110 protein-coding genes, 2 tRNA genes and 3 pseudogenes (2 of these 115 running past the window's edge) are annotated in these 113,547 nt (G+C 58.9%); 64 read left to right on the top strand and 51 right to left on the bottom strand.

The genetic code is table 11. The features are described from left to right. From V9T28_RS19060 to leuC, 5 genes are all read right to left on the bottom strand, one after another. Window positions 1–28, bottom strand: partial view of a carboxymuconolactone decarboxylase family protein gene (locus V9T28_RS19060; protein WP_199500276.1) — the 5' portion only. The gene continues 320 nt to the left of window position 1, outside the view; the window shows 28 of its 348 coding nt (coding positions 1–28); its start codon is at window positions 26–28; its stop codon lies off the left edge, out of view. A gap of 151 nt (window positions 29–179) precedes the next feature. Continuing rightward, on the bottom strand, window positions 180–656 hold the full coding sequence (locus V9T28_RS19055; protein WP_245424229.1) for a DUF992 domain-containing protein: 477 nt from the start codon (window positions 654–656) through the stop codon (window positions 180–182). Window positions 657–918: 262 nt separating this feature from the next. After that, the gene (locus V9T28_RS19050; RefSeq protein WP_116402600.1) at window positions 919–1,635 is read right to left on the bottom strand and encodes a DNA-3-methyladenine glycosylase I; all 717 of its coding nucleotides are present in this window, start codon (window positions 1,633–1,635) and stop codon (window positions 919–921) included. A 140-nt stretch (window positions 1,636–1,775) separates the two neighbouring features. After that, window positions 1,776–2,015, bottom strand: coding sequence for a hypothetical protein (locus V9T28_RS19045; RefSeq protein WP_116402599.1), 240 nt, complete (start codon window positions 2,013–2,015; stop codon window positions 1,776–1,778). A 64-nt stretch (window positions 2,016–2,079) separates the two neighbouring features. Beyond that, complete coding sequence (gene leuC / locus V9T28_RS19040) at window positions 2,080–3,498, bottom strand: 3-isopropylmalate dehydratase large subunit (protein WP_116402598.1); 1,419 nt, start codon at window positions 3,496–3,498, stop codon at window positions 2,080–2,082. A 114-nt stretch (window positions 3,499–3,612) separates the two neighbouring features. On the opposite strand from leuC, the gene V9T28_RS19035 reads away from it, so the two are divergent. Further along, complete coding sequence (locus V9T28_RS19035; protein ID WP_116402597.1) at window positions 3,613–4,026, top strand: VOC family protein; 414 nt, start codon at window positions 3,613–3,615, stop codon at window positions 4,024–4,026. Then, a complete protein-coding gene (locus V9T28_RS19030) occupies window positions 4,023–4,604 on the top strand; it encodes an NUDIX hydrolase (protein ID WP_116402596.1) in 582 nt (193 codons plus the stop codon). The genes V9T28_RS19035 and V9T28_RS19030 overlap by 4 nt, the downstream gene beginning before the upstream one ends. Before the next feature lie 75 nt (window positions 4,605–4,679). Here the strand turns inward: V9T28_RS19030 and rplS are convergent, their stop codons facing one another. After that, entirely contained in the window at window positions 4,680–5,084 is a 405-nt protein-coding gene (gene rplS / locus V9T28_RS19025) for a 50S ribosomal protein L19 (RefSeq protein ID WP_116402595.1), read from the bottom strand. A gap of 606 nt (window positions 5,085–5,690) precedes the next feature. Between rplS and rpsO the strand changes: the two genes are divergently transcribed. From rpsO to V9T28_RS18995, 6 genes are all read left to right on the top strand, one after another. Then, window positions 5,691–5,960 (top strand): 30S ribosomal protein S15, encoded by a 270-nt coding sequence (gene rpsO / locus V9T28_RS19020; protein WP_116402594.1) that lies wholly within the window; start codon window positions 5,691–5,693, stop codon window positions 5,958–5,960. A 279-nt stretch (window positions 5,961–6,239) separates the two neighbouring features. Continuing rightward, entirely contained in the window at window positions 6,240–8,393 is a 2,154-nt protein-coding gene (pnp, locus tag V9T28_RS19015; protein ID WP_116402634.1) for a polyribonucleotide nucleotidyltransferase, read from the top strand. 200 nt (window positions 8,394–8,593) lie between these two features. Further along, complete coding sequence (gene sohB / locus V9T28_RS19010) at window positions 8,594–9,607, top strand: protease SohB (protein WP_116402593.1); 1,014 nt, start codon at window positions 8,594–8,596, stop codon at window positions 9,605–9,607. A 109-nt stretch (window positions 9,608–9,716) separates the two neighbouring features. Next, window positions 9,717–10,409, top strand: coding sequence for a glutathione S-transferase family protein (locus V9T28_RS19005; RefSeq protein ID WP_116402592.1), 693 nt, complete (start codon window positions 9,717–9,719; stop codon window positions 10,407–10,409). Between the two features lie 72 nt (window positions 10,410–10,481). After that, window positions 10,482–11,615 (top strand): tRNA epoxyqueuosine(34) reductase QueG, encoded by a 1,134-nt coding sequence (gene queG, locus V9T28_RS19000; RefSeq protein ID WP_116402591.1) that lies wholly within the window; start codon window positions 10,482–10,484, stop codon window positions 11,613–11,615. Continuing rightward, the gene (locus V9T28_RS18995; protein ID WP_116402590.1) at window positions 11,612–12,478 is read left to right on the top strand and encodes an SDR family oxidoreductase; all 867 of its coding nucleotides are present in this window, start codon (window positions 11,612–11,614) and stop codon (window positions 12,476–12,478) included. Before queG ends, V9T28_RS18995 begins: the two co-directional genes overlap by 4 nt. Here V9T28_RS18995 and V9T28_RS18990 read toward each other — a convergent pair. Then, window positions 12,475–13,386 (bottom strand): GNAT family N-acetyltransferase, encoded by a 912-nt coding sequence (locus tag V9T28_RS18990; protein WP_116402589.1) that lies wholly within the window; start codon window positions 13,384–13,386, stop codon window positions 12,475–12,477. The two genes, V9T28_RS18995 and V9T28_RS18990, sit on opposite strands and share 4 nt — an antisense overlap. A 120-nt stretch (window positions 13,387–13,506) precedes the next feature. Next, entirely contained in the window at window positions 13,507–14,406 is a 900-nt protein-coding gene (locus V9T28_RS18985; RefSeq protein WP_158554894.1) for a 2-dehydro-3-deoxygalactonokinase, read from the bottom strand. Between the two features lie 145 nt (window positions 14,407–14,551). On the opposite strand from V9T28_RS18985, the gene V9T28_RS18980 reads away from it, so the two are divergent. The 5 genes from V9T28_RS18980 (at window position 14,552) to V9T28_RS18960 (ending at window position 21,248) form a co-directional block, all read left to right on the top strand. Continuing rightward, window positions 14,552–15,409, top strand: a complete 858-nt coding sequence (locus V9T28_RS18980; protein ID WP_158554893.1) for an amidohydrolase family protein — start codon at window positions 14,552–14,554, stop codon at window positions 15,407–15,409. Window positions 15,410–15,568: 159 nt separating this feature from the next. Next, window positions 15,569–17,983, top strand: coding sequence for a GcvT family protein (locus V9T28_RS18975; protein WP_116402586.1), 2,415 nt, complete (start codon window positions 15,569–15,571; stop codon window positions 17,981–17,983). Window positions 17,984–18,151: 168 nt separating this feature from the next. Next, the gene (locus V9T28_RS18970; protein ID WP_245424228.1) at window positions 18,152–19,606 is read left to right on the top strand and encodes a trimethylamine methyltransferase family protein; all 1,455 of its coding nucleotides are present in this window, start codon (window positions 18,152–18,154) and stop codon (window positions 19,604–19,606) included. A 99-nt stretch (window positions 19,607–19,705) separates the two neighbouring features. Continuing rightward, complete coding sequence (locus V9T28_RS18965; RefSeq protein WP_116402584.1) at window positions 19,706–20,245, top strand: HEAT repeat domain-containing protein; 540 nt, start codon at window positions 19,706–19,708, stop codon at window positions 20,243–20,245. A 187-nt stretch (window positions 20,246–20,432) separates the two neighbouring features. After that, window positions 20,433–21,248, top strand: coding sequence for a phosphate/phosphite/phosphonate ABC transporter substrate-binding protein (locus tag V9T28_RS18960; protein ID WP_116402582.1), 816 nt, complete (start codon window positions 20,433–20,435; stop codon window positions 21,246–21,248). Here the strand turns inward: V9T28_RS18960 and V9T28_RS18955 are convergent. Beyond that, a complete protein-coding gene (locus tag V9T28_RS18955; RefSeq protein WP_245424227.1) occupies window positions 21,185–22,183 on the bottom strand; it encodes a fatty acid desaturase in 999 nt (332 codons plus the stop codon). The two genes, V9T28_RS18960 and V9T28_RS18955, sit on opposite strands and share 64 nt — an antisense overlap. Before the next feature lie 154 nt (window positions 22,184–22,337). On the opposite strand from V9T28_RS18955, the gene V9T28_RS18950 reads away from it, so the two are divergent. The 10 genes from V9T28_RS18950 to V9T28_RS18905 all read left to right on the top strand — a co-directional run bounded on the left by V9T28_RS18950 (window position 22,338) and on the right by V9T28_RS18905 (window position 33,284). Beyond that, window positions 22,338–23,195: a helix-turn-helix domain-containing protein gene (locus V9T28_RS18950; RefSeq protein WP_116402580.1), complete on the top strand. Its 858-nt coding sequence runs from the start codon at window positions 22,338–22,340 to the stop codon at window positions 23,193–23,195. Between the two features lie 149 nt (window positions 23,196–23,344). Then, entirely contained in the window at window positions 23,345–24,016 is a 672-nt protein-coding gene (locus tag V9T28_RS18945) for an HAD-IB family phosphatase (RefSeq protein WP_116402579.1), read from the top strand. Between the two features lie 257 nt (window positions 24,017–24,273). Continuing rightward, window positions 24,274–25,620: an aspartate aminotransferase family protein gene (locus tag V9T28_RS18940; protein WP_116402578.1), complete on the top strand. Its 1,347-nt coding sequence runs from the start codon at window positions 24,274–24,276 to the stop codon at window positions 25,618–25,620. 1 nt (window position 25,621) lies between these two features. Continuing rightward, window positions 25,622–26,734, top strand: a complete 1,113-nt coding sequence (locus V9T28_RS18935) for a hypothetical protein (protein WP_116402577.1) — start codon at window positions 25,622–25,624, stop codon at window positions 26,732–26,734. After that, on the top strand, window positions 26,731–27,579 hold the full coding sequence (locus V9T28_RS18930; protein ID WP_116402576.1) for an alpha/beta hydrolase: 849 nt from the start codon (window positions 26,731–26,733) through the stop codon (window positions 27,577–27,579). Before V9T28_RS18935 ends, V9T28_RS18930 begins: the two co-directional genes overlap by 4 nt. Then, complete coding sequence (locus V9T28_RS18925) at window positions 27,569–28,723, top strand: GNAT family N-acetyltransferase (protein WP_116402575.1); 1,155 nt, start codon at window positions 27,569–27,571, stop codon at window positions 28,721–28,723. Before V9T28_RS18930 ends, V9T28_RS18925 begins: the two co-directional genes overlap by 11 nt. A 46-nt stretch (window positions 28,724–28,769) precedes the next feature. After that, window positions 28,770–29,234, top strand: a complete 465-nt coding sequence (locus tag V9T28_RS18920) for a DUF2147 domain-containing protein (protein ID WP_158554892.1) — start codon at window positions 28,770–28,772, stop codon at window positions 29,232–29,234. Then, complete coding sequence (locus V9T28_RS18915; protein ID WP_116402573.1) at window positions 29,231–31,003, top strand: sensor histidine kinase; 1,773 nt, start codon at window positions 29,231–29,233, stop codon at window positions 31,001–31,003. The genes V9T28_RS18920 and V9T28_RS18915 overlap by 4 nt, the downstream gene beginning before the upstream one ends. A gap of 7 nt (window positions 31,004–31,010) precedes the next feature. After that, window positions 31,011–32,390, top strand: coding sequence for a sigma-54-dependent transcriptional regulator (locus V9T28_RS18910; protein ID WP_116402572.1), 1,380 nt, complete (start codon window positions 31,011–31,013; stop codon window positions 32,388–32,390). A gap of 3 nt (window positions 32,391–32,393) precedes the next feature. After that, window positions 32,394–33,284 (top strand): MipA/OmpV family protein, encoded by an 891-nt coding sequence (locus V9T28_RS18905; RefSeq protein WP_147306517.1) that lies wholly within the window; start codon window positions 32,394–32,396, stop codon window positions 33,282–33,284. Between the two features lie 84 nt (window positions 33,285–33,368). Here V9T28_RS18905 and V9T28_RS18900 read toward each other — a convergent pair whose 3' ends face one another. After that, entirely contained in the window at window positions 33,369–34,118 is a 750-nt protein-coding gene (locus V9T28_RS18900; protein WP_116402570.1) for a class II aldolase and adducin N-terminal domain-containing protein, read from the bottom strand. Window positions 34,119–34,146: 28 nt separating this feature from the next. Continuing rightward, window positions 34,147–34,719, bottom strand: a complete 573-nt coding sequence (locus V9T28_RS18895; RefSeq protein ID WP_116402569.1) for a L,D-transpeptidase — start codon at window positions 34,717–34,719, stop codon at window positions 34,147–34,149. A gap of 318 nt (window positions 34,720–35,037) precedes the next feature. Here V9T28_RS18895 and mepA point away from each other — a divergent pair, with 318 nt between their 5' ends. Then, complete coding sequence (gene mepA, locus V9T28_RS18890; RefSeq protein WP_116402568.1) at window positions 35,038–35,961, top strand: penicillin-insensitive murein endopeptidase; 924 nt, start codon at window positions 35,038–35,040, stop codon at window positions 35,959–35,961. On the opposite strand, the gene V9T28_RS18885 is transcribed toward mepA, so the two are convergent. From V9T28_RS18885 to V9T28_RS18870, 4 genes are all read right to left on the bottom strand, one after another. Further along, window positions 35,953–36,315, bottom strand: a complete 363-nt coding sequence (locus tag V9T28_RS18885) for an MmcQ/YjbR family DNA-binding protein (protein WP_116402567.1) — start codon at window positions 36,313–36,315, stop codon at window positions 35,953–35,955. The two genes, mepA and V9T28_RS18885, sit on opposite strands and share 9 nt — an antisense overlap. Next, complete coding sequence (gene msrA, locus V9T28_RS18880) at window positions 36,312–36,971, bottom strand: peptide-methionine (S)-S-oxide reductase MsrA (protein ID WP_116402566.1); 660 nt, start codon at window positions 36,969–36,971, stop codon at window positions 36,312–36,314. Before msrA ends, V9T28_RS18885 begins: the two co-directional genes overlap by 4 nt. A gap of 91 nt (window positions 36,972–37,062) precedes the next feature. Further along, window positions 37,063–37,383 carry a hypothetical protein gene (locus V9T28_RS18875; protein WP_116402565.1) on the bottom strand — a complete coding sequence of 107 codons (321 nt, stop codon included), beginning with the start codon at window positions 37,381–37,383 and terminating at the stop codon, window positions 37,063–37,065. A 42-nt stretch (window positions 37,384–37,425) separates the two neighbouring features. Then, window positions 37,426–37,800, bottom strand: a complete 375-nt coding sequence (locus V9T28_RS18870) for a hypothetical protein (RefSeq protein ID WP_245424226.1) — start codon at window positions 37,798–37,800, stop codon at window positions 37,426–37,428. Window positions 37,801–37,953: 153 nt separating this feature from the next. Here V9T28_RS18870 and V9T28_RS18865 point away from each other — a divergent pair, with 153 nt between their 5' ends. Both V9T28_RS18865 and V9T28_RS18860 read left to right on the top strand, forming a co-directional pair. Then, the gene (locus V9T28_RS18865; protein WP_116402564.1) at window positions 37,954–38,361 is read left to right on the top strand and encodes a tautomerase family protein; all 408 of its coding nucleotides are present in this window, start codon (window positions 37,954–37,956) and stop codon (window positions 38,359–38,361) included. After that, window positions 38,358–38,951 (top strand): TetR/AcrR family transcriptional regulator, encoded by a 594-nt coding sequence (locus tag V9T28_RS18860; RefSeq protein ID WP_116402563.1) that lies wholly within the window; start codon window positions 38,358–38,360, stop codon window positions 38,949–38,951. The genes V9T28_RS18865 and V9T28_RS18860 overlap by 4 nt, the downstream gene beginning before the upstream one ends. A gap of 20 nt (window positions 38,952–38,971) precedes the next feature. On the opposite strand, the gene V9T28_RS18855 is transcribed toward V9T28_RS18860, so the two are convergent. Then, the gene (locus tag V9T28_RS18855) at window positions 38,972–39,487 is read right to left on the bottom strand and encodes a disulfide bond formation protein B (protein WP_116402562.1); all 516 of its coding nucleotides are present in this window, start codon (window positions 39,485–39,487) and stop codon (window positions 38,972–38,974) included. After that, window positions 39,475–40,131, bottom strand: a complete 657-nt coding sequence (locus V9T28_RS18850; protein ID WP_116402561.1) for a YqaA family protein — start codon at window positions 40,129–40,131, stop codon at window positions 39,475–39,477. The genes V9T28_RS18855 and V9T28_RS18850 overlap by 13 nt, the downstream gene beginning before the upstream one ends. Window positions 40,132–40,281: 150 nt before the next feature. Between V9T28_RS18850 and V9T28_RS18845 the strand changes: the two genes are divergently transcribed. Continuing rightward, window positions 40,282–40,366, top strand: a tRNA-Leu gene (locus V9T28_RS18845). A gap of 202 nt (window positions 40,367–40,568) precedes the next feature. Here the strand turns inward: V9T28_RS18845 and V9T28_RS18840 are convergent. The 4 genes from V9T28_RS18840 to V9T28_RS18825 form a co-directional block, all read right to left on the bottom strand. Further along, window positions 40,569–41,534: an alpha/beta hydrolase gene (locus tag V9T28_RS18840; protein WP_116402560.1), complete on the bottom strand. Its 966-nt coding sequence runs from the start codon at window positions 41,532–41,534 to the stop codon at window positions 40,569–40,571. An 89-nt stretch (window positions 41,535–41,623) separates the two neighbouring features. Continuing rightward, a complete protein-coding gene (wrbA, locus tag V9T28_RS18835) occupies window positions 41,624–42,223 on the bottom strand; it encodes an NAD(P)H:quinone oxidoreductase (protein WP_116402559.1) in 600 nt (199 codons plus the stop codon). A gap of 524 nt (window positions 42,224–42,747) precedes the next feature. Then, on the bottom strand, window positions 42,748–43,644 hold the full coding sequence (locus V9T28_RS18830; protein ID WP_158554891.1) for a helix-turn-helix transcriptional regulator: 897 nt from the start codon (window positions 43,642–43,644) through the stop codon (window positions 42,748–42,750). 202 nt (window positions 43,645–43,846) lie between these two features. Next, a complete protein-coding gene (locus tag V9T28_RS18825; protein WP_116402557.1) occupies window positions 43,847–44,773 on the bottom strand; it encodes a LysR family transcriptional regulator in 927 nt (308 codons plus the stop codon). Between the two features lie 148 nt (window positions 44,774–44,921). On the opposite strand from V9T28_RS18825, the gene V9T28_RS18820 reads away from it, so the two are divergent. The 3 genes from V9T28_RS18820 to gabD all read left to right on the top strand — a co-directional run bounded on the left by V9T28_RS18820 (window position 44,922) and on the right by gabD (window position 48,643). Next, window positions 44,922–45,827, top strand: a complete 906-nt coding sequence (locus tag V9T28_RS18820) for an NmrA/HSCARG family protein (RefSeq protein ID WP_116402556.1) — start codon at window positions 44,922–44,924, stop codon at window positions 45,825–45,827. Between the two features lie 160 nt (window positions 45,828–45,987). After that, entirely contained in the window at window positions 45,988–46,689 is a 702-nt protein-coding gene (locus tag V9T28_RS18815) for an IS6 family transposase (protein WP_339071785.1), read from the top strand. Window positions 46,690–47,185: 496 nt separating this feature from the next. Next, window positions 47,186–48,643, top strand: a complete 1,458-nt coding sequence (gene gabD, locus V9T28_RS18810; protein WP_116402803.1) for an NADP-dependent succinate-semialdehyde dehydrogenase — start codon at window positions 47,186–47,188, stop codon at window positions 48,641–48,643. Window positions 48,644–48,714: 71 nt separating this feature from the next. Here the strand turns inward: gabD and V9T28_RS18805 are convergent, their stop codons facing one another. Both V9T28_RS18805 and V9T28_RS18800 read right to left on the bottom strand, forming a co-directional pair. Further along, window positions 48,715–49,701, bottom strand: coding sequence for a transketolase family protein (locus V9T28_RS18805; RefSeq protein ID WP_116402804.1), 987 nt, complete (start codon window positions 49,699–49,701; stop codon window positions 48,715–48,717). 1 nt (window position 49,702) lies between these two features. Next, window positions 49,703–50,590 carry a transketolase gene (locus tag V9T28_RS18800; protein ID WP_245424265.1) on the bottom strand — a complete coding sequence of 296 codons (888 nt, stop codon included), beginning with the start codon at window positions 50,588–50,590 and terminating at the stop codon, window positions 49,703–49,705. Between the two features lie 166 nt (window positions 50,591–50,756). Here V9T28_RS18800 and V9T28_RS18795 point away from each other — a divergent pair, with 166 nt between their 5' ends. Together V9T28_RS18795 and V9T28_RS18790 are read left to right on the top strand one after the other, a co-directional pair. Continuing rightward, window positions 50,757–51,800 (top strand): amidohydrolase family protein, encoded by a 1,044-nt coding sequence (locus V9T28_RS18795; RefSeq protein ID WP_245424266.1) that lies wholly within the window; start codon window positions 50,757–50,759, stop codon window positions 51,798–51,800. Continuing rightward, window positions 51,797–52,108: a NifU family protein gene (locus V9T28_RS18790; protein WP_116402805.1), complete on the top strand. Its 312-nt coding sequence runs from the start codon at window positions 51,797–51,799 to the stop codon at window positions 52,106–52,108. The genes V9T28_RS18795 and V9T28_RS18790 overlap by 4 nt, the downstream gene beginning before the upstream one ends. A gap of 146 nt (window positions 52,109–52,254) precedes the next feature. On the opposite strand, the gene V9T28_RS18785 is transcribed toward V9T28_RS18790, so the two are convergent. Next, window positions 52,255–53,322: an SDR family oxidoreductase gene (locus V9T28_RS18785; RefSeq protein WP_116402806.1), complete on the bottom strand. Its 1,068-nt coding sequence runs from the start codon at window positions 53,320–53,322 to the stop codon at window positions 52,255–52,257. 110 nt (window positions 53,323–53,432) lie between these two features. Between V9T28_RS18785 and V9T28_RS18780 the strand changes: the two genes are divergently transcribed. From V9T28_RS18780 to V9T28_RS18730, 11 genes are all read left to right on the top strand, one after another. Next, window positions 53,433–54,323, top strand: a complete 891-nt coding sequence (locus V9T28_RS18780; protein WP_245424268.1) for a LysR family transcriptional regulator — start codon at window positions 53,433–53,435, stop codon at window positions 54,321–54,323. Between the two features lie 174 nt (window positions 54,324–54,497). Beyond that, window positions 54,498–55,163: a TetR/AcrR family transcriptional regulator gene (locus tag V9T28_RS18775; protein WP_116402808.1), complete on the top strand. Its 666-nt coding sequence runs from the start codon at window positions 54,498–54,500 to the stop codon at window positions 55,161–55,163. Between the two features lie 20 nt (window positions 55,164–55,183). Continuing rightward, the gene (locus tag V9T28_RS18770; RefSeq protein WP_158554914.1) at window positions 55,184–56,104 is read left to right on the top strand and encodes a LysR family transcriptional regulator; all 921 of its coding nucleotides are present in this window, start codon (window positions 55,184–55,186) and stop codon (window positions 56,102–56,104) included. Window positions 56,105–56,177: 73 nt separating this feature from the next. Then, window positions 56,178–56,960: an SDR family NAD(P)-dependent oxidoreductase gene (locus V9T28_RS18765; protein ID WP_116402810.1), complete on the top strand. Its 783-nt coding sequence runs from the start codon at window positions 56,178–56,180 to the stop codon at window positions 56,958–56,960. A gap of 98 nt (window positions 56,961–57,058) precedes the next feature. Next, entirely contained in the window at window positions 57,059–57,823 is a 765-nt protein-coding gene (locus V9T28_RS18760) for an SDR family oxidoreductase (RefSeq protein WP_116402811.1), read from the top strand. Between the two features lie 23 nt (window positions 57,824–57,846). Then, complete coding sequence (locus V9T28_RS18755) at window positions 57,847–58,782, top strand: sugar ABC transporter substrate-binding protein (RefSeq protein ID WP_116402812.1); 936 nt, start codon at window positions 57,847–57,849, stop codon at window positions 58,780–58,782. 48 nt (window positions 58,783–58,830) lie between these two features. Then, window positions 58,831–60,369 (top strand): sugar ABC transporter ATP-binding protein, encoded by a 1,539-nt coding sequence (locus tag V9T28_RS18750; protein ID WP_116402813.1) that lies wholly within the window; start codon window positions 58,831–58,833, stop codon window positions 60,367–60,369. Further along, complete coding sequence (locus V9T28_RS18745; RefSeq protein WP_116402814.1) at window positions 60,366–61,355, top strand: ABC transporter permease; 990 nt, start codon at window positions 60,366–60,368, stop codon at window positions 61,353–61,355. The genes V9T28_RS18750 and V9T28_RS18745 overlap by 4 nt, the downstream gene beginning before the upstream one ends. Window positions 61,356–61,464: 109 nt before the next feature. After that, entirely contained in the window at window positions 61,465–62,253 is a 789-nt protein-coding gene (locus tag V9T28_RS18740) for an SDR family NAD(P)-dependent oxidoreductase (RefSeq protein ID WP_116402815.1), read from the top strand. Window positions 62,254–62,275: 22 nt separating this feature from the next. Then, on the top strand, window positions 62,276–62,659 hold the full coding sequence (locus tag V9T28_RS18735; RefSeq protein ID WP_245424270.1) for a hypothetical protein: 384 nt from the start codon (window positions 62,276–62,278) through the stop codon (window positions 62,657–62,659). Between the two features lie 112 nt (window positions 62,660–62,771). Then, window positions 62,772–62,849: transfer RNA gene (locus V9T28_RS18730), tRNA-OTHER, on the top strand. A gap of 316 nt (window positions 62,850–63,165) precedes the next feature. Here the strand turns inward: V9T28_RS18730 and V9T28_RS18725 are convergent. From V9T28_RS18725 to ltnD, 17 genes are all read right to left on the bottom strand, one after another. After that, window positions 63,166–64,115, bottom strand: a protein-coding gene (locus V9T28_RS18725) for an IS630 family transposase (RefSeq protein ID WP_116402296.1) whose coding sequence is annotated in 2 segments (ribosomal slippage) — window positions 63,166–63,771 and window positions 63,774–64,115 — 948 coding nt in all. Because the reading frame shifts where the segments join, the coding sequence is not laid out codon by codon here. 329 nt (window positions 64,116–64,444) lie between these two features. Then, window positions 64,445–65,509 (bottom strand): aldo/keto reductase, encoded by a 1,065-nt coding sequence (locus tag V9T28_RS18720; protein WP_116402295.1) that lies wholly within the window; start codon window positions 65,507–65,509, stop codon window positions 64,445–64,447. Window positions 65,510–65,546: 37 nt separating this feature from the next. After that, window positions 65,547–66,461 (bottom strand): SMP-30/gluconolactonase/LRE family protein, encoded by a 915-nt coding sequence (locus V9T28_RS18715; protein ID WP_445242136.1) that lies wholly within the window; start codon window positions 66,459–66,461, stop codon window positions 65,547–65,549. 61 nt (window positions 66,462–66,522) lie between these two features. Beyond that, window positions 66,523–67,470: a 3-hydroxyacyl-CoA dehydrogenase gene (locus tag V9T28_RS18710; protein WP_116402293.1), complete on the bottom strand. Its 948-nt coding sequence runs from the start codon at window positions 67,468–67,470 to the stop codon at window positions 66,523–66,525. Between the two features lie 142 nt (window positions 67,471–67,612). Further along, window positions 67,613–68,032: a RidA family protein gene (locus tag V9T28_RS18705; protein ID WP_116402291.1), complete on the bottom strand. Its 420-nt coding sequence runs from the start codon at window positions 68,030–68,032 to the stop codon at window positions 67,613–67,615. Between the two features lie 20 nt (window positions 68,033–68,052). Beyond that, window positions 68,053–68,814 carry an SDR family NAD(P)-dependent oxidoreductase gene (locus tag V9T28_RS18700; RefSeq protein WP_116402289.1) on the bottom strand — a complete coding sequence of 254 codons (762 nt, stop codon included), beginning with the start codon at window positions 68,812–68,814 and terminating at the stop codon, window positions 68,053–68,055. A 36-nt stretch (window positions 68,815–68,850) separates the two neighbouring features. Continuing rightward, entirely contained in the window at window positions 68,851–69,609 is a 759-nt protein-coding gene (locus V9T28_RS18695) for an amino acid ABC transporter ATP-binding protein (protein WP_116402287.1), read from the bottom strand. Next, window positions 69,606–70,262, bottom strand: coding sequence for an amino acid ABC transporter permease (locus V9T28_RS18690; RefSeq protein WP_116402285.1), 657 nt, complete (start codon window positions 70,260–70,262; stop codon window positions 69,606–69,608). The genes V9T28_RS18695 and V9T28_RS18690 overlap by 4 nt, the downstream gene beginning before the upstream one ends. Window positions 70,263–70,264: 2 nt before the next feature. Then, complete coding sequence (locus V9T28_RS18685) at window positions 70,265–70,927, bottom strand: amino acid ABC transporter permease (RefSeq protein WP_116402283.1); 663 nt, start codon at window positions 70,925–70,927, stop codon at window positions 70,265–70,267. A gap of 54 nt (window positions 70,928–70,981) precedes the next feature. After that, window positions 70,982–71,806 (bottom strand): ABC transporter substrate-binding protein, encoded by an 825-nt coding sequence (locus tag V9T28_RS18680; RefSeq protein WP_116402281.1) that lies wholly within the window; start codon window positions 71,804–71,806, stop codon window positions 70,982–70,984. A 93-nt stretch (window positions 71,807–71,899) separates the two neighbouring features. Continuing rightward, window positions 71,900–72,787: an ABC transporter substrate-binding protein gene (locus V9T28_RS18675; RefSeq protein WP_245424204.1), complete on the bottom strand. Its 888-nt coding sequence runs from the start codon at window positions 72,785–72,787 to the stop codon at window positions 71,900–71,902. Further along, on the bottom strand, window positions 72,784–73,875 hold the full coding sequence (locus tag V9T28_RS18670; RefSeq protein WP_116402279.1) for an LLM class flavin-dependent oxidoreductase: 1,092 nt from the start codon (window positions 73,873–73,875) through the stop codon (window positions 72,784–72,786). Before V9T28_RS18670 ends, V9T28_RS18675 begins: the two co-directional genes overlap by 4 nt. Before the next feature lie 42 nt (window positions 73,876–73,917). Beyond that, the gene (locus V9T28_RS18665) at window positions 73,918–74,427 is read right to left on the bottom strand and encodes a flavin reductase family protein (RefSeq protein ID WP_116402277.1); all 510 of its coding nucleotides are present in this window, start codon (window positions 74,425–74,427) and stop codon (window positions 73,918–73,920) included. A 394-nt stretch (window positions 74,428–74,821) separates the two neighbouring features. Next, the gene (locus tag V9T28_RS18660) at window positions 74,822–75,577 is read right to left on the bottom strand and encodes an SDR family NAD(P)-dependent oxidoreductase (protein WP_116402275.1); all 756 of its coding nucleotides are present in this window, start codon (window positions 75,575–75,577) and stop codon (window positions 74,822–74,824) included. A 91-nt stretch (window positions 75,578–75,668) separates the two neighbouring features. Further along, window positions 75,669–76,934: a 3-oxo-tetronate kinase gene (gene otnK, locus V9T28_RS18655; RefSeq protein WP_116402274.1), complete on the bottom strand. Its 1,266-nt coding sequence runs from the start codon at window positions 76,932–76,934 to the stop codon at window positions 75,669–75,671. A 1-nt stretch (window position 76,935) separates the two neighbouring features. After that, complete coding sequence (gene otnI / locus V9T28_RS18650) at window positions 76,936–77,712, bottom strand: 2-oxo-tetronate isomerase (protein WP_116402272.1); 777 nt, start codon at window positions 77,710–77,712, stop codon at window positions 76,936–76,938. Next, a complete protein-coding gene (gene ltnD, locus V9T28_RS18645) occupies window positions 77,709–78,632 on the bottom strand; it encodes an L-threonate dehydrogenase (protein WP_116402271.1) in 924 nt (307 codons plus the stop codon). The genes otnI and ltnD overlap by 4 nt, the downstream gene beginning before the upstream one ends. Before the next feature lie 236 nt (window positions 78,633–78,868). On the opposite strand from ltnD, the gene otnC reads away from it, so the two are divergent. The 4 genes and pseudogenes from otnC to V9T28_RS18625 form a co-directional block, all read left to right on the top strand. Next, window positions 78,869–79,534, top strand: a complete 666-nt coding sequence (gene otnC, locus V9T28_RS18640; protein WP_116402269.1) for a 3-oxo-tetronate 4-phosphate decarboxylase — start codon at window positions 78,869–78,871, stop codon at window positions 79,532–79,534. Between the two features lie 133 nt (window positions 79,535–79,667). Continuing rightward, the gene (locus tag V9T28_RS18635; RefSeq protein ID WP_116402267.1) at window positions 79,668–80,171 is read left to right on the top strand and encodes a flavin reductase family protein; all 504 of its coding nucleotides are present in this window, start codon (window positions 79,668–79,670) and stop codon (window positions 80,169–80,171) included. Between the two features lie 472 nt (window positions 80,172–80,643). Continuing rightward, a complete protein-coding gene (locus V9T28_RS18630; protein WP_116402263.1) occupies window positions 80,644–81,363 on the top strand; it encodes a GntR family transcriptional regulator in 720 nt (239 codons plus the stop codon). A gap of 207 nt (window positions 81,364–81,570) precedes the next feature. Further along, window positions 81,571–81,768: pseudogene (locus V9T28_RS18625) on the top strand (transposase); the annotation flags it as partial. Window positions 81,769–82,105: 337 nt separating this feature from the next. Here the strand turns inward: V9T28_RS18625 and V9T28_RS18620 are convergent. The 4 genes from V9T28_RS18620 to V9T28_RS18605 form a co-directional block, all read right to left on the bottom strand. Continuing rightward, a complete protein-coding gene (locus V9T28_RS18620; RefSeq protein ID WP_116402262.1) occupies window positions 82,106–83,398 on the bottom strand; it encodes a D-tagatose-bisphosphate aldolase, class II, non-catalytic subunit in 1,293 nt (430 codons plus the stop codon). Further along, the gene (locus V9T28_RS18615) at window positions 83,395–84,342 is read right to left on the bottom strand and encodes a tagatose kinase (RefSeq protein WP_116402260.1); all 948 of its coding nucleotides are present in this window, start codon (window positions 84,340–84,342) and stop codon (window positions 83,395–83,397) included. The genes V9T28_RS18620 and V9T28_RS18615 overlap by 4 nt, the downstream gene beginning before the upstream one ends. Window positions 84,343–84,527: 185 nt before the next feature. Further along, complete coding sequence (locus V9T28_RS18610; protein ID WP_116402258.1) at window positions 84,528–85,967, bottom strand: ROK family protein; 1,440 nt, start codon at window positions 85,965–85,967, stop codon at window positions 84,528–84,530. Between the two features lie 12 nt (window positions 85,968–85,979). Next, window positions 85,980–86,894: a tagatose-bisphosphate aldolase gene (locus tag V9T28_RS18605; RefSeq protein WP_116402257.1), complete on the bottom strand. Its 915-nt coding sequence runs from the start codon at window positions 86,892–86,894 to the stop codon at window positions 85,980–85,982. A 240-nt stretch (window positions 86,895–87,134) separates the two neighbouring features. Here V9T28_RS18605 and V9T28_RS18600 point away from each other — a divergent pair, with 240 nt between their 5' ends. The 6 genes from V9T28_RS18600 to V9T28_RS18575 all read left to right on the top strand — a co-directional run bounded on the left by V9T28_RS18600 (window position 87,135) and on the right by V9T28_RS18575 (window position 92,766). Beyond that, window positions 87,135–88,040, top strand: a complete 906-nt coding sequence (locus V9T28_RS18600; RefSeq protein WP_116402255.1) for a sugar-binding transcriptional regulator — start codon at window positions 87,135–87,137, stop codon at window positions 88,038–88,040. Between the two features lie 162 nt (window positions 88,041–88,202). Then, window positions 88,203–89,192 (top strand): ABC transporter substrate-binding protein, encoded by a 990-nt coding sequence (locus tag V9T28_RS18595; RefSeq protein ID WP_116402253.1) that lies wholly within the window; start codon window positions 88,203–88,205, stop codon window positions 89,190–89,192. Between the two features lie 118 nt (window positions 89,193–89,310). Then, the gene (locus V9T28_RS18590; protein WP_116402251.1) at window positions 89,311–90,375 is read left to right on the top strand and encodes an ABC transporter permease subunit; all 1,065 of its coding nucleotides are present in this window, start codon (window positions 89,311–89,313) and stop codon (window positions 90,373–90,375) included. Continuing rightward, complete coding sequence (locus V9T28_RS18585) at window positions 90,368–91,114, top strand: ATP-binding cassette domain-containing protein (protein ID WP_116402249.1); 747 nt, start codon at window positions 90,368–90,370, stop codon at window positions 91,112–91,114. The genes V9T28_RS18590 and V9T28_RS18585 overlap by 8 nt, the downstream gene beginning before the upstream one ends. A 119-nt stretch (window positions 91,115–91,233) precedes the next feature. Beyond that, the gene (locus tag V9T28_RS18580; RefSeq protein WP_116402248.1) at window positions 91,234–91,962 is read left to right on the top strand and encodes an SDR family oxidoreductase; all 729 of its coding nucleotides are present in this window, start codon (window positions 91,234–91,236) and stop codon (window positions 91,960–91,962) included. Window positions 91,963–92,085: 123 nt separating this feature from the next. Continuing rightward, window positions 92,086–92,766: an HAD family hydrolase gene (locus V9T28_RS18575; RefSeq protein ID WP_116402247.1), complete on the top strand. Its 681-nt coding sequence runs from the start codon at window positions 92,086–92,088 to the stop codon at window positions 92,764–92,766. 198 nt (window positions 92,767–92,964) lie between these two features. Here the strand turns inward: V9T28_RS18575 and V9T28_RS18570 are convergent, their stop codons facing one another. After that, on the bottom strand, window positions 92,965–93,099 hold the full coding sequence (locus V9T28_RS18570; RefSeq protein WP_281024284.1) for a hypothetical protein: 135 nt from the start codon (window positions 93,097–93,099) through the stop codon (window positions 92,965–92,967). Here V9T28_RS18570 and V9T28_RS18565 point away from each other — a divergent pair. The 4 genes and pseudogenes from V9T28_RS18565 to V9T28_RS18550 form a co-directional block, all read left to right on the top strand. Continuing rightward, window positions 93,098–93,805 (top strand): annotated as a pseudogene (locus V9T28_RS18565) (LysR family transcriptional regulator); the annotation flags it as partial. The gene V9T28_RS18570 and the pseudogene V9T28_RS18565 sit on opposite strands and share 2 nt — an antisense overlap. A gap of 1,069 nt (window positions 93,806–94,874) precedes the next feature. Next, the gene (locus tag V9T28_RS18560) at window positions 94,875–95,747 is read left to right on the top strand and encodes a hypothetical protein (protein ID WP_116402242.1); all 873 of its coding nucleotides are present in this window, start codon (window positions 94,875–94,877) and stop codon (window positions 95,745–95,747) included. 639 nt (window positions 95,748–96,386) lie between these two features. Then, a complete protein-coding gene (locus V9T28_RS18555; RefSeq protein ID WP_116402238.1) occupies window positions 96,387–97,328 on the top strand; it encodes a choice-of-anchor A family protein in 942 nt (313 codons plus the stop codon). A gap of 144 nt (window positions 97,329–97,472) precedes the next feature. Continuing rightward, a complete protein-coding gene (locus V9T28_RS18550) occupies window positions 97,473–99,692 on the top strand; it encodes a tetratricopeptide repeat protein (protein WP_147306498.1) in 2,220 nt (739 codons plus the stop codon). A 279-nt stretch (window positions 99,693–99,971) separates the two neighbouring features. On the opposite strand, the pseudogene V9T28_RS18545 reads toward V9T28_RS18550, so the two are convergent. The 3 genes and pseudogenes from V9T28_RS18545 to V9T28_RS18535 all read right to left on the bottom strand — a co-directional run. Continuing rightward, window positions 99,972–100,350, bottom strand: a pseudogene (locus V9T28_RS18545) (transposase); the annotation flags it as partial. Window positions 100,351–100,691: 341 nt separating this feature from the next. Continuing rightward, complete coding sequence (locus V9T28_RS18540; protein ID WP_116402232.1) at window positions 100,692–102,245, bottom strand: FAD-dependent oxidoreductase; 1,554 nt, start codon at window positions 102,243–102,245, stop codon at window positions 100,692–100,694. Window positions 102,246–102,257: 12 nt separating this feature from the next. Beyond that, on the bottom strand, window positions 102,258–103,481 hold the full coding sequence (locus V9T28_RS18535) for a D-arabinono-1,4-lactone oxidase (protein WP_116402230.1): 1,224 nt from the start codon (window positions 103,479–103,481) through the stop codon (window positions 102,258–102,260). Window positions 103,482–103,672: 191 nt separating this feature from the next. Here V9T28_RS18535 and V9T28_RS18530 point away from each other — a divergent pair, with 191 nt between their 5' ends. From V9T28_RS18530 to V9T28_RS18500, 7 genes are all read left to right on the top strand, one after another. Next, window positions 103,673–104,551, top strand: a complete 879-nt coding sequence (locus tag V9T28_RS18530; protein ID WP_245424203.1) for an amino acid ABC transporter permease — start codon at window positions 103,673–103,675, stop codon at window positions 104,549–104,551. Further along, window positions 104,544–105,347, top strand: a complete 804-nt coding sequence (locus V9T28_RS18525; RefSeq protein WP_199500244.1) for an amino acid ABC transporter ATP-binding protein — start codon at window positions 104,544–104,546, stop codon at window positions 105,345–105,347. Before V9T28_RS18530 ends, V9T28_RS18525 begins: the two co-directional genes overlap by 8 nt. A gap of 31 nt (window positions 105,348–105,378) precedes the next feature. Next, on the top strand, window positions 105,379–106,851 hold the full coding sequence (locus V9T28_RS18520) for an aldehyde dehydrogenase (protein WP_116402226.1): 1,473 nt from the start codon (window positions 105,379–105,381) through the stop codon (window positions 106,849–106,851). Window positions 106,852–106,928: 77 nt separating this feature from the next. Beyond that, entirely contained in the window at window positions 106,929–107,987 is a 1,059-nt protein-coding gene (locus V9T28_RS18515) for an Ldh family oxidoreductase (RefSeq protein ID WP_116402224.1), read from the top strand. 552 nt (window positions 107,988–108,539) lie between these two features. Continuing rightward, the gene (locus tag V9T28_RS18510; protein WP_116402221.1) at window positions 108,540–109,646 is read left to right on the top strand and encodes a mandelate racemase/muconate lactonizing enzyme family protein; all 1,107 of its coding nucleotides are present in this window, start codon (window positions 108,540–108,542) and stop codon (window positions 109,644–109,646) included. Further along, the gene (locus tag V9T28_RS18505) at window positions 109,646–110,707 is read left to right on the top strand and encodes a proline racemase family protein (protein ID WP_116402219.1); all 1,062 of its coding nucleotides are present in this window, start codon (window positions 109,646–109,648) and stop codon (window positions 110,705–110,707) included. The genes V9T28_RS18510 and V9T28_RS18505 overlap by 1 nt, the downstream gene beginning before the upstream one ends. 26 nt (window positions 110,708–110,733) lie before the next feature. Next, window positions 110,734–111,639 (top strand): dihydrodipicolinate synthase family protein, encoded by a 906-nt coding sequence (locus tag V9T28_RS18500; RefSeq protein ID WP_116402217.1) that lies wholly within the window; start codon window positions 110,734–110,736, stop codon window positions 111,637–111,639. 214 nt (window positions 111,640–111,853) lie between these two features. Here V9T28_RS18500 and V9T28_RS18495 read toward each other — a convergent pair whose 3' ends face one another. Both V9T28_RS18495 and V9T28_RS18490 read right to left on the bottom strand, forming a co-directional pair. Beyond that, window positions 111,854–112,882 (bottom strand): Gfo/Idh/MocA family protein, encoded by a 1,029-nt coding sequence (locus V9T28_RS18495; RefSeq protein WP_116402215.1) that lies wholly within the window; start codon window positions 112,880–112,882, stop codon window positions 111,854–111,856. A 3-nt stretch (window positions 112,883–112,885) separates the two neighbouring features. Continuing rightward, window positions 112,886–113,547, bottom strand: the end of a protein-coding gene (locus tag V9T28_RS18490) for a flavin monoamine oxidase family protein (protein WP_199500236.1). It continues 793 nt past the right edge of the window; 662 of the gene's 1,455 nt are visible here — the last part of the coding sequence; its start codon lies beyond the right edge, outside the window; the stop codon is at window positions 112,886–112,888.

The following is a 113,547-nucleotide window of genomic DNA, read 5'->3' as shown; positions in this document are numbered from 1 at the left end:
GATATGTGTTCCAATCCATCATATGCATGACTGATGCCTCCGCGATTCGTACAACAGAATACCTCCCCCAAACGGCAATGCCGTTTGCCGGAGCAGCAGCATAGCGGCGATCGGGAAAAGCGGAAGGTCAAGCGCAGGTTGCCCGCCGGCCCTCGAACCAGCGGGCCTTTGGATCCTGTTTATTTCCCGGCGCGCAGCGTCAGCTCCGCCACGCCGCCGGTCAGATCGAGGCCCTGTTGTGCCTGCGCCGAGAACGGCTGCAGGGTGAAGGATTGATTGGAGCCGCCGACCAGCGCATTGGCGCCGCCGCCGACACCCACCGCCGCCGAGGCCGCGACGCCGACATATTCGCCCGCCAGCGCACCATGTTCCTGGGTTCTCGACGGCGCAAAGACGCCCCAAACCAGCGTGCCGCGGTCCGTCTTGCCGATATCGATGCCGAACTTACGGATGGTGCCGTAATAATGCTCCGTATGGCCGCCCGACGGCTGGAAGATGCAGCTCATTTCCTTCGAGGACGTGATCACCATTCCAAGTCCGGCGGACACCGCACAGCGCAAGACGCCGACTTTGACCGTGGCGTCCGCGAAGGCCGGTTGGGCCGCTGCCAGAAATCCGACACAGGCGATGGATTTTAACACGAGGGAAATGCGCATGAGTCATTCCTTTCTGTTGCTGATGCCGGCCCGCACAGGGCACCGGATGTGATCCATTTTCAACTTGTTAGATGACACTGCTATCAGCGGCGTCGCTCATCAGAATGAGAGCCAATAGCTTACCGGTGCTGATCTCCTCTTATCCTGCGGTCTATCCCACAGATTTAAGGCGAGATTAGCGGTGCGAGCGCGCCGCGGCAATGCGCGATGTGCAGCCCTGCATGGTCCGTCAAGCAATTCTGAAAGGAGAGACGCCTACGATCTAGGGCTCGTCGCCGTATTCCATCATTTTTTCAACCGGATGGTTCTCGCCGATCGACATGGCGCAGATGCGCGAGAGATGGGTATAGGGCAGGCCGGTCTCGTCATGCCAGGCGTTGAAACAGGCCTGGATCTCGGCCAGGTCCTTCTTCGACGAGGCGGCCGGCGCGATGTCGACGCCGGCATCCTGCAGGCAGGTGATCACGTCGCGCGACAGAATGAAGCAATCCTTGCCGATGAAGCGCAGGAAATATTGGCCGGTCATGCCACCGAGCCGCGATCCGCGTTTCGCCATCAGATCGAGCAGCCCGACCTGATCATTTGCCGGCCAGGCGCTTAAGAGACGTCCGAAACTGCCGTGCTCCTTGGCGACGTCGGCCACGAATTGCGCATTGGCCTTGACCGACATGATCTTCTGGCCGTTGCGCACGATACGTGTGTCGGACGCGCGCTCGATCCAGAAATCATCGGGCTGGAACAAAAGGCGCTGTGGCGAAAAGCCTAAGAAAGCCTCTTCGAATCCCGGCCATTTGGCGTCGATCACGCCCCAGACGAAGCCCGCGCAGAAGATGCGACGGGTCATTTCGCTCAAGACGCGGTCGTCGGCGAGCACCGCCAACGCTTCTGGCGAATCGACACGCGGGAGCAATTTTGCAATGACATCCGCGCCGCCCTTCCGCTTCACCGCGCGGGCTCTAATCATTTTGAAGGTCGGCATATTTTTTGAGACATCCGATGCTGCCCTCATCGCGAAGGCCGATCTATTTTGAATGCAAATGATTGCTCGCGCAAATGCGATATTTCGGGATCGACAGTCGTGGCGTTCGGCCTGACGACCGGCACCCAGCCGCCCTAGGGTCATTTGTCGGCGAGATAGTCCGCCAAGACCCATAAGGTGATGGCGAGCAGCGCGATCAGGCTCAGCAGCCGGGCGATGCGCCGGCCCCAGGCTTCGATCCGGTCGTCGGGCGGCGCATCCTTGGCGCGCAAATAATCGGCGGCACGGCTGAGAGACGAGTCGAACAAGCCGATGTGCTCGCGCTCGACCCGGCGCAGGATCTCCTCAGATTCTTTCTGCCTGTCCTGGTCTTCGCTCATACAAATAAAAATAGCGCGGAACTCTCGTTCCGCGCACTTTTTTGCTTGATGATGAGAAGCGATTTTAGGCCGCTTCGACGTCGATCTTACGAATATCGACGAAATGCCCGGCGATCGCCGCCGCTGCCGCCATCGTCGGGGAGACGAGATGGGTGCGGCCCTTGAAGCCCTGACGTCCTTCGAAATTGCGGTTCGAGGTCGAGGCGCAGCGCTCGCCCGGCGCCAGCTTGTCCGGGTTCATCGCGAGGCACATCGAGCAGCCTGGCTCGCGCCATTCGAAGCCTGCATCCTTGAAGATCTTGTCGAGCCCTTCCGCTTCGGCCTGGATCTTCACGAGGCCCGAGCCCGGCACGACCATGGCGTTGACATGGGCGGCAACCTTCTTGCCCTCGACGATCTTGGCGGCAGCGCGCAAATCCTCGATGCGGCCGTTGGTGCACGAGCCGATGAAGGCGCGGTCGATCTTCAGGTCGGTCATCTTCTCGCCGCCCTTGAGGCCCATGTAATCCAGCGCGCGCTGGATCGCCGCTTTCTTCGCCTCGCTGTGGCCGCTCTCGGGCGTCGGCACGACGCCTTCGATCGTCGCCACGTCCTCGGGGCTGGTGCCCCAGGTGACGAGCGGCGGCAATTTGGCCGCGTCGAGCTTAATCACCTTGTCGAAATGCGCGCCCTCGTCGCTCTTGAGCTGCGACCAATAGTGCACCGCCTCGTCCCAAGCCGCGCCCTTCGGCGCCTTCGGCCGGTCCTTCAGATAGGCATAGGTCTTCTCGTCCGGCGCGATCAGGCCGGCGCGGGCGCCGCCTTCGATCGACATGTTGCAGATCGTCATGCGGCCTTCCATGGAAAGCGCGCGGATCGCCTCGCCGGCATATTCGATCACGTAGCCGGTGCCACCGGCGGTGCCGATCTCGCCAATGATCGCGAGAATGATGTCCTTCGCGGTGACGCCGGCGGCGAGCTCGCCGTCGACCTGCACCAGCATGTTCTTGGCCTTCTTCTGGATCAGCGTCTGGGTCGCAAGCACATGCTCGACTTCCGACGTGCCGATGCCATGCGCCAAGGCGCCGAAGGCGCCATGGGTCGAGGTGTGGCTGTCGCCGCACACGATCGTCGTGCCCGGCAGGGTGAAGCCCTGTTCCGGCCCGATGATGTGGACGATGCCCTGGCGCTTGTCGAATTCGTTGTAATATTCGATGCCGAATTCGCGTGCATTGATCGCCAATTGGTCGATCTGGGTGCGGCTTTCGGGGTCGGTGATCGGCAGCGCGCGGTCGGTGGTCGGCACGTTATGGTCGACCACGGCCAGCGTCTTGCCGGGCGCGCGCACCTTGCGGCCCGTCAGGCGCAGGCCCTCGAAGGCCTGCGGGCTCGTCACCTCATGGACAAGATGGCGATCGATATAGAGGAGACTGGTGCCATCAGCTTGAGTCTCGACCACATGGTCATCCCAGATCTTGTCATAGAGCGTACGCGCTTGTGTCATTTCAATCGTCCCGGTCGGCCTTTAGGCTTCACAACTTATGTAGAAGGCGCTTATTTACTCGGAAAGGCCTCGCAGGGGAAGTACATCCTGCGGCCTCACATTTGCGGAGCGCGCATGTCAGACCGTCCGGCCGTGGCACCCTACCTGACCGTTTCCCCGGCCTCCGCCGCGATCGGCTTTTACGCGGCGGTGTTCGGGGCGACCCAAAGGGTGCTGATGCCCTCGTTCGATGGCCTGCGGATCATGCATTGTGAGCTCGTGATCAACGGTGGCTCGTTGTTCCTGGCGGACATGTTCCCCGAATTCGGCAATTGCCGGGTGCCGATCCCGAGCGATCCGGCCACCGTTTCGGTCAGCCTCGAATTCGCGACGCCGCAGGAGGTGGACGAATCCTTCGAACGGGCGGTGAATCTGGGCGCCAAGCCCGAAACCGTGCCGACCGATTCCTTCTGGGGCACCCGCTATGCCGCCTTGCGCGATCCGTTCGGCCATCGCTGGCTGCTCAACGCACCGCTGGTGAAATCATGAGCAAGAATGAGAAAAGCACCCACGGCTGGCGGGTCGAATCGCGCCGTGTCATCCACGCCGACCGCTGGATGAACCTGCATGCCGAGCGGATCGTCAGCCCGAACGGCGCGGTGATCGACCCGTATTACCTGCTGCACTATCCCGAATGGGTGCATGTGGTAGCGCTCACCCCCGAGCGGCAAATGCTCCTCGTGCGGCAATACCGCCACGGGACCAAACGCATGAGCCTGGAATTGCCGGGCGGCATGATGGATGCGGCGGACAAGGATGCCGAAGCGGCGGCGCGGCGCGAATTGCTCGAAGAGACGGGCTATACGGCGGATGTCTTTCATTCCATCTGCGTGCTCGACCCCAATCCGGCGATTCAAAACAACGGCCTGCATATTTTCTACGCGCCGGAGGCGCGCCTGGTCGCGGAACAAAATCTCGACCATGGTGAAGAGCTGCAAGTCGAGTTCGTGCCGGTAGCAGAGGTGATGGCGGGTCTGCCGGACGGGCTGATCACGCAATCGATGCATGTCGCCGGGATTTATCTCGCGATGGCGAAGATGGGGCTGTTGGGGTTTCGGGACGAATAGATCGGCGTCCGCGCACAAAAGCAAAGAGCGCCGCTGGGCGCGGCGCTCTTGAAAATCGAAGAAATCGAAAAAGACTTACTTGGCAGCCTTCGCCGCAGCCTTGGCTGCCTTCACGGCGGCGCTGTCCTGCTTTTCGGCGATGCGGGCCGATTTGCCGCGGCGGTCGCGCAGGTAATAGAGCTTGGCGCGACGCACCTTGCCGCGGCGCACGACCTTGATCGAGTCGATCATCGGCGAGAAGATCGGGAACACGCGTTCCACGCCTTCGCCATAGGAAATCTTGCGGACGGTGAAGCTTTCGTTGAGGCCGCCGCCGTTGCGGGCGATGCAGACGCCTTCATAGGCCTGGACGCGGGTACGCTCGCCTTCCTTGACCTTCACGTTGACGATCACGGTGTCGCCCGGGGCGAAATCAGGGGTCGCGCGCTTTTCAGCGAGTTTGGCAGCCTGTTCGGCTTCCAGGGTTTGGATCAGGTTCATTTTTCTCTCCGTTTCGGCTGGTGCCGAGCGTTTCGGGACGCTGTTGTTGAGTTGAGGCGAGGCCTATACACGCGGATGCGCGGAATGTCGAGGCTTGTTTTTGCGGGTTGTTGCTGCTTGACCTGCAGCCGAGGGATGACAAGCGGCAGGTTTGATGATAGAACAAAACACGAATATTTGGAGAGAGGCAAGATAGAAGGAATCGCGCGAACCCAATGTCCCGAGTTTTATCGTCGGGGAGGTGCCATACGAAAATGAAATTTTTTTGAGAACAAACTAATAGAGCTAATAATCAATAAATATCAATAGCTTATTCCATGTCTGCATTGTCAACCAGGGTTGCGTATCCGCCCTGTGGAGCGAGTGGCCCAGGGATTGGCGGTTCGTCGGTGCGGCGAACCGGGACGCTGGGGCGCATTCTTTGCTGGCCTTGCATCACTTTTCGTGTATATAGCGCCCATCGCTGGCGGCTTTGGCCTCCGGCGCGCTCACCTTTTTTGGACCTTGCTGGACGACATCCCGGCTCGGCCTCAAGCAGGTGGGGCATCGGCTCGGCGCTCCCTGGCGAGCGCGGCCATTTCTCTCGTTATCAGAAAGGACTAACCGATGTCGATTACGGCTGAGCGCAAGCAGGCGCTGATTCAGGAACATGCCGCCAAGAAGGGCGACACGGGTTCGCCCGAGGTGCAGGTCGCGATCCTTACGGAGCGCATCAACAACCTGACCCAGCATTTCAAGTCGCATGTCAAGGACAACCATTCGCGTCGCGGGCTGTTGAAGCTCGTGTCGCAGCGCCGCACGCTGCTCGACTATGTCAAGCGCAAGGACGAGGCTCGCTACAAGACCCTCATCGAAAAGCTCGGCATCCGTCGCTAAGCAAAACTTGCCCTTTCCGCGCACCCGCGCGGAGAGGGCTTTTCTCATCGGAGGGCCGGCATGGGGCTGGTCTTTCGTGATGTGTTGTAAGGACCTATAGCGAACGCTGCCCGAATGAACTTGGGCTTGCCCAAGTTCATCACCCTTCATGATCAAGCCGGCCGCGTCCGGTTTGATGGCAGGATCGCCGGATGCTGTGCTCCCGCACAGCCTCTCGCCATCTTGCCGATGGTTGAAGGATCGCGGATCGCTTGGGTCGAACTCAAGAAAGAACGATCAATGTTTGAAATCCACAAAGAAATCATCGACTGGGCAGGGCAGAAGCTGGTGTTGGAAACCGGCCGCATCGCCCGCCAGGCCGATGGCGCAGTGTTCGCGAGCCTGGGCGAGACCACGGTGCTCGCAACTGTCGTCTCCGCCAAGGCGCCGAAGCCGGGCGTCGACTTCTTCCCCCTCACGGTCAATTACCAGGAAAAGGCCTTTGCCGCAGGCCGCATCCCCGGTGGTTATTTTAAGCGCGAAGGCCGCCCGTCCGAAAAGGAAACCCTGGTTTCCCGCCTGATCGATCGCCCGATCCGCCCGCTCTTCCCGGAAGGTTACCGCAACGACACGCAGGTCGTGGTGACGGTCCTGTCGCATGATCTGGAAAACGACACCGACATTCTGTCGATGGTGGCGGCGTCCGCCGCGCTCACCATTTCGGGCATTCCGTTCATGGGCCCGGTCGGCGCGGCGCGCGTTGGCCTCGTCAATGGTCAGTTGAAACTCAACCCGACCATCGAAGAAATGAAAAACTCCGATCTCGATCTCGTGGTCGCGGGCACGTCGGATGCCGTGCTGATGGTCGAATCGGAAGCCAAAGAGCTGTCTGAAGACGTGATGCTCGATGCGGTCATGACCGGCCATCGCGGTTTCCAGCCGGTGATCGACGCCATCATCCGTCTCGCGGAAAAGGCGGCCAAAGAGCCGCGCGAATTGGCGATTGCCGATAAGTCGGACGTCGAAAAGGCCGTGGCCGATGTGGCCGAAGCCGAGTTGCGCGAAGCCTATAAAATCACCGCAAAGGCCCAGCGCTATGCCGCTGTCGACGCCGTGAAAGCTAAAGTGAACGCGGCGCTGCTGCCGGCCGAAGGCGAAGCCAAGTTCCCGAAGGAACAGGTGGCGGAGGCCTTCCACGACCTGCAAGCCAAGGTCGTGCGCTGGAACATTCTCGATACCGGCATCCGTATTGACGGACGCGACGTCAAGACGGTGCGCCCGATTCTGGCGCAAGTCGGCGTGCTGCCGCGCACCCACGGCTCGTCGCTGTTCACGCGCGGCGAGACGCAGGCGCTGGTCGTGGCAACGCTCGGTACCGGCGAAGACGAGCAATTCATCGACAGCCTGGAAGGCACATACAAAGAGCGCTTCCTGCTGCATTACAACTTCCCTCCCTACTCGGTGGGTGAGACGGGCCGCATGGGTTCACCCGGCCGGCGCGAAATCGGTCACGGCAAGCTCGCCTGGCGCGCGATCCGTCCGATGCTGCCGACCGCCGCGGAATTCCCCTATACGGTCCGCGTCGTCTCCGAGATCACGGAATCGAACGGCTCCTCCTCGATGGCAACGGTCTGCGGCTCCTCGCTGGCGCTGATGGATGCGGGCGTCCCGCTGAAGCGCCCGACGGCCGGCATCGCCATGGGCCTGATCCTGGAAGGCGAGCGCTTTGCCGTGCTCTCCGACATCCTCGGTGACGAGGATCATCTCGGCGACATGGACTTCAAGGTCGCCGGCACGGAAAACGGCGTGACCTCGCTGCAGATGGACATCAAGATCGCCGGCATCACCGAAGAGATCATGAAGGTCGCTTTGGATCAGGCCAAGGGTGGGCGTCTGCACATCCTCGGCGAGATGGCGAAAGCCATCACCGGCGCCCGCGCCGAACTCGGCGAACATGCGCCGCGCATCGAGACCATGAAGATCGCGACCGACAAGATCCGCGAAGTGATCGGCACCGGCGGCAAGGTGATCCGCGAGATCGTGGAGAAGACCGGCGCCAAGATCAATATCGAGGACGACGGCACCGTGAAGGTCGCCTCCTCGGACGGCGCGTCGATCAAGGCCGCGATCAACTGGATCAAGTCGATCGCCTCCGATCCGGAAGTCGGCATGATCTATGACGGCACCGTCGTGAAGGTCGCCGATTTCGGCGCTTTTGTGAACTTCTTCGGTGCCAAGGACGGCCTCGTCCATATCTCGCAGCTCGCCAAGCAGCGCGTTGCCAAGACTTCGGACGTGGTCAAGGACGGCGACAAGGTGAAGGTGAAGCTCCTCGGCTTCGACGAGCGCGGCAAGATCCGCCTCTCGATGAAAGCCGTCGACCAGCAGACCGGCGAGGACATCGAGGCCAAGGAAGCGACCGAGCGCAAAGCCGAAGAGACGGCCAGCCAATAAGCCGCTGACGAATAAGAAAACAAAAGGGCGGCCCCGTGAGGGACCGCCCTTTATTCATGAAGCGGACCGGCTTACGCGAGAACTGGAGGCGCCGGTCTCGACGCCAATCTGGCGCCTCTTGGTGAATTTTGGGTTTGCGGCGTAAATGGGCGCCGCCCCATTCTGGCACAGGCCGGCCGCGCCACAGGGATAGGTTCGCGATGGATTTCTGGTTGCATATTGCGTCTTTCGCCCTCAAGGCGGCGCTGATCGTCGGTGCGGTTGGCGGCCTCGTCATTCTCATCGCGTCGGTGGCGCGCGGGCAGGAGGAGGACGAGACCGGCCTCACGATCAGCAATCTCAATCACCTTTACGACGAGATGGAAGAGCGTTTCGTCGCGAAAGTGCTCGACAAGAAGGCGCTGAAAGCGCGGCGCAAGGCCCATAAGAAAGAGGCGAAGCTCGAGCGCAAGGATACGCGCAAATGCCTCTACCTCATCGAGTTCAAGGGCGACACGAAGGCGAGCGCCGCCGAGCAGCTCGCCCAGCAGATCGACGGCGTTTTGACCATCGCCAAGCCCGAGAGTGACGAGATCGTCGTCAAGATCGACAGCCCCGGCGGGCTGGTCACCTCCTATGGCTATGCCGCGTCGCAGCTCCTGCGCATCCGCGACGCGAAAATTCCGCTGACCGTCTGCGTCGACGAGGTCGCAGCAAGCGGCGGCTATCTGATGGCCTGCACCGCCAACAAGATTCTCTGCGCGCCTTTCGCGGTGGTCGGCTCGATCGGTGTCGTCGCGGAAGTGCCGAATTTGTACCGGCTGCTCAAGAAGAACGACATCGACTACGAGCAATATACGGCCGGCGAATATAAGCGCACCGTCTCCGTGCTCGGCGAAATCACCGAAGAGGGCCGCGAGCATTTCAAGGAAAAGCTCAGCGCGACCCATGTAGCGTTCAAGCACTTCGTGCAGAGCTACCGCCCGCAGATCGAGCTGGAAAAAGTCGCCAATGGCGATCATTGGTACGGCCAGGAGGCGCTGTCGCTCGGCCTCATCGACGCGTTGAGCACATCGGACGATTATCTCTTCCGCGCGCGGCACGAGGCGCGGATTTTCAAAGTGACGATGGAAGAAAAGCAGACGCTCGTTCAGCAATTGATGAGAAGCGTGGGATTTGCCGCGGAGAATGTGCTGCAAAACTTGCTGAACCTCACCCGGCGGAATGGAGTGTGAGAGCGTTATCCCATCCCGCTTTTACCTTTTGTTCACCACAATATCTGTTGGTCGCCACATCTTGCGGCTGAGCCTTGTGTGCGCCTTTATGCATGGTTAAGGACCATTAATGGCCACCCTGTACCATCATCCGTTGTGTCCGCATTCGCGGTTCGTCCGCTTGCTCTTGGGCGAGTTCGGCGTCGATGCGGAGCTGATCGAGGAACGGGTGTTCGAGCGGCGGTACGATTTCCTGCTGCTCGACCCGGCCGGCCGGACGCCGGTGATGGTCGAGGAATCGGGGCAGGTTTTGCCCGGCACCGGCATCATCGCCGAATATTTCGACGAGACGCGGAGCCGCACGACCACCAATCAGCGGCTGCTGCCGCCGGATCCGGCCGCGCGCGTCGAGGTGCGGCGCCTGATGAGCTGGTTCCACGACAAGTTTTTCGCGGAAGTCTCCGAACCGCTGATCACCGAGAAAGTATACAAGCGCTTCATGCCGCAGGAGCGCGGCGGCGGGCCGCTCGACATGGACGTGGTACGCGCCGCACGCAACAATGTCCGCTATCATCTGCGCTACATCGGTTTTCTCGTCGGCAAGCGCAAATGGCTCGCGGGCAATGAGATGAGCTATGCCGATCTTGCCGCGGCCGCCCATCTTTCCAGCGTCGATTATCTCGGCGACGTGCCTTGGGGCGAGGATGAGGCGGCCAAGGATTGGTATGTCCGGCTGAAATCGCGTCCCTCGTTCCGCCCGCTTCTGGCCGACCGCACGCCGGGCATGGCGCCGTCGGAGATTTACGCCGAACTCGATTTCTGATCCTGGATCGTGGCATCCATTTCTGCAGCCGCCCCGCTATAATTGGGGGTAGGAACTTCTCCGGTCGAGACGATGCAAAGCGACCATACCGCATTCAAAAGCCGCTTGGCGGTGGCGGCCAAGGATTTGGGATTCGACCTGTGCCGGATCGCGGCGCCGGATGCGCTGCCGCTTGCGCCCGAACGCTTGGCGGCGTGGCTGGCACTCGATCGGCATGGCTCGATGGATTGGATGCAGGACACGGCGGCGCGGCGGGCCGACCCACGCGTGCTGTGGCCCGAAGTGCGCAGCATCGTCATGCTGGGCGTCAATTACGGGCCCGAAGAGGATCCGCGCGCGACATTGGCCGCCCGACACAAGGGAACGATCTCGGTCTATGCACGCAACCGCGATTATCATGACGTCATCAAGGGCAAGCTGAAGCTGCTGGCGCAATGGCTGGTCAAGGCCGCGAAGCCCGAGGTCTGCGATGTGAAGGTCTTCGTCGATACGGCGCCGGTCATGGAGAAGCCTTTGGCCATGAGCGCGGGGCTCGGCTGGCAGGGCAAACATACCAATCTTGTCTCGCGCGAGTTCGGCTCTTGGCTGTTTCTCGGATCGATCTTCACGTCATTGCCCCTCGCGCCGGACGAGGCCGAAGTGGATCATTGCGGTTCGTGCCGCGCCTGCCTCGACGTGTGCCCCACCGACGCGTTCCCCGCGCCCTATCAGATCGACGCGCGCCGCTGCATTTCCTATCTCACCATCGAGCACAAAGGGCCGATTCCGCGCGCACTGCGCCAGGCGATGGGCAACCGCATCTATGGTTGCGACGATTGTCTTGCGGTCTGTCCCTGGAACAAATTCGCGCAAGCCAGCCGCGAGGCGAAGCTTGCGGCGCGCGGCGATCTCAATGCGCCGGATCTCACCTTTCTCGCGAGCCTCGACGACGCAGCCTTTCGCACGCATTTCTCCGGCAGTCCGATCAAGCGCATCGGCCGCGACCGTTTCTTGCGCAACGTGCTGATCGCCATTGGCAATGCGAAAGACCCTGCGATGGCGGACATTGCGATCGGCCATTTAAATGATGAGTCGCCTGTGGTCCGCGGTGCCGCAGTGTGGGCGCTGGCGCGGCTTGCGCCGCCGGATGTGTTTCAGCATCATGCCGCGCAAGCGTTTGCGCGCGAAACGGATGATGAGGTTCGCGCTGAATGGATAGAGGCATGAGTCTTCTGATTTTTGGTTTGGGCTATACGGCGCAATATTATGTGCGCCATCACGCGGCCGATGGCACGCAGATCGTCGGCACGGCGCGCACGCAGGACAAAGTTGCCGCCTTGACGCAGGCGGGATTCAACGCACTGGTGTTCGATGGCCAACACGGCACGCCGGAACTGTATGAGGCACTCGCGCGCGCCGAGCACGTGCTTGTCAGCATTCCGCCCGACGGACTGCGCGATCCCGTTCTCGATGTTTTGCGCGACGCGCTCGCGGTAACCGCCCAACTGACCCGCATCGTCTATCTCTCGACAGTGGGTGTGTATGGCGATCACGGCGGCGCATGGGTCGATGAGACGACGGCGCCCAATCCGAAGAGTGCGCGCAGCGTGGCGCGCGTTGCAGTGGAGAACGAGTGGAGCGCCCTCGCTGCGCAGACCGGCAAGGCCGTTCACATCCTGCGCCTCGCCGGCATTTACGGGCCGGGCCGCAATACATTCGTCAATTTGCGCAATGGTACCGCCAAGCGGCTGATCAAGCCGGACCAGGTGTTCAACCGCATCCATGTCGAGGACATTGCGCGGGCGATTCGTGCGGCCTTCGCCCATGACGGCGGCGGCCTGTGGAACGTCACCGACGACTATCCGGCACCGCCGCAGGATGTCGTGACCTATGGCGCATCGCTGCTGGGCGTCGAGCCTCCGGCCGAGCAGGATTTCGCCAGCGCACGTTTGACAGCGATGGCGCGCAGCTTTTATGGCGAGAACAAGCGTGTGTCGAATGCGAAGATGAAGCGCGATCTCGGTGTCGCGCTGGCCTATCCGACTTATCGCGAGGCCTTGGCGGCCATTTTGAAGGACGAAGCCTTCTAAGCGGCCATCGCCACTTTCTGTGGAATGAAATGATTGAGGTAGCGCGCCTCGATCTGATCGACGGCAAGAATCACCAGCACGTCGGTCGTGTTGAATTGCCAATCGATCACCGCGCCGTCGCCGAAGCGCGCACCGATACGCAAATAGCCCTTCACCAGCGGCGGCATCGCGGCAATGGCGCGGCGCGGATCGATGTCCTTGGCTCCGAGCACATCCATGCGGCTGTAGCGATTGGCGAGCGCGCTCGCCGCATAATCGCCTTTGGCCTTGGCGTGGTGATGCAGATAGCCGAGCGCCTCGGCATGATCTTGCGGCCTAACGCCTTCAAAGCTCGCACAGCCGAACATCACGTCGATGCCATGATGCTGCACATAGGCGGCGATGCCTTGCCAGAGCAATTCGATCACGCGCTTGCTGCGGTAGGCTTCGAGCACGCAGGAGCGGCCAAGCTCCATGAAGCGCTTGCCGGGGTGGCGCGCGATCAGGGACGTCACGTCGAATTCAGCCGTCGAATAGAAGCCGAAATTGCGCATCGCCACATCCTGCCGCAAAAACCGGTAGGCGCCGACCACACGCGATTTCTTGCGTTTCAAATGGGTGCTGCGCGCCGCGTGGTCGATGACGAGCAGATGATCGCAGACACGGTCGAACGGACATATGTCACGGCGCAACAAAGCGGCGGTGCGGTCGGGGATGGCATGGCCTTCTTCGAAGAAGACGCGGTAGCGCAGCCGCTGGGCCTTGCGAATTTCTTTCTTCGTCGTCGCCAGGCGGATTTCGAGGTCACCGACGCGGCCGAGGGTGGCGGGCAAGCCCATCAAATCGCGGACAATCTTCGGCATTTTCTTGACGACCGGCAGATTCGTCACGATGGCCGGAGGTTCGGCGGAATATTGCAATGCCCACATGATGCCCCCTAGACCCAGTCATTCGCTTTAACAGGCCCAAGCTGCGCGATCCGCACCAGACTCTTTGTGATTCCGGCACGCTGTCGCGCTACACTGCATCATCACAATTCGCAGACAGAATTATGACACCAGATCGGCGGACCGCGCGATCTCGCTTAAGCCGCGCAGGACGATGTGGTCGGGGGCCGTTTCATGGGCGCAGCCGATGCGCTGCAAGGCTTGGGCATAGAGCGCCGCAAGCGCTTGATCGGCAACGATCGCGACGGGGCCGGAGGCGCCGCCGGCCGCCGCCCGCACTTCATGGCCGATGACCAGGCCGGACAAATAGCTCTTTAGGGACGCCGCCGGCAGCCGGTCGAACAGGCCGAATGTGCGCGCCGAAAAAATATGATTGAGAAAATGCCCGCTCGACCCGGCATGATCGACGCCTTGGGCGAAGGCTTCTGGATCGTCGGGGCTCTCGGCAGGCATCAGCCGCCCGAGAATTGTATGGTCTTTGAGCACCTTGAACATCTCGCCGGTCATGTAGGTGGCGAAGCCGAGGATTCGCCCATCCTGCACCCGCACCCATTTGCTATGAGTCCCCGGCATGACGACGGCGCCATACTGGCTCGGAAAATCGCGCAGCAGCCCGAGCAATTGTGTTTCCTCGCCGCGCATCACGTCCGGTGCGGGGCCGGACAGGTCGCACAGGCCCGGCACGATGCGAATATCGCGTCCGAGCCCGTTGGGGACATCGGCGAGGCCGGCGGCCAGGCGCTTGGCATCGCATGGCGTTTCCACATAGGGCGCTTCGATCCAGCCCTGGCGACTGCCGATCATACCTGCCATGAGCACGGGGACATGCGGCGGCGCGGCCAATTCGGTCAAAACGGTACCGAGCGTCGATTCGAATGCGCCCTGCTGCTGTTGAATGCCGGCGGAGCTGCGGTGAACGGCGAGAATCTTGCCGCCCGCATCGGCGAGATAGGCGCGTAAAGACGATGTGCCCCAATCGACGCCGACGAATGTTTTGTTCACGTCATCCTCCAGATTCGCACATGATGCCAGTACCGCTCTTGACCAGCAAGCCGGTTCCGTCAAGATCTGCATGCGACGCGGCGCTCGGCCTTTCTGATCTTATCCAGACCTTATCTGATTCAGGTCCTGACTCTAAGGAATGCTTATGCCAGATTTTCCGTTGATCGATGCGCATATTCATCTCTATGACTCGGCGCGTCTTTCCTATTCCTGGATGCAACAGGCGCCGGCACTTCTCGGGCGCCATCTTTTGCCCGAATTCGATGCAGCGTGTGATGCAGTGCAAGTCGAGAAGGTGGTCTTTGTGGAGGTCGCCGCCGATCCGGGCCTGCATCTTGACGAAGCGGGGTTCATCGACGGGCTTGCCCGCGAGGAGCCGCGCATTGCTGCGATGGTCGCGCATGCGCCTTTGGAAAAAGGCGCTTTCGTCGAGGCCGATCTTGTCGCTTTGGCCGAGCACAAATCGCTGCGCGGGATTCGCCGGCTCATCCAGAGCGAAGCGGACCCGGCCTTTTGCCTTGAGCCGGATTTCATTGCCGGCGTGCGGCTGCTAGCCAAATATGGTTTGAGCTTCGATCTATGCATCAAACATTGGCAGATGACTCATGCGATCGAACTCGTGCGGCGCTGTCCAGAAGTGATTTTCATTCTCGACCATATCGGCAAGCCCGGCATTCGCTTCGGGTTTCGCGAGCCGTGGTGGAGCGAGTTGCGCGAACTCGCCTTCCTGCCGAACGTCTATTGCAAGATGTCGGGCGTCATCACCGAAGCCGATCCCAACGCCTGGACGCCGCAAATCATCCGGCCCTATGTCGAACATGTCATTGCCTGTTTCGGTTTCGGGCGGACGATGTTCGGCTCCGATTGGACGGTTTCGACGCTGACCCATCCCTATCCGCTCTGGATCGAGATTCTCGACGAGATTCTTCATGGTTGCAGCGATGCGGAGCTGCGCGCGTTCTACCGCGATACGGCAGCCAAGGCCTATCGGCTCGACGGGTGAAGAGGATCGCTGCAAGCGGGGCAAGTGCCATCCCTCAAAATCCGATGGCGCTCCGTCCGGCATCTAAATTTTGGCATGGACACGACAGGCCCCGCACCCGATCATGCCGCATCTTGATGTGCTGAAGCAGCAACAAAAATCCAAGAAGGACGGGGCTTTATGAGAACGCATGCGCAGGCGGTGGTGATTGGCGGCGGCGTCGTCGGGTGTAGCGTTCTTTACCATCTCGCCAAGGCCGGCTGGCGCGATGTGATGCTCATCGAAAAGAGCGAATTGACGTCCGGTTCCACATGGCATGCGGCCGGCGGCACCCACACGTTTAACGGCGACGCCAATGTGTCGCGTCTGCAGAAATATACGCTCGATCTGTTGCGCGAGCTCGAAGCTTTCTCAGGCCAATCCTGCGGCATTCACGCCAATGGCGGCCTTTATCTTGCCTCCAACGACGGCGAGATGGATTTTCTGCATCTCATGGCGAGCCGCGCGCGGCACTTGCACATGGAGACCGAGATTCTGTCGGTCAGGGAAGCGAAAAAATTCAATCCGCTGCTCGAGGAACAATATTTCATCGGTGCGGCATGGCGCGCCGATGGCGGCCATTGCGATCCGGCCGGCACGACGCAGGCCTATGCGAAATCGGCCCGCATGCTGGGCGCGGAAATCCACCGCTTCACCCGCGTGCTCGAACTCAACCAGCGGCGCGACGGCACGTGGGATGTGGTGACCGACAAGGGCACGGTGCATGCCGATCATGTGGTGAATTGCGGCGGCCTATGGGCGCGCGAAGTCGGCCACATGGTCGGCATCGAGCTGCCGGTGCTCGCGATGGAGCATATGTATATCGTCACTGAGGCGATCCCGGAGCTCGAAGGCCGCGACCGAGAATTCGTCAACACCACCGACTTCTCCGGCGAGATCTATTTCCGCCAGGAGGGCAAGGGCGCGCTGCTCGGCACTTACGAGAAAGCCTGCGTGCCGTGGTCGCCGGTCAAGACGCCGGACGATTTTTCGATGCAATTGCTGCCCGACGATCTCGAGCGCATCGCGCCCGAATTGGAAGTGGGCTTCAAGCATTTCCCCGCTGTCGCCCGCGCGGGCATCAAGAAGGTCATCAATGGCCCGTTCACCTTTGCGCCGGACGGCAATCCGCTTGTCGGTCCGGTGCGCGGTTTGCGCAATTACTGGGTCGCCTGCGCCGTGATGGCCGGCTTCAGCCAGGGCGGTGGCATCGGCCTCGTGCTCTCCGAATGGATGACCAAGGGCGATCCGGGCTCGGATATTCTCGCGATGGACGTATCGCGGTTCGGCTCCTTCGCGACGCCGACCTATACGTACCGCAAAGTCGTTGAGAATTATCGCCGCCGCTTCCGCCTCGCCTTCCCGAACGAGGAATTGCCCGAGGCACGCAATGTGCGCGCAACGCCGGTCTATGGCCGGTTCGATCAGGCCGGCGCGGTGTGGGGCGCGAATTTCGGTCTGGAACATGCCTTGTGGTTTGCGCCCGACGGCGTCGCGCGCCAGGAGACGCCGACCTATCGCCGCTCGGAGGCGTTTCCGATCGTCAAGGCGGAATGCCAGGCCGTGCGCAAGACGGTCGGCATGTACGAGACCTCGAACTACGGCAAATACGAAGTGCGCGGCAAAGGCGCCCGCGCCTGGCTCGACAAAGTGCTCGCGTGTAAAATGCCGCGCCCCGGCCGCATGGCGCTGGCGCCGATGCTCTCGCCCGCCGGCAAGATCATCGGCGATCTGTCGATCTCGTGCCTCGATGAAGACCGTTACATGCTGTTCGGCTCTGGCTTTGCCGAAGAGTTTCACATGCGCTGGTTCTGGAGCCAGAATCCACCCGCCGACGTCACGGTGCTGAGCCGTGCGTCAACCTTGACCGGCTTTTCGATTTCCGGCCCCAATTCGCGTGCGCTCCTGCAGAAGCTGGTGCGGGTCGATCTCGCCAAAGATGCCTTCAAACTGTTCCAATTGACGGAAACGGCGGTCGGGCTCGCGCCGTGCATTCTGTCGCGCTCGGGCTTTACCGGCGAACTTGGCTACGAGGTATGGACGACGCCGGATTTCCAGGTCGCGCTCTATGACGACATTGTCGAGGCAGGCCAGAACTTTGGTCTCGTGCATTTCGGCGGACGTGCGCTGTCCTCGCTGCGGCTCGAGAAGAATTACGGCTCGTTCAACAAGGATTTCCGCCCCGACTACACGCCCGCCGAGACTGGCCTCGATCTCTTCGTTGATTTTTCGAAGCCCGAATTCAATGGCCGCGACGCTGTGCTGAAAGAGCGCGAGACGGGACCGAAGAAGAAATTCGTGACTATGGTGGTCGATGCCGATCATGCCGATGTGATCGGCTACGAGTCGATCGAGAAGGACGGCAAGCCGGTCGGCTATGTCACCTCGGGCGGTTTCGGCCATTGCGTGGGCAAAAGCATCGCGATGGGCTATGTGCCGGCGGCGCTGGCAAGCGACGGCGAGACCTTCACGATCAATATTTTCGGCAAGATCTGCACGGCGACGATCACCGCGAAGCCGCTGCACGATCCGAAGGGATTGTTGCTGCGGGGCTGATCATGGGCTCCCTTCTGCCGCAAAGCGGGAGAAGGGATGCGCAGTAAGATTGAGGATTATTCCGAATAGAAAGACTCATCCATGACCATCGAAAATGCCCCGCATAGAAGCCGTCGTGAACGCTCACGCGGTGGTCCGCGGTCGGCGCCAAGCGGGACGCTGACGCCTTTGCCACGATTGCAAAACCGTTGGGCGCCGGTCGAGATCTTCAATGCTGAGCAGATCGAGCGGCTGATTGATGCCGCTTTCACGCTGCTGGAAACCGGTGGCATCGAAATTCTGCTGAAGCGCGCGCGCGATATCTACCGGCAGAATGGCTGCGTCGTCGTCGACGAGACGCAAATGGTGCGCCTGCCGCGCGATGTTGTCCAAAACTTCATCCAGCATGCGCCGGAAAAATTCGTGCTGCGCTCGCGCAACCGCGCGCGCGATCTGCATGTCGGTGGCAATGTCGTCAATTTCGGCCCGGTAAACGGCGCGCCGAACGTTTCGGATCTGTCGCGCGGCCGCCGCTACGGCGACATCGAAGCGTTCCGCGACATCATCAAGCTCACCCATGCTCTAGGGATCTTGCACTGGCAGGGTGGCGTCGTGGTCGAGCCGGTGGATGTGCCAGTGCCGGTGCGGCATCTCGACATGTACAAGGCGCATATCGAATTTTCGGACATCGTTTGGGCGGGGCGCGGCATCGGCGCGGTACCCACCATGGATGCGATCCGCATGGCGGCGATCGAGCATCAGTGCAGCATTGACGATCTCGTTCGTGAACCGAGCTTGATGGTCGTCACCAATGTCAATTCGCCGCGCCGGGTGGACGAGGAATTGCTCGAAGGCATCCTCACTTTTGCCGAGCACAACCAATGCTGCGTCATCACGCCGTTCACGCTGATGGGCGCCATGGCGCCGGTCACATTGGCGGGCGCGCTCGTACAGCAGACGGCGGAAGCATTGGCCGTGATTGCACTCGTGCAGATGGTGCGCAAGGGCTGTCCTTGCGTGCTCGGCGGCTTCACGTCCAATGTCGATATGCGTTCGGGCTCACCGGCATTCGGCACGCCGGAATATGTCAACGCCACTTTGGGCGGCGCGCAACTCGCGCGGCGGCTGAAGATTCCTTATCGAACCAGCGCGGTGAATGCTTCGCCTGCGGTCGATGCGCAATCGACCTATGAAACGGCCTTCTCGCTCTGGGCCTCGATCATGAGCCACAGCCACCTCATCAACCATGCTGCGGGCTGGCTCGAGGGCGGCTTGGTTGCCTCCTTCGAGAAAATCATCGTGGACGCCGAAATGTTGCGCGGCTGGGCCGAGATCTTAAAGCCGATTGATTTCACCGACGATGACATCGGCCTCGATGCCATCGGCGCTGTTGCCCCAGGCGGTCATTTCTTCGGTTCGCCGCACACGCTCGCGCGTTACGAAAACGCCTTCCATCGCCCCATCCTGTCGGACTGGAGCAATTTCGAGAATTGGCGCGATGCGGGTGCGCGCGATGCGACCCAGCGTGCGGAGGGCGTGTGGAAACGCGCGCTCGAATCCTATGTGCCGCCGCCGCTCGATGATGCGGTGAAAGCGGAATTGGATGAATATGTGGCGAGGCGCAAAGCGGAGATCGGATCTTAGCCGGAATCTTGCCGCGCACCCTTCTCCCGAAGGGAGAATGAAAGCGTGAGGATAAAACGGACCCTCGTTGGTCTAAGGGTGGCAAGAGTAGGAATTCAGATGATTGACGTGAGCTCTGATAATTCCGGTCATTCGCTGAGAATGCTGGTTTGGCAAGCGCTTAAACTGTATCCTTCTCATGCCTTAATACCGTTCCTGAATGATAGAACGGATATTGTGAGAACCGCCGCGGCGCGCGAGTTGCAAATCCGGGGGGAGATTGAAACCTTCCACCTGGCCGAGAAAATGATAAAATCAAGAAGGTCTCGGGACAGAGATCTCGGTGCATTTTTGCTGGGTCAACTCGGCACGCCGCGAATGCCATATAAGAAACGATCTGTCCCGCTACTCATCCCCTTGCTTACCGACAGAAGCGCTCAAGTGCGAGAAAGCGCGGCTTCCGCGCTCGGGCATTTGCAGGCGAAGGAAGCCATTGCCGCGCTTGTTGCCGCGAGCGACGATCCGGTTGCGGATGTGCGGCGCGGAGTTGCGAGTGCGTTAATTAGCTTCCCGAGAAACAAAGCCGCAAGACTGTGCCTGCGCAAGCTTGCAAACGATGTCGATGAAGATGTGAGATATTGGGCGAGGGATGACCTGTGATCTTAAAATCAAAGGTGCCGAACGAAGTGAGGCGGATGAAGGGGACTCCCTCGCTAGATTGGCCATCACAAGAGTTCAGCCAATGATGATTCGGTGTCCCCTCATCCGCCTCACTTCGTTCGGCACCTTCTCCCTCTGGGAGAAGGGTCGCGCGGCACTATTTGAGCTTATACCTTAAGAGACTCGCATGACCAATCTCATCGCCAATGCCCGCATGTATTCGGTTTCGCCCGCTGCCGAGGCTGCGTGGCGCGAGCTGCTGGTGCACGTGGCCGATGAGGCAGGCGTGCCGATGGCCTATACGCCCTATCCGGCGCCGCAGCCGCTCGAGGATCTATGGGCGCGCGGCGATCTTGGGGCTGTGCAGATGTGCGGCTATCCGATTGCCTTGCGCCTCACGCCCAATATTCCGATTGCCGCGCCGATCCCCGCGGCCGATTGGGCCAAGGGCAAACCTTTGTATCGCTCCGACATCATCGTGCGCGCGGACAGTCCGTACCGCAAACTCGAAGACACGTTTGCCGGCACCTTGGGCTGGACGGTCGAACATTCCCATTCCGGGTTCAATGCGCTGCGCCATCACCTGCTCAAATATCACGATGCCCGGCACCCGACGCTTTACAACAACGTGAAGGGCAATCTGATCACGGCGCGGCGCATCGTCGATTCGGTGCGCGACGGCACGATCGATGTCGGGCCGCTGGACGGCTATTGGCACATGTTGCTGAAATTGCACCTGCCGGAGCTGACGCGGGGCATTCGCGTGCTGGAGAGTACCGATCTCGCGCCAATCCCGGCTTTCGTCGCCTCGCCGACGACCGATGCGGCGACCGTGACCGCGCTCAAGGACGCATTTGCCGCCGCGCATACGCGCGCCTGGTTCGCGCCGCTCGGTGAGACGTTGGCGCTCACCGGCTTTCAACCGGTAAGCTTGGACGATTATGCGGAAACGCTTGCCTGGGATTCGGAGGCGCTTGCGGCAGGATATCCCTTGCCGGCCTGAATCTGATCGTAATTCATCGCGCGGTCATGCGGGTGCACCGCCGTATCGTGCGGCCGCAGCAGATAAAGCCGCGCCACCTCGAAATAGCTGTTGTAGACGAGCCCGCCGTTCTGCGCGATCAAGCGCGCGCGGTTGGCTTTGTACCAGGCCGGGATTTCATACCACGGGATCATCGGATTCTCGTGATGGGCCGCATGCAGGTTGTTGAACAGGAACAGCGGCCCCAGGATCCAGGAATTTTCGACGATCGCGGTGCGCTCTTCCACTTCGTCCTCGGCGCGATGTTCGGCAAAGGAGCGCACGAGCATGAGCGCCGTCGCCGGGTAGACCATGCCGAAGATATAGTACAACATGTTCATCTTGCAGACGAAGACGAGCCAGATCAGCACCAGCAGCAGCGCCGGGATATGTTCGGCCAAGGCCCGGCGCTCGATGGCGCAGCCCTGGAGAGCCTTGCGCACCACGGCGACGACATACCGGGGGACGATCCACAGCGGGCCGATCACCATGCGGCCCAGCAGGGTGGACTGGGCGGTGACCAGTGCCTTGCTGATCGGGTGCCGGTCCGCCCAGTGCGACTGGGTGTGGTAATAGCTTTCCGGATCGTCGATCGGGTCGGTCAGGCGCTCGTCGCGATGATGGGTCAAATGGGCGGTGCGATAGGTCTCGTACGGCAGCCAGAGCGAGACCGGCCAGGAGGCGAGGAAGCGGTTGAACGCGCGGGAGGTGGTCGGATGGCCGTGCAGAATCTCGTGCTGCAATTGCGAGTGCCAGGCGATCAGCCAGGCGCCGACGGGGGTGACGACCCACCAGGGGAGGGCGGCCTGCCAATAGGTCACCGCGAACCAGCCGCCGTAGATTACTGCCGCGAGAGCGAGCGTTTGCCACTCGACTGTTTTTCTTTTCCACATGACACGGGGCGCGGCGGCACTCACCTGATTACTCCAGTGATTCGAAGGGGTTGAACTGATATTTATAGGATACACCTCCTGACATGTTTGGCAATGTTACTGATATATGCGGATTTGAAATTATGTTTACAATAATAAACAATATGATATGATTGTAACCATTGGCTAGGAGAGCAGCATGAGTTCGCCCGACCGCTCCGCCGTCTTCCGCGAGCGCCTGATCCAGGTCATCGAGCGCTCCGGCCTCAATCATGCGGCATTCGCGCGCCGCGCCGGCTTCGACCGCTCGACCCTGGCGCAGTTGCTGGACAAAGAGTCCCGCCGGCTGCCGCGTGCCGAGACGCTGGTGGCCATTGCGGCTTTTGCGGGCGTGTCGCTCGATTGGCTTTTGGGCCTCAGCCAGCGCGAGGAGGTGGGGGCGAAAATCGTCGCGACGGTTTTGCGGCTGGAGACCCAGGTCAATTCGCCGGCCGACGACCATTGGCTCAGATGGACTGAGGACGCCACCGGCTACCGTGTGCGCACGGTGCCGGCGACATTCCCCGATTTCCTCAAGACCCCGGACGTGCTGCGGCACGAATATGCGGAGATGATCGGCGCCGATGCCATCATTTCCATCGATCAGGCGCATGAGCGCCTCGCCCTGCTGCGGCGGCCGGAAAACGAGCTCGAGGCCTGCGTCGCCCTCGAGCGGATCGAAACCTTTGCTGCCGGGACCGCGCAATGGAAAGGGTTGCCGGCCGAGGCGCGCCGCGCCGCTCTGCTGCGGATGGCCGACTTGATTGAGGAGCTCTATCCAAGCCTGCGTGTCTATCTTTATGCGCTCCGCAACGCCTTTTCCGCGCCTTTCACGGTTTTCGGCCAGCAGCAGGTTGCCATCTATCTCGGGTCCCATTACCTGGTGCTGAGCGGCGTGGAGCATATCCGCACCTTCTCCCAGCGTTACGACACGCTGATCCGCGCTTCGGTCGTCCAGCCGCACGAAGTGGCCAATTTCATTCGTACGCTGCCAGTTCCGGGGACGGTAAGCCCTTGAGGGGCCTACAAGATTACAAATTGCGGGAGGGGCTACATTTTTTGTAGTATCTATTTTCTGTGCGGCGCAAAATATTAAATTAAATCAATATTATGTAGTTTGGCATAGGAATTGCTCGGGAATTTGGCATCAGTTTGGAGTTGGTGTTGATGTCGGTACATTTTGTTGTCGATTTCGATGGGACCATTACCCGGGAAGATGCCACGGATCTCTTGTTGGAGCGCTTTGCCGCCCCGGCATGGTTGGATATCGAGCGCGCCTGGGTGACTGGTCGGATCGGCTCGCGCGAATGCCTCGCGCGCCAGGTCGCGCTGTTGACGGCTTCCCCCGCCGAGCTCGACGGAGCGATCGACGAGTTGAAGGTCGACGCGGGTTTTGGCACCTTCGTCACGGCAGCCCGCGAGATCGATGCGAGCGTCGAGATCATTTCGGACGGTCTCGACCGTTCGATTGACCGCACGTTGAGCCGCCTCAAGGTCAAGGTGCCGCGCAAGGCGAATCGCCTGGTCCAAGCCGGTGCGACAAGCTGGCGCTTGGAGTTCCCCAATGCGGATTCGGGCTGCCGGGCCGGCAGCGGCGTATGCAAATGTGTCGCCGCGCGCCATATCCGTCCGGTCATTCTGATCGGTGACGGACGGTCCGACTTTTGTCTCGCCGAGGAAGCGTCCTTCGTCTTCGCCAAGGGCAAGCTGCGCGGCCATTGCGAGCGGGAAGGTATTCCGTACCGCGCCTTCGAGACTTTTGCGGAAGTCACCGCCGCGATGCCGTCGCTGGTGCCGCAGATCGCCGCCGACATGCGGAAGATTTTCCTTCCGGAGTGAGATCCGGATGCGCATATTGCGGTGAGCAGCCATGCGCGCCGCGGTCACAATGTTATGACACTCGGGCGCCATAAGGGCGCCCTTGCCGGATTCGGGGTCGAGCGCCCAGAGCCGGCCGTCATCGTCATACCGACGGTCATAAAGAATGACCGTTGGTTCCTTTCTTAATTTTTCGCCTTTTCAATAAGATTAAGCGAAAAGTGAAGAGCGGCCCAAAGGTCGCTTCTCGTGACCTTTGGTATCATCTGAGAGTTTGCATGCATTCCATTCACAAGCCTTTTCTGCGCAGCTCCACAAGCGGTGCACTGTTTACCGCCGCGTGTGATGTCATCCCGGGCGGGGTGAATTCGACCGCGCGGGCGCAATGGTCCGGCTGGACGCCTTATCCTTTGTTCGTGGAGAGTGGCGCGGGGCCGCGCTTGCGCGATGTCGATGGCAATGAATATATCGATTATCTGCTCGGCCTTGGCCCGATGATCCTCGGCCACCGGCCACCCAAGGTGACGCAGGCTGTGGTCGATTTCATCCAGCAGCGCGGCACGGTCTTCGCGCTCCCGACCGCCGACGAAGCGGTGCTGGCCGAAAAAATCATCGCCGCCGTCCCGAGTATCGAACAGGTCCGGCTGTGCAACACCGGCACCGAGGCGGTGCTCTACGCGACGCGCCTGGCCCGCGCCTATACGAAGCGCCGCAAAATCATCCGTTTTGAGGGCATGTATCACGGCTTTTCCGACGGCGTGTATTGGAGCAAGCATCCCTCGATCGACAAAGCCGGCCCCGACGAGCGGCCGGTGCCGGTGGCGCAAGGCCCCGGCATGCCGAGCGGTGTCGAGGACAATCTCATCATCCTGCCGTGGAACGATCCGCAGATTCTCGCCGATGTGATCGCGCGCGAGGGCGATTCGATTGCCGCCGTGCTCACCGAGCCGGTGATGTGCAACACGGGCTGCATTCTGCCCAAGCCCGGCTATCTCGAAGCGATGCGCGAGCTGACGCAGCAGCACGGTATTCTGCTGATTTTCGACGAGGTGATCACCGGTTTTCGCGTCAGCCTCGGCGGCGCGCAAAAGCATTATAATGTGCGGCCCGATCTGTCGGTCTTCGCCAAGGGGCTCGGTGGCGGCTTTCCGGTGGCGGCGCTCGGCGGCCGGCGCGAGGTCATGGCGCTGGTGGCCAACGGCACGGTCTCGATGGCCGGCACCTATACCGCCAATGGCATTGCCGTTGCGGCGGCGAATGCGGCGCTCGACGAACTTGCCCAGGACGGGCTGTTCGCGCGGCTTTATGACGTCTCCGACCGGCTGCGCGACGGCTTGAGCGCGGTGATGCAGGAGGCCGGCCTTCCGGCTTATGTCGTTGGCGTCGGACCGCTGATGCAGGTGTGGTTCGCGACGCAGCCGATTCACAATTATCGCGATGCCGAGCGCCATGCCGATCAAACCATGTTCCGGCATTGGTGGGAGGGCATGCTGGAGCGCGGCGTGCTGTTCCATCCTGGCGCTTATGAGAATCTCTTCGTCTCCACGGCTCATACCGCGGACGACGTCGAGCAGACGCTGCAGGCGGCCCGCGATACGGCTGCCGCGCTCGCGCGGAAAGCGTAATATGCGCCTCGTGATCGCCGATATCGATGGCGCCCTGCCGCGGCAGGCGCCGATCGCGTCGCTGATCACGAGCGGCAGCGCCGAGCGGATCGATTTAACCGATCTTGCCCCGTCGTTGCGGCTGGTCGCGTCCAAATCGGCGATGCGCGAGTTTCTGCGCCGCATCGGCCCGCGCGCTGCATCAAGCGATTGCGAAGTCTTCTTCTATGGGTCGGGCGATTTTCATCATCTCACCGCCGGCCTCGTGTCGCGCGTGTCCGAACCTCTGACCATTCTGCATTTCGACAATCATCCCGATTGGGTGCGCTTCCCGCGCACGATGAATTGCGGTGCCTGGGTCAATCGGGCGTTGGAATTGCCCCAGGTGCAGAAGGTCGTCACCATCGGTCCGGCGAGCGACGATCTCGTCCGGCCGCAATGGAAAACCGCCAATCTGCGGGCGATCCGCGACAATCGGCTCGAAGTCCATGCCTGGCGCGCGCCGCCGACGAAGCTTTGGGGCAAGCCGCTCGACGCACCTGGGGTTGCGACGCACGATGGCCGGCTGGTATGGCGCAATCTGCAGGATCAGGATTGGGCCACCGCTTTCGACGATATTCTCGCGCGCCTTCCGGCCGGAGCCGTCTGGGTGACGATCGACAAGGACGTGCTCGGACCGGAAGAGGCCTATACCAATTGGGATCAGGGCGCCATGCCGCTCGCGCTGGTGCTCGATGCGCTGAAGCGCACGGCGGCGCGGCGACGGATTGTCGGCGTCGATATTTGCGGCGATTATTCGAAGCCGAAATTTCGCGATCCGTTCCGCGCTTTCCTGTCGCTGACCGATCGTGCGCGCGTGCCGGAGCCTGGCGCGCAGGACATGGCGCGCAATGCATGGGCCAATGACGCCATTTTGAAAACTTTGGGACTGCTGGTTGGCCGAAGCCACGACCGCGCGACGGCCGTGACTGAGGGCGGCCGGCAGAAGGGAATGGAGGGAGGAGCACCGCGCTCGGCTCGTAGCGGCACTCAGGCAGAAGCCGCTCGCACACGGGCTTTTCCGCAATCCGCCAGCCTCGCGGCCAAGGCTTTTGCGCCGCCGCGCCCAGTTAAAGAAGAAATGAGACCGATATGAAGGACCAAACGATTTATCTCGCAGGCGGCCAGACCGGCGTCCTGCTCATTCACGGTCTTGGCGGCACGCCGGTTGAGATGCGCACGCTGGCCAAGCGCCTCAATGCGGCGGGCCATACCGTTCTCTGTTGCCAATTGCCGGGCCATTGCGGCACCGAGGCGGATCTGCTCAAGACTGGCTGGCGCGATTGGCTCGCCGGCGTCGAAGAGGCTTTGGGCGAACTGGAAAAGACCTGCACGCAGATCGTGACCGGCGGCCTGTCGATGGGCGCGATTCTCGCCTCCCTCGTCGCCGCGCGCCATCCGACCCGCGTGCACGGCGTCGCCATGCTCGCGCCGACCCTGACCTATGACGGCTGGTCGATGCCGTGGTATCGCTTCTTGTTGCGCCTGCTCATTCACACGCCGATGGGCCGCCGTTACAAATTCGTTGAACATTTCCCCTATGGGATCAAGGACGAACGTATTCGCGCGATGATCATGCGCTCGCTCAACAGCGGCGATTCGGCGGAAGCGGGGCTGATGTCGACGCCGTCCGCGTCGGTGCGGCAATTCTGGCTGATGGTCGACGTCTATCGCAAGGAAATGCGTACGGTGAAGCAACGCACGTTGATCATTCATCCGCGTGAGGACGATATGGCCAGCCTGTGGAATGTCGAGCGCCTGCAGCGCGGCCTCGGCGGTCTCGTCGACACGCTGATCCTTGATGATTCCTATCACATCATCACCGTCGATCGGCAGCGCCATCTCGTCGCCGACCGTACGGTCGAATTTCTGCAGGAGGTCTTTCGGGCACGCGAGGTCAAGCCAATCAAGCGTGCGATGACTTCGCAGCATGCGGCGTGATTGGACCGTGCGGATTGCGTCGGGCGTGAGCAGCCTGGCGCAGGACGATTGGTCGGCGTGGTATGCCGACGAGGCCGAGGGTTGGCCCTATTACCGCGCCTGCGAAGCCACCGGCCGCATGCCGATGCCAGTGGCCGCAGTGGAAATCAGGGATGCGGAGGGCATGCTTGTGGCTGCTCCCCTGTTCGAAACGCGCTATAGTCTCGACACGCCATTGCAAGGCTCCGTTGCAGCGTTCTTCGCCAAGGCGCCGAAGCGGGTGCGCTCGCTGACCGAATGGCCGATGCTCGTCGTCGGCTCCACGCTCACCGATCGCTGTCATCTGGCGATGCGACCGTCCTTGCCCGTCGATGTGCAGGCGCAAGCGATCGCCGGTCTGATCGGGGCAGTCGAAGCGGAAGCAAAGGGGCGTGGTGCCAAATTGATCGCATTCAAGGATCTTGCGGGGCACGAGCGCGATGCGGCGCGTGGCGTTTTGCGCCAGAAGGGTTACACGGAAGTTGTCAGCCTGCCTTGCGCGATGCTCGAGATCGCGTTTTCGACGGTCGATGAGTATCTTGCCTCGCTTTCGTCTTCGACACGCAAGGATATTCGCCGTAAGTTGCGCCGCGCGCGCGATGTCGTGATCGAACATCGCGAGGATATCGAAGATATCGCGGAGGAGATCGAGGCGCTCTATGCGGAGACCCGCGACCGCAGTCAGGTGCGGTACGGCGATTTCGAGGGTTTGCCGGAGGGCTATTTTCGCGGCGTCGCGCGCGAGCTGAAAGGCTCGGCGCGGTTTGTTCTGTATCGCATCGATGGCGTGCTGGCGGCGTTCAACCTGCTGTTTTTCGAACCCGGACGTGTAATCGACAAATTCATCGGCATGCGCTATCCGCTGGCCCGCGATTATGATCTTTACGTGGTGAGCTGGATGGAAAATATCCGCATTTGCCTCGCGCGTGGGGCGCGGTATTTGCAGACAGGGCAAACAGCTTATCGCGAAAAGCTGCGTTTCGGCAGCGTGCTGCGGTCGTCGTCCAATTTTGTGCGGGCGCGCAACCCGATGTTCAACGCATTCATCGGTTTTGCCGCGCCATGGATCGATTTCACGCGCTGGGACCCGGACCTGAGGAAACTTGCGGAGCACAAGGCGGCATGAACCGTAGGGGCCGTCCGTTGCTATGCATGAAAGTGGAGTGAGGCGGATGACGAGAACAGCGTTTCTGGCGGCGGCCATGACAATCGGTTTCGTCGGCGCGGCGCAGGCAGCCGACATTTCGGGCTTGTGGCTCAACGACGATCGCGACGCGGCGATCGAAATTAGCGCCTGCGGTAACGCGCTTTGCGGCCACATCGTCTGGCTCAAGGCGCCGCTGGATGCAGCCGGCAAACCGGCGCAGGATGTCAACAATCCCGATGCGGCTTCGAGGATTCGTCCCTTGTGCGGCTTGCAGGTGATCGCCGATCTCGCTCCGCAATCGGACGGCACGTGGGACAATGGCCATGGCTATGATCCCGATAGTGGGAAGAGCTATACGCTCAGCGCGCAATTGAGCGGGCCGGATACGCTCGACCTGCGCGGCTATGTGGGCATGAAACTCATGGGCGAAACCGAGACGATGACGCGTGCGCCGAAAGATCTGCCCCGCTGCAAGGCGGGAGCAAAATGACGATGCGCGGCGAGGGCAACACGAGCTTCTGGAGCCGTTGCCTGGCACAGCTCAGGCTGGCGGAAAAATTATCGCTCCGCGCGCATTTGATCCTCGCCTTTTTTACCGTGAGCGTCATTCCGGTGTTGGTTGCGTCCTATATTGCGGCGACGACGATTCAGGATGCGTTCCAGAGCAATCTTTCCAATTGGCTCGAGGAGGCGGTGCGTTTCCTTGCAACCGAAGTGGCCGAGGCGCGCGATGAATCGGCAAAGGCCGCCGGGATCGTCGCCGGCGCTTTGCATGCCGAGCAAACCGCCGATAACGACCCTGGCCAGGAGGCACGGGTTTTTGCCGAGCTTCTCACCTCGGTCGGCTACGATGTCGTGACGGTCTATGATGACACCGGCAAGGTCGCGATGTCATCGGGGGTCAAGCTGACTTGGACGCTGCCGCAGCAGGACCGCAGCGGCATCGTGGTGGCCGAGCGCAACGGCGCGCCGACGCTGATGGTGGCTTCCAGCCATTCGTTCGATTGGAACGGCAAGCGGCAGCACGTGATCGTCGCCAACATCATCGATGACGATCTCTTCGGCATAACGCGCGCTCTCTCCTCGCTCGATGTGCAGGTCTACCGCGTGATCGGCGGCAAGGCGGTTCCCGTCAGCGAGCGCCCGGACCGTCCGGCGCAGCCGGTCGCGGACCGGATCGTCGAGAAACTGGGGCAGGGCGAGTCGAGCGACACCAATCTCGACGATAACGATTCCGACGAGACGCTTGCGGCTTTCGCGCCGCTGCGCGACGAGAACGGCCAATTGGTCGGCATCGTCGCCGGACGGCTCGCGGGCACGTCGGCCCTGTTCGAGTCGCTCGGCCAATGGGGCATTTTTGCCGGTCTTGCCTCGGTTTCGGCGCTGGTTGCGCTTGGGGTGGCGTTGCTGATGAGTCATCGCATCGCGCGGCCGGTGCGCGCGCTGACCCATGGCGTGTCGGCGATTTCGGGCGGCGATTACGCGATCCGCGTCGAAGCGGAAGGCGGACGCGAAATCGGTGAACTGGCTGCCGGGTTCAATTCCATGGCTGAGCAATTGGAACGGCTGCGCGCCATGGAATCGGAAATGCGCAAGCGCAGCCAGTTTGCCGCGCTTGGCGAGGCGGCGGCGGTCATCGCGCACGAAATCCGCAATCCGCTCGGGATCATCAAGACGTCGAGCGAAGTGGTGCGGATGAAGTCCAAGCTCGGGCCGTCGGAAGCGCGTCTCGTCGGCTTCGTGCTCGACGAGGTCGACCGCATCGACCGCCTGGTGCAGGACATGCTGGAATATGTGCGGCCGAACGAGATGCGGCGCGACAAGCTCGATCTCAACGCGCTGGTCACCCGCGCCTTTGAGGTTTGCGGGCCCTCGATCGCCCATCACAAAGCGGAGGCGCGGCTGCAACTCGCCTCCGGGCCGCTCATGGTCGAAGGCGACCGCGACCGGCTGCATCAGGTTTTTCTCAATCTCATCGTCAATGCGCTCGAGGCGATGGAGGATGGCGGCACGATTGCGGTGACGACCGGGAAGGATAAAATTCAGGCGGTGGTGCGGTTTTCCGACACGGGCCGCGGCATGTCGCAAGAGGTGCGCGAGCGGATCTTCGACCCATTCTTCACCACCAAGACGCGGGGCACTGGCCTTGGCCTGGCGAAGGTGCAGTCGATCATCGAGGAATTGGGCGGAAAAATTGTAGTGACAAGTCAGAGTGGCGAGGGGGCGCAATTCACCCTGTCGCTGCCTTTGGCCAATTGAGGCGGACATGGCAAAGCCATATATTCTTTTGGTTGACGACGAGATACGGCTCGTCGAAGTGCTCTCCGTTGCGCTGCAGGCGCATGGTTTCGAGGCGGTCGTGGCGGGATCGGTGGACGAAGGGCTGAAGCTGCTCGACTCCGAACCCATCAACCTAGTCATCACTGATCTGAAAATGCCGGGCAAGGACGGCCGCCATCTGCTGCACAGCCTGCGCCGCGACCGGCCGCAACTGCCGGTGATCGTGATGACCGCCTATGCTTCGGTGCGCGACGCGGTCGATCTCGTCAAGGAAGGTGCATTCGACTATGTCGCCAAGCCGTTCGAGGTCGAGGACGTGGTCGCGACCATCGAGCGGGCGCTCAAACTCACCAAGGTCGAGACCGAGAACCGCCGGCTACGCGAGGAAATGGCGGATCGTTACAGTTTCGACAATCTGATCGGCTCGAGCGCCTCGTTCCAGTCGGTGCTGCGGCAGATCGGCGAGGTGTGCGCGACCCGCACGACGGTGCTCCTCCAGGGCGAGAGCGGGACGGGCAAAGAACTTGTCGCCCGCGCCATTCATTTCAATTCCGACCGCGCCTCCGGCCCGTTCATCGCGGTCAATTGCGCGGCGATCCCGGAAGGGTTGCTCGAGAGCGAATTGTTCGGCCACGTCAAAGGCGCCTTCACCGGCGCCGTCAGCGGCCGCGACGGCCGGTTCCGGGCGGCGGATGGCGGTACGATCTTCCTGGACGAGATCGGCGACATGCCCGTGACCACCCAGGTGAAGGTGCTGCGCGTCCTGCAGGAACAGAGCTTCGAGCCGGTCGGCAGCAGCAAGACCATGCGGGTCGATGTGCGGGTGGTCGCCGCGACCCATAAAAACCTGCAGGAGATGATTGCCGCCGGCCAGTTCCGCGAGGATCTGTTCTACCGGCTCAATGTCTATCCCATTCACCTGCCGCCGCTGCGCGAGCGCGGCGACGACATTCCGATCCTCGCGAGCCATTTCCTCAAACTTTACAACGACCGAATGGGGAAAAAGATCGTCGGCCTGACGCCCGCCGCGGAAAAGGCCCTGCGGACCTACGCTTGGCCAGGAAACATAAGGGAATTGCAAAATTGCATAGAGCGGGCGATCCTGGTCTGCCAAGAGACGTCGATCGACCTGCCCGACCTGCCGAAATATGTCTTTGAGGGCGGAAATCGGGAGGTTTTCTCGCGCCTGCCGCAAGATCTCGATGCCGAGCTGGAGCGTCTCGAACGCAGTTTCATCCTCAATGCTTTGCGTGAAACGCAAGGGGTCCAAGTGAAGGCGGCAGCTTTGTTAGGCATAGCGGAACGGAGTCTCTGGCACCGCATCAAAAAACTTGGTATTAAAATTGAGCGGTCAATAAATGGGTAGTGAGTGCGTATTTTGGGTCGCAGCGAAACGAAACATCACAGCGATCGGGTTCGAGCTGCGAGTCCAAGCTATTTGGTCCTGGCGCTCGCCTGTTTTGCCCTGATCGGGGCGGCCCGTGCCGCCGATCTGCCAACCGAAGCGTCGCAACAGAAGCCGCAAGCTCCCGATGTGTTGACGAACGGCTGGATCATCACGATCGGGGCGATGGCCGAGTATGAGCCCCGCTACGAGGGCGCGCGCGTTTATGGCCCGACCGGTTATCCGTCTTTCAGTTTCCGCCGTTCGAACGAGCCGCGTGAATTCAGCGCGCCGGACGACAATATGGATTATGCGCTGATCGATACGCCGACTTTCAAAGCCGGCCCGGTCGCGAGCATCGATGGCGGCCGTTACGTCAGCACGATCGATGCCAGATTGCGCGGTCTCGACAATTACCCCTGGACGGTTCAGGGCGGCGTCTTCCTCGAATATTGGTTCGTCCCGGAGCAATGGCGGGCCCGCGTCGAGCTTCGGCACGGCCTCCATGCCGCGGACGGTTTCGTGGTCGATCTCGGCTCGGATTACGTCCAGCCGTGGAATAAATTCACTTTCTCCGGCGGCCCGCGCCTCAGCCTCGCCGATCAAAAGGAAATGAATCTGGCCTTTGGCGTCAGCAATGTTGCCGCGCAGCGCAATCCCTATGTCACGCCCTTTCGCGCCGATGGCGGGGTGAAGTCGGTCGGCTTGAGCACCGCGGTCAGCTACGACTGGACCGACGCCTGGCGTACGACGCTTTATCAGCGCTACGACCGGCTGGTGTCGGATGCGGCGACGAGCCCGATCACCCATCGGCTGGGCTCGCGCAACCAATTCACCTTGGGTTTGGGCTTCGACTATTCGTTCGGCGCGTTCTAAGAGTGTGCTGCGTCTCGGGAACTGACCCTGGACCACGAGCTTTTAGCTCGCAAACGGTTCGATAGCGCCAAAAGACAGCTCGCCCTACTGGGCGTAATCCGGCTCTTTCGCGTCCAGGATCTGCTTCATTTCGTTGAAATGCGCGAAGGCGCTGTCCGCGTAATCCTCCCAACTGCACGCCGTCTGTTCTGCGACCTCGTCCGGCAGAACGCTCAGCGGCCGGCCGGTCGAATGGGCGAGAATGAGGTTTTTGCAGGCGCGTTCGAAATAATAGAGATCGTCGAACGCTTCGGCCACGGTGGGGGCGGTAATGATCACGCCGTGATTGCCCATCAGCATGCGGCTCTTGTTGCCCATCGCTTTGGCGAGCCGCTCCCCTTCCGCCTCCTGGTCGGCAATGCCGCCGTAATGCAGGTCGAAGGCGACGCGGTTGAAATAGCGTGCGCTGTTCTGGTCAATCGGCAGCACGCTCGGGTCGGCGAGGCTTGCAAGCGCCGTCGCATAGGGCGAATGCACATGCAGGACGCACCGGGCCTGCGGCAAATGGCGGTGCAGCGCGCCGTGAATACTCCAGGCGGATGGATCCGGCGCGTCGGGCCTTTGCATCGTGGCGGGATCGCGCGCATCGATGCGCAAGAGGTCGCTGGCGCGGATGCGGGAAAAATGCCGCCATTTCGGGTTCATCAGAAAGGTCCGGCCGTCCGGCGAAACGGCGAGGCTGAAATGATTGGCGACCGCCTCGTGCCAGCCGTTGTGCACGGCGAGGCGGAAGGCGGCGGCAAGGTCGATACGCCCCTGGCTCTCGCCGGGGAATGGTTCGGAAGGTGCTGTCATCACGCGTCGCTTATGACTCTGGTCCGGGCTACCACAATTGGTTGGGCTCTCTCATCCAGGCTTTCAGGCTGCGATTGTGATGGTGCTGCGGCGCATAGGCAAGCGCATGATTGTGATGATGGTGATGCCAGGACGCGACCATGGTCCGGTGGTGGTGATGGCGATAGGCGAGACGGGACGCCGGCGGCGTGCCGGAAATCGAGATGCGCGCGCCTTCCTCTTGGACGAGCGCATAGAGCGTCGCGGCATTGGCGCGCGACAGGCGGATGCAACCATGGGACGCGGGGCGGCCGAGTTGCGCCACCGAGCCGGTGCCATGAATGGCATAGCCGCCATGGAAGAAGATCGAATGCGGCATGGGCGAATTGTCGTATTTCTGGGAATAATGCATCGCCTCGAGCCGCTGCGGCCGATAATAGCCGCGCGGGGTGACATAGCCGGAGCGAGCACTCGAAATCGGCCAGTTGTAATCGCCACCGTCGGCGCTGACATACATCCTCTGATGGGTGAGATCGATCTGGATGGTGACTTCGGCGCTTGCGCCACGCGAGAGGCCGAAAAGGCCGCACAGGATCACCAGCATAAGCCCGAGATAACGCATAACCCTCACTCCCCAGCTCGAGAAGGCGCACGCGACATGACAAGACTCATACCAAAGGTCGCAAATGGCGACCTTTGGACCGCTCTTCATTTTTCGCACTCGCCCCGAAAAGGCGAAAAATGAAGAAAGGAACCAACGGTCACTCTGCGTGACCGTTGGTATTAATAATGTCTTAACATCATGATCCGACTCCGCTTTTCCGTAAATCGAAATGTCAAAATATGCTTACCGGCCCGGCGCTCTTGCGCCGCTCTCATGGTTAACGCTTCGGCAATCGCTTTGCGCCATGGTAAACACATAGTGAAAAGGACTTTGCGCATGCGAATTTTGCGGACAGCTCTCGGTGCTGCGATCATGTCAGCGGCTCTTACCTTGAGCGCGATGGCGCAAGACAAAGGCACATTGAACCCGCAACCGCTGCCGCCGCTCGCCAATCCGGACGATCCGGCGCTGCCCGCCAAGCAATTGTTCGGCCGCGCCTTGACGCCGGCGCAATTGCAGACGCGTTCCATCGGCTTTTACGCGCGCGGCTGCCTCGCAGGCGCGCAAGCGCTGCCGATTGATGGCGAGACCTGGCAAGTGATGCGCCTGTCGCGCAACCGCAATTGGGGCAATCCGGTGCTGCTCGATTTCCTCGAGCGATTGTCGAATCGCGTGCCCTCCATCAATGGCTGGCCGGGCCTGCTGATCGGCGACATTTCGCAGCCGCGCGGCGGCCCGATGATCACCGGCCATGCGTCGCACCAGATCGGCCTCGACGCCGACGTGTGGCTGACGCCGATGCCCGACCGCACCCTTTCGCGTGCTGAGCGCGAACAGATGTCGGCGACCAATATGGTGCGCGACGACGGGCTCGACGTGAACGACAATTGGACGCCGGAGCATATGGCGCTGATCAAGGCGGCGGCGGAATCGCCGGAAGTCGAGCGCATTTTCGTCAATCCGGCGATCAAGAAGGCGATCTGCCGCGATGCGCGCGGCGACCGCTCATGGCTCAACAAGGTGCGCCCGATGTACGGGCACAATTACCATTTCCACATCCGCATCACTTGTCCGGAAGGCGAGGGCATGTGCCAGCCGCAGGATCCGACCCCGCCGGGCGACGGCTGTGACAAGTCGCTCGACTGGTGGTTCTCGGACGAGGTTTTGCATCCCAAACCCTCGGCGCAGCCGCATCCGGCGAAGCAACTCACCATGTCGCAATTGCCGGCAGAATGCCGGCAGGTGCTGATTTCAAATTGAGGGGTCAAATCCCAGCGCCGCGCGCTGCTTTTTCGGCAGCTTCGCGGCGATGGTCCGATGCGCATCTTTCAGATAAGCGGCAAGGTCCTGATCTTTCATCGCTTTCGGTTCGGTGAGCGCGACCCAGCCGGCACGGGCGAGGTAAGGCGCCGGCACCACGCCGTCGCGTTCGAGCAGCATGGGCCGCAACCGGTCGGACGCCTTGAACCAGGGCGCGACATGTCCCTTCACCGTACCGTCGGCGACGGAGAACATCTTGCCGCCGACCTTCCACACATGCATGCCGCCCCATTGCACGACTTTCGTCGCGCCGGGCAGCGCCCCGCAAACGGCATCATAGGCCGCGATCTTCATTCCGCGGCGATCCCGGTCCCGATCGGGCAGGCAACGCCGGTGCCGCCAAGGCCGCAATAGCCGGCCGGGTTCTTGGCGAGATATTGCTGATGGTAATCCTCGGCGAAATAGAACGGTCCGGCGGGCAGAATCTCGGTGGTGATCGGTCCAAGCCCCTTGGCGGCAAGCGCCTTGCCATAGGCAAGTTTTGCGGCCTGGGCCGCTTTCTCCTGTTCTGGCGAGTTGGTGTAGACGCCGGAGCGATATTGCGTGCCGATATCGTTGCCCTGGCGCATGCCCTGCGTCGGATCATGCGCTTCCCAGAAGGTTTTGAGCAGCGTCTCGTAGGAAATCTTGGCCGGATCATAGGCGACCAGCACCACTTCATTGTGGCCGGTCAAGCCGGTGCAGGTTTCCTCGTAAGTGGGATTGGGCGTCACGCCGCCGCTGTAGCCGACGGCGGTGACATGGATGCCCTCGCCCAATTGCCAGAACTTGCGCTCCGCCCCCCAGAAACAGCCGAGGCCGAAAATCGCGGTCTCGATGCCTTGCGGATAGGGCGGTTGCAGCGGCCGATGCAGCACGAAATGGTTCTTGGCGGTCGGGATCGGCGTGGTGCGGCCGGGCAGGGCCTCGGCGGCGGCGGGCAGGGTGAGGCGTTTTTTGAAGCCAAACATCGGAAATCTCCTGATCGGAACAGACCATCATTTAGGTGTTCGTCACCATTCCTGGGAGAGCATGGCAGTTCACCGCGGCTTCACAATCGCGTCAAGGGCGGCTGGTGAAGCCGATCTTGCGTTCCGGCTTGCGGCCGAGGCGCAGCAGCAGAAAGCCGACGCAGAACAGGAAAATCCAGGTCGGGATTCGCAGAACCGTCAGCGCGACTGGGTCCCACAGTATCGGATGAATGTGCTGCAAGGCCGGCTCAAGCGCGGGAAAGCGGTTCGGCGCCATCCACATGAGCGTGCGCCCGAGCGGGGTCAGGTCGAGCGCGTTGCCGGCGATCGAGCGCGTGCCGTCCACGACCAGCGCGGCAAAGCCCGACACGAGCGTGAGAAAACCGAGGAGACGGAGGCCGAATCTGAGCATGCTAAGAACTGTATGTCTCGCTAAATATTAACATGCCGTAGATCAGGCGCCGCCGCACATATGTTCGGCGTCGGGCAAGGTCCAGCTGCCGTGCGTGCGCAGATCGGTGGCGCGATACTTTCGTCCGCGATCGTCGCCCGGCGGACACTTTTTCGGGATTGAAACCAGGCACAATTTCACCGGGTCGCCGACACGCGCGCGCTGGACCTGATCCTCCATCTCGTAGGAAACGCCATAGATACCGTTGGCATAGGTGACGGCGCTGCCGCTGTCGGGCACACCTTCGAGGCGCGAGGCGAGCTCGGAAATCTGCGTTGCGACGCATTGCCCAACCCGCGTTGGCACGTCAGCGGCGAGAGCGGGGGAAACGGCGGCACATACACTGGCCGCCATCAGATAGAGCGACGTCTTGGCCACAGATCACCTCGCATCCCAGTTTCACCGACGCCGATGATGATGCCATGCGGAAGGGAAAAGGCAATTGGCCTTAGGGTCAAAACCCGATCATGAATGGTGTCTCTTGAATTGTACCTACTAGTATGTAAATATCCTCTAAGAAGGAGATAGCCCATGCCATTCGTCCGCATATCCTTGAAAAAATCTGTTTCGCCGGAAACCCAGCGCGACATCGCGAACGCGGTTCAGGCCGCTTTGATCGGCGCGATCGGCGTGCCGGAGCAGGACCGGTTCCAGATTATCGAAACCCTGCCGGACGGGATCATCTACGACCCGACCTATCTTGGCGTTGCGCGTGATGACGGCATTGTCATGATCGAGATTCATCTGTCGATCGGCCGCAGCGTGGTGCAGAAACAGGCGCTTTACCGCGCGATCGCCGACAATCTCGCCAAGCTCCTCATCCGCCGCGAGAATGTGTTCATCCACCTCGTCGAGATGACGCGCGAGAATTGGTCGTTCGGCAACGGCATCGCGCAATATGTCGAGAGCCCGCCGCCCCATCTCGCCGGCCTGCAATGAGCGAGGCGCGCGCGTCGAAGCGTGCCGCACTGGTGAGCGCGGCCAAGGACCTGTTGTGGGAGCGCGGCTATGAGGCGACGAGCCCGCGCGACATTCTGGAGCGCGCCGGCGCCGGCCAGGGCAGCCTGTACCATCATTTCCCCGGCAAACTCGAACTGGCGCTCGCGGCGCTCGAGGAAATGAAGGCGGAGGAAAGCGCGGCGATGGACGCGCTGTTCGCTCCCGACAAGCCGCCGCTGCAGCGGATCGACGATTATCTCGCGCGCGAACGCGATGCGTTGCGCGGCTGCCGCCTCGCACGGCTTTCGGGCGAGCGCATGATGGAAAACCCGCGCTTCCGCCAGGCCATCGCCGATTACCTGGAGCGGATCGAAGCGCATTTGCGGACCGCGCTTGGGGAAGCCCAAGCGCGGGGCGAGATCCAGGCCGGCCTCGACCCGAGCCATCTCGCCGCCATGCTGCTCGCGGTGGTCGAAGGCGGCTTCGTCATGGCGCGCACCCATTGGGACGCCAGCCGCATGGCCCGCGCGCTGGAGGGCGCCTGGGAGATCATCGCCTTGGCGGTAAAAACCCGCCATATCGGCCGCTGACGCAAAGCTTTACGAAAGGCTCAAGCCTTGCGCAGGCCGAGGAGCGACAGAATGGTGATGCAGGCCGAGATCACCGCGTTCCAGCCCGCCAGCGACAGGCCGAGGATGCGGATCGCCACCTGATCGCAGCGCACGATCGGCGCGCTTTGCAATTGGCTGAGGAAATCGTCGGGATTGGCGGGCGGCGTGTAGGAGCCGGTGCAATCGGTCGGGCCCGGCCAGAACTGCCATTCGACCCCCGCATGATAGATGCCGAAGGCGCAATTGGCCGCAAAGATGATCGCGAGGCCGGCAAAGCAGCCGACCGCCATCGACTTGCGCTTCGGGTCGCGCAGCAAAAAGACCGTCAGCAAGGCGAGCGGGACGCCGCCGTAATAGGCCGGCCTTTGCTTCAGGCACAATTCGCACGGCGCATAGCCGAAGGCCTGGAAGATCCAGGCGCCGGCAATGGTGAGAAAGGCGATGCCGCTGATCAGGCAAGCGATCTGCAGCGCGGATAGGCCTCGCACTGCCTTGTTTTGAACTACACCGTGCATGAGCCACCGCTGCTGCCGAAATGCGCCACCAGCCAAAAGCCGGAAATGATAATTGCGATCAACAGCACCATGAAAACGGCAAAATAACGGTCCAGCAGCGCCCGGATCTGCTCGCCCCAGCGGTTCAGCACCACCGCCAGCAGGAAAAACCGTGCGCCGCGCGTGATGGCGGCCAGCAGAATGAACAGAGGCAGGCTATAGCCCATGCTGCCGCTGACGATCGTCACAAGCTTGAACGGGATCGGCGTGATGCCTTTGACCAGGATGATCACCCACCCCCAGGTCTGATAGCAGCCGCGCAACATCTCGGCCTTGTTGTCGAGGCCGTTCATGTGAATGAGCCATTGCCCGATCGTGTCATAGAGCCAGGCGCCGATGGCATAGCCTAAAATGCCGCCCAGCACCGAGGCGATGGTGCAGATCAGGGCATAGAACAGCGCGCGCTGCGGCTTGGCGAGCGACATCGGAATGAGGATGACGTCGGGCGGGATCGGAAAGAACGAGCTTTCGGCAAAGGCGATGCCCGCCAGCGCATAGGAGGCGTGCCGGCTTTCCGCCAACGTCAGGGTCCAGCGGTACAGCCGTTGAAAGGGTCCGGTTTTGGGCGCATTGTCCGGCGCCGGTCGGTCGAAGCTTTGCGACATGGCCCACGCTTTAGGCGGCCCGCCCCGTTTCAGCAAGGCCGGAAGCCATAAAACGAAATAGTTTTAAAAAACTTGGCGGCCCCGGGTTGACCGCAGCCGGCGCCTGGATATAGTCCGCGCTCGCTTGAGGGGCGTTCGCTCGCCCTCAATGCCCCTGTGGCGGAATTGGTAGACGCGCTCGACTCAAAATCGAGTTCCGCAAGGAGTGCTGGTTCGATCCCGGCCAGGGGCACCATTTTGATTTCCGGCGATGTTCGCTGAAGTTAAAAAATTCACTAAATTCAGTAGTTTAGCTTGCGACTGGGCTCGTTCTTGTCCGCCTTCTTATGCCGGCAGCCGCTTTCCCACGCTTGCGAATGTTTTGATCGCTTTGCGGCAAGCCGCATAAAAGCGCGTTGAGTACTTGGCCACGTTGGCCGTCATCTCAACAGGCGGACTCATGACGCGGCGTGCATTCCCAGTTTGTCGGCGAGGAAAACGCCGATCGCATCCAGCGCTTGTGCTGCCGCCTTTAACTTTCCGATACTCCCGGGAAATCCGTGCGGCATGCCCAACCACACGTCGAGCCGGGCATCGACGCCCGCGGCGACTGCACGCTCGATATATCGTATCGAATCGTCCAGCAGCACTTCGTCGTCACCGACATGAATGCGGACGGGTGGCATCCCCACAAGGCGGCTGTAAAGGGGCGAAGCCAGAGGATGTTTCGCGTCGGCGCTCCCCAGATAGGAGGCCACGAGTGCCGCGACCTGAGGACGCGTGAAGAGGGGATCGGCATCCGCGCGTGTGTCGTAGGTTGTGCCGGAAAGGGAAAGGTCCGTCACCGGTGAGAATACGGCAATCGCGGCAAGAGTAGCCGGGGTGGAGGTGGTTTCTACGGCGATGCGCGACGCAAGTCCCAGCGCGAGATTACCGCCCGCGGAATCGCCCGTCAGGGCAATCCGACGAATTCCGCTCCCGGCAAGCTCCCGATAACATGCGAGCACATCGTCCGTGGCGGCTGGAAAGGGATGTTCGGGCGCAAGCCGATAGTCCGGGATAAACGTCCGCACTCCCGCTCTGATGGCAATATGCCCGACAAAATGGCGGTAGGCTTTGGCGGATCCAAAATTGAACCAGCCACCGTGCAGATGGACGATCGCCTCGTCCGACCGCCAATGCACCGGATATACCCAAAGTCCGGGTATGCCCCCGTGGGCACCTGCTTCGAACGTCACATCGTCGCGCGGCAAGACACTCTCCATGAGAGCATCGAATTGTCCGCGTGCTTCGATCCCGCGTGACACGCCTTTGGCGGAACTGACCATGGCGCGCATCGCGCCGGTGATTGCTGCATCTGCAGTATCGAGCGGATGCGTGTCGATGAATCCCTTCGATACATCGTCTGTAGCCGATCTTTGCATGGCCAGTTCCTTAGTGAATTTGAGCGGCCTCGCTCCTGCCGCGCCGACCTTGATGGCGCGGTGCGGCAGGGCTTTTGCGCTTTCTCGCGTCAGCCGTGCAGCTTGTTTGCGGTCTCCGCAATCTTGCGGCCCTGATATCGCGCGCCGGTCAGTTCGTTCGCGCTCGGCTTGCGCGAGCCGTCACCGCCAGCGATCGTTGTGGCGCCGTATGGAGACCCGCCGGTGATCTCGTCGAGGGTCATTTGGCCCGCGTGGCCGTAGTCGAGACCGACGATCACCATGCCGAAGTGGAGGAGATTGGTGATGATCGAGAACAGCGTCGCTTCCTGCCCGCCGTGCTGCGTTGCCGTCGAGGTGAAGGCGCCGCCGACTTTTCCGTGCAGCGCTCCGCGCATCCAGAGGCCACCCGCCTGGTCCAGGAAGTTGGCCATTTGCGATGACAATCGCCCAAACCGGGTGCCAGTGCCGACGATGATTGCATCGTAATCGGCGAGATCCTCGACCTTCGCGATCGGAGCCGCCTGGTCCATCTTGTAGTACGACTTGCGCGCGACCTCCTCGGGCACGAGTTCGGGCACGCGTTTGATGTCGACCTGCGCGCCGGCCTCTCGGGCGCCCTCAGCGACTGCTGTCGCCATTGCTTCGATATGTCCGTAAGCCGAATAGTAGAGCACTAAAACTTTCGCCATGATGTTCTCCTCTGACACCCCTTGCGGTAGCAATCGATGTTCTGAAGAACATCGATCATGAAAACGTTCGCATCTTCGCTTGGCAGCTCATCGAAGGCTCTGCTTTCGATCATCGGCGCCCTCAGTTTGACGTTGAATTGGGAGCTGGTGCCAACCCGCAGTTCCCTCGTTAGGCATCTGGGCGACGTCCCTGACGGGGGCTGAGAGTGGATATATTGAAGGACATCGGGCAACCCCGGTCAATGTCTGAAGGCCGCCCCAAGATTCATGAGGGTGCTGAATAGTATAACTCGCGAATGAACTTCTCATTCCGGTCTTGCTCTGGTGCTTTTACGTTCATCTTTCGATCCTGCTAAGGTGTTTGACGGCCTGGCCAAAAGATGCCTTTGAAGGGCACGAAAGCATTCAAGCGGGGTCTTGTCTTTCCCGTGCTTGCGATTGTTTTTACCGCGGTTGCTCGCTCGCATGATCGCGTTGTCGGGGCCAGCGACCCGTGCTCCTAGATGACCGGCCTGGCGCGATAGCTAGGTTCGGCGACGCTGATATTCTTTGGGCGTTATGCCGGTCGCGCGATGAAACGCCCGGGTAAAGCTGGCCTGCGAAGAGAAGTGCGCGTTGAGGGCTATTTCCGCGAGCGGCAGTTTGCCCGCCGCCAATTCCGCCATCGCATTCTCCAGCCGCATGCGACTGATATAGCGGTGTGGCGAGATGCCCATGGCGAGCGCGAACTTCCGGGCAAAATGGAACGGGCTGTAACCTGCGATTGCAGCGAGATCAGCAAGCGTGAGATCGCTCTCGATGTTTGTGTCGATATAGTCGAGAACGTGGCGGAGCCGAATATGATCGAGACTGCGCGCGGAGGATTCGATGGACCGGCATGTGCCGCTGTCGCAATGCTTTCGAAGGAGCCGGGCCGCAAGCATCAGAGCAGCGATTTCGACGTACATCCGGCTGGCGGTCGTCTCGTTGATAAGCTCGGAAAGGATTGAGCATCCGATCTGTCGGATGACTGGATCCCTGACGCCTGCGACAAAACGGATCGAGTGCGCTGGCCTGCCCGGCAGAGCGAAGTCATCTTTCAATCGATGAAACAGCGTCTCGGGCAAGTAGAGATGAAGCGACTGCGGAACTGGCGCGGTGATCGTGAATTCATCGTCACCCACCCCAATTGGGGCAAGCCAGATCGCACCTGCCGTTGGCACCGCTTGCTGAGTTTGTCCCGCCCCGGTTCGCGTTACCAGACAATTCCTGTTGCCGCTGACGATGAGACCTATCTCCGTGTGCTGTGGAACAATCGCCCCCATCGTGCTGGCCGGATGGCTCCGAAGCTCGGCGGATATTGTCGGCCAACCGAGCGCGGCGGACGACCGCAACACCGCGGACGTGGGATATTTTCTCGTTCCGTGCGTATGCAACTCCATCGGCCTCTCCCGCGGCGGCTTTCCTCCCTCTTCGACCATTGTCCCGTGCAAAGTGCGTCGAAGTCCTCGGCGACTATCTGATCGAGAAATTGGCCCAGGCTAGCGTCGCGGAAATCGCGGAGACGCCGCATCCTGTGACGTGATGAACGGTAACCCTGCGCAGAAGCCGCAGGTTAGGGGGCTTGTTGTTCAAACGCAAATCCTATTGCCGGCTGGCACTGCTCTGCACGGCGCCTGGTATCGCGTCGCTCAATTTCTCCAAAAGAAATTCGGCGAAGACGGCTACCGCGGGCGGCACCGGCGAGCGGCTCGTGTAAACGAGTTGCAAGCCGAGGCCGGTTGTCGCACGGCGGTAAGCCGGCAGCACACGGACCAGTTTCCCCTGCGCGATGATTGGCTCGACGATTAATTGCGGCAGCAGCGCGATACCCAGGCCAGCGATACAGGCCTGCGCCAGCACGCGCATGTCGTTGACCGCGAACCGGCCTTTGATCGGCACTTCCTGCCCCCCGCGCGGGCCCTGCAGCCGCCACATGTTGCGGCCCTGACGATTGGAAATCGTCAGACAATCGTGTTCGGCGAGTTCACGCAGCGTGCGTGGCGCGTGGCGCCGTTCCAGATAGGCCGGACTCGCGGCGAGAATCATTGCACTCGGCGCCACCCGGCGCACCTTAAAGCCGGTACCGGTCTCGATGCCCATGCGCAAGGCCAGATCGATACGCTCCGAGATCAGATCGGTCGCGGTATCGTCAAGCAGGAAATCCACGCTGATATTTGGATAGCGGGCGTAGAATTCGACCAGCCATTCCATGCGGAAGAATTCAAACAGGCCGGCCATGGCAGTGACGCGAACCGAGCCGGACGGTGCCTGTGCGTTTGCATGAAGCCGCTCGATCTCGAGGATCTGATCAAGCGCCGGCGCATAGCGCTCGAACAGCGCCTGACCTTCCGCGCTCGGCGCGAGTTTGCGTGTCGAGCGATGCAGCAGACGCGTGCCGAGCTGCCCTTCTAGCTGATCGATGCGCCGGCTCAGCGTATTTGCGGGCATTCGCAGACGCCGCGCCGCCTCGGAGAAGCTGCCGGCGCGGACCACCTGGACGAACATCGCCAGATCGTTCAGATCGAGCATTGGATTTCTCCAAAAATGGATTGATCAAATCCAATTATTCCATCTACTGCGAAGCGTTTTCAAGCCCATATTTGCGATGTCGCACCCAATGCCGCGCTCGCCGCATCAGGTAGCGCCGCCGCAAACAAGATGCGCATTGGAGAAAACCATGTCGAACACCCAGAAGCTCATCGCCGTCGTCGGCGCAACTGGTCAGCAAGGCGGCGGCGTTGTGCGCGCGCTGCAGGCGAGCGGTCAATTCAGAGCGCGCGCGTTGACGCGCGATCCGGCCAAGCATCCGAAGCTGGCGGACGAAGTCGTTCTGGCCGATTTCAACCGTCCGGAAACGCTTAAAGCCGCGTTTGCCGGAGTACACGGCGTTTTCCTGGTGACCAATTCCTGGGAAGCCGGTGCAGACGAGCCCAAGCAGGCCCTCGCCGCCATCAACGCAGCGAAAGAGGCCGGCGTAGAGCACGTCATCTGGTCGACGCTCCCCAATGTGGAGACGATCAGCGGCGGCACGATCGATGTCCCGCATTTCACGGCCAAGGCGAAAGTCGAGCGTCTCGTGAGCGAAGCCGGATTTAAGTACCACACGTTCGTGATCGCGCCGTTCCATTTCCAAAACCTGGTCGGCCTCATGGCGCCGCAGAAGCTGCCGGATGGTGCAATGGGTTGGGCGCTGCCGCTTGATCCGGAGAAGCGCGTCATCCACATGGGCGACATCACCGAGCTCGGCCGCGTCGTGGCCGGTGCGTTCGCGCAGGCGGAACTCACTGGTCACGGTGAACATTTGGCGCTGGTCGGCGATTTCCTGAGCTTCAACGAGATCATCGCCACCCTGAATCGCCAGGGCAACACACTCTCGTTCAGCCGAGTCCCGCGCGAGGTTTTTGCCGGCTGGTTCCCGCACGCCGACGGTATCGCGGCGATGCTCGCCTATTTCGAAGCGCACACGTACCTCGGTTCGGATGCGCGCGGCGAGATTGCATTCGCCAACAAAGTCGCCGGCCAGGAGCCGACGAAGTTTGCCGCATGGGCCAGGACCAACTTTGCGGCCCCGGCAGTCGTCTGAAGACACATCTCTCCGAAGGAGAACCGCGCTGAAGGTGCGATCGGCTGATCGCCGGTGAGATTCGCCGGCCGGAGCGATCAAAACAACCGCAAGCATTGGAAAGACGCGAGGGCGATATCACGTTAACTGGGTCGAACATTTCTGCTGATATTGACCAGCCATGATCCATTCTCCTGTGAGCTACAAACGGCATCGATTTCCTCCGACGATCATCGCGCACGCCGTCTGGCTCTATTTCCGTTTCCCGTTGAGCTTGCGTCTGGTCGAGGAAATGTTGCTCGAGCGCGGCATCGTCGTATCCTACGAAACGATCCGGCGCTGGGCGATCAAATTTGGCGCCGACTACGCCCGCCGCTTGAGGCGCAAGGCTCCAAGCCGCCTTGATATCTGGTATCTCGACGAGGTTGTCATCACCGTCAATGGCGAGAAACGTTATCTGTGGCGGGCTGTCGACCAGGAAGGATACGTTCTCGACGAAATCTTGCAAATTCAGCGAAACACAAAGGCTGCACGGCGATTGTTGACAAGGCTGCTGCGCAAGCAAGGACGACCACCGAAGCGGATCGTGACCGACAAACTCGGCTCCTACTCCGCCGCCAGACGCAAGGTTATGCCGAATATCGATCATTGGCAGCACAAGGGATTAAATAATCGTGCGGAAAATTCCCATGTTCCCATCCGAAAACGCGAGCGAATTATGCAAGGCTTTCGATCATGGCCAGGATTGCAACGGTTCGTCTCAACGTTTTCCGCCGTCCGAAACCATTTCGTCCCGCCTCGCTCTCAACGCTCCGCTCTCTCAACCCACGTTCATCGCCTGACGGCGATGACGGAGTGGAAGTCCGCCGCTGCAGCAGCCTGAAAATCAACCACCGTGACACTCGTGCGCCCGCGAAAGTTAACGTGACATCGCCGGTATCGGCAGTGTGTCCTCAACCCTGAGCAAGCTCAGAGGGAAGCGGAAATACAGTCAGACCGCATGGCCGATCACTTCGGTCGGGTAGGGGGCCGCGGGGGATCCGGCTACGAGCGTGCTTCTTCATGCTGAATAGACCCACGTGTGGGTCGACGCTCCGCTAAATTAACGATGCTGTGCCTATACCAAATGTTTGCCGAGCCGATGAGAACGAGGAGCCGCTCGAACAGTGAAACCGGAGTAGCCGTCAAGGGCTTAAGAAATGTTATCGGCATTGTCAGGTTCTCCTCCTTGGCGTCTTGAAGACGATGCATCATGATGATTCAAGATATATCGCACCAGGGTGCAAGACCGAAAACTGCTTTCAGTTCTTTTGAAGAAACAGAGAGGGCGACTTGTAGGATTATGGTTCCTGGAAATTCGAACAAAGCCAGGAGGAAGAATGCTCTCTCACCTCAAAGATCGAAGCCTGGTTCGGCAGGCAGCCTATGTTGGTACGCGCTGGATCGAAGCGGGTGACAACAGCATTGCGGTGAAGAATCCTGCGACGGGCGAACTCGTCGGCTATGTCCCGAAGCTTGGGGCGAACGAGACGAAGGAAGCCATTGAGGCGGCAGCTGCGACCCAAAGGGAATGGGCAGCGAAAACCGCCAACGAACGCTCCGCCGTTTTGCGCAAGTGGTTCGACCTGATAATCGAGAATAAGGACGATCTTGGCCGCATCCTGACCATGGAACAGGGCAAGCCGCTGGCAGAGGCAACCGGCGAGATCGTCTATGGCGCCAGCTTCGTCGAGTGGTTCGCCGAGGAAGCCCGCCGCGTCTATGGCGACATCGTGCCCGGCCACCAGAACGACAAGCGCATCCTTGTGATGAAGCAGCCGATCGGTGTGGTTGCAGCGATCACGCCCTGGAACTTCCCTAATGCCATGATTACCCGCAAGGCCGGTCCAGCTCTCGCCGCGGGCTGCGCCTTGGTGCTGAAGCCCGCCTCGCAGACGCCCTTTTCCGCCATTGCGATTGCCATCCTCGCCGAGCGGGCCGGTGTGCCCGCAGGTCTCTTCTCCGTCATCACGGGATCAGCCAGCGAGATCGGCGGTGAGCTAACAGCGAACCCCGCCGTGCGCAAGCTGACCTTCACCGGCTCGACGGAAATCGGCGCCGAGCTTTACAAGCAGTGCGCGCCGACCATCAAGAAGCTCAGCCTGGAGCTTGGCGGCAATGCACCTTTTATCGTCTTCGACGACGCTGATCTCGATGCGGCCGTGGAAGGTGCGCTGATCGCTAAGTTCCGCAACAACGGGCAGACCTGCGTGTGCGCCAACCGCATCTATGTACAGGACGTCGTCTATGACGCCTTCTCCGAAAAACTCGCTGCTGCCGTAGGTAAGCTGAAGACCGGCAACGGTTTTGACGATGGCGTGGCGCTCGGTCCGCTCATCGATCGGGTGGCGCTGGAAAAGGTTGAGGAGCATGTCGCCGATGCCGTAAAGAAAGGGGGTCGCGTCGTGCAGGGTGGCAAGCGCCATGCACTGGGCGGTACCTTCTACGAGGCGACCGTCATTGCCGACGTGACGTCGGACATGGTCGTGGCGCGCGAAGAGACCTTTGGCCCCGTCGCCCCGCTCTTCCGCTTCAAAAACGAGGACGATGTGATCGCGCAGGCGAATGACACGGAGTTCGGCCTGGCCTCCTATTTCTACGCCAAGGACCTGTCGCGCGTCTTCCGCGTCGTCGAGGCGCTGGAATACGGGATGGTGGGCGTCAACACCGGCCTCATCTCGACGGCGGAGGCGCCGTTAGGTGGCGTGAAACTCTCCGGTCTCGGCCGCGAGGGTTCCAAGTACGGCATCGAGGAATTCACCGAGATCAAGTATGTCTGCCTCGGCGGTATTGCCTGAGAGACAAATACACAGGCCGCAGCGCTTGAGCTGCGGCCTTTGAGCTAGGAGATGGCCTTGCGCCGGCGCCTTTAGGCTCGACCTTCAAGAATCCTGGTGGCGCGAGCCTCAACGCCTTTAGTGTCCAGTTCATAATGCGCATAGAGGTGGGTCGGCGGCGCGATCAAGCTGTATTCGTCATAAATGCCGTGCCTGGTTAGCTTTACTGGCAGACCTTCACTGGTGAGCACCTCGGCCACCGCTCCCCCTAGACCGCCGAGCACGTTGTGCTCTTCTACCGTGAGGATTTTCCGGCTTTGCGCGGCGGCTTCGAGAATGGCATCCCGGTCAATCGGTTTTACAGTCGCCATGTCGATGAAGCCGACGCTTGCCCCGGCGGATTGCAGCGCTCGGCTGGCCTCAAGGGCCGGGTGAACAGTGGAACCAGTGGCAATGATTGTAAGGTCCGTTCCGGCACAATGGGTAATTGCCTTGCCGATCTTAAATGGCCGACGCTCAGCATAGACTTCTGGATCACGCCCCCGCTGAATACGGATATAGATGGGGTGTGGATAATCGTTGGCGGCTTTGATGACATCCATCAGCTGGTTGGCATCCGCCGGTGCAATAACTGTCAGATTAGCGATCGAGCGCATGATGGCGAGATCTTCTGTCGCGTGATGCGAGGTGCCGTAGAAACCGAGCGAGATGCCGGCGTGATGGCCGATCAAACGGACGGGCAGCTTGGAATAGGCGACATCCATGCGAATCTGTTCGCAGCAGAGCAAAGCAAGGAAGGACGCGAAGGTTGCGATATAGGGCTTCATACCGACGGCCGCCATGCCCGCAGCTGCCGACACCATGTTCTGCTCCGAGATGCCGAACTGAACGAAGCGATTAGGGTGGAGTTGGTGGAACTTGGAAAGGCCGTTCGAGTACTGGAGGTCGGCCGTACCTGCTACGATAGGTTCCCCCGCGGCGACGAGTTCGATGAGCGCATCAGACAGTGCGTCGAGACCGGGCGTCACAGAGTTGAGCTGACGATATTGCCAGGACTTGTCGGAAAGCGGCTTGTTCATCTCAATTCTCCATCGCTTCGATTTCGGCAACTGCGCGCGCGGCATCAGAAGGGTCGAGATAACCGAGGTGCCAGCCAGGTTCGGTTTCCATGTAGGAGACGCCTTTGCCCTTGATCGTTTGGGCGATGATCATTGCTGGCCGTTTGCGCTCGCGATCCGCCTTGAGACTGCGCAGCAGCGTTGTGATCGCGGCGACGTCATGGCCGTCGACCACATGTGTCGCCCAGCCGAAGGCCTGCCATTTCTCGACGATCGGTTCGACGCCGATGATGTCATCCACCGAGCCATCAAGTTGGTACCCGTTGCGATCGATGATGCCGATCAATCTGCCGAGTTGGTTATGTGCGCCAAAAAGTGCCGCCTCCCAGACTTGGCCCTCCTGAAGCTCGCCATCGCCGATCATCACGAAGGTGAAAAAATCCTTGCCCAGAATGCGTGCAGCCAGCGCCATGCCGCAACCGGCGGAAAGGGCATGTCCGATCGAACCCGAACTGAAATCGATACCCGGAACTTTCGTCATGTCGGGGTGGTCGCCGAGCGGGCTGCCGAGGCGTGTATAGCCGTCGAGAAGGTCGCGGTCGATGAAGTCGAGGTCTGCGAGGATGGGAAAGAGCCCGACGGCGGCGTGCCCTTTGCCCATCATGAAGCGATCGCGGTCCTCCCATTTCGGCTCACCCCGCCGCAGGGCCATGGCGTCGTAGTAAAGCGCCGAAAAGAGTTCTGCTGCTGAGAAGACGGAGGTGTAGTGCCCGACCTTGGCGATTTCGATCAGCCGGATCGTCTCAAGGCGACAGAATTTTGCGCGGTCCTTGAGAAAGGATATCTCGTCGTCGCTGGGTCTGAGGCTGTTGCGGCCGCCTGTGGTTTCGATCTTGCCTGGTTGGGTCACGTTTCGTCCTCGTCGTCCGCCGCAGTATCGTCTCTGCGGCACGCTTGATCACGAGGCTAGTTGTAGCCGGAGAAACATACTGCCGCTCGCATGATTGCCTGAAGACAATCTTCAGTCATTTCAAAAAAATGAATGGGTTGCGCCATGCTACCTAAGAAAGGACGCAGTGAAGGTGACGATCTTCTTCGGGAGTTATGCAATGAAAGATGGGATGTTTGTTTTCGACGCGGCTGTCCACACCCAGGACTTCGGCGACAATCAGATCAAGACGGGGAGCGATGGCAGGCGCGTTAGGCTGCTGCGCTCGCAGATCACGGGCTTCATCAACCTGACCGGTCGTCGCGGGCCGCCGCCGGAAACCAAGACATTTTCGAATCCCGATCTCGAATGGGGCAACAGGATGCTCTTCGAGAACTCAGATACCGACATGGCAAGCGCATGCTCCGTGCCGCTTTTCTCGCATTGGCGGGCGGGCCTCGGTCCCGTGGAACTCAGCGACGCCTTCGCCAAGTCGAATCCGAAGCGCGTGGTGCTGACCGGTGGTGTTGATCCAGCCTATCACGGGCTGGATTTCGCGCTCGAGGAGATGGAGCGGCAGGTCAAGGAACTCGGCGCCGTCAGCATGAAGTTCTACCAGTACCAACGCCGCGGCTGTGCCTGGCGTGCGGATGATCGCGACGTCGCCTATCCGCTTTGGGAAAAGGCGATCGAGCTAGGCATCAAGATGGTGCAATTCCACAAGGGTTTCCCGCTGGAGCTGGGGCCAGTCGAGGCGTTCAAGCCGAACGATATTCAATATGCGGCGGCCGACTTCCCTGAACTCAACTTCGGTATCCATCATCTCGGCGATCCCTATGTCGACGAGACGATCTCGATTGCCAGCCGCTTCGACAATATCTACTTGATCCTGCCGCTGTGGTTTAATCAGTATTATCTCCAGCCTTGGAAGATGCTGGAGCGCCTTGGCGAGGCGCTGCTCTATGTCGGCTCTGACCGCATCTGCTATGGTTCGGAAGCTTTCATCTGGCCGCACGTGCAGACCTACATCGACACCCTCGCCAATCTCGAAATGCCCGAGGAATTGCAGGACCGTTATGGCTATCCGGAAATCACCCGGGAAATGAAAGAGAACATTCTCGGCAAGGCCTTCGCCGGAGGCATGGGCATCGACATCGAGGCCAAGAAGACGGAGTTGGGGTTGGTCGCATGACGACCTTGCCCGCCATCTCGCTCGATGCGCTTGAGGCCGCCTTCGCACGTATTCGGCCGCTGATCCTCGGCCATGGCGGCGACATTGAAATCGTCAATATTAGTGCCGACGGTGTCGTCAGCGTGAAGCTGTTGGGCGCCTGTAAGGCATGCCCCAATATGGCCATGACTTATGTCGGGCCGATCCGCACCTATTTAATGGAAGTGGAGGGCGTGGCGGAGGTCCGCTGCGAGCAGGTCAATGCCAGCCAAAAATCTCTGGATCGTCTTGCCCGCCGACTGGGATCGCGGCCGCTAATCTCTGTGTAGGATTGTTCGTCAGCTCAAAAGTAAACGCCGCGCCCCGCAAGGGCGTGGCTCTTTTGCTTTACGCAGATGCCTTCAACACGGAAGCTTGAACAAACGCAAGCGGCGCGCCGGAAGCGCGCCGTCCGAATTCCTGCCGCCTCCGAATCTCAGGGAATGATGCGCTCGGCCCGCAGCCGGTCGAATACGTCGATGAAGGACCGTTCGGTATCCTGCGTTTCCTTGAAACCGAGGGCTCGAGCCTTTGCCGTCGAATGTACGCATTCCATCGGGCGGCCGAGGTCTAAATCGGTATGCCAGGCGGAGGCGAGGCGGTCGAGTTTGTTAGGCTGCAGCCCATGCTGGCTGATAAGTCGGTCCCAGTCCCCGCCGAGGTCCTTCATCTGCTCGGCAAGTGAGTTGTACTGGCCGGGATACTCGGCAACCGGGATATCGAAATAGTCGGCGATCGTCTTCCAGAGTTGCTCCCAGCGGAAAACATCGCCGTTAACTGCGTTGAAAGCTTCGTTGCGGGCGTTCGGTTCCGTACCCGCCCAAACGATCTGTTTGGCGAGGATGCGCGCATCGGTGATGTCGTTCAGGCCCCGATAGGCAGTCGGGCTACCCGGGAAGCGGAACGACCGACCCGTTGCCTTGCAGATGGAGGCGTGAGTGGCGAGCGTCGCGCCAATATTCATCAAGTTTCCGACCGCATAGCCGATGATCGTATGGGAACGGTGAACTGACCAGCCGAAGCCGCATTCAGCCGCATAGGCCATGACGATGTCTTCGAGCTCGTAGTAGAAATTCTTCTTCGGTAGGCGCGGTGCTGTTTCCCGGAAGGGCGTGACCGGCTGGACCTTGCCGTAGTCCTCGAACGGGCCGAGATAGTGCTTCGTGCCGGTGACGACGCCGACATGGTGCACGCAGCCCTTGTCCTTAAAGGCATCGAGGACAGTTTTCAGCATGTCACCATTCAGGCGGATGTTCTCGTCCTCGTTCGCGCCCAGCGTCCAAGAGCAATAGAATATATGCGTGGGAGCGAGGTGGGACAGGGCCGCGATTGCCCCTTCTCGCTTCAACAGGTCGACTGCGTGCGACTGGATATAGGATGCTCCGACCGCCGGCCGGCGCGAGACGCCGTGGATTTCCCAGCCGCCGAGTTCCCTCAGACGCTCTGCGACGTTCAGTCCGACGATACCGGTCGCGCCGACGATCAATGCGCGTTTTTGATACATGAATTCCTCCCTTTGCGAAATGTGGGTGAGAGGATGACCATTTGCGGTCTGGTCAGGTAGGCAGGTTTGGGGAATAACTGAAGTGAATAAAGTTCACGATGGTGGCCGAGATGCAAAACCGCGCCTTGGAAATGGAAGTCTTCGTGACGCTTGTCGATGCCGGCAGTTTCTCGGCCGCAGCGCGCGCCTTCTCGATGTCACCGTCTGCGGTGAGCAAGTTGGTGACGCGGCTTGAAAAGCGGCTCGGCGTCCAACTCGTCGTGCGCTCGACCCGCAGCTTTCGCCTGACCTCCGAGGGCACCGAATTTTATGATACCTCCCGTGCCATCGTGCAGGAGATCGCCGAAGCCGAAGCGAAAATTGCTCGGAAAGCCGAGGCCGTCGGCGGGCTTTTGAAGGTCAGTACAAACTTGCCGTTCGGCATGCATGTCCTTTCACCGCTCATCGTCCGGTTTCTCGACGAAAATCCGGGCATGCGGATCGATCTGGAGTTCAGTGATGAGCCAGTCGACCTGATTGTGGAGAAAACGGATATCGCGATCCGCACGGGCCTCCTGCGCGATTCGTCGCTGCGGTCCCGGCGCTTGCTGGATTCGCCCCGGCACATCGTCGCGTCGCCGGATTATCTGGCACGCTTCGGTGAACCGATGCGTCCGGAAGACCTGCGTCAGCACGCCTGTCTGACTTTTGGCGCGCGGCCGCATCTCAATACCTGGCAATTCAAGGACCCGTCGGATGGAGCATCAGTTCACGCCGATATCGTTGGCCGGTTGCTCGTCAACAACGGGGAATCCATGCGGCTCTTTGCGCTTGCCGGCGCTGGCATCGCGCGCCTTTCGGAGTTTCACGTTGGCCGCGATCTTGCCGAGGGCCGGCTTATCCGGCTGCTCGAAAAGTGGGATGCGGGAGAGTTCGAACCGATTTCGGCGATATATTCGGCCCAGACCCATGTTCCTCAGAGAATCCGCAGGTTTCTGGATTTTCTCGCGCGGGCGATCTGACCGAGAAATGATCATTTGATAAATTATCACTTGATCATTTTTCGAGTTGGTGCTACTTTTCATGTTAGCTCAGGGAGAGCAGAAGGGGGGGCTCGACCCCTATTCGGGTCGGAGCCTAGTCTGATTTTCAAGAGGACGAGGGCTGACATTCACCGGGTGTCAGAACGGTGGGTCATGGCAAAACCAGAGCGAAAATATCTCGATGCGGCCGACCGCGAACAGCAGATCCTCGAGTTTGCGATCGATTTCGTAGCGCAGCGTGGTTTGCGGTTCACCACGCGGGAGCTTGCTGACGCGCTCGGCGTGTCGCAGCCACTGCTCTATCGCTATTTCAAGAACCGTGACGACCTGGTGCAGAAGATTTATGACGAAGTCTACCTGAAGCGCTGGGACCCGAACTGGAACGAGCTCCTTGCCAATCGTTCGCTGTCGATCCGTGAACGCCTCGTCCGCTATCTGAAGGCCTACACGGAGGCCATTCTGGACGAGCGCTGGATACGTATTTTCGTCGCCTCGGCGTTGGAGGACCCGCAGATCACCAAGAAATATCTGGGCCTGCTGCATGAAACGACTTTTCCGCTGATCTACTCCGAGGTTGCGGCGGAGGCCGGTGTTGCCGTCCCGTCTGGTGCGGAGGCTGAGGAGATGGCACTGGAGATCGTCTGGGGCTTCCACTCCAGCTTCTTCTACATGGGTGTGCGCAAGTATATCTACCGGAACAAGATACCGGACGACCTTGAACCCATCATTCGAGCCCGCGTCGACGTCTTCGTCTCAGGTCTTGTTGAGGCCATGCCGCGGCTCGGGCAGTACAAGCCAGCCGAGGAGGCGGGTCGATGAACAGCATCCAAGACCTGCGCGTGTTCTCCGAGATCGTTAAGTCGAACAGTTTTTCACTTGCCGCTTCCAAACTTGGTTTGTCGCCCGCAACGATGAGCGGTCGTCTCAAGGCGTTGGAATGTCATTTCGGGGTATCGCTGCTGAAGCGAACGACGCGGTCGCTCTGTCTGACGGAGGAGGGGCGGTATCTCTTCGAAACCTCGCAGGGCATTCTGGATGATTTCGAACGGCTCGACAAGACGATGCGAGCCCGCAGGAAGAATCCGAACGGTACGGTGACGATCGCGGCGCCATCGGAATTCGGCCGGAAGTACCTGATCCCGCTGACCAACGAGTTTGGTGCGGCCCACCCGGAAATCGGCTTTCGCCTCATTCTCGGTGACGACGACGTCAATATCGTTGATGACGATTGTGATATCGTGATCCGCTTTGGGCCTGTCCCCGACAGCGCGCTAACCACCCGCAAGCTTGGCGAGAATCCGATGGTCGTTTGCGCGTCGCCCGACTACCTCGCCAGGGCGGGCATGCCGGAGATGCCTGCAGACCTTGCCGCGCATAACTGCCTTGTCTACCTCGATGGCAAGGCCGCCGCCGACAAGTGGGCTTTCGAGATAGATGGCGAGGCGACGATCGTCCGAGTAAGGGGCAACCGCCTCGTTTCCGACAGGCAGGCGCTGATTGATCTGGCAAAAGCGAGGCAGGGGCTTATCCGCGTCTCGTCTTGGGACGTCGCGCGGGAACTCGAAGACGGGACACTGGTAGCAGTCTTGCGGGATTTCGAGCGCGATCCCGAGATCATCCATCTCCTGTCGGAATCCAGGCATCGGCTGCCTTTGCGCACGGTCGAATTCATCAATTTTCTCCTTCAACGCGTCAAACGCCTCAGCCGTAGCGCGGAGCATTGCAGGAGCGAATACCCGAGGCTGCCCGGCGCCGCCTGATCGAGTTTCACATCACCTTCATTTCGACGGTGCGTCCTGGCTGCACCGAACGACAACGCATGGAGATTTTTCGATGGACTATGGTCTCGCTGGCAAGCACGTGCTCGTAACGGGCGGAGCCACAGGAATAGGGCGCGCCATCGCCTCCGTCTTTCTCGCGGAAGGCGCAGACTTGACTGTGAGCGGTATCAGCGCCGGGGAAGTCGAGGAGGCAATCGCTGCGCTTGGCAACGGATGCCGCGGGCTTGCCGGCGACCTCACCGCTAAGGGCGAGGCCCAGCGGCTCTATGAATTCGCGTTGGCGCATCGCCCTGTCGATATCCTAATCAACAATGTCGGCATCTTCGAAGTCCGCGACTTTTTTGAAACGACGGATGAACACTGGTTCCGCTACTTCGATGTGAACGTGATGACCGGTGTGCGCATGTCGCGGCTGGCGCTGAAGGATATGTTGGTGCGCGGCGAGGGCAGCATAATCTTCATCAGCAGCGAAAGCGCGGTCAAGCCGCAGCCTTGGATGGCGCATTACGGGGCGATGAAGACATGCCTGCTCGGCCTGTCACGTTCCCTTGCCGAGTTGACCAAGGGTACACGGGTACGCGTCAACACCATCCTTCCCGGTCCGACCAATACCGAAGCCGTCCGGCGCTACCATCAGGAAATTGCCGATGAAAAGGGCACAAGCCGCGAAGCAGTCGTCTCCGAGTACTTCGACGAAACGGAGCCAACCTCGCTCATCAGACGCATGATCGAGCCAGAAGAGGTGGCTCGCAGCGTCGTGCATCTTGCTGCAAGCGCGCACCTTAACGGCATGGCCATGCGGGCGGAAGGCGGTACCATCCGGGCCATTCTCTAAGCCTTCTTCAGTGTGGCTGAAGAGTGAATTCATGGCAACGACCTCAATCGCAAGGGGCAATCAGTCTATCAAAATCCAGCACGTTTCGGGAGGAGCACGTGAAGAGGTTTGATCTCAGCGGCAAGCTTGCCTTCGTTACCGGCGCCGGCAGCGGCCTCGGACAGGCGATCGCCATCGCGCTCGCGGAGGCTGGTGCCGACGTCGCTTGCTTCGATCTTGCGGGCGTGCTTGGCCAAGCCGAGACGTCTGCAGCTATTGTTGCAGTGGGGCGGAAAGCGCTGGTGCTCGATGGCGACGTCACGGAACCCGCTTCGATCGAAGCCGCCTTCGACCGCGCCGAGCGCGGCGCCGGCGAGATCGACATCGCGGTCAACAGCGCCGGTATTGCCAATGTCAGTCCGGCCGAGGCAATGCCGCGGTCCCAGTTCTTGCGCATGATGGATATCAACCTCAACGGGCTCTTCTGGTCCTGTCAGGTCGAGGGTCGCCGAATGCTGGCGCGCGGCCGCGGCTCTATCCTCAACATGGCATCGATCTGCGGCTCGACGGCCGTTCCCGGCCTGGAACAAGCACATTATGACGCGACAAAGGCGGCCGTGATCCGTCTGACGAAGAGCCTTGCGGCCGAATGGTCCGGGCGCGGCGTGCGCGTGAACTGCCTTAGCCCCGGCTTCATGACAACACCCATGAACTGTCGGCCGGAAGTTGCCGAGAACGTCCGTAAGTTCGTCGATATGACGCCGATGAAACGGATGGGGCAACCGCATGAAGTCGGTTGGCCGGCGGTGTTCCTATCAAGTGATGCAGCGAGCTACTGCACCGGTGTCGATCTCAATATCGACGGCGGCTTTCTATCAATCTGACGACAAAAGTGGGAGGAAACAGAATGTCGACAATCTTGAAACTAAGTGCGGCAATGGCGATTACGTTGTGGGCGGCCTCACCCGTTGTGGCGAAAACTGTGAAGATCGGCTGGGTACAGGGCAATGCCGCTTTTCAAGCCGAGCAACGCACAGAGGACGGCTTCAAGAAGTACCTCGCCGACAATAAGATCACTGACTGGGAAGTCACCTATCTAGACTCGGGCGGGACCGCGGAAAAGGTCGCCAACAATATAGAGGACGCGGTCAATCGCGGGGTGGATGTCATTTACGTGACCTATGCTGATCTGCGTGCGTCAAGCAATGCCTTGAAGGGCGCGAAGGCGGCGAAGATCCCGGTCTATTCGGTCGACTCAGGCTGGATCGACGGGTCGACGGCGGATATCACGACCAACAACTGGCAGATGTCTGCCGAGGTTTCGCTGAGCCTGATCAACAAGATCAACGGCAAAGGCAATCTGATTATTATCACGACTGACAAGATCAAGCCTGTTCGGGAGCGCACCGATACGCTCCGGGCAATCCTCAAGGAATATCCGGACGTCAAGGTCATCGGTGAATACAACTTCAATGTCGCAAATTTCTATCAGGAGACCACGAATGCGGTCCAAGATTTCGCGACACGGTTCGGCGACAAGATCGATGCGGTTTGGACACCCTGGGATGAGCCGGCGCAGGCCGCGATCACAGCTCTGAAGGGCGCGGGTTTGCATGTCCCGGTATCCGGCATGGATGGTCATCCTGAGGCCATTCAAGCGATTTGTGCGAAGGATTCGATGTTCATCGCGACCGGCCGTCAGCTCTTCGAGAAATGGGGGGCGGATCTAGCTTCGTATGCCAAGCGGGTAAAGATCGATGGCGAGGATCCGCAAGCTGTGACCAACGGCAAGAACATTGTCTATTACGGAGCCACCCTCTTCACTCAGGACAACTGTAAGTAGTTTTGGCAGGCGGGCGGGTTTCCCGCCCGCCTCAAATTTAGGTGTGACATGTCGATCGTGCTTGAAAACATCACAAAGCAATGGCCTGGTACGCGCGCGCTCGATGGCGTTTCTCTTGAAGTCGTTGAGGGCAGGGTCCATGGCATCGTCGGCGAGAACGGCGCCGGGAAAACAACGCTCGTCAGTATCCTCAGCGGCGCCGTTAAACCGACGACTGGCGCATTGAGAATGGCCGACCAAGCTATCGTTTTTGAGAATCCAGCGGCGGCCGTGGCACACGGCGTCTCTTTGGTATCCCAAGAAGGAAGCCTAGTGCCGCACCTTAGCGCGGCCGAGAATATTTGTCTTGGCTCCGAGCCGGTCCGTGGTCGCTTCTTAATTAATCGGCGAGAAGTTCAGCGGCAGGCGAGGGCGCTCGCCGAAAAATGGTTTCCTGATACCGAAATCAAACTTGAACGAAAGGTCGCCGATCTTCCATATGCAGACCAGAAGATAGTTGAGATCCTGAGAGCGCTGCACTCAAAACCGAAGGTTCTCATCCTGGATGAACCAACGGCGACTCTGCCGGCTAAAGAGAAGGAAAGTCTCTGGATATTGATCCGCCAACTTTCGCGCAGTGGCATAGCCGTTATATTGATCAGCCATTTCTTGAAGGAAGTAATCGATCTATGTGATGAAATAACCGTGCTGCAAGACGGCCGTAAGGTGAGTCATCTCAACAATCTGCAACACGACGTCAGCGAGCGGCAACTCGTCGATCTCATGCTCAACCGCGAACGGTTTGCCAGCCGGGATCCTTATTTCGTTGCCGAAGCTTCGAAAGAAAGAAGGCCTCTTGGCGCGTCGGAAGTCGTTATTAATGTTCGGAACTGGAGCGGAGATCGTTTTTCTGTCGCGGAACTGTCGGTGCAAGCCGGCGAAATTCTTGGTCTGATCGGCCTGACCGGTTCAGGTCATTTTGAATTCGCACAATCCCTTTTTGAACCGCGATTGGCTCACGGGGGAAGCTATTTCTTCCAGGGGCGCGACGTCGGAAGAGCCGATGTTCGGGACATGAAGCGGCATGGAGCGGCGCTCGTCCCTGATCATCGCATGATCAATGCGATGATTGGCGACTGGACGGTCCGAGAAAACATGTCAATGGCCGGTGTTCAGGAAACATGCGTGAAGCCCTTTGGCCTAATTCAAGGTGGCCGGGAACGAAGCGAAACGCTGCGTTTGATCAAGCGCCTCAACATCAAGACCGCGAGCGCCGAGACCAAGATCATTGAGCTCAGCGGGGGCAATAAGCAGAAAGTGTCCGTCGCAAAGTGGCAGTTTGCCGCCGAAGGGAAATACAAGCTATTTATCTTCGTCGAACCGACAGAAGGTGTTGATATCGGGGCGAAACGGGAGATTCACGACCTCATCGTGTCTCTCGCGGAGCAAGGAGCCGCAGTCGTCCTTGCATCCAGTGATCTTCTTGAAATCGCTCACGTGGCGGATCGTGTCGTCGCGTTTAGAGGTGGGCGCGAGGCCGACCAAATTTCGCGCAAAGACTTCAGCGAAACCGTCTTCATCAATGCAATCGCAGGAGCGACGCGATGACAACAACGACAGCCAGCCGTTCGATTGGAGTATCTAAAGGCATGCGTCTTGGCTCGATTACGCAAAAATTCAGTACACTAGCGGTGCTTGTGCTGCTGTTCTTGGGTTTTGCTCTCGGCACAGATCGATTTTTTACCGGAACGAATCTGGTTAACATCCTTCAGCAGATTTCCATGCTGACGATTGTCGCCGTCGGTCTGACCTTCGGTTTTGCGGCCAAGGAAATGGACCTTTCCGTGGGCTACGTTGTCGGTTTGGGGGGCCTGCTTGCGCCGCTGCTAATGGTGAGCGGCGTGCCGATCCCGATCGCGATCCTGGCGGCACTCGGAGCGGGGCTTTTGGTCGGATTGATCAACTCCACTCTCGTGGTTGGAGTCGGTGTTCCGTCCTTGATTGCCACGTTGGCCGCTGGCTCGATCTTGTGGGGTATAAACTTCATGATTTCGGGCGGCCGCGCGATCTATGGCGGGATTCCCTCGGAGTATCTCTTCGTCGGTCAGGGCAAGATCGGTGGCTTCCTTCCTTATCCGGCCTTGTTCATGCTGATCATCGTGGCGGGATCTTGGTTTGTTATGGAGCGTACGACCTTCGGCCGCTATCTCTACGCGGTCGGCGGCAACGCTCGCGCCGCGGAGCTTTCCGGCATTAAGGTACGTTCTTACCGTGTCTTCGGGCTGGCGTTAAGTTCGCTTTTCGCCGCGATTTCTGGCGTTATCCTCTCCGCACGCCTTGGATCCGGACAGCCAAACGGAGGCGATACCTATTTGCTCGACGGGCTTGCGGCGGTGTTTATCGGAATGACCATGCTCCGGCCCGGTACGGCGACCGTGATGGGCACGTTCTTCGGGGCGTTACTGATTGGCATCATGAACAATGGTTTGAATCTGATGGGGATGGACACCTATGTTCAAAGCATCGTTAAGGGCTTTATCATCGTGATCGCCGTTTCGGTTGTCTCTCGCACGACACGGCTGCGCCTCCTTTGATGACAAGCGAGCGTGAATTCTCGGATGCGCAATATCGAGCTTGACGAACATCTCAAGGTCTGTGGAACTCCAGCCAGACAGGCGTGCAAAACGCGGGGAGGATGCAGACATGGAGTTGAACCTGAAGAACAAGGTTGTGATTGTCACGGGTGCGAGTTCAGGGATTGGCCTGGAAACAACCAAAATGTTCTTAGCGGAAGGAGCACGGGTCGTCGGCGTCAGCCGCGATATGTCGGCTCTGGCCGATTTAGGGGCGCTCGATCACTGGGTGACCTGCGACGTTGATTTAAGGCAAAAAGGAGCGGGGGATGCCGTGGCGAGAGCTACGTTGGAAGCATTTGGACGGATCGACGTGCTGTTCAATAATGCAGCTATTTGCCCGACGCGCGGCGGTTTTCTTGATGTATCCGATGACGATTGGGCCGAGACGATGAACATTAATCTGGGCGGCTATATCCGGATGGCACGCGCAGTGCTCCCCACCATGATCGCCCAGAAAAAAGGCGTCTTGATCCACTGCGGCTCTGAGGCTGGGCGAATGCCACATCCCCTTCTGCCCGACTATAGTACTTCGAAAGCAGCCATTACACTTCTCTCGAAAGCACTTGCCCGCGAGTTCACTCCGAAGGGCGTCAGATCAAACGTAATCGCGCCGGCGCATATTCGGACTGAATTGTGGGACCGTCCAGGAGGTTTTTTACACGCGCTTGCCGACTACTACGGCACAACAATCGAAGGAGCCGTCGACGCGTTTTTGGTTGAATCAAAACTGCCGGCCGGGCGTCTGGGCACCCCCCGAGACGTAGCAATGGCTGTTCTATATTTAGCTTCCGATCTCGCCGAATTCATCAGCGGGGATGTGATCAGTATCGATGGCGGCGTCATACCCACGACATGACGGGAAAATCAGGATGGCACCGATGAGTGAACTTGATATTGAAGTATCGAAGACTCTGCGGGAAGAAATCGCGAACGCGAATAGGCGCGTGGGCCAGACTCTCGTGTCTGAATCCGATCTCGTGAAAATCTGGCACATCAATCTCGCGCCCGGTGAACGCTTCGGCTTCCACAGGCACGAGCTTGACTACTGCTGGATCGCTCTTACTTCGGGGTGCTCTCGCTCGATGTATTCCGACGGCAACGCCGTGGACACCGAGTACAAGCCCGGAGATTGCAGGGTTTTCGCCTTCGCTGACGACGAGGCGATTGTTCACGACCTCACTAATATCGGCGAGACAAATTTGGCTTTCACGACCATCGAGTTCAAAGGCTCGCTCATCCCCGAGAATAGCGCACTCGCTTAACTTCAACCCCGAAATGACGCCGGCATTCCGCTAGATCTCGCCGCCATTGTGCCAAATGTTCAGATGACGGAAACGGTCCAAACGTTCGCAGATGGGAACCGAAGTGGCGCACCGCGCGGGATAAAAATGAGAACTGGACATCAGGCTCATAACCTGAAGGCCGCAGGTTCAAATCCTGCCCGCGCAACCAGTTTGAATAGAAGACCTCAGCAAAATCAATAGTTTGTTGGGGTCCTTTGGTTTTGCGTTATATTTCATTCCAGCAAAATCAAGCACTTAGCGTCGCAGATGCAAATCAGGTGTGAGTAAGCATCAAAGCATGACCCCGCATCAGCTCAATATAACCCATTAAGAACGATCGAAGAATCTGGATTCGGCTGTGTCGGGGTCGACGCCGATCGCAACCCCCGCGTGGTGAAGCGTTTCATCCGGTATACTAAGAGCTTGCACAGCCCTCGGCTGGCGTCGCGCTTAGGTGCTTATTTACAGATTAGAGCGTTCTGCATTTAGGTAGATGCGTATCCTGAGTTTCTGAGATAATTGGCGCATTCTTGCGAAGAGAAGGCGGTCAAGGCTGTTGCCAGAGCGTTGGCGATGGCATCGAACGAGCGGGGCGCGGCTTTTCGCACGAGCGTTTTCAGCTTTGCGAAGACTTGCTCGATCGGGTTGAGATCGGGGGAGTATTTGGGCAGAAAGACGAGGCGGGCCCCAGCGGCGCGCACGGCCGCTCGCACCGCCTTGCCTTTGTGCGATCCCAGATTGTCGAGCACAACGATATCGTTGGGTTTGAGGGTCGGAACCAGGAATTGTTCGACATAGGCGAGAAAACGCTCGCCGTTGATGGGTCCGTTGAACAGGCATGGCGCCTCAACGCGGTCATTGCGCAAGGCGGCCAGAAAGGTCGCCGTCTTCCAGTGCCCATGCGGCACCTTTGCCACGAGCCGTTGGCCCCGCGGTGCCCAGCCATAGCGGCGGGTCATGTTGGTTTTGGTCCAGGTTTCGTCGATGAAGACGAGCCGCGCGGGATCGATGCGCTGCTGATGGCTGCGCCAGCGCAGCCGATGGCGCTTCACGTCCGGGCGGTCTTGCTCGCGGGCGACGAGCGTCTTTTTTTGATCGTGACGCCGAGGCGGCGGAAAAACCGGCTCATCAGCGACGTGTCGGCGGCGACACCGCGTTCGGCCAACAGTCGATCGCAAAGCGCCTGCAGCGTGATGTCGGATTTCTCGGCGCGCAAACCTTCGAGAAACGCCCGGTGCGGCGCCAGCTTCACGCGCTTGTAGCCCCCCATTTTCGCCGCCGTCCGTGAGCCGCTTCGCTCAAAGCGCTCGACCCACTTGATGGCCGATGCCTCGCTGACCCCAAATCGCTCCGCCGCACCGCGGCGGCTCATGCCCCCAACCACAACCGCGTCGATCACCCGATCACGCAAATCCTGAGAATAAGCTCCTGCCATCCCTGTTGACCTCCTCCGGCCACAAGGTTGAATCAGAAGAAGCATGATTTGGGAATCCCTCTTCGATTCAGCTTAATCGCCGCGTGCTCTAGCGACAGGGTCAACATTTGGTGCAATTTCACTGCGTTTTGATACCGGAGTTGGAATAAACGTGGAGTTGCAAGCATGCAGCGCAGCCCTGCGGACTTGTGTAACCGCCTGTTTCTCACAATCGGGAATGTCGTTGCTGCTATACGAACGCAATCACCTAACGCGAAGCCTGCCACTAAGCTATCCTTGCAGGACACGTGGAAAACGTTCTGTACCCCTCGACTAACGTTCCTGTCGTTTCAGTGCGTGTCCCACTTTAGGTAGTTGCGCTGCAGCGCCCAATCGGCCTCGCTGAATCGATCCCGTGCAAAGTTGAACTGATGCCAGTACGGATAGATGGAGGGAATGGCACTCACGCCGTCGAGACGCTGCTTCTCATCCACAGTAAGCTCCAGCTCCACAGCCGAGATGTTGTCCAGGAAGTGCGCTTCGGTCAGCCCACCAACGACCAGTGACGTGATCGCCGGGCGATCCAGCAGCCATGCGAGCGCGACCCGCGCGGCGGTGGCACCGCGGCTCTCGGCGATTGCCACGAGTTCGTCGACAATACGCCAGAGCCGCTCCACGTCGCGGATTGGCGGCTCTGTCCAGCCCTTGGCCTGCCTCGACCCTGGTGATGTCGGCTGGCCGCGGCGATGTGCACCGGTCAGCAGGCCGCCGGCGAGCGGGCTCCAGACGAGCACACCCAAGCCTTGATCCACCGAAATCGGCAGCAGCTCGTATTCGGCTTCGCGCGCTTCGAGGGTGTAGTGAATCTGCTGAGTAGCGAAGCGCTGATATCCGAGCCTATCGCTGATACCGAGCGCCTTCATGATCTGCCAACCGGTATAGTTGGAGCAGCCGATGTAGCGAATCTTTCCGTGGCTCACCAGCGTATCCAAGGCATGAAGCATCTCGTCCACTGGCGTCAGGCCATCCCATTCGTGCATGTAATAGATGTCGATGACATCGGTCCTGAGCCGCCTCAGGCTCTTCTCACATTCCCTGATCAAATGGTACCGCGATACGCCCTCGTCATTGGGGCCGTCCCCAATGCGCATGCGGGCCTTCGATGAAATCAGGATGTCCTGGCGCCGAGCGCCAAGAGCTTCGGCAAGGATCTCCTCCGAGCGGCCCGTCGAATACATGTTTGATGTGTCGAACAGGTTGATGCCTGCGTCGAGGCAGATTCCAACGAGTTTGTGCGCTTCCTCCACTCCGTGGTTGCCTGCGGCTGAGAACATTCCTTCCCCGCCGAATGTGAAGGTGCCCATGCTCAGCACCGAAACCTTGAGGCCAGTCCTGCCCAGAGTGCGATACTTCATCGTCAAATTCCTCTTGCTGTATGACGAGCCGAGATAGTTACTTTGAACGAACTGCTCGTGTGTTCAGATAGATGGCGTAGAGGCTGCTGCTTCCCGCAATGAACAGTCGATTGAGCTTCGGGCCGCCGAAACAGATGTTTGCTACCGGCTCCGGGACCAAGATCTTGCCCAGCAATTCGCCTGTCGGCGCATAGCAATGAACGCCATCGCCGGCGGCCACCCAAACATTCTCATCGATATCCAGCCGGATGCCGTCTGGAATGCCAGGGTCGATCTCGGCCAGAATCCCATGAGAGGTCAGCTTTCCAGGCCCGCTCACCGAGAACTTCCGGACGTGATGTGGCTTGTCGTGGCCATGGGACCGGCCGCTGTCGGCGATATAAAGGGTCTTCTCGTCAGCCGAAAACGCCAGACCATTCGGCATGTCGAAGTCGTCCACGACTACTGTCAATTCGTCGTTCGCTGGATCCAGGCGATAGACGTTCCGGGTTCCCGTTTCACTCTCGCCCTTATTGCCTTCGTAATCGGTCAGGATCCCGTACAACGGATCGGTGAACCACACGGCGCCGTCGGATGTCACGACGACATCGTTGGGTGAGTTGAGCCGCTTTCCTCGGTAATTATCCGCCAGAACAGTTATGCGGCCGTCGTATTCGGTCCGGGTGACGCGCCGTGCCCCATGCTCGCATGATACCAGCCGTCCTTCACGATCACGGGTGTTTCCATTCGAGAAGTTGGACGGATACCGGAATATGTCGACGTGGCCGCTTTGTTCGTCCCACTTGAGCATGCGATTGTTTGGGATGTCACTAAAAACCAGGAACCGGCCGTCTGCGAAATAGACGGGACCTTCGGCCCAGCGTGTGCCGCTGTAAAGGCGCTCCAGCTGACAGACTGGAATGATGAACTTGCTGAAGCGCGGATCCAGCGCTTCGAAATAATGCATTTCCATGCTGATCTTCCTCCCATGCGGTCGAGCGGCCTCTCCTCCATCGACGCGCGTTTCTACGCGTTCAATCTCCTTGTGCCGCAAGGACACGTTTCTTCATCGACACGAAGGAAGCCAGGCAGCGGTCACGCCAGGCGCGCTTCTGCACCAGCATCTTGCTCGGCGTGACCGATCGCATTGCCGCATCGATCTTCGCAACGAGTTGAGGGGACCAAGGGCGGGGATCGGATTGTTCCCTCGCAAGACCCTCGTACATCGGACCAAGGTTGCGGCAATATTCTGTGACGCCTTGGCTCGCATTGAGATCGATCGTCTCAAACGGCCCCATGAAGAACCAACGCAGGCCCAAACCGTCCTTTATCGCCTTGTCGACGGCATCGACGTCGCAGATGCCGTCCTCGACGAGGCGAAACGCCTCTCCAAGAACCGCGCTCTGGAGACGATTGACCAGAAAGCCGTTAATCTCCCGGGTCAGCGTGACCGGAGATTGGCCCACATTTCGCATCAGTTCCACCGCGCGCTCGACCGTGGCAGCCGCAGTCCATGGCGCTGGAATTATCTCGACCAATGGAATGAGATGAGGCGGATTAATCGGGTGGACGACCAGACACCGTGGTGCGTGGCGAAGACCTTCAGTGAACGAGGAAGCAGGCAGTCCGGATGTGGAACTTCCAACCACTGTTGAGGGTGAGACGAGGTCGTCCAGCGTTTTGTAGAAAGATCGCTTTATCTCAACGCGTTCCGGCAGGCTCTCCTGGATATAGTCGACATTCGCGACCGCCTCGGCCAGGTCTGTAGTCGTATGAAGCCGCGACATTACGTCGTCGATGCCGTCCGATCCGGCCAGGTCTTCCTTCTCTAGGTCGACAAGCGCTTGTCGGACGAATGTTGTTGTCGCGGCAAGAGCATCGTCGGAGATGTCGAAGACGTTGACTTCGTAGCCCCGGCGCGCAAAGACGAGAGCCCAGGAGGAGCCAACGACCCCTGTACCCAGAACCGCAACCGTCGTCATCGGCCTCTCTCCATCCCGCAATGTTCTTAGTTGGATTGTCTGTCCCTGCTCTCGATGCCTGCGGTGCAGACGGCTCGGGAGAGCCCCGGGGGTGAAGATGCAGAGGCGCCTAACGCGCCGATGCATCAGCCGTCTCGTTCAATTAAAGCGAGATCGACAGGTTCTTCACGGGAAGTGCGCCCGCGCCACGATAGGCAGTGATCTCGATTTCGAAGAGATATTCAGGTCCGCCCAGCGGGCCGCAGCTGACGCAGCTTGCCGGATCGACGCCCCGGAACTTCTCGCCCATATAGGCCATCACTTCCGGGACGTCCGCCTGACGCGGAATGAAGATGCGCCGCCGCACCACATCCGCAAGGCTGCTGCCGACCGCCTCAAGCGCCCCTTCCACATTTTTCATCGCCTGCTTCGCCTGCTCGATTGCCGTATCGGGCATCGCACGGGTCTTGTAGTCGCGCCCGGCTGTGAGGGACATGAAAATCCAGTTCTCGAGGGCGACGATGCGCGAATAGCCTTCCTTCTCTTCGAGGACGCTGCCTGACTTGAGCTTGACGAGTTCCATTTCGTTCTCCGTTATCCAATTCAGATCGAGATCCCACCATCGATCGCCACCGTCTGACCAGTGATCAGCGCCCCGGCGAAACCAAGATAGACGATGAGCTGAGCGACATCGGCCGTGGTGCAGACTTTCTTCAGAGGTGTGTTGGCAATGGTGCTCAGACGACGCTCCTCCGACCATTCGATGCCCCACGAGCTTTCGACCACGCCGGGCGCCACGGCGTTGACCCGCACGTCAGGAGCAAGCGCGCGCGCCAGGTTCTTCGTCAGGTTGATGACTGCCGCCTTGGAGCCGCTATAGGCAATGGTGCTCGCCACCGCGCCAAAACCCGCGATGGAGGCGGTGTTTACAATCGCTCCTTTGGCCGCCTTGAGAGCGGGCGCCGCAGCCTTAGAGCACCGGAACACGCTCATAAGATTGACGTTAAGGAGACTTGCCCAGAGCTCCTCTGTAATGCCGTCAAGATCGTTGATTGGCACCGGGACCTTCACGCCCGGTATGCCCGCGTTGTTGACAAGCAGATCGAGACGGCCGAGCGTCGCCACCGCCTCAAGCACCATTGCTTCCGCTTGCCCGGCGTCGCCGACATCACCTGGAGCACCGATAACGTTGAGCCCTTCCTTTTGGAATTGAGCGAGGGCCGCTTCACCCCGCTGGTCCGCCGGCAGAAAGTTGATTGCGACCTTGGCCCCGGCCTTGGCCATTATGTGCGCGGTTGCCAGGCCGATGCCCGACGCGCCGCCGGTGACGAGCGCCGCCTTTCCCGTGAGATTGAACGAGATCATGAGTCTAACCTTCAATGGTGTGTTGAGTGGAGTTCGCTAAGCGACCGAACTTCGGACGATTTCAAGAGGCCTGCGCTTCTCGCGTCGCAGGAACTTCTGAGTCTGTTCTTTCTGGGGATTGTCGATCACTTCTTCGGCCGTGCCGATTTCACAGATTTGGCCCTGATAAAGGAAGGCCACGCGGTCAGCCGATTCCCGAGCGAAATTAATGTCGTGGGTGACGACCACCATAGTCATCCCCTCGCGCTTAAGGAGCCGCATGGTCTCCAGGACTTCGCCCACCAGTTCCGGATCGAGTGCCGAGGTGACCTCGTCGAACAGCATGTAGCTTGGCTCCATCGCGAGGGCGCGTGCAATCGCGAGTCGCTGCTGCTGCCCGCCCGAAAGCTGTGACGGCAAGCTCTCCCCCTTATCGCCAAGCCCCACATGCGCGAGGTGCTTTCGCGCGAGCTCAAGTGCCTCCTTGCGGCTACGCTTCGCGACGACGCGCGGGGCGAGCGCGACGTTCTCCAGGGCGGTGAGATGAGGGAATGCATTATACTGCTGGAAGACTATTCCGACCTTTCGGCGCAGCTTGTTGATGTCGGTATTCGGGTCGTGAACACTCACGCCATCGACAATGATCTCGCCTCCCTGAATCTTTTCCAGACCGTTGATAGTCTGGAGAAGCGTGGACTTGCCCGAGCCGCTTGCGCCGATGAGACAGACGAGTTCGCCTTTCTCGATCTTGAGGTCGATGCCCTTCAGAACGATCACCGCGCCGAAGGCCTTCAGGACGTTATTGATGAGGATCATACGCGGACCTTTCTTTCGAGGTGCCGGCTGTAACGCGAAACCGGATAGCAGATGATGAAATAGAAAAGCCCCGCACCCATCAGCAGCAACCAGGTCTCATGTGTCCTGGTGATGAGTATTTGGGTGGAACGCATATACTCAACGTAGCCGACCACGCCCGCAAGAGCGCTGTCCTTGATCAGGCTGAGGACGAGACCGATCCACGGAGCCAGTCCCGTCCTGAATGCCAGGGGCGTGGATATGTACAAAAGCTCCTGGTAACCGTTCATGCCGAGCGAGCGAGCGCTTCTGCGGTATTGAACCGGGACCGAGAGGAGGCCCGCGCGGACCACCTCGGCGGTTACCGCCGACATCCAGGCGCCAAGCGCGACTGTCCCGAACCAAAAGGGTGAAGCGCCGAAGCCCAGGATCGACAGAAAGCTGTTGGCGAGTATCAGCTGGATGATCATCGGCACGCTGCGCAGGATGTCGATGAAGGGGGTGGTTGCGACCCTCGCCGTCAAAGACACGGTGCGCAGCCAGCCAAGTACGATCCCGGCAAGCGTGCCAATAAGGGTTGCCGCGGCGGCCAGCCTGACGGTGTTGAGCAACCCCTCAGCCAGGAAATATGCGTCCGACCAGGCAAGGCCTTGGTTTGCGAATTGAAACTGCATGCCTAGCTCCTGTAGATGAGCCGGAAGGCGAGGTGGGACGATAACTGCAACCCTTTGGCAATGAGGTAATAGATCAGTGCCGTGACCAGAAAGAACTCGAATGTTCGAAAGGATGTCGACTGTGCGTACTGCGTGGCGCCCGAGAGCTCCTGCAGTCCCACCAGCATGCCAAGCGAAGTGTTCAGCATCCCCCAGATGCCTTGTGTGATATACGCAAGGAAGATCACCTTGAACATCTGCGGAAAGATCACGTAGATGAAGCTCTGCGGGCTGGTCATGCCAAGCGAGCGCGAAGCCGACAGCTGCTGTTGCGGGATGGCGGCCAAGCCACCCCTGAAGATTTCCGTCATATATCCGGCGTTATTGAAGGAAACGGAAATGAGCACGGCGGCGTAGCTGGGGATGTTGATGTGGAAGGCGCCCACCCCGAAATAAAAAAGATAGAGCTGAAAGACCGCAGGCGTGTTGCGCGACAGCTCCACCCACCAGGTCGAAAAGCGGTAGGCCCATCCTTCTCCCTGCTGGCGCGCAACGGCCATGGGCATCGCAATCAGCGTGCCGATGATGAAGGCGAGAATGGTGATCTGGATCGTCACCCAGGCTCCTGCCAACAGCAGGGGAAGTGAGTCCCAGACGATTGACCAGTAGAACTGATAGCCGTTCATGCAGTCACCCGATGCTCATGCCGGCAGATTGGCCCGCCGGCATGAACCTTTTGGTTAGAAGTTAATGCCGTCGGCCGTCAGCGGCGGCAACGGGCCATCGCCGTAATACCTGCTGTAGATTTCGGCCCGGCGCCCGCTTACCTCCTGCTGGAATACGAACAGCCGCGCCCAGTTGAGGAATTGCTGATCGTCGCGGTGAACCGCGATCGAGCCGAAATCGGCCAGAGGTGCGGCCCCCGCCTTGACGAATTCCGGGAACTGACCGCTTTGCGAAAGCGCGTGGAAGACACCTGCGTCGATCAAGATGGCATCTATCTTACCTTGCTGTAGAGCGAGGTAGGATTCTGCATCGCTAGCATAACCGGTGTAGGTCGCCCCGGAACTTTGCCAGCCCTTGGCGAGTTCCTCCTTGAAGAGCTGCTCGGGTGTGGTGCCCACGACACCGCCGAGTTTCTTAGACTTCAGATCGGAATACTGGGTGATCCCGGTGTCCTTGCGCGTCACCACGGTCATGATGTTGTTGGTATAGGGCTGGGTGAAGGCGACCGTCAACGCCCGCGCCGGGGTCGGTGTGGTGGATGCGATCAGCACGTCGATGCGGTTCGAAACCAAGGCGGGGATGCGATCCGGCGATGGCGTCTCGATGATCACCGGCTCGGCCCCGAGCGCCTTCGCCATGTCCTTGCAAACGGCGACGTCATAGCCGTCGGGCTGATTGTTCTGATCGCGAAATCCGGCAGGCGGGCTATCCAGCATGATGCCGCAGCGCAGCTTCTTGTTCTTGACGATCGTGTCGAGGGCAGACTCGGCATGCGCCTGAGCTGCGAACACCAAGGAGGCGACCGCTGTCGCCAGCAGAGCCTTTACAATCGCTTTCATTTTGTTCCCCTTTTCTGCTTTGCAGACTAAGTTGCTGGCTGAGCATTTTTGAGGCCGCTCAGCTTGCCTTCCTCGCTGGCTGAGGTTTCGAGGTTAGAAGTTGATGCCGTCGGCTGTCAGCGGCGGCAACGGACCGTCGCCATAATACTTCTTGTAGACTTCGGCACGGCGCCCGCTTACCTCCTGCTGGAAGATGAACAGCCGCGCCCAATTGAGGAATTGCTCGTCGTCGCGGCGAACCGCGATTGAACCGAAATCGGCCAACGGCGCCGCTCCCTCCGCTACGAATTCGGGAAACTGACCGCTTTGCGAAAGCGCGTGGAAAACGCCAGCGGCGATCAGGATCGCATCTATCTTGCCTTGCTGCAGCGCAAGGTAGGATTCTGCATCACTCGCATAACCGGTGTAGGTCGCCCCGGAACTTTGCCAGCCCTTGGCGAGCTCCTGCTTGAAAAGCTGCTCGGGCGTGGCGCCTATGACGCCGCCGAGCTTCTTGGACTTCAAATCGGAATACTGGTTGATCCCGGTGTCCTTGCGCGTCACCACCATCATGATGTTGTTGGTGTAGGGCTGTGTGAAGGCCACCGTCAGCGCGCGCGCCGGGGTCGGCGTAGTGGAGGAGATCAGCACATCGATTCGGTTCGAAACCAAGGCCGGGATGCGATCCGGCGATGGCGTCTCGATGATCACCGGCTCGGCGCCGAGCGCTTTCGCCATGTCCTTGCAGTAGGTGACATCATAGCCGTCGGGTTGGTTGTTCTGGTCGCGAAATCCGGCGGGCGGCGCGTCCAGCATGATGCCGCAGCGCAGCTGCTTATTCTTGACAATCGTGTCGAGCGCGGAGTCGGCATGCGCCTGACCAGCGAGTGCCAATGTGGCAACCGCTGCTGCCAGCAGAGTCTTCATCATTGTTCTCATATCCTTCCCCATTTTAATGTTGCGGACCACGTTATTGGTTGGGCATTTTTCAAAGCCGCTCAACTCGCCTTTCTCGCCAGCTCGGGTGTCACGCCGATAGCTTCGATAGGTCCCACTTCCTTCTCGATGAGCGGCACGACTTCGTTCTTGAACCGAACGATCGAGCGATGCGCCAACTCGATCGGCATGCAGCCGAAGGAGAAGTTGCAGGTGTAGTTGCTAGGATTGAGACGCTTGATGTCCGCGACCATCTTCTCGGCAACGGTGTGCGGATCGCCCACCACCATGTTGTTTGCATACTGGTCGAGCGTGTACTCGCCCTCAAACGCCTGGTTGCTGATGTAGCTGTTGTCGTCCAGCGGCGGTGAGGCCTGGCGCAAATAATGCGCCATGCGCCCTACATATCGGGCACGCTCCGCAACGGCCATGGCCTCGCTGCGATTGTCGGTTATGGCGAGGTACTGCATGATCGCCAAGGGCTTGGCCGCAGGCTGCTCGCCGATGCTCCTCCAGGCGTCGTTGAGCCCGTCGACCATCTTGTAGAGCACGGGCGACCCGAGCGTGCTGGCCGCAAGGAACGGGACCGCCTTCCACTTCTTGAACCGCTCGAGGAGTTTGGGATGAGAGGAGGTGACAAAGATTGGCGGAAGAGGCTTCTGCTGCGTGCTGATCGCGAACTTGGTTATGGGAAGGGAGACGTGTTTTCCCTTGTATTCGACCTCGCCATCGACGAGCGCCCTTTCGATAACGTCCCAATATTCAAGGAAAACGTCGACCCGATCGTCCAGAACGACATTATAGCGATCAAACTCGTAGCGCTGATAGCCCGTACCCATACCGATGACTAAGCGGCCCTCGGTTTGCGTGTCGGCGACAGCGATCTCCTGGGCGACACGGAGCGGGTTGTACAGCGGCAGCACGATCACCCCCGGGCCAAGCTTTATCCGCTTGGTCCAGCCGGCCGCGTAGGAACACATCATCAGCGGCGACGGCGAGCTCGAATAGTTGGCGAAATGGTGCTCGGCGAACCACGCAATGTCGAAGCCGAGTTCCTCGGCGGTCTCCACCATCTTGCGGGTGTCGCGCATCACGCCCTGGGCGCCGTCGGGATGATCGCGTAGCGTCATCAGGTTAAAAAGACCAAGCTGCATTCATTTGCTCCTAAGATCCGTCATCGACGTTGGCAATCAGTCCTATCCAGCCTTCTGGAGGACCATGGGCGAAGTCAGCGCATAGGCGCCGTTCTGGTAGATCAACGGGTCGACATCGGAGGCGAATGCCACTCCCGCCACCCGTCCGATAATTATGTCGTGGGTGGCGTACGAGATTGCCTGATCCATCTCGCAGAACAGGTTCGCCTGTGCGCTCGGCAGGTAGGGGACGCCCTCCTTTTCGTTCCACTCGCCAATGTCGAAACGTCTCTCGGCTGGTCGCCCGCCGCTGAATGAGTTGGATATGTCGGACTGCGAGGCGCGAAGCACGTTGATGCAGTAGCGCCCCTCTTCCTTGAGCGGCACGCTGATCGACGAATTGCGATTAACGCAGGCGAGGATCGCAATCGGGGCGAAACTGAGCGGAGTTACCGTCGTGACGGTGATGCCGTAGCGGCGCCCATCGTGCTTGCACGAGATCACGCAGACCGTCGAGGCCACGCGCCGCATGGACTGTCGGAAATGCTCGGTTCTCAGATCCTGCGAGAGCATTTTCTGCTTTTCCTGTTCCTAGCTTTAAGATTGCAGATTATCTACAATCTGTCAACGCACTATTTTTGAGCAATTTGATTCACAGGAGATTGCTTCCTTTAATGGTGGTAGTCGTGCGCCCAGTCCTGACCCGGAGCCAATGCGGCCAAAGCCGGAATCTCGATTGGACTCATGAGCGAGGCAGCGCGTGTTTGAACACAACTTGCTGACTTCTCGACTGCCTTTGGAGGCACAACCATTCCGCTCGTCGCCCCATTCGGGCGATCGACGCATCGAACTGTTGCCCGAGCCAGCATCACGATCGGAAATCTACCGGTCGCGCCCCGCTCATCTAAAGCCGAACTCGCCCAATTCCACCTGATAAGGGATGCTTTGCAGCAGGAGGCTCTATCCGCTACCGAGCAGAGTATCCCCCGTCCGCCATCAGGATCTGGCCTGTGACGAACGATGCCTTTTTTCCTGCAAGATAGAGAATCGCATCAGCGATTTCGCTAGGCTCCGCCCAACGACCAAGCGGATGGGCGGCCTTGATAGCAGCTTCGCCCGCAATGGGATCTTCCAAACCGTCCAGATATCGCCGCAAAAAGGGCGTGTCGATCGAACCCGCGCCGACAGCATTCACTCTGATACCCTTCGGCGCGTAATCAATCGCCATCTGCCGCACAAGCTGCAAAAGCGCGCCCTTCGCAGCGCAATAGGCAGCCTGTTCTGGTAAGCCTAAGACGCTTGAGATCGAACCTGTTGCAACGATCGAACCGGCCCCTTTTGCAATCATCGAAGGAAGCGCTCGTTTTGACATCAGAAAGAGTGACTTGGCATTCGCATTCATCACGCGATCCCATTCCTCTTCGGTGGTATCGTGCACCGACTTCGAAATAATAAACCCGGCGTTGCTGATGAGTATATCGACAGAGCCGAATTTCGCCTCTGCGACACCAAAGATCTTTTCGACGTCGTCTGACTTTGTGACGTCCGCCATAACCGAGACAATTTGATCCGGTTTGATTTCGTCAAACTGGGTCACGGTGCTCGCAATATCTGTCGCACAAACACGAGCGCCCTGCGCGACCAATTGCGCGACGACCGCTCGGCCGACGCCGCCTGCGGCACCGGAAACAACGACAGTCTTGCCTCCGAAGGTAGATTCCATGTGTATTTCCCTCGTTTCGAATGCGGAAACAATGCCATTCGGCAACTCGGCTCGTGATGTAGCGACAGCTCATAGTTTAGCCGGGGCGCTGCTATTTCATCCGAACGAGTGCGTCATGAAAGAAATTGGTCCCGCCAAAATTGCCCGACTTGAGTACCATCATCAGGTTTCCGGATTTCGGGTCCGTTGATCTTAGGACGGGAACACCTGCCGCCAATTCGTCACCGACCTCAAAGCTCTCGATACCCAGCCGGTCCACGATTGCGCCCGATGTTTCTCCCCCTGCTACGACGAGTCGCTTCACACCCATCGCAACCAATCGTGCCGCGATATCGGCAAGGGCCGCTTCAATCACCTGTCCGGCTACGAGCTTACCGTGCCTTTGTTGCACGGCGCGTGCCGTATCCGGCGAACTCGATGCAGCGATGAGGAATGGGCCTGTACCGATGTGCTGCCGAGCAAAGCCTATTGCCGTTTCCACGTTACCGTTCGACGCAATCAACTGATCGGGGTCGAGTTTGAATGTCGGCATATGTAATTCGGCGGCCGCAATTTGCTCCAATGTGCGTGCGGAACAACTTCCCGCAAGCACGGCCGCATATCCTGCGACAGGCTCCAACGGTTTTGCCGCGATAATTTTGGAGTGCTGTTGCAAGATCGCATGGGCAATTCCAGCGCCGAGGCCGGACGCACCGGTGGAGACGGGGTTCGAAATTGCCAACTCGCCGAGAATGTCAAGGTCGTTCTGTGAAATCGCGTCAGCTATGATCGAGCACGGTCTGTGAGGGAGAGACTTAATGCGCTCGTGGCAAGCCAATGCGCCTTGGTTCATGGTTTGAAAATCGACGTTGTAAACGGGGTGTTTGGTCTGCCTCGAAAGAACACGAACAAGGTTCGCATCGCGCATGGGGTTGAGGGGATGATCTTTCAGCGGGCTCTCGTTCAATAAAGTGTCCGCAACAAAGAGATGACCTTTATAAACGGTTCGGCCGGTCTCGGGAAATGCGGGTGAGATCAATGCCCAGTCCGCGCCGGCATTCGCGCGCAGTGCCTCGGTCACGTGTCCGATATTACCGTCATCGGTGGAGTCGAAAGTCGAGCAGATCTTGTACATGACATGCGGAACACCGAGCCCGCGCAGGAACGCGTCGGCGTTGAGCGCCGCGGCAACGGCTTCGCTCGCCGGCACAGATCGAATCTTTAGGGACACGACCAAGGCGTCAATGTCCGTAAAGCCATGCGTGCTGGAGGGAATGCCAATCGTTTGGACCGTACGGAATCCGGCTTTGCGCCACGTATTGGCGAGGTCAGATGCGCCCGTATAGTCGTCAGCGATCGCCGCAACGAGAATCGTCATTTTAGTGCTTTCGGTAGGGCAGGAACCATCCAAGCCCGTCACATGTCTGCCCAGCAGGAATGTACTCGCAGCCGACAAACCCGTCATAGCCGAGCGTTTGCAAATGGCTCAGAAAATGGTCGCAATTAATCTCGCCTTGGTCGGGCTCATGTCGGTCCGGCACGCTCGCGATCTGTACATGTCCAATGATTGGAAGCAGTCGCTGGAAGCTTGCAGTGACGTCGCCATGCAGAATCTGGCGATGGAATACGTCGTACTGCAGCTTCACATTCTCCATATTGGAGCTACGGATAAAGCTCTCGGCAAAAGCGAAGTCGTTTAGGAAATAGCCAGGCATGCTGCGCGTGTTGATGGGCTCCAACAGCAGGGTCAGCCCCTTGGTGGCGAGTTGTTCAGCGGCGAACAAAGCCGATTGTCGATATTGCGCGGTCGCAATAGGATCGTGGCGGTCGGCAATGCCGGCCATCATGTGCAGACTCTTGACCCCGGTTGCTTCGGCATAGTGTAGCGCCTTTGCGACACTGTCCTTGAATTCCGCGAAACGGTCGGGCAGGGCGGCAAGCCCGCGCTCTCCCGCCGGCCAGTCCCCGGGGGGCAAGTTGAAGATCGCCTGCATCAGGCGAAATTTCGTCAACCGTTCCTGAATCGCTTCCGCGGGAAAATCATAAGGGAAAAGATATTCGACAGCTCCAAATCCCGCATCCGCCGCCGCTTGGAAGCGATCGAGAAACGGCCATTCCGTAAACATCATGGAGAGGTTGGCCGCAAACCGGATCATGAGCGATGCTCCGGCAAGCTGGCACCTGAAAGTGCGGCATAGGTGCGTGCGACAGAAGCATCGTCATCTCCGCCCATTCCAGCGCCTGAAGTGGCAAGATACATCTGCAGGGCCGCCGCGGCGAGCGGAGCCGGAAAGCGTTCCATTCGTGCCATATCCTGAAGAATCCCAAGATCCTTGACGAATATCTCGACGGAACTGAGCGGTGTGTAATCCCCGGACAGAATATGAGGTACGCGATTCTCGAACATCCAGGAATTGCCGGCGGATGCGGTGATCACCTCGTACACCGTGGGCAAATCGAGCCCCAATTTTGAGGCTAGGGTTATGGCTTCGCAAGCGGCGGCAATGTGGATGCCAGCCAGATGCTGGTTGATCATTTTCACGGATGCCCCGATCCCTGGAGCATCACCCAGCCGGTAGGTCTTCGCAGCGATAGCGGCTAGCAGTCCCTCAGCCTTTTCAAAAGCAGCTCGACTACCTGACGCCATCACTGTCAAGGCGCCGTCGGCCGCCTTGACGGCGCCGCCGGAAATCGGCGCATCGAGATAATGAATATTCCTCTCTGCCAGCCGCCCCGCCAGCCGCCTGGCTTCGGACGGCGCCATCGTGGCGGACGATACGAAGACGGATTGGGGCCTCATAGCTTGGAAGGCGCCGTTTTTTCCAAAAAGAACGCCGTCGGTTTGCGTGCTATTGATCACGACGCAAAGGACGACACCTACGTCCTTTGCGGCTTCCGCGGGCGTGTCGGCGACCTGTCCGCCAGCTTGCGAAAAGCGGTCCTTGGCCGCCTGGGATACATCGCAGCCCCTTACGGTAAAACCGGCTTTCAACAGCGATTTTGCCATCCCCAACCCCATCGATCCCAGTCCTATGACTGCGGCGGCCGGACCGGTGGAAGGATGCGAAATCGACATTTTTCTTGTTCTCCGGTGAAATTTTGCGATAGCATAATGCAGATTATCTACAATCTGCAATCCCTTTTGAGGGATCCGCGCGGCAAAATTTTTCCGTAACCAAAGGTGTCGTCATGCCGCTACTGGAAGCGTGGTTAGAAGCGGCATCAAAGATCTATGGATCTGCGTAGAGTTTGGCGGGTTGAGGCGGTCGAAAATGTTCGCCGGCGGCAGGTGAGAGCGAAGGAGCAAATAAGATGAACGAAACGAGTCTTCGTGAGCAGATATGCCTTTATGGTAAATCGCTGTTTGATCGCGGGTTGACGCCAGGCTCATCCGGCAACATTTCGGTTAGAATGCCGAATGGTGGCTGGCTCGTGACGCCGACGAATGCGTCGCTCGGTTTTTTGGATCCGGGAAGGATTTCTCGGCTGGACCCGAACGGTCGATTGATTTCCGGCGATGCGCCTACCAAGGAAATTCCACTTCATTCAGCGCTTTATGAAACGGTGCCCGAATCGCAAGCCGTCGTGCATCTGCATTCGACGCATTCCGTTGCCTTGACGATGCTTCCGGAAATCGATCCCAAAGCCGTATTGCCGCCGATGACTCCCTATTATTTGATGCGTGCGGGACAAACCGCACTTGTGCCCTATCACCGTCCTGGCGATCCAGCCGTTGCCGAGGCGATCAAGGGGCTCGCCGGAAAATATACCTCTGTGCTTCTCGCCAACCATGGACCTGTGGTCACTGGTAAGGATCTGGAGGCGGCGGTTTTTGCAACGGAAGAACTTGAAGAAACGGCGAGGCTCTATCTCCTCCTGAGAGGCCTAAATCCTCGCTATCTGTCCTCCGACCAGGTCGAGGATCTGCGGCGCCATTTCCCTGTTAATCTTCCCGCCCACGATCACGACCACCCTTAACGCGTTGCACCGCAAGCACTTTCTTCTAGCCCGAGGGGCCTCCTGTTGTTGGCCTTTAATAACTGACGGCAAAACTTGCCTTGACAGATTGTAGATAATCTACAATTTTAGAGTCAGAAAAAGGGAGCGCGGGATGCTTGATCAAAACCAAGAAGATTTCCGTCAATCCATGCGGCGTCTCGCGGCAACGGTTTGCGTGATTTCCTGCCAAAACGAAGGCGTGCGGTACGGGATAACTGTGACGTCAGTGACGTCGTTGTGCTTCTCTCCGCTCTCCATTCTGGCCTGTATCAATCAAAAAGCATCGATCAGCGATCCTCTGCGCAAGGAGAGGCGCTATTGCATCAACTTGCTGCAGGCTTCTCAGGTCGATATCTCCAAGCGCTTTAGTGGAGGCGTACCGGCAGAGGAGCGGTTTCTCGTTGGCAATTGGGCCTTGCGGAATGGGATGCCGTATCTCTCGGATGCACAAGCAAATCTCTTTTGCGAAGTCGATCACGCCTACTGCTATTCGACCCACGACATCATCGTTGGTCGCGTGATCGCGTCGCGCTTTGCCTCCCAAGTTGCACCGCTGATCTACCAGGATGGCGCTTATGCCGTCGGCGCGCCGCTTGCCTTTCAGAGCGCCGCATGAACGAACAAAACACAAGGCATCCGAATGCCTGATTTCAATTCGATTTAGGAGAACGATACGCTGCTTGGCCTATTCAGACTCATGACAGTTCGCGATCATCCGCATGGCGCGCGTGGTATCATGTGCAATATGAGAAAGATGGTTCAAACGGCCGAGGAGCGCGACTTCAGCATTGCATGGTTTGCGGGGTTCCATCTTGGCAACTATTCGAGTTCGCCGTCGCCGTTCATGATGTGCTCCTGCGCGGCGGGATGGACGAAAATGATCGAGCTCGGTCCCCGGGGTAATGCGATCGCGCTGAAGCGCCGGTTCCGAGGCGATCCCCGGCTACCGCATTTTGGACTCCGGGCGTCGCCAACCGAGCCGGGATCAAGAGGGCATGAATTGGAGTTTCTGTGGGTTTCCATTGTATATGATCGACAAAAATGAGTCGCTGGAGTAGGACGTTCCGTCAAATGGAAGAGAACGTCGGATGTCGAAGTCTGTAGAAAAATCGGTCATGGCCCGAATGACCAACATGGAGGCCACCCAATTTGCCGCTGAGCAAATCCGGAAGGCCATCATCGGGGGGCAGTTTAAGCCTGGGGACCGCCTTATTGAGCAACAACTCACCGACATGCTCGATGTCTCTCGTCATCCGGTTCGGGAAGCGCTGCGATTACTTGGGCGTGAAGGTTTTGTGGAACTGAAGCGAAACAAGGGCGCTTCTGTCCGCGCTGTCGACGCCGCGAGCGTGATCGAGGTCTATAATATTAGGGTGGCGCTTGGCCGTATCGCGCTTGATTACCTCTTGTCGGAAGCGGGCCGCCTCAAAACATCCGATCTGAATCGTTTGGAAAAACTAGCCAAAAACGCTGTCAAGTTCGCTGAACTCGATAACCAGGCTCAAACCGTCAGCAATGACCTTGAGTTTCAGCAGGCTATCATCGAGGCGACTGACTTGGAGAGGACCATTCGTTACTTCTCGGAACTGACGGGGGACGTGAGACGCTTCAATAATCTACTCGGGGTTGTCTATACGGATCGCAAAGCGGATGCCCAGAACTACGTGATGAAACTTTATGAGGCGATTAGAGACGGAAACCTTTCTAAAGCTCATACAATCTGGCAGGCGAAGTTTTCAAAGGCCGCTCAGCGTTATCTCTCGCTCATCGAAAGCGGACAATCCGACGGAGCGCGCAAAATCAAATAATCATTCCACATCGCTCGAAACGCATTCTGAGTTCGCTGAGGCCGCCGCCATGTGGTGCCGACGGGGCAATGGGGCGCAGCAGATGGATTCTAAACGGCGCCGGAGGCTAAATGTGCTGTGGCACCTACCATGTCCTCCAGAAGAGGCTAGAGTCCGGCCCGAAGGAAAGACTGGACCACGAAGAGATCGAGGTTTGCAGAGGAGCAGATCATTGTGGTCTTGCGCGATTAGGAGGGAGGTGTTCCCACGGCTGATGTCTGCCCGAAGCACGGGATCAGCAGTGCAACTTTCTATGCATGCAAGGCGAAGTTCGGGGGCATAGATGTCTCGGAGGCGAAACGCCCGAGCGGCCTTGAAGAAGAGAACGCCAAGCTGAAGCGGCTTCTCGCCGAGGCCGTGGCCGACAGGCCCTCGACTCCACATTGCGTCGCTGTGCTAGATCGAAGCTTTCAAATCACCACTTCCAGCGAATGTCGGTCTCGGTAGTTGCGCCCTCCCGCAACCACCTCAACTTGGAAAGGATGCAAGTTCTGGCTGACGCCGGTCTGTGAAATTGCTCAGAATGTTGACTCGCATACGAAATGCCCGCAGGTATTTGATATTGTTGTTTAACCTCCCGTCATTCAGAGGGTCAATCTACCATCGACGCGGACCTCTAGGATTCGTTAGATTGCGTAAATATTATCAATGGGTTGTGGCTCTCAGCGCGGGGTCACTTTTAGGATCACATTCACAATCCTCGCTATGAATGGCGGACCATCGCCGCTCGATCATAATTGCGAATGACGTTGCGAACCGCTTCGATCATCAACGCGTGCGGCTGAGATTCGACCTTGCCGCATGCAACTGCCGGGTAGAGCGTGCCAAGATATTGGCTGATGAGCGTTTCTGGCAGCTTGCGCCCTGAGAGCCGCCGGAGCAGAGCGTCTACGGCAGCGCGCGCGTCGGGGTGCGGCCAATAATAGCGGATGCGGTCGCTATATGAGAAATGGCGCTGCAAGCGACGCTCCGTGGCATCACCATGGTAATATTTCTCCCAATTCTTCGGCTCGGCAAGGAGCAGCCGCTCCATCTTTCCGCGCAGCGTCTCTTCGTCGCCCAGATTGTCGAGAAAGGCCGCAAGTTGATCAAGGCCGTAAAGCGCCTCCCGCAGCGCGAATGTAAGCATCGGACCGACCTTAAGGATTGCGAACCCGTCCTGCACTAGCTCGGACAGCGCCTGCACCGGTTGATAGTCGGTCGAATGAGCCTCGAACACGAATTGTGGCACCTGCTTGAGAACCGCGCTCAAGGAGGCTGCCTTGCCCCTATCGTAAATGACAACATTTTCGTTGCCAAATTCGACACCAGGCTGCACGACCGCACCGATGGCCCGTTCAAACGCGTCTTGAAGGCCAAGTGCGGTGAAGGCTTTGCGATGCACCTCTACCGTTTCGATGGCTGCGTCCGGCTTGGTCAATTCGAGATGATTGAGCGCCTCCATTGCGCCTCCCGGGATCGGCACTTCAGTGCCGATAATATATAGAGGGCGATCGTAGTCGGTTGAATCCCCCGCGCTTTCCGATACTTTCGCAAGGCGCGCCGCGCGCGCCGCGGTCGTCTCATCGGGCAGTGCGACGGGTTCGCCTGCGCAACCCATCGACGTATCAAGATGGATCTTGGTAAAACCTGCCCGCACGAACGCATCCATCATCGCTTCGGACCGCCGCATGGCCTCCTCGGCGGGAAGATGTCTCCACGGATTTGGGCCAAGATGGTCGCCACCCAGAATGAGTCGCTTTGTATCGAATCCAACCCGCAGGGCGATTTTTTCGACAAATTGCCGGAAGTCGGCTGGCGTCATCCCCGTATAGCCGCCTTCCTGATTGACCTGATTGCAAGTGGCTTCGATCAGAACATCCGTACCGGTGGCGACGCCTTCCAACAGAGCGGCCTCGATGACTAGCGGATGCGCGGAGCAGATCGAAGTTATTCCGGTGCACGTGCCGCTTGCATAACGGGCAGGAAGGGCACGAAGTCTGTTGGTACTGTTCACGCCGTCTCTCTATGCTTTGCCAGGAATGCCTCGATCTCCGCCATCGTGGAGGTTCCCTCCATTGGACCTTTCACACCTACCGCTCGCGCGCCCGTCGCGTTGGCGATGATGAGGGCCTTGCGCGGCTCCATTCCCCTTAGCCAGCAAGTGACGAACGCCGCTCCGAAACTGTCGCCGGCACCTGTGGGATCAACCTCGTCAACCTTGAAAGCCGGCGCGAATGCCTCGCCCGCGCTGTCAAAGTAACTTGCTCCATTCGCCCCGCGCTTGACGACGATCGCTTTGATGCCGCGATCAAGCAATTCTGCGATCGCCTCTTTTTCGTCAGCAGCCTTGCTGAAGAGCAGGATTTCCGGTCCGCTTGGCATGAAGAGATCGGTATTTTGAAGCGCGTGATCCAAAGCCGCGCGCATGCCGGGTAATTCAAAAATTTCCTTGCGGATATTGGGATCGAAAGAGATTGTGCCGCCCTTGGCTTTGATATGTGCGATTGCTGCGCGGATTAGGGAGATAATCCCCTCGGAGACAAGTGCAGAGCCCATGATGTGAAGATGATTCGCGGTCTCGATCAGCTTTTCAGCCTCGGGCGTCAGCCCGATGGCGCTGCAAGCGCTGTGCTTGATATTGAAAATGAAGTCGCGATTGCCGTCGGGGCGGTAGCGCACGAAGGCACTGCCCGTCGCCGCGGTGGGATGCATGCCGATGGCTGACACATCGACACCGTCCCGCCGCAGCCGTTCAACATTCAGGGCGCCAAAATCATCTTGGCCGACCGCACTGATGATACCGCAGGGCTGCCCGAGCTTCGCCACCTGATCGATGAAGATTGCCGGTGCTCCGGACGCAAAAGGACCAATCAATGGAATAGCGGTTTTAAAGCCGTTGCCCGTTTCCATGGCCATGATCTCGACGAGAATTTCTCCGATCGTGATAATTTTACCCATAGCTTGCGACATCTCATATGCTCAACGATTTGCTGCGTGTATCGAGCCATACGGCGATGAGAATAACAACGCCTGTGACGATGAGTTTGCTTTCCAAGGATCGACTTCGAAAGCACCATGCCGTTCAGAACGAAAATCGCTGCCATGATGCATATAGTGATGGGAACATCCGACCCGAGCCCAGCTCATGTAGCGAACAAGGCGTTTTTCACCCAGGTTGTGATGCTTTCAACGTCCTGGGGCTTTGTGGTGTCGATATCAAGGACAGGGCCGAGGTGGTATGGCTCTGCCCGCTTGGCAAGTTCTATAAGCTCGGGCACATAGGATTGTCCCGGATGGCCGGGGAGCCGCTGGCTGGCCCTGCTGGAATAGCGCTCACCGACGGTTTCCGGCGGTGCGTGGCACCACAGTTCCACGATGCCGGTAATGCCGGCCATCGCCACATGCTCCAGCAGGGTTTCCCGGGGCTGGAAGCCGAACCACGCGTCAACGATGAAGGTCGAGCCTTCAGGGGCTTCCGCGACAATCGAAAAGATGGATTTGTAGCTCGCCCTGCCGAGAACTCGGTTGAACGGCCTGTCTACATCTTCGATCAGTTCGAGGAACGGATTCTTGATCGTGTCGAGCGCTAGAACGGGCCATCCCGTGCGTGAGGACAATCTATGGGAAAGCGAGCTTTTCCCGGAACCGGGCACCCCATTTACCATCACCAATCCTTTGCCGGCGTGTGCGGCCGGGCGGCCGGTTTCCCCGGTAAGGTCGAAAGCGGCAAGTCCAGCACCGATGACACCGGCATCATCGCCGAGCAGGGCGCCTCGTATCTCGATTTCGTACCAATTCTTCGCCGCAGGCAAGAAACTGAGGGCTTGTAGGGCGGCGTGCCCCATACCGCCGCCCAGGATGACGACATCCGGGTCGACGGCGGCAGAAAGTGTGTTGACGGCCGCCCGCAGAGGTCCTGCCCACGCACGCATCACTGCCAAGGCGTTTGGATCACCTGAGATAGCGAGCGGCAGAACGTGTTCGAAACGCGTTTCCTGGCTATAGCCGGCCTCATTCAGGTGGCGCCGCAATGATGTGCCCGAAGATTCGGTCTCGACGCAGCCGCGCTGGCCGCAAGGGCAGGGCTGCCCGTTCACATTCACGATGAGATGGCCGAACTGTCCTGCGCAACGTTTGCCATGGACGACCTTTCCTCCGTCCATCGTCGCGCCGCCGATGCCGGTGCCGATCGTCAGCATCACCACATTGCGCAGGCCCGAGGCGGCGCCTCGCCTCGCCTCACCGATCAGCGCCATGCCGCAGTCGTTGGCAACCATCACGGGCAGGCCAAAGGTTTGAGCGATTTCACCCTTGAGGTCTTTTCCGGAGAGGTCCAGAAAACCGCCCGAGATGACCTCACCGGTCCAACCGTCGACGCGCCCGGGGATGCCGATCCCAATCGCCGCCGCGTTTTCACCGCCCATGTCGCGGATCAGCGCTTTGATCAAGTCAAGCGCTTGGTCAGGTTCACGGCTGCCTGCGACCACCTTCTTGCGTAAAATGTCGCCGGTCGGCGATATGCTTGCGGCGCGCATGTTTGTCCCGCCGACATCGACACCGATTGCGAAACGCTCCGAGAACATGGGCGACGAGCCTCAGGCCGCGGCGCTTTGGCTATGACGATAGCGCTTGATGAGCGCCTGGATGTCGCGCAGGCGCGAAACCGCCGTTGTGGAAAGTTTGTCTTGCGAGACTTTGCGGTCGAGCGAGATGCAATCCTTCCACAGCGACCGGCCGGCAATGACGCCGGATGCACCGTTCTTCATAGCCGCCTCGACCTGGCCGAGGAACGTCTGGTGGTCAACGCCGGCCGACAGAACAGCCCACGGAACGTCGCCCGCAATCCGGGTCACTTCGGCGCAAGCCGCCTCCGATCCCGGATAAGGAATCTTCAGCACTTTGGAGCCCAATTCAAGGCAGGCGCGCGTTCCTTCCCGGATCAGCATGGGAATTTTCGCTTCGTATTCCTCGCGGCTTTCGCCCTCGACCTGATAGGTCAGAAATTCCACGACAAGCAGCAGATCCTCGCGGGCAAAATCCTCGATGGTTTCCTTCAGCGTCGCTAGGTTCTTGGCATTGGCCGCTTCATGGTCCATGCGAAGATAGACCATGATTTTTCCGCCTGTGCCACCCAATTCCCGTACGCGGCGCGCATTGATACCGTCGACGATTTTCGAAATACGATAGCCTTCCGGCGAGATTTCCCAGCCGGAGGCGTCGATTCCGATCAGCAAAGCTGTGTGGCGCGGCAGGATATCGTTGTCAACCAGATCGGGAACCGCACAGATCGGGTCCACCAGCACACAGCCGGCATGCGACGCGAGATAGCGGGCGATGTCGGCCTTGGTCTCGCCCAAGATATTGTTCCCGATTTTCGCCTGCTCCTCGGGCGTTGCCGCAAGAAGTGTCCGCATACCGCCGCGCTGGTCGCATGCGATGACCATCATCGAGCCGCTCGCATCACAAATTTGTTGGTATCCGCGCCGCTCCGCGGTCGTCATAGCTGCCATTGTCTCGTTCCCTAAATTAAAACACGCTTGCTTTGGGCGTCAGACGTCTCAATCTCAGGGAAGCGAATCATCCCCCTGCTTGTGGCGCCAATGATGAAATTCCCTCGAACAGGCTCGCGCTCGTATTGAAGTTCGGGCCATTTCGATGTAGTTTTATTCCTGTAACACATTTCAGAAAGGAATTGCAAGCTGATTGTGCCTACCGTTCAAGAAACCCCGGCGTCGCGGGCGACGCTCCACATGGTCGCCAAGTTGCACTACGAGGCGAACATGGCGCAGGTCGATATCGCACGTAAGATCGGCGTATCTACTGCGACGGTTTCACGTCTCCTGCAAAAGGCGCGAGCGCTCGGCATCGTGAAAATTGAGGTGATGGACCTCTCCTCTCCTGAAGAGATTACGCTCGAATTGACAGAAGCGCTCGGGCTGAAGCGCGCCGTCGTTGTTGAAACCCCTTCGACAGGTGTTCTTGGCGCATTGGCCGCGCCGCTCGGCGCGCTCATCAAGGATGAAGGGCTTGGAGCGGGGTCGATCATCGGTATCGGCTGGGGGCGGGCTGTCCGGGAGGTTTTGGCGGCCGGGTTGCCGCGCCTGCAGGGCGCGCGCGCTGTCGCGCTCAACGGCGGAATGCAGCAGGCGGCACCCCATTTTCAGATCAACGAATTCGTTCGCCAAGCGGCCGAGCAGTTTGGTGGCGTGGCGCATTTCCTACATGCACCCTACGTATCCTCAGTCGAATTGCGAGATGCCTTCATGAGCGATCCCCTCGTGCAGGAAACGACGAGGCTTTGGGACCGCCTTGACTGTGTCATCGTCGGCGTTGGATTGCCGCACGCCATTAATGCACCGGAGGCGAGTGCCGCCACCGAAAGCGAACAGGCCATCGGCGGAGCGGTCGGCGATGTCATTCGTCATTATGTCGATATAAATGGCGCATTGCTGAACTGGGACGGCGAAGAGAGGATGATTGCTGCCTCCGCCGATCAGTTGCGTCGAACGACCCTTGCCATCGGGGTGGCGGCAACGGTGAAAAAGGCGCCGGGGATCATCGGCGCGGTCCGCTCAGGCATGATCAATAGCTTGGTGACGGATACGGCCACTGCCCAGGCCATTCTGGACATCCTGCGTCCCGGACCGGAAGTCTGAGTCGGCCAGACTTGCTGGCGAAAGCTATCAAGAAATAATTTTCAGGAAGAAATTTCTTGACGCCGGCATGATGTTGGCGCACATAGTTCCCTATTCGATCGGACGAGATGCCGATCGGAAGCAATGAAGACCAATTCGCCATATAGGGACAGGGAGGAAACTATGGAGCGTCGTTCGTTCGTCAAAACCGCTGCAGCCATGGCCATGAGCGCACCGGTTGCTTTTGCCGTAAGCAAGTCCCGGGCGGAAAATAAAAAATTTACGATCGCTCTGATTCCGGGGCTCACCACGGATGCCTTCTACATCACTATGCGCAAGGGCGCGGAAGCAGCTGCCAAGGCAGTCGGCGCGGAAATTGTTTTCCAGGGCGCACCGGATTTCAACCCCGTAACCCAGGTTCCTGTACTCGATGCCATCATCGCAAAGAAGCCGGACGCCATTCTGATTGCGCCGACGGACAAGGACCAGCTCGTCCAGCCGATGAAGAAGGCTGCCGACGCCGGCATTCCGATCATCACCGTCGATACGTTCATCGGCAACGGCAAATACCAGACGGGCAGCGGAGACGCGGATTTCCCACTCGCCTATGTCGCCTCAGACAACGTCCTTGGCGGCGCAATCGCTGCACGTGCCCTGGCAAAGGCCATCGGGGAGAAGGGCAAGGTCTACGTTTCCAACGTGAAGCCCGGCATCTCGACCACTGACCAGCGCGAAGAGGGCTTCAAGGCCGAGATGAAGAAATATCCAAACGTCAAAGTTCTGGAAACACAGTTTAACGACGACGACGCGAACAAGGCCGCATCGCAGCTCCAGGCCGTTTTCGCGCGTAATCCGGATCTCGACGGTGTGTTTGGCGCCAATCTTTTCTCCGCGCTCGGCGCAGCAAATGGCGTCCAACAAGCAGGCCAAACCGGAAAGATCAAGGTAGCGGCCTTCGACGCGCCGACTTCGATCGTCGACAACCTGAAATCGGGTCTGGTCGACTTCGCCATCGCGCAGCATCCGGCTGAAATCGGTTACTTTGGGGTCATTTGCGCCCATGCACATCTGACGGGCAATTCCATTCCAACAGCGATCGGTACCGGCTTCACGGTTATCGACAAGTCGAATGTTGCCGAAGCAGCCGTCGCCAGATTCATCTACTCCGATTGAGCATTTGCCGCCGAGACCGGATCCGGCTTGAAAAAGGCCGGATGTCCGCCAGCTTCAATTAACCCTTGGAAAGAGCGGGGCCTGCGGGCGCCGGCTTTTTCGCTGTCCGGAATTACAGATGCCAAAACAGCAGATCGTACCTCCCGGTACAATTCCACATGTTGCGCCCCAAGCGGATCATGCGGATGTGCGTAAAAGTGTCGTTCAGCGTATCGCCCAATTGCGCGCGTGGCTTTTCCTCGCGGCGCTCATCATCATATTTGAAATCTGGGCGCGTCTCGATTTTGGCGGAACTTTTGTCGGTTCCTCTTTCAACTGGCAGTCGGTGGCGGTTTTCGCAGTCGCCCCTCTGCTGCTCGCTATCGGGCAGACATTCGTCATCATTTCTGGCGGCATCGACCTGTCGGCGGGCTTCATCATGGGGCTTGCCGCCGTAGTCGCGGCACATGTCACGAACATCGCCGGCCTCTACACGCCGCTGGAAGTCGCCATGATTGTGGGCATTTTTGCAGCGATGCTCGCCGCCGCGGTGCCCGGCATCATTAACGGGCTTTTGATCTCACGACTCAAGGTGCCGCCCTTCATCGGAACGCTCGGCATGTATGGCGTGGCAAGAGGTGCCGCGTTTCTGTTGGCGGGCGGTACGACGGTTCCGGTTAAGAATTCTTATTTCGCCGAGCTCGGCAACGGGCGGTTCTTTGGCTTTCCCGACCTGGTTCTGGTTACTATCATTTTCGTCCTCATCATGCACTATTTGCTCAGCCAGACGCGTTTCGGCCAGCATAACTATGCCGTCGGCGCCAATGCGCAGGCTGCCCGCCGCGCCGGCATTGATATCAAGTCGCACCTTTTGCGCCTCTACACGCTTTCCGCGGTCTGCGCGGGGCTTGGTGGCGCACTCTATGCGGCGCGGTTCACTGCAGGCGCTGCCCAGGCCGGCGAGCCTCTGCTGCTCGACAGCGTTGCAGCCGTCGTCATCGGCGGTGCAAGCCTCTTCGGCGGCTCGGGCACAATCATCGGTACGGTCGCCGGCGCACTAGTGATTGCCGTCATTCAATACGGCCTGGTTTTCATGAACGTCGAGCCATTCTGGCAGTTCATTGCCGTTGGCATCGTCATCATCATCTCGGTGTTGATCGACCAGGCGCAGCGTCGGTTTAGCGGAGGAAAGCAGGATGAATAACGCAACCCCGCTGCTCGAAGTTCGCAACCTTGCCAAGCACTTCGGTGCAGTCAAAGCGCTCGATAGTTGCTCCCTGCTCGTCAGGCCAGGCGAAGTGGTCGCGTTGGCCGGAGACAACGGAGCGGGCAAGACGACGATGATCAAGGCGATTTCGGGGGTCTATCCGCCGACGGCGGGGGAGATCCTGATCGAGGGCCGCACCGTCGCCTTTTCCTCGCCACAGGATGCCCGCGCGAAAGGTATCGAGACAATCTACCAAGATCTGGCGTTGGCCGACAATCTCACGATTGGCGCGAATATCTTTCTTGGCAGGGAGCCGATGAAGCGGATGTTCGGGTTTCTGCCCGTTCTCGATCGCAAAGCTATGGCCAAAGCCGCCGAGAACACGATGGCCCTTCTGGATTTCCATGTGAAGCGCCTCGACGCACCGGTCAGCAACTTTTCGGGTGGCCAGCGCCAAGCCGTGGCCATCGGCCGCGCCGTGTACTGGAATGCCAAGATCTTGATCATGGACGAGCCAACCGCGGCCCTTGGCGTGCCAGAGCAACGCAAGGTCGTCGCTCTCATTCAGTCGCTGAAGGCACAAGGGAGGGGCGTGATTTTCATCTCCCACAATCTGCAGGACATTTTCGCCGTCTCCGACCGCATTGTCGTACTTCGGCGTGGCATTGTCGCGGGAGAGCGCAAGATCTCAGAGACGAACCACGACGAGGTCGTGAAACTGATGATTGGCGGCTAGCGGCGAAGGTCGGGCCCGAGTGGTCAGGCGCCGACCGCGACAACTTTCAGTATGTCATGAAATGACCTTTGGCCAGACCGCCATAAAGGCCGGCAGAGGGTAAACAGGGAAATAATGCCATGTGGGGTCTTCAAGGAAAACCCGTGCTCGTCACCGGCGCAAGCGGCGGCATAGGCGGTGCAACCGTGCGCCGATTGGTCGAGGCGGGCGCTGTCGTTTATGCCAGCGGCCGCTCGGTCGACGCGCTGAACACGCTCGCAGCCGAAACGGGCTGCAAAACCTTGCCGTTTGACCTGGCATCGGAAGAGAGCGTTCGAGCGGCGCTTGGAGGAACCGACATTTGGGGCGTTGTCAATTGCGGTGGGTTTGGCGGCGAGATTGCCACGCCGATGGAAACCGACATCGCCGTTTTCGACCATGTGATCAATGTCAATGCGCGCGGCGCGTTGCTCGTCATCAAATATGCTTCCCAATCGATGATCCGCAACGGTAGGGGTGGGTCGATCGTCAACGTTTCGAGCCAAGCCTCTCTTGTGGCGCTGTCCGGTCATATTTCCTACGGCTCGTCCAAGGCAGCGCTCGACAACATCACTCGTGTTTCCGCGCTGGAGCTCGGCAAATACAATATCCGCGTGAACAGCGTGAACCCGACCGTCGTTATGACAGAAATGTCCGAATTCTACTGGGGCCGGCCAGAGATCGGTGGACCGTTCCTGAAACAAATGCCGCTCGGACGCTGGGCAACAGAAGATGAGATTGCGGTGCCGATCGTGTTCCTGCTGGGTGACGGAGCATCGATGATAACGGGGGTATCGCTTCCAATTGACGGTGGCTTCACGGCGTGCTGACACGTCACGATCGAGTGTGTTCAGCAAATGTGTGGAGCGGTTCTACGCTCGCACTTGAACAAAAGAGTAGAAGTTTCCGTGAGTCTGTTTCAAAGTGAACCGCTCGATCGTCCCGGGATTTCCATGGCCAATCTTGATCTCACGATCTTCGACTGTGATGGCGTTCTGATCGATTCCGAAATGATTGGTGTGCAGGTGGAAGCCGCGCTTCTTTCTGAGGCCGGTTATTCGATCAGCGCCGTCGAACTGTCGGAGCGCTTTTCCGGCATGACATGGCGGAACATCCTTTGCGCCGTTGAGAAGGAAACCGGTCTTTCGCTTGTGGATGCGTTGCTCGATAAAACCGAGACGATCCTGGACACTAGGCTCGCTCGTGAGGTGGAGGCCATCGACGGCGTCGCCTCTGTGCTGTCGCAGCTTCCTTACAAGCGCTGCGTTTGCTCCAACACGAGGCTTTCGCGGCTTGACGTGATGCTGACGAAAACCAGACTGAAATCCTACTTCGCGCCACACATATTTTCGGCGAAGGAACTTGGCGACGACCGTTCAAAGCCGAAGCCGGACATTTTCCTGCACGGTGCCAGGCAAATGGGAGTTGCGCCGGCACAGACGGTTGTCATCGAGGATTCAACTGCTGGCGTCGAGGGCGCCAGGGCCGCCGGCATGCGGGTGATCGGTTTTACAGGCGGCGGTCACACATACCCCGCGCACGCAAGCCGACTCACGGAAGCCGGCGCACAGAAGACCATTGCTCATATGCGCGAACTGCCTGCCGCCATTGTTGCGTTGGCTGCAGACCGTTAAATTGTTGCTTTGTCCATCTTCAGACGGACTCGTCCGACATGAAGTTGGAGGACATGCTGGCGACGGCTTGTAAGAAATCCTTCAATTGAGTTCCGTCATGTGCTGGCGCTGCAATAGAATGATCTGCTCTTCTGAGTGGTCCGTCGACTATTTTAGTGTGAGCCAAAAAGAAGGACTGCGGTCGCGAGGAAACACAAGTTAGAAAAAATCATCGCGAAACAGCGTGAGGCTGAGATTGTACTGGCGCCTGGCGGGACTGTTGCCAACGCGTGCAATTCGATCGGTGCCGGTGAGCAGAGTCACGACCGCCGGCGCAAGGAGGATGGGTCTCATGGACCGTTTCGATGCAATACGGGTTTTGCTGGCAGTCGTCGACGCCGGCAGCTTGTCGGCAGGAAGTCGCAAACTGAACGCGCCGCTGCCGAGCGTGAGCCGGAAAGTCGCGGAACTCGAGCGCCATCTTGGTACTCGCCTTCTCGTTCGGACCAGCCGAAACATCCAGCTCACCGATGCGGGCCGCGACTATGTCGATGCGGCCCGTCAGATCGTCGCGCAAATCGAGGACGCCGAGCTTCGGGCTTCGGGCGAATATCAAACCCCGAGAGGCGTATTGACGATAACCATGCCGATGGTGTTCGGCCAGCACTATGTGCTGCGGCTTGCTTACGACTTCCTCTGCGAATATCCCGAGATCACGCTGAACGTCCTCTCCCTCGATCGCCTCGTCAACCTCGTCGACGAGCACGTCGACGTTGGGGTCCGGTTGGGCGAGCTTGCCGACAGTTCACTTTACGCGGTCAAGATCTGCGATTTCGGCTTCGTAACCTGCGCCAGCCCAAAGTATCTTGCCCGCAAGGGACGGCCATCGACCCCTGAGGACCTCGTCAACCACGACGGCGTCGTTTTCGGCCAGATCACCATACCAGGTTGGAACTATCAGGATAAAGGCCGTAAGCTGGAAGGAAAGCCAACAAGGTTGGCGGTTCGATCCTCAACATCCCGCCGGCAGCCGTCTATCGCATCTCCAAGCGGCGCCCGCGCCCTAAAGTCGTGTCCGCCTTAACTCGATCAGATCGTGGCTCTGAAGTCCTGCAACAAGTTAGCGAGACCACCGTCTCTAAGCGGCACTCCGAAAAAGCCCGATACGACCTTCCGCCCCCCGAAGATCCCGCACCGCGCGAGAAAAGCCGAAACGTCGCAAGTTGAGAGCAAATCCTGCCCCCGCAACCACCTCAAACATAAATCGCTCGCCATCCCAATCTGATCAGAATCCCGTCGCAGAAACCGGCGGGGTTTTGCACGCTTGCGCCCGCCATGCTTGTGGGTCACGGTCCAACCATTGCGTCGCTGGTCGGTCGGCTGTCGCGCTCATTACGAACAGGACATTTACGTCCTCCTAGCACGGAGTTCGAATCCCTCCCTCTCCGCCAGATTTTCACTTATCTAATTGAGATATATGTAATATTAAGAAGCGACCTGGTCTCATCTGCGCTGCTACCTAGGTCAGATTTGCGGTTGTGAGCGAACGGAATTGAATGCACACGGCTATTTGCTCAGTCGCTTCTCTGCAAACGCAATCTGAATCAACGCAATCAAAAATGAGGCGTCCGGCTCTCTCGCCCCGGCCTGATCAGCCCGGCCGTCGCTTGAGCGCGGCCGGTCTTTGGGTCGCAATTCGCGGTAAGGGAAAGAGATGATATGATGCGCTTCGGGAGGGGCACCACCTCTCGCAGCACCAGGATGCCGCCGTCCGACGACAGCGAGCCGCCATCGAATTAAGCCACAACGGATTTGCCCGAAACGGATGACGGACCGGGTAGCGGCAGCATAGGATCGTTCATGGCGGGCGTGGCTCGGCAGAAATCGCGTGAATCGGCTTCGACAAACAGATGCTACGCAAAATCAGCCTCTTAGGCTACATCCGCCATGCATAATTCAGGTTAATTCACTATCGACATCGTGTCAAAAGATAACTTGACATTTTATTTAATTGGAGGTTTTAATTTTAAATCGTTAATTTAATTTGCAGGTTTTTCGGACGCATCGCGCCCCGGTGCTAACCGTCTCTCTGGGCGCGGGGAGCTTTTTTTCGTGATCAGAGACTATCTATGTTTTTTGAGAAAATTCTCGTACCGACCTCGGTGTCGTTTGACAAAACACAAATCTGGGCGACGCCCAGATCTACTATTTTCTTATGGACTAGCTCGATCATCTTTTCGAATTTTGTGTTGCATCTGCTGATTGATCCACGAGTTGAAGCGTTCTCAGATAGATTTTTCAACGTCGCATCTGCCAGTTTCTTTCAGTACCTAGCATGGGTTGGAGTTTTCCGGTTGCTCATCAGAGCCGATCGAAACGGGCAAGCAAATGTACGAGATTTTGTAGCTTCCATATTGTTCTGCGCGGTACTTTTTTTGCCGACTAATAGAATGATCTGGCTCGCAAGCTCCGGTCTTGCCGTCTATATGTGGGTTTTCGCCTCAGGAGATCGTTACATTCGTGGCGCCGGTGTGGTGCTGGGGGCTCTATCCGTACAGGCTTTTTGGGGACATGTCTTATTTAACCTCCTAGCGCCCTTATTACTCAATGCTGAAGCAGCAGTAATAGGAACCCTACTCGCGGTTGGCCGATCTGATATAACCTGGAATGACAACGTCATCACCAATGCCGATGGCGATGGAATCATCATATATAGTGGTTGCTCTTCGTTCCACAATTTATCTCTGGCTTTGCTTTGTTGGATAGCGTTTACCAGATTCACACACCCTGCTTGGCAGCGCGGGGATGCGATCAAAGGAGCGATTATTGCGGGCGCTCTTATTTTGTTGAATTGGGCCAGGCTATATCTGATGGCATCAAATAGAGGTTCCTTTCACTTCTGGCACGACGGAGTCGGTGCGCAGGTGTTCGAAACGGGAACCGGCGCGATTGTTCTGGTTCTTAGCGCTTGGCTGGTTGGGCAGCGGGATCTGGAGCCATGAAAGTGCGTATGCACCATGCGGTTTTTGGGACCCTTCTAATAGCTACGCTACTCGTTAATTCTCGTCCCAGCGAAATATTCCCAGCAAGCGAGAATATGGTGCCGGCGATTATCCGCGTGGGAGAGGCAGGTGGCTTGGCCTTTCAAGAGCCCGCCACGGCAAGTACGCAGGGGCAGCTGACGTTCGATGCCCCAGGATGCCCCGGGCCAGTGTACGTTACCGTTCTCTTCTTGACCTTCGAGGACGAGCCCTTGATTGGAGTTGCGCGGGGTAACTATTCGATCCGCTACGTCTACCTAGACAGCACCTGGAAAAAACGAGATCGAATAGGAGTCTATCTGAAACGGACGAGCCAGGCAGCGCTTGCTCTCTTAGGCCTTAGTCGATACACGCCTGGATGGCACCTCCTGCGCATCGACGCCCCGATTGGCTGCGAGGCCGTTGACGCCGTGGATTGGCGCCTCGTCTGGGATCGCGACTATCTTCCTGCCGTTTCGAGCTGACAGTCACGGCCCTTGAACCGAAAGGCGTCCGTAGCGTCAAAAGATAACTTGACATTTTATTTAATTCGAGGTCCTTTAAATGTGTAATTTAATTTGCGGATTTTTCGGAAAGTCCGAATAACCGGATGGCTTTCTAATGAAAGAGGCTGTCATGGCTTTAAAATCTCTTGCAACCAGCCGATTTGTCGGCGCAGTTGCCGCGACGGCGCTGTTCATCGTGGCTCCAATGCGTTCCGCGTCTGCGGATTTTATTAGTACCGAACTTGGTGCGGCCGGGAATTTCGCGGTCCTCGATATCAACAGCAACGGCAACGTCAGTATATCCGGCCCTGCTCCTCCAGGATCGATCTTGGGAAATGTAGGAGTCCTTGGGACCAGTTCAGGGAATTTCAGTGATTCCGGCGTTCCTTTAATTGGCAGCCTCTACTTGGGTGGTTCGCAGACCGCGAACTTCAGCGGTGGCGCTTTGCCCATCGGCGGCGTTCTTACTGATCAAGGCGCGCTCCTCTCTTCAGCCGCCAGTTCTGCTGCCAAGGCGTCAAGCGCGTTTTCAGCTCTGACACCGACCCAGACCGTCTCCGGGAGCCAGATCACAAACACGACGACAATTACTGCTGGCAATCCTGGAGGCCTGAACGTCATTAATCTCAGCAGCATCACCTTGGGGAACGGAGCGGTTCTCACGCTAAGCGGCTCAGCTGGTACTGAATTTATTTTGAACGACTCCGGCGGCATGGCACTTAACTCGGCCGACATCGTATTAGCTGGCGGTCTCACAGCGAATGATGTCGTCTTCAATGTTACTGGAAACAATGTTCAAGCCAGCGGCGGTCTGCTCAATGAATCAGTTTTGGCAGGGACTATCCTTGCGCCCAACGAGAATGTCCAGCTTTCCCCCGGGTCATTTGCCGGCTCGATAATTAGCGGCGGCAATATCAACATAGCGTCCGGGGCGAACGTGAGCGGCGTCAATGGCGCGCCCGCACCTTTAATAGGAGCGAGCATTCCATCTTTCCTCATACTAGGGGGTCTCCTCCTGGCTCTATGGCTGCGTCGAACAGGAGTTAGACGGATTTAAAGTTAAGCCTGGTGTGAAGAGAGATAGACGGACAAAGTTTGCCAGCCGCGGCCCATTTCCCTGCGCGCCCGCACCAATGGCTAAAATTGACTGCGAAAAATCAAGCCAAGTAGATTGCGGTACCAAATCAGGATCTTGAGGAAAATGGCGGCCCATCGGTACAAATTTTGCGTCACCATTCTACTTTTGTCATCGGCTCTCCTGTTCATCACATTGCTGTTCGTGACACTTAGCGATCATCTCACCTCGAAGGATGCCGACAAAGAGCTCTATATGAGGCGTGCGACACAATATCTCGCATCGGAAGATTTTAAAAATGCCGAGCGAGAATATCTTAAAGTACTTCGACTGTTTCCTGGTGACGCCGTGGCAGCGCGAGAGCTAGGCGTTATTTATTTCGATCAAGGCAGGCTTTCCAAATCATACGAATATCTACAGCAAGCAGCGGCGCTCGAACCAGAAAATGATACAGTGAAGCTGAAGCTTGGCGCAGTTTATTTAGCGGTGGGTGTGAAGCAAAAGGCTAAAAGGGCCGCAAATTCGGTATTGACAAGAGATCCCGTGAACGAGGAAGCAGTTTTGCTGCTGACCGATGCAGCCCGCTCAACGCAGGATATTCAAGACGCCCGTCAGCGGATCGAGGCCCTTCGCCAACAAGTTGGCGATCGGGCTGTTTATGAAGTCGCGCTCGGAACACTGGACTTGCGGCAGCTTGATACCGCGGGCGCAGAAGCCGATTTGATACAAGCCTTACAACTGGACCCGAGTTTCGCTCCTGCGCAATTTGCGTTGGGGCACCTGTACTGGATGCGCAACGACGCAAAAAGAGCAGACCACTTTTTGGCGATGGCCACGCAACATGCGCGACTGCGATCTAACTGGCGAATAGGGTATGCAGACTTCAAGCGTGCAAATGGAGAGCGCGAAACAGCTGACCTCTTGTTGAAGGAGATAACCCAAAAGGCGCCGGATTTCCTCCCAGCCTGGGTCGACTTAATGAACCTGGCCTGTAGAGAAGGACGGGTTCAGGATTGTGTAAAGATCGCGGACACAATCCTCGCGGAGGAGCCCACCAATTATGCCGCACTAGTCGCCAAGGCAAACTTGAAATTACCCCTTGAGTCCCTTCAAGAGTTCGCGCGGCTTCGATCGATGTACGACCGTGTTCCGGATCTGCATTACCAGATCGCGCTGAAGCAACTATCCATCCGAAATGTTGATCAGGCTATAGATAGCCTTGATCGAGCCGTTGCGCTGGACCCAGATTTTGAGGACGCGGTCGTTCTGCGCGATGAATTAAAGTTAATAAAGGGAGACGCGGCTACAGCGATAGCCTCGCTTACAGAGTTAATTAAACGGGAACCGCCGCGTATTGGTCCGCATCTCATTTTGGCCGACGCCTATTTGATACAGCACAACAGCGGGGAAGCGTTGGCGACTTATCGCCGGATGTCGGACTTGTTCCCTAAAGATCCGCAACCGGCGTTGCTCATCGGTATGTATCTTGCCCGCCAAAATCGACCGGCAGATGCCCGATCAGCTTTCGAAGAAGCTTTGCGAATCGCACCGGGCTATCTCCCTGCTCTTTCCCAGATCGTGAAGATGGATATCGCAGAAAACCATAGGGAGGCTGCCGCGAGCCGCGTAGAGGAGCAACTCGCCAAATCTCCGACTGTCCCAAGCCTGTGGTGTCTCAAAGCTGAGATCGATCTCGCTCGGGAGGATTACGACGCAGCGGAAGCAGCCTCGATAAAGGCCATCGAGCTGGATGCCAACTTCGAGCCGGCTTATCTCCTACTTGGAGCCGCTTACGTTGCCACGCACAGATTGCAAGAGGCGTTGGAGCAGCTGACTTCATTTGCCAACAGGAATAAGTCGCCTGCTGTGCTTCTCCAGATCGCGATGATTCAGACCGATCTGAAGGACTTCGAGGCGGCGCGGAGTACCTATGAACAGCTTCTGACGGTTGAGCCCGACTCGGCCGCGGCACTTAACAACTTGGCAAGTATCTATACCGAAAAGATTCCAGACCTTGCGAAGGCTGCTCATCTTGCCGAGAAAGCCTGGAAGATGATGCCGAACGACCCTTATATCTGCGACACCTTGGGTTGGATCTATATTAAGAGAGCATATTATTATAGAGGTTTGTCTCTGTTAGAACAGAGCGCACACAAATTGCCGGATAGGCCCGAGATACAATTTCATCTAGCAACCGCGCTTTATAGTACACAACAGATAAGCGCCGCGATCACCGTCTTGCAGCGCGCTAAAGAGTCGAATCAAGAGTTTCCTGACAGGGAAAAAGCACTCCAACTCCTTGACGAACTTACGACCCAAGCAGAACAAGTCGAGACACATTGGTGAATGCGTGAAATTGCACCAAATGTTGACCCCATGGCAAATCACCCGCAATTGTTTGACTCTGCTAGCCGCCATTATGCGTGGCGATAGCGGTTTTGCGGGGCGTTTTGCAATTGTCGACCGGGACGCGGACGTGTTGACGCGGCCCATCCTCTCCTGTGACGGGACGGAGGTGCGAGGGTCGAGGCTTGAGGTTGACGGGATAGGGTTGAAGACGGGGCGCGCCGCGCCGTGGGTCAAGTGACGAGCCGCGGGATGTGCGTCAGCGCCAGGCTCAGGATTTTTTGCGCCGGGCAGGTTTTCCAGCCGCGAGATCGTCGATTGCGAACACAGCTCGCGGTCGGACGGGGGCAAGGTCATGCGCCATTTTGAAGGCGGGATCGGCGCGTAGGCGATTGGCGTCGATGCCGTCTTCATAGCCGGCCGCGATCATCAACAGGCGAAAGCGAATGATGTCGGAAAGAGAGTGCGTGATCTGGTCGGGAGCGCGCGGGTCGTCGATGCAGGCGGCCAAACGATCGGCGACACACAGCCGTTGCTCCAGCTTTCGCAGCACCAGGATGCCGCCGTCCGACGACAACGAGCCGCCATCGAATTTAGCCACAACGGATTTGCGCGAAACGGATGACAGACCGGGTAGCGGCAGCATAGGATCGTTCATGGCGGGGGGTGGCTCGGCAGAAATCGCGTGAATCAGCTTCGACAACCAGATGCTACGCAAAATCAGCCTCTTAGGCTACATCCGCCAAGCTGCCATGCATAATCCGGGCTAGGTGATCTGCAATGGTCTGCGGCGTAAGGATGCGCCCAAGGGCGCTGGCCGCACAAAATGCTCTACAACCGCTTTATCCGCCGGCGCCGGCTTGGCGTGTTTGATCGCATCTTCGCCAGCTTGGCGGCCGAAGGGCCGAAACCCGAGCGCATCATGATCCCCATTCCACGCACCTGAACGCGTACCGTACAGCTGCGAGCCGTATCCCGACCTGAGCTACGTGAAAGCTCTCAAACAAGCTCGTAGCAATGATCGACCTTGAGCTTTGTTTTGAATTTGTCGAGCTCATCCTGTGTCCTACTCCGGCTCCACGATAGCAGTGGCGCCATCGTCGTTGCCGCAACGCGCACCGCTTCTGCGGTCATATGTCCAGTCCAGCCGAGGCCTATCCGACTGAATAAGACGCCGCTCAGGTCTTTCGCGTGCTCATGTTCGACGCAGAACCTCACGTCATCGTCTGTGGCTGAATAGTCATCCTGGAGTCGGCGCCCTGTTCCCGGAAGGGCGATGTGTCCACTCCACTGCGCCTGGACCGGCCTGGAACGTGGAATTTTTGAAGAGACTGCTTTGGCGAGTGCCCGAGCCGTCGAACGATGGTTTGCAACAATGCCCCAGCTGAGTGCCAGCATGTTCGGCAACCCTTCCAAAGCCAGATCATGAATCGTGTTAAATGGCAGTCGTTTGCCTTTGGGATATCCCTTCTGGGTCGTTATGGGACGTACGCCGGCCCAGGCCATCACAACGTTGCTTCGAGTAATTGCAAGGCCGGGAGCAAATCTGCGCATTTCGGCCAGCAAGAAATCGATATCTTCCTCTTCTGGTCTGACATCCGCCAATGCACCGGTGAATGGTGTCTCCGTGGGACCAATATAGTGGAGATCGATCCAAGGCAGGCAGCAGATCGGCTCGCCAACACTGTTCGTTCCGGCTAGACCCAGACCGTGATATCGCGCCGGGAGTTTCACCAGCAGGTAGACACCCTTGACGGCGACCACTTTCTTCGCGATGACCGATGTGGGATTTGCGCTGGCGATCACGTCGTCGACCCGGGCGCCAGCCAAATTGAGGACGATGCGGGCGGACACCTCCATCTCGCGATCGCCATCACGAACCTGCACCAGTCTTGCATGCCAACGACCGGCTGGCGCACGCGATAGATCACTCACATTCGTGAAGCTCAAAAGTCTGGTGCCATTTCGCTCGGCGGCAAGTGCAGCGTCAATCGCGATCCGCTCCGGCCAGCAAAACCGAAAGTCTCGGAACGAAATCAGCGATCGGAGCGTCTCACGTTTGCCAAGATCCGGGACAAACGGATTGGATCGGCTCTCGTTAAGGCCCCAGCGGCGATATTGGAAATTTGCGCCGTTGCCAACGAACATCCTGATGACCTTTGCGCCCAGGTCGACCTGCCATCCGCTGTAGGGGCTGTCATGGAAAATCGGCACGAAGGTTGTCATCGGCTCGAGTTGCCGCGGCGGTTGACGACAGAACTCCTCGAAATCCCGAGCTGCTCTCCTGGCGGACCGAAGACGCATCACCAGGTCCAAGGGGTCTGCTAGATAGTCCACCAGGGACCGCTTGGGTGCGAGCAATTGCAGGCCGCAATGCAGGACGCGCCCCGAACGGGCGGTCGTTGCGCCGCCAAGGTCACCACGATCAGCAAGCAGAACGCTGTAGCCGAGGCGGGAAAGTTCCCGCGCCGTCGAGCAGCCATTTATGCCGGCGCCAATGATCAGCACGTCGAACGGTGATTTTGCGAGGTCGGAAAATCCATTGTCCATCATTTGAAACGATGCTCAGCCAAAGAGATCCGCAAGGTGAGGGTTAAGGAACAGATTGTCCGGGTCCATTTCCTTTCTGACCTTCTGGAACCGCACAAAATCCGGATACAGCCGCTCCACGCGCTCCCGATCGAGAAAGTGAATCTTGCCCCAATGTGGGCGCGCTGAAAATGGCTGCAGCGTCTCGTCAACTGCGCGGAGGAATGGAAGATAGTTTCGACCTATTTCACCAGAGACGGAAATTGACGTGGTATCTCTTCCGCCTTGGGCAGACAAAAATGCGTCGTCCGCTTTCTGCCAACGGACCTGTAGCGGCGATATTTCGTCCGGGAATCGCTTCCACATCAGGTCACGTATCAACGCCACGACGGCGCGAGCGTCCGCTGCTCGGATCATGTATTCAAGTTCATGAAACTCGGCGACGGTCGTGCCATCCGGATAGATGCGGTACGCTCGATCCGTGCGTCGGTTCGTTTCGCCGACCGGCGACTCGGGCTCGTCGGCAGGAACTTCTCTCAGCAACTTCACAAAGCAATGATCGGCCGGAACGTCGCCGAGCTTGTACATGTGGGATGACCGGTCTGTCGGCATCCACCAGAACGAGAAATGCCGATACTCGGAAAGGAAGAAGTCCCACTGTCGCATCACCTCTGTCATCGGCAAGATGACATTTTCCTCGCGAAGCCGGTAAGCCGGCACGAGCTGTAAACCGACCCTCAGCAAAGGCCCCAGCAATCCGAGGGAAACTTGGGCAGCACGGAGCCGCTCGAGATCGGATTGATCGACGTCTACAACGTCACCTCGACCGTTGACGATTCTCAGGCTTGTGACCATCGAAGACATCGAGCCAAAGTTGATGCCCGATCCCTTTGTGCCGGTGGCTATGGCGCCTGCGATGGATTGGGCGTCGATGTCGCCCTGATTGGCTATCGACAGTCCTTCGCTCCAGAGGGGAGCTCCCAGCGCGGCAAGCTTCGATCCTGCCCAGACTTTTGCCCGGCGTTCCGACGGATCCGCCGAAATCACGCCGCTAAGCCCCGAGAGGTCGAGGAGGATTCCGTCTGTCTGAACAATGGGTGTGAAGGAGTGCCCGCCGCCGGCTACCCGGATGGGTCGTTTGTGCGCGATCGCGGCTCGAATCTCCGAGATCGCATCCGCCTCATCGGCGGGAGTCACGCTTTTCGCTGGCTGAAACGTTTGGTTGCCGCCCCAGTTGGACCATCGACTCTTACCTGCCAAACGACTCTCCCATCATTTTCGACTGCGCGGGCCTTGACTGCTTCAGCCGTCAACGTCACTATGTAAGCGGCTACCGGTTATCGATTACATGGTTGCGTCATAAATTGCCAGAGCAAAATCCGAGGATGACCGTTAGGGGAATGCCAGTGACAGACCTATCAAGCTGGCCCGCGGGTCAGGACATCGAAAAAATGCCCGTCGTCCCACTCAGGCACTATGGCCGGTGGCTGGCCGCGGCGGTCTTGCTGGTGGTTTTGGTCGGGCTGGTCACCTCGATGATCACCAATCCGCGCTTCAAGTGGGAGATCGTTCTCAAGTATCTGTTGGACGATGCCATCATCTCCGGCCTGCTTATGACGATCTGGTTGACCATTGCCGCCATGGCAATTGGCATCATTCTGGGCACTGTCATCGCGCTTATGCGGACATCCGAAAATCGCGTCCTGGCTAGCGTGGCTTCCGGCTATCTGTGGGTGTTTCGCGGTACCCCGCTGCTGGTCCAGCTTATCTTCTGGTTCAATCTCTCCGCGCTTTACCCGAAAATTACCATCGGGTTCCCTTTCGGCCCCAGCTTCGGCAGTTTCGACGCCAACCAATACATAACGGTGTATGTCGCTGCGCTTCTGGGACTTGGATTGAACGAGGGCGCCTACATGTCCGAAATCGTACGATCCGGGCTGAATTCGGTTGCCGCTGGGCAAAGGGAAGCGGCAGAAGCGCTCGGCATGTCGAGCTTCCGGGTGATGTGGCGTGTCGTCTTGCCACAGGCAATGCGCGTGATTATTCCGCCCACGGGCAACCAACTCATCGGCATGCTCAAGACCACGTCTCTGGTCAGTGTTATTGCGTTGCAGGAACTTCTGTACTCAGCGCAGCTCATCTACACGGTGAATTTTGAGACCATACCGCTGCTGATCGTAGCCTCCATCTGGTACCTCGTTCTGACAACCATCCTATCGATCATGCAGCATTTTCTGGAGCGGCATTTTGGCCGAAGCGACCGCAGGACGGCAGCCGTTCCTGCAGATGATGTCGCGGCGAATTCAGCCGATATCGCGGGGAATGCCTGACATGCAGACACCCATTTCCAATTCCAAGCCGGGGCAGAATTTTGCGGTCGTCGCGCGCGGCGTTGAAAAGTCATTCGGATATCTGCACGTGCTCAAAGGTGTCGATCTCACTGTGGAATACGGGAAGGTCGCGTGCATCTTGGGGCCTTCGGGATCTGGTAAGAGCACGTTCCTGCGGTGCATGAACCATCTCGAACGCATCGATAAAGGTCTGTTGCAAGTTGGCGGCCAGTTAGTCGGCTATCGTCAGCATGCCGGGAAACTCTACGAAATGAAGCAAAGCGAGGTGGCGCGTCAGCGCGCCGACATCGGAATGGTGTTCCAGAGCTTCAATCTCTTTCCTCACATGACGGTGCTGCAAAACATCATCGAAGCGCCGGTCGGGGTGAAGAAGGTCGACAAGAAGCAGGCGATCGACGAGGCCATGCAACTGCTCGCAAAGGTTGGTCTTACATCGAAGGCCGCCAGCTATCCCAGAACATTGTCGGGCGGTCAGCAGCAGCGTGTCGCCATCGCGCGGGCGTTGGCAATGAAGCCGAAATTGATGCTCTTCGACGAACCCACAAGCGCCCTCGATCCGGAACTTGTGGGTGAGGTCTTAAATGTGATGCGCGAACTCGCCGCGGAGGGAATGACAATGATCGTGGTCACCCACGAACTGGGTTTCGCGCGCGAGGTTGGCGACCTGGTTGTCTTCATGGATGGAGGCGTGGTCGTCGAAGAGGGCAGCCCCTCCGAACTCTTCACCAACACCAAGAGCGACCGCGCGAAGGCGTTCCTGAGCAAGGTCCTATGACTTTCAATCCAAGATTGCTAGTGGAACAGACATGACAAGCCTCCCAAAAAACGTACGGAACCAAGCCTTCATCAACGGCAAGTTCGTGAATGCCGAGGACAACGCCCAGTTCGAGAATCTCAATCCGGCGACCGGGACATTGTTGATCAAAGTGGCCGCGTGTTCCGCTGGCGACGTTGATGCGGCCGTCAGAGCTGCACGTGGTGCGTTCGAAGCCGGCACGTGGAGCCGCATCGAACCGCGTGAACGCAAAAGGATACTGCGCAAGTTTGCGGATCTGATCGAAGCCAACGGACAGGAGATCGCCCTGCTCGATTCCATTGACGCGGGCAAACCCATTGCCGACTGCGAAAACCTGGACGTTCCCGATGTCGTAAACAATATCCGGTGGTACGCGGAAGCCATCGATAAGGTTTTCGGCAAGATCTCCCCGACGGGGGAGGGCAATTTGGGGCTGATCGTGCGCGAGCCTGTCGGCGTGGTTGGCATGGTGCTGCCGTGGAACTTCCCGGCCGGAACGCTTTCCTGGAAGATCGCGCCGGCACTCGCGGCTGGTAATTCGATCGTCGTCAAGCCGGCCGAACTTGCCCCTCTTTCGACCTTGCGAATTGCCGAACTGGCCTTCGAGGCAGGCGTTCCTGCCGGTGTGTTCAATGTCGTCCCCGGGCTTGGGCATATTGCGGGCAAGGCGCTCGGGCTGCATCCGGACGTCAATGTCATCTCTTTCACGGGTTCCACAGAAATCGGTCGACAGTTCTTACGCTACTCAGCTGACAGCAACCTCAAGAAGGTTGTACTGGAGTGCGGCGGAAAGAGTCCCCAGATCGTCATGGCCGATGCCGCGGAAAATCTCGATCAGATCGCTGAGAATCTCGCGGGCGCCGCATTCTGGAATATGGGCCAGAACTGCACGTGCGGTTCCCGCGTTCTCGTCCAGTCCAGCATCAAGCAGGATTTCGTCGACAAATTGATCAAGGCCGCGAAAACTTGGGTTGTTGGTCAACCCACGGATCATTCGACCAAACTCGGACCGCTGATCGAAGCCTCAGCCCTGGCCCGTGTTCTTGGCGCAATCGACCAGGCCCGGAAGGATGGCGCGAGAGTGGTTTCAGGAGGGAACCAATTGCTCCAGGAAACTGGCGGTTGGTTCGTGGAGGCAACGGTCGTCGACAATGTTCGCGCAGAGACGGCTTTGGCTCGGGACGAAATTTTCGGACCCGTTGTCGCCGTTCTGCCTTTCGAGACGGAAGAGGAGGCCATTCGTATTGCAAACGCTTCCGCCTATGGCCTCGCCGCGACCGTTTTCTCTACCGACATCAACGTCGCAATCCGTGTCGCGCGTCAGGTGCAGGCAGGAACGGTGGCGGTCAACGGATATGGCGAGGGCGATATTACAACGCCCTTCGGCGGCTACAAAACGTCCGGCTTCGGCGGCTATGACAAAGGTCTCGAAGCCTTCGACCAATACACGCAGCTAAAGACCATCTGGGTCACGCTCAGCTAGTCGCTTTCTACGCGATAGCCAGTGCCGAGGCGCTTGGGCTGCTTGGCTCTCACGTGTCCCCAAGGGAATAAAGATCAGTGGCCGAAACCGTTACTGTCACGCTAGACGAAGCGAGCGACCTCTGCCTGCGAGTTCTTACGGGCGCCGGCCTTGGCAGAAGGCATGCCGAGGCTGTGGCTGCGGTTATTGTCGCCGGGCAGCGGGACGAATGTCACTCGCACGGACTCTATCGATTGATCGGTTGCGCGCGTGCGCTGGCAACAGGGCGCGTGAACAAGGCTGCGATGCCGAAGGTGATCGACTCGGCGCCATCGATCTTAAAGGTCGACGCTGACTTCGGCTTTTCATCCTACGCCTACAATGAAGGCATCGAACTTGCCGTTGAAAAAGCACGATCTCAAGGCCTTGCAGCCTTCGTGATCAATAATTGCTATCACTTTTCCGCTTTGTGGCCGGAAGTCGAGCCGTTGGCCGAACGGGGTTTCGCGGCGCTTGCCTTGACACCGAGCCACAGCTGGGTGGCGCCGGCTGGCGGCACAAAACCGGTTTTCGGCACCAACCCAATCGCGTTCGCATGGCCGAGAGTGGATAATCATCCGTTTGTATTCGATTTCGCGACGAGCGCCACGGCCCGCGGCGAGATCGAACTTCACCGGCGAGCTGGCAAAAGCCTTGTGCCGGGGCTGGCCCTCGACCGCAATGGTCAGCCAACGGTGGATCCAGCCGAGGCGCTTCGCGGCGCCATGCTGACCTTCGGTGGGCACAAAGGATCCGCGCTGTCGACCATGGTGGAACTTCTGGCTGGCCCCTTGATCAACGACCTGATCAGCTTGGAATCGAAGGCTCTCGACGATGGGCTCGACGCAACGCCATGTCATGGAGAATTGATTTTGATATTCGATCCACGTGTTTTTCTGGGGGAGGCACTAGGGAAAAACCTCGCTCGCGCCGAATTGCTTTTTGATGCGATCATCGGCCAGGATGCGAGATTGCCATCGCAACGCAGATACCAAGCACGCCTTAACAGTCTTCACGCCGGCATGAGTGTGCAGCGGTCTGTTTATGAAGAATTGATCGCGCTGGTGAAGACGTTGGGTGCATCCAGGAACGTCTGCGCGTGCGAGAGACCGGCATAAGGTGACGGTTTCGTGAGTGCACTTTTTGTGGCACTTGTGCGATTGGATCCTGAGTTGCACGGAAGCTTTTTCTAACGATCACTCGCCTGTTTCCATATTCTCTGGCGTGGTGGTTTGCTTTGATGCCAGGGGTCGCCACCGAATACCGGCGCCCATGTGGACCTCATCAAACTATTGTGGAATGGCTACGAGATTGCTCTTACCGATTTGTCGGCGCCGATTACTGAAAGTTGAAAAAGAACCAAAGCCAAAGACCACTCCAAGTTGGACGCGCGGCCCTGCGCCCATCAAACGCAACGCCGTACTGGGCAAGCGTCACTTCTCGGATCGTGAACGAGTCTAGGCACTCTATCTGGGGTATGGCCGATTCCTGCGCCTTCATTGGGAGATCGATCATCAAAACCATTTCCTCAATCGGCATCTCTTCGAACTCTTCGATTGTGTATCGGAAATAAACGGGGAAAACCTCCTAGGAACTCCGTTCCTCGTGTTGACAGGCGATTGGTTGCATGTGATATATTACACGTTACCAATCACTAAGGTCGACTTTCAATGAAGATCGCCTCCATAGAAGTATACGGGTATGAGCTGACTTATGCCCACGGCGAGTACGTTATGTCGAAGGGCAGGGCGGCTCAAAGCCAAGCGTCCACACTCGTTCGAATCCGGACGGATGACGGGATTGAAGGCTGGGGCGAAAGCAGCACGCTCGGGGGGACCTATCTACCAGCGTTCGCCGAAGGAACTCGCGAAGCTATTCGCGTCATGGCTCCGTCCCTTATCGGCCTGGACCCAACGAATCTTACTCTCGTGCATGGGGCGATGGATGCTGTCCTGCTAGGCCAGAACAGTTCAAAGAGCGCCGTCGACATTGCTTGCTGGGACATCTTAGGCAAGGTCGCAAACATGCCGATCTCCAAGCTGATTGGCGGTATAGCCCAAACGAGTTTCCCCCTTTACGAGGCGGTACCGTTGGCATCGCCTGATCAGATGGCCGAGTTTGTGCGCGCTCGCGGAAAGGTCGGCATCAATCGCTTCCAGGTGAAGGTCGGCAATGATCCGTATGAGGACGCCGAGCGAACACGCAGCGTCGTGGCCGCTTGCCCGCCTGATGCGGTGATTGTTGCAGACTCTAACGGAGGTTGGAACCTCCAGGCGGCGATTATCGCTGTTCGAGAATTGGCCGGTCTCAATATCTATGTCGAGCAGCCCTGTAGAGACACGATGGACTGCGCCATCGTTCAGAAGATGAGCTCGCTGCCGCTTGTCATGGACGAGTCGGTTGTCAACTCGGCCGAACTGTACCGTGCCAAGTACGAGGCGGGTGCGGGATCCGTCAATATCAAGCTCGCGCGCGTGGGTGGCATCACCGGCGCCGTGCGGATGCGCAACCAGGCGCAGGACCTCGGCATGACAATGTGCATCGAGGACGTATGGGGCGGTGACGTGACGACTGCGGCGGTCTCGCACGTCGCCGCCAGTACGCGTGCTGATGCCCTGCTTCACGCCTCGTTTTTCAACGATTGGACCAAGGAACGTGTCGCCCGTGACGCGCCGCGTTCCGACAGGGGGCACGGCAGTGCGCCGGACGCGCCGGGCCTCGGCATAAACGTAGATCATAAGGCTCTGGGTCGCGCTCTTTTCGAGGTGACGAAATAATGTCTGACAGTCGTATTCTTCCGCGGGCAGCGATCAACTGGCTTGACCACTCGGATCGACAGGAAATCCTCGCAGTCGACTCGCACACAGGTGGAAATCCGACACGCATTGTGTTGTCTGGGATCGAATTGCCGGTCGGCGTTGCAACAGTCGATGCGGCGCGCGAATGGTTGCGCAATAATGCCGATCATTGGCGCAGGCGATTGGTTCATGAGCCGCGCGGCGGTGGCTTGACCTGTGCGGTGCTTCCAATTCCTTCAAAGGAGGACGGCTGCGATATCGGTGCTGTTATCCTGGAGCCCGGCTCATATCCACCCATGTGCGGTCATTGTATGATTGGCTTTGCGTCGGTCATCGTAGAGCTGGATATGCTACCGAACCTTTGGCGCGATGACCCGACCAGGACCGAATTTAGCATCCGTACACCTGCCGGGCCGGTTGGTGTCACGGCGCGGCGCGAGGGAGACAAATTCACCACCATCACACTCACGAACGTCGAGTCGTTCGTAGTCTCTCGCAGCGATTGCGAAGTCGACGGTCAGGCGATGCCAGTCGAGCTGCTCTATGGCGGCGACTATTATATCTCCGTGGACTCCAAGGCGATCGGCCTTTCTCTGGACTGCAACAATGCCACCGAGATTGTGCGCGTAGCGCGACGGTTGAAAGAGATCTACACCGAAAAGGGCGTCTATGACCCGATTTCGAACGAGTTGCTCGACGTCTACCAAGTGCTTTTCTACGAATACGGCCCCACAATTCGGGATCGGGCCAAGATCGTTGTCGTCGCGCCCCCTGGCGTGATCGATCGCTCTCCATGCGGAACTGGAACCAGCGCATTCTTTGCCAAGCTCGTCACCGAGGGCCAGATTGAACCTGGCCAGACCCTAACAACGCAAAGCATTATTGGCTCGACCTTCACCGTGACGGCGAAACGCGTGAGAGCTACGGCGGATCGGACGTTCGTCACACCAGCTTTGACGGGAAGGGCCTACATCAACGGTTTCCTTATCATCGCTGCGGACGCGGAAGATGTCCTCGCCGATGGCTTCGCACCGCTCTAACGTTTCCCTCATCTTGGAGAGATCAAATGACACTTAAAGGTGTGCTTTCGGCAATCGTGACGCCGTTCACGGCCGATGGCGAGAAGATCGATGAAGCAGCTCTTCGTGCACTCGTCGATCAAAATATTGCCGATGGCGTGGACGGGTTCGTTCCGGCGGGTGGAACTGGCGAATTCTCAGTGCTCTCGCATCAAGAACGACTTCGGCTGGTCGAGGTCGTCGTCGAGCAGACCGCTGGCCGCGCAGCGGTTTTGGCCCATACAGGTGCAACTTCGTCCCGGGAGGCGATCGCGTTTTCAAAGCATGCGGAGCGGGTCGGTGCGACCGCGATTATGCTGGCGACGCCCTACTATGAGCCAATCGGCTTTGACGAGGCCTTTGCCTATTATGCCGCCGTCGCAGATGCGACCAGCCTGCCGATCTGCGCCTATAACTTCCCTCCCGCAACCGGTCTGCATCTTGATGTCGATTTCCTCTTGAAGCTGGCCCGCGAGATTCCTCAGGTCGAGTTCGTCAAGGACTCCTCGGCGAACATCACGCAGATGAACACGCTTATCGCCGAGCATTCGCTTGAGATTACTTTCTTCAATGGTGAGGACGTACTGATGCTTCCGGCACTTGCGCTGAAGGCACCGGGCATGGTGATGGGCATTGCCAACTTCATGGCTCCAGTTCTGGCAAAGCTGCAGAAGGCGAGCGAGAGCGGTGATGACCAGGCACTCGTTTCGATCTGGCGCGAGATCAATCCGATCATTCGCACGCTTGGCAGCGGCCGCTACAACAGTGGCGTCAAGGCCGCCTGTGAAATCCTGGGCCTCAAGGTCGGCCCGGTCCGTGCGCCGATTCCGCAGTATACTGCGGCTCAGAAGGAGGCGTTGAAGGCCGTACTTGGTTCCGTAAATCCCGCCTACCTAACGAGCGTTTCCAAATAGCGTCGGCCCCCTCAAGATGACCGGCCGCTTGCAGGCGATCCCACTTTTGGGATCGCCTGACAGAAAAGTCGATTTGGGCGAGCGGTGACTGAAGCTGAAGGCCGGGATATTCTGCGGTGTTATTCCAGCACGGATGATGCGGTGCAAGGACGGCGGCACTCTGGATTTGAACGGGATCGTCCGCAAACGGTATCCAATATGTGAGGCACGGCGGCTAGAGAAGAATTGGCCTCATCTCGGCGGCAGATCGGTAAATTGCCTCGACAACCTGTACCGACGTCAAGGCCCTGGCGCCATCATTTGGCAAAATACCGTCGCGCAGATCATTGACGATTGACTGCAGCTGCCTGCGCTGACCGAGCGTTGGAAAGTCGCGCGGATTTTGAACGTCCCGAAAGCTAAACCCCACAGGCGTTGCATGGGTTTCCCCTTCGTCAGCTGTTTGGCGAAAGAGTATCTCGTCATGCTCCCCGTTAATGATGATTGTCCCCTTCGTTCCGTGGATTGATAAAAGATGCCGTTGGCCCGGGAAAGCGGCGGTCGAGGAGGAAAACGTTCCCAGCACCCCAGATCGGAAGTGGAAGACCGCCACTGCAGCGTCTTCTGTTTCGATATCATGGAGCACCGTGTTCGTTGCGGCGTAGACGGAGGCGATTGGGCCGAGCAGAAACTGCACCAGATCGATCATATGTGTTGATTGCGTGATGACGCATCCACCGCCCTCAGTCGCTCGCGTGCCTCTCCATGCGTCCCCTTGGTAATACGCGGGAACACGAAACTGGTTGTCGACGATGTTCATCAGAAAAATGCGACCCAGAGCACCGTTTTGCACGTCCAACTCGGCTTGGCGCGCGGCTCGCGAATGGACGCGATGATAAATGACGGACAACCCGACCCGAGAAGAATTGCAAGCGTCAACAATGTTTTGGGCACGTCCGGATGTAATTTCCAGTGGCTTTTCGACCACAACATGTTTCCCCGCCTTTGCCGCTGCTACCGCATACTCCATGTGCACACCGTTGGGCGTGGTCACGATGACTGCGTCAAGTGCCGCGTTCGCGAGGAATTCTTGGAGATCGTCAGAAGATTTTGGAACGGAAAAGGCTGCGGCAAATGCCGCTGCCTTTTCTTTGTTTCGGGCAAAGACCGATACCAGCCGTGCACCAGCGACATTGCGAAGTTCGCGGGCATGCGTCTCGGCTGCTACACCTGCGCCAATGATGCCGAAGCATATTGTCGTCACGCCTTAGCTCCGGGATGCGGCGCTGCCCGCACCTCTCGAACTGACGACGTGAATCGGTGAGACGCACCGTTGCTTACTCTCCAAGCGGGCGCGCGCCCGCTTCGCGGCCTCATGACCCGTGCCCGTTGCGATCTCCATGTTTCCGATTTCGGCGAAATAGTCTCCGGCGAAATGGATATCGACGTCGTCGCGCTCGCAATAGGCCAACATAGGATCGAAGTTGAACCCCGCAGGACGATATGTATTGCCAGGAACCCATCGTTGAACGATCGTTTCCTTAACGTGACCTTTCAGTTCGGGGAACATTTTATATACATCGGCAAGATACTTATCCCTGATCTCTTCGTCAGTGAGCTTTAGCATCTCACGCGCGGGCGCGCCGCCGGAATAGACCATCAAACTGCCTCCAGGTTTTCTTGGCCCGACGCGGAGCGGGTTGGCATGGTTGAAAAACATATCGAAGGAGGCGTCAGGGGTCGTGATGGCATAGATATCGTCATACGGCATCGGGCCGGTCTCGTCGGTTATGATGCCCATAGTGGGGAAGGGACCGTACTGGACATTCTTCAGGACGCTCCTGATGTCCTCCGGAATATCTTGGACGATCTGGGCTGCCTCGTAAGCGGGAACCGCGATAATGACCTGGGAAGCCGTAGCGGTGTGTT

Source organism: Methylovirgula sp. 4M-Z18 (assembly GCF_037890675.1).
Taxonomy (GTDB): domain Bacteria; phylum Pseudomonadota; class Alphaproteobacteria; order Rhizobiales; family Beijerinckiaceae; genus 4M-Z18.
The sequence above is the reverse complement of the archived record's forward strand: the minus strand, read 5'-3'. Positions and strand labels throughout refer to the sequence as shown.

Bases quoted from the DNA above. Each gene is read 5' to 3' on its own strand.
- V9T28_RS19055 (WP_245424229.1), bottom strand. From the start codon at position 656: ATGCGCATTTCCCTCGTGTTAAAATCCATCGCCTGTGTCGGATTTCTG.
- V9T28_RS19050 (WP_116402600.1), bottom strand. From the start codon at position 1,635: ATGCCGACCTTCAAAATGATTAGAGCCCGCGCGGTGAAGCGGAAGGGC.
- V9T28_RS19045 (WP_116402599.1), bottom strand. From the start codon at position 2,015: ATGAGCGAAGACCAGGACAGGCAGAAAGAATCTGAGGAGATCCTGCGC.
- leuC (WP_116402598.1), bottom strand. From the start codon at position 3,498: ATGACACAAGCGCGTACGCTCTATGACAAGATCTGGGATGACCATGTG.
- V9T28_RS19035 (WP_116402597.1), top strand. From the start codon at position 3,613: ATGTCAGACCGTCCGGCCGTGGCACCCTACCTGACCGTTTCCCCGGCC.
- V9T28_RS19030 (WP_116402596.1), top strand. From the start codon at position 4,023: ATGAGCAAGAATGAGAAAAGCACCCACGGCTGGCGGGTCGAATCGCGC.
- rplS (WP_116402595.1), bottom strand. From the start codon at position 5,084: ATGAACCTGATCCAAACCCTGGAAGCCGAACAGGCTGCCAAACTCGCT.
- rpsO (WP_116402594.1), top strand. From the start codon at position 5,691: ATGTCGATTACGGCTGAGCGCAAGCAGGCGCTGATTCAGGAACATGCC.
- pnp (WP_116402634.1), top strand. From the start codon at position 6,240: ATGTTTGAAATCCACAAAGAAATCATCGACTGGGCAGGGCAGAAGCTG.
- sohB (WP_116402593.1), top strand. From the start codon at position 8,594: ATGGATTTCTGGTTGCATATTGCGTCTTTCGCCCTCAAGGCGGCGCTG.
- V9T28_RS19005 (WP_116402592.1), top strand. From the start codon at position 9,717: ATGGCCACCCTGTACCATCATCCGTTGTGTCCGCATTCGCGGTTCGTC.
- queG (WP_116402591.1), top strand. From the start codon at position 10,482: ATGCAAAGCGACCATACCGCATTCAAAAGCCGCTTGGCGGTGGCGGCC.
- V9T28_RS18995 (WP_116402590.1), top strand. From the start codon at position 11,612: ATGAGTCTTCTGATTTTTGGTTTGGGCTATACGGCGCAATATTATGTG.
- V9T28_RS18990 (WP_116402589.1), bottom strand. From the start codon at position 13,386: ATGTGGGCATTGCAATATTCCGCCGAACCTCCGGCCATCGTGACGAAT.
- V9T28_RS18980 (WP_158554893.1), top strand. From the start codon at position 14,552: ATGCCAGATTTTCCGTTGATCGATGCGCATATTCATCTCTATGACTCG.
- V9T28_RS18975 (WP_116402586.1), top strand. From the start codon at position 15,569: ATGAGAACGCATGCGCAGGCGGTGGTGATTGGCGGCGGCGTCGTCGGG.
- V9T28_RS18965 (WP_116402584.1), top strand. From the start codon at position 19,706: ATGATTGACGTGAGCTCTGATAATTCCGGTCATTCGCTGAGAATGCTG.
- V9T28_RS18960 (WP_116402582.1), top strand. From the start codon at position 20,433: ATGACCAATCTCATCGCCAATGCCCGCATGTATTCGGTTTCGCCCGCT.
- V9T28_RS18950 (WP_116402580.1), top strand. From the start codon at position 22,338: ATGAGTTCGCCCGACCGCTCCGCCGTCTTCCGCGAGCGCCTGATCCAG.
- V9T28_RS18945 (WP_116402579.1), top strand. From the start codon at position 23,345: ATGTCGGTACATTTTGTTGTCGATTTCGATGGGACCATTACCCGGGAA.
- V9T28_RS18940 (WP_116402578.1), top strand. From the start codon at position 24,274: ATGCATTCCATTCACAAGCCTTTTCTGCGCAGCTCCACAAGCGGTGCA.
- V9T28_RS18935 (WP_116402577.1), top strand. From the start codon at position 25,622: ATGCGCCTCGTGATCGCCGATATCGATGGCGCCCTGCCGCGGCAGGCG.
- V9T28_RS18930 (WP_116402576.1), top strand. From the start codon at position 26,731: ATGAAGGACCAAACGATTTATCTCGCAGGCGGCCAGACCGGCGTCCTG.
- V9T28_RS18925 (WP_116402575.1), top strand. From the start codon at position 27,569: ATGCGGCGTGATTGGACCGTGCGGATTGCGTCGGGCGTGAGCAGCCTG.
- V9T28_RS18920 (WP_158554892.1), top strand. From the start codon at position 28,770: ATGACGAGAACAGCGTTTCTGGCGGCGGCCATGACAATCGGTTTCGTC.
- V9T28_RS18915 (WP_116402573.1), top strand. From the start codon at position 29,231: ATGACGATGCGCGGCGAGGGCAACACGAGCTTCTGGAGCCGTTGCCTG.
- V9T28_RS18910 (WP_116402572.1), top strand. From the start codon at position 31,011: ATGGCAAAGCCATATATTCTTTTGGTTGACGACGAGATACGGCTCGTC.
- V9T28_RS18900 (WP_116402570.1), bottom strand. From the start codon at position 34,118: ATGACAGCACCTTCCGAACCATTCCCCGGCGAGAGCCAGGGGCGTATC.
- V9T28_RS18895 (WP_116402569.1), bottom strand. From the start codon at position 34,719: ATGCGTTATCTCGGGCTTATGCTGGTGATCCTGTGCGGCCTTTTCGGC.
- mepA (WP_116402568.1), top strand. From the start codon at position 35,038: ATGCGAATTTTGCGGACAGCTCTCGGTGCTGCGATCATGTCAGCGGCT.
- V9T28_RS18885 (WP_116402567.1), bottom strand. From the start codon at position 36,315: ATGAAGATCGCGGCCTATGATGCCGTTTGCGGGGCGCTGCCCGGCGCG.
- msrA (WP_116402566.1), bottom strand. From the start codon at position 36,971: ATGTTTGGCTTCAAAAAACGCCTCACCCTGCCCGCCGCCGCCGAGGCC.
- V9T28_RS18875 (WP_116402565.1), bottom strand. From the start codon at position 37,383: ATGCTCAGATTCGGCCTCCGTCTCCTCGGTTTTCTCACGCTCGTGTCG.
- V9T28_RS18865 (WP_116402564.1), top strand. From the start codon at position 37,954: ATGCCATTCGTCCGCATATCCTTGAAAAAATCTGTTTCGCCGGAAACC.
- V9T28_RS18860 (WP_116402563.1), top strand. From the start codon at position 38,358: ATGAGCGAGGCGCGCGCGTCGAAGCGTGCCGCACTGGTGAGCGCGGCC.
- V9T28_RS18855 (WP_116402562.1), bottom strand. From the start codon at position 39,487: ATGCACGGTGTAGTTCAAAACAAGGCAGTGCGAGGCCTATCCGCGCTG.
- V9T28_RS18850 (WP_116402561.1), bottom strand. From the start codon at position 40,131: ATGTCGCAAAGCTTCGACCGACCGGCGCCGGACAATGCGCCCAAAACC.
- V9T28_RS18840 (WP_116402560.1), bottom strand. From the start codon at position 41,534: ATGCAAAGATCGGCTACAGACGATGTATCGAAGGGATTCATCGACACG.
- wrbA (WP_116402559.1), bottom strand. From the start codon at position 42,223: ATGGCGAAAGTTTTAGTGCTCTACTATTCGGCTTACGGACATATCGAA.
- V9T28_RS18830 (WP_158554891.1), bottom strand. From the start codon at position 43,644: ATGGAGTTGCATACGCACGGAACGAGAAAATATCCCACGTCCGCGGTG.
- V9T28_RS18825 (WP_116402557.1), bottom strand. From the start codon at position 44,773: ATGCTCGATCTGAACGATCTGGCGATGTTCGTCCAGGTGGTCCGCGCC.
- V9T28_RS18820 (WP_116402556.1), top strand. From the start codon at position 44,922: ATGTCGAACACCCAGAAGCTCATCGCCGTCGTCGGCGCAACTGGTCAG.
- V9T28_RS18815 (WP_339071785.1), top strand. From the start codon at position 45,988: ATGATCCATTCTCCTGTGAGCTACAAACGGCATCGATTTCCTCCGACG.
- gabD (WP_116402803.1), top strand. From the start codon at position 47,186: ATGCTCTCTCACCTCAAAGATCGAAGCCTGGTTCGGCAGGCAGCCTAT.
- V9T28_RS18805 (WP_116402804.1), bottom strand. From the start codon at position 49,701: ATGAACAAGCCGCTTTCCGACAAGTCCTGGCAATATCGTCAGCTCAAC.
- V9T28_RS18790 (WP_116402805.1), top strand. From the start codon at position 51,797: ATGACGACCTTGCCCGCCATCTCGCTCGATGCGCTTGAGGCCGCCTTC.
- V9T28_RS18785 (WP_116402806.1), bottom strand. From the start codon at position 53,322: ATGTATCAAAAACGCGCATTGATCGTCGGCGCGACCGGTATCGTCGGA.
- V9T28_RS18780 (WP_245424268.1), top strand. From the start codon at position 53,433: ATGCAAAACCGCGCCTTGGAAATGGAAGTCTTCGTGACGCTTGTCGAT.
- V9T28_RS18775 (WP_116402808.1), top strand. From the start codon at position 54,498: ATGGCAAAACCAGAGCGAAAATATCTCGATGCGGCCGACCGCGAACAG.
- V9T28_RS18765 (WP_116402810.1), top strand. From the start codon at position 56,178: ATGGACTATGGTCTCGCTGGCAAGCACGTGCTCGTAACGGGCGGAGCC.
- V9T28_RS18755 (WP_116402812.1), top strand. From the start codon at position 57,847: ATGTCGACAATCTTGAAACTAAGTGCGGCAATGGCGATTACGTTGTGG.
- V9T28_RS18750 (WP_116402813.1), top strand. From the start codon at position 58,831: ATGTCGATCGTGCTTGAAAACATCACAAAGCAATGGCCTGGTACGCGC.
- V9T28_RS18745 (WP_116402814.1), top strand. From the start codon at position 60,366: ATGACAACAACGACAGCCAGCCGTTCGATTGGAGTATCTAAAGGCATG.
- V9T28_RS18740 (WP_116402815.1), top strand. From the start codon at position 61,465: ATGGAGTTGAACCTGAAGAACAAGGTTGTGATTGTCACGGGTGCGAGT.
- V9T28_RS18735 (WP_245424270.1), top strand. From the start codon at position 62,276: ATGAGTGAACTTGATATTGAAGTATCGAAGACTCTGCGGGAAGAAATC.
- V9T28_RS18720 (WP_116402295.1), bottom strand. From the start codon at position 65,509: ATGAAGTATCGCACTCTGGGCAGGACTGGCCTCAAGGTTTCGGTGCTG.
- V9T28_RS18715 (WP_445242136.1), bottom strand. From the start codon at position 66,461: ATGGAAATGCATTATTTCGAAGCGCTGGATCCGCGCTTCAGCAAGTTC.
- V9T28_RS18710 (WP_116402293.1), bottom strand. From the start codon at position 67,470: ATGACGACGGTTGCGGTTCTGGGTACAGGGGTCGTTGGCTCCTCCTGG.
- V9T28_RS18705 (WP_116402291.1), bottom strand. From the start codon at position 68,032: ATGGAACTCGTCAAGCTCAAGTCAGGCAGCGTCCTCGAAGAGAAGGAA.
- V9T28_RS18700 (WP_116402289.1), bottom strand. From the start codon at position 68,814: ATGATCTCGTTCAATCTCACGGGAAAGGCGGCGCTCGTCACCGGCGGC.
- V9T28_RS18695 (WP_116402287.1), bottom strand. From the start codon at position 69,609: ATGATCCTCATCAATAACGTCCTGAAGGCCTTCGGCGCGGTGATCGTT.
- V9T28_RS18690 (WP_116402285.1), bottom strand. From the start codon at position 70,262: ATGCAGTTTCAATTCGCAAACCAAGGCCTTGCCTGGTCGGACGCATAT.
- V9T28_RS18685 (WP_116402283.1), bottom strand. From the start codon at position 70,927: ATGAACGGCTATCAGTTCTACTGGTCAATCGTCTGGGACTCACTTCCC.
- V9T28_RS18680 (WP_116402281.1), bottom strand. From the start codon at position 71,806: ATGAAAGCGATTGTAAAGGCTCTGCTGGCGACAGCGGTCGCCTCCTTG.
- V9T28_RS18670 (WP_116402279.1), bottom strand. From the start codon at position 73,875: ATGCAGCTTGGTCTTTTTAACCTGATGACGCTACGCGATCATCCCGAC.
- V9T28_RS18665 (WP_116402277.1), bottom strand. From the start codon at position 74,427: ATGCTCTCGCAGGATCTGAGAACCGAGCATTTCCGACAGTCCATGCGG.
- V9T28_RS18660 (WP_116402275.1), bottom strand. From the start codon at position 75,577: ATGGAATCTACCTTCGGAGGCAAGACTGTCGTTGTTTCCGGTGCCGCA.
- otnK (WP_116402274.1), bottom strand. From the start codon at position 76,934: ATGACGATTCTCGTTGCGGCGATCGCTGACGACTATACGGGCGCATCT.
- otnI (WP_116402272.1), bottom strand. From the start codon at position 77,712: ATGATCCGGTTTGCGGCCAACCTCTCCATGATGTTTACGGAATGGCCG.
- ltnD (WP_116402271.1), bottom strand. From the start codon at position 78,632: ATGTCGATTTCGCATCCTTCCACCGGTCCGGCCGCCGCAGTCATAGGA.
- otnC (WP_116402269.1), top strand. From the start codon at position 78,869: ATGAACGAAACGAGTCTTCGTGAGCAGATATGCCTTTATGGTAAATCG.
- V9T28_RS18635 (WP_116402267.1), top strand. From the start codon at position 79,668: ATGCTTGATCAAAACCAAGAAGATTTCCGTCAATCCATGCGGCGTCTC.
- V9T28_RS18630 (WP_116402263.1), top strand. From the start codon at position 80,644: ATGTCGAAGTCTGTAGAAAAATCGGTCATGGCCCGAATGACCAACATG.
- V9T28_RS18615 (WP_116402260.1), bottom strand. From the start codon at position 84,342: ATGGGTAAAATTATCACGATCGGAGAAATTCTCGTCGAGATCATGGCC.
- V9T28_RS18610 (WP_116402258.1), bottom strand. From the start codon at position 85,967: ATGTTCTCGGAGCGTTTCGCAATCGGTGTCGATGTCGGCGGGACAAAC.
- V9T28_RS18605 (WP_116402257.1), bottom strand. From the start codon at position 86,894: ATGGCAGCTATGACGACCGCGGAGCGGCGCGGATACCAACAAATTTGT.
- V9T28_RS18600 (WP_116402255.1), top strand. From the start codon at position 87,135: ATGGTCGCCAAGTTGCACTACGAGGCGAACATGGCGCAGGTCGATATC.
- V9T28_RS18595 (WP_116402253.1), top strand. From the start codon at position 88,203: ATGGAGCGTCGTTCGTTCGTCAAAACCGCTGCAGCCATGGCCATGAGC.
- V9T28_RS18590 (WP_116402251.1), top strand. From the start codon at position 89,311: ATGCCAAAACAGCAGATCGTACCTCCCGGTACAATTCCACATGTTGCG.
- V9T28_RS18585 (WP_116402249.1), top strand. From the start codon at position 90,368: ATGAATAACGCAACCCCGCTGCTCGAAGTTCGCAACCTTGCCAAGCAC.
- V9T28_RS18580 (WP_116402248.1), top strand. From the start codon at position 91,234: ATGTGGGGTCTTCAAGGAAAACCCGTGCTCGTCACCGGCGCAAGCGGC.
- V9T28_RS18575 (WP_116402247.1), top strand. From the start codon at position 92,086: ATGGCCAATCTTGATCTCACGATCTTCGACTGTGATGGCGTTCTGATC.
- V9T28_RS18570 (WP_281024284.1), bottom strand. From the start codon at position 93,099: ATGAGACCCATCCTCCTTGCGCCGGCGGTCGTGACTCTGCTCACCGGC.
- V9T28_RS18560 (WP_116402242.1), top strand. From the start codon at position 94,875: ATGTTTTTTGAGAAAATTCTCGTACCGACCTCGGTGTCGTTTGACAAA.
- V9T28_RS18555 (WP_116402238.1), top strand. From the start codon at position 96,387: ATGAAAGAGGCTGTCATGGCTTTAAAATCTCTTGCAACCAGCCGATTT.
- V9T28_RS18550 (WP_147306498.1), top strand. From the start codon at position 97,473: ATGGCGGCCCATCGGTACAAATTTTGCGTCACCATTCTACTTTTGTCA.
- V9T28_RS18540 (WP_116402232.1), bottom strand. From the start codon at position 102,245: ATGATGGACAATGGATTTTCCGACCTCGCAAAATCACCGTTCGACGTG.
- V9T28_RS18530 (WP_245424203.1), top strand. From the start codon at position 103,673: ATGCCCGTCGTCCCACTCAGGCACTATGGCCGGTGGCTGGCCGCGGCG.
- V9T28_RS18525 (WP_199500244.1), top strand. From the start codon at position 104,544: ATGCCTGACATGCAGACACCCATTTCCAATTCCAAGCCGGGGCAGAAT.
- V9T28_RS18520 (WP_116402226.1), top strand. From the start codon at position 105,379: ATGACAAGCCTCCCAAAAAACGTACGGAACCAAGCCTTCATCAACGGC.
- V9T28_RS18510 (WP_116402221.1), top strand. From the start codon at position 108,540: ATGAAGATCGCCTCCATAGAAGTATACGGGTATGAGCTGACTTATGCC.
- V9T28_RS18505 (WP_116402219.1), top strand. From the start codon at position 109,646: ATGTCTGACAGTCGTATTCTTCCGCGGGCAGCGATCAACTGGCTTGAC.
- V9T28_RS18500 (WP_116402217.1), top strand. From the start codon at position 110,734: ATGACACTTAAAGGTGTGCTTTCGGCAATCGTGACGCCGTTCACGGCC.